This window comes from Microbacterium ulmi (genome assembly GCF_011759705.1).
In the GTDB taxonomy this organism is placed as follows: domain Bacteria; phylum Actinomycetota; class Actinomycetes; order Actinomycetales; family Microbacteriaceae; genus Microbacterium; species Microbacterium ulmi.
Window position 1 is genome coordinate 1,942,146 of the sequence record NZ_JAAOZF010000001.1, and the last position, 115,343, is coordinate 2,057,488.

At 71.4% G+C, this 115,343-nt stretch carries 91 protein-coding genes (1 of these 91 only partly in view); 43 read left to right on the plus strand and 48 right to left on the minus strand.

What is annotated here, in order from left to right; all coding sequences use genetic code 11:
* Nucleotides 1-283: 283 nt before the first annotated feature.
* The 6 genes from FHS08_RS09210 to FHS08_RS09235 form a co-directional block, all read right to left on the minus strand.
* On the minus strand, nucleotides 284-5,599 hold the full coding sequence (locus FHS08_RS09210; protein ID WP_243847455.1) for an endo-1,4-beta-xylanase: 5,316 nt from the start codon (nucleotides 5,597-5,599) through the stop codon (nucleotides 284-286).
* Nucleotides 5,600-5,769: 170 nt separating this feature from the next.
* On the minus strand, nucleotides 5,770-6,777 hold the full coding sequence (locus tag FHS08_RS09215; protein WP_167038267.1) for a LacI family DNA-binding transcriptional regulator: 1,008 nt from the start codon (nucleotides 6,775-6,777) through the stop codon (nucleotides 5,770-5,772).
* Between the two features lie 100 nt (nucleotides 6,778-6,877).
* On the minus strand, nucleotides 6,878-7,483 hold the full coding sequence (locus tag FHS08_RS09220; RefSeq protein ID WP_167038269.1) for a bifunctional 4-hydroxy-2-oxoglutarate aldolase/2-dehydro-3-deoxy-phosphogluconate aldolase: 606 nt from the start codon (nucleotides 7,481-7,483) through the stop codon (nucleotides 6,878-6,880).
* Nucleotides 7,480-8,397: a sugar kinase gene (locus FHS08_RS09225; protein WP_167038271.1), complete on the minus strand. Its 918-nt coding sequence runs from the start codon at nucleotides 8,395-8,397 to the stop codon at nucleotides 7,480-7,482. Before FHS08_RS09225 ends, FHS08_RS09220 begins: the two co-directional genes overlap by 4 nt.
* Nucleotides 8,394-9,722, minus strand: coding sequence for a mannitol dehydrogenase family protein (locus tag FHS08_RS09230; RefSeq protein WP_167038273.1), 1,329 nt, complete (start codon nucleotides 9,720-9,722; stop codon nucleotides 8,394-8,396). Before FHS08_RS09230 ends, FHS08_RS09225 begins: the two co-directional genes overlap by 4 nt.
* Nucleotides 9,719-10,705, minus strand: coding sequence for an acetylxylan esterase (locus FHS08_RS09235; protein WP_167038275.1), 987 nt, complete (start codon nucleotides 10,703-10,705; stop codon nucleotides 9,719-9,721). Before FHS08_RS09235 ends, FHS08_RS09230 begins: the two co-directional genes overlap by 4 nt.
* Before the next feature lie 195 nt (nucleotides 10,706-10,900).
* Between FHS08_RS09235 and FHS08_RS09240 the strand changes: the two genes are divergently transcribed.
* The 4 genes from FHS08_RS09240 (at nucleotide 10,901) to FHS08_RS09255 (ending at nucleotide 15,412) form a co-directional block, all read left to right on the plus strand.
* A complete protein-coding gene (locus FHS08_RS09240; RefSeq protein WP_167038276.1) occupies nucleotides 10,901-11,911 on the plus strand; it encodes an ABC transporter permease in 1,011 nt (336 codons plus the stop codon).
* Nucleotides 11,912-11,952: 41 nt separating this feature from the next.
* On the plus strand, nucleotides 11,953-12,855 hold the full coding sequence (locus FHS08_RS09245) for a carbohydrate ABC transporter permease (protein ID WP_341800409.1): 903 nt from the start codon (nucleotides 11,953-11,955) through the stop codon (nucleotides 12,853-12,855).
* 57 nt (nucleotides 12,856-12,912) lie between these two features.
* Complete coding sequence (locus FHS08_RS09250; RefSeq protein ID WP_167038280.1) at nucleotides 12,913-14,616, plus strand: ABC transporter substrate-binding protein; 1,704 nt, start codon at nucleotides 12,913-12,915, stop codon at nucleotides 14,614-14,616.
* A gap of 94 nt (nucleotides 14,617-14,710) precedes the next feature.
* Nucleotides 14,711-15,412, plus strand: a complete 702-nt coding sequence (locus FHS08_RS09255; RefSeq protein ID WP_167038282.1) for a DUF624 domain-containing protein — start codon at nucleotides 14,711-14,713, stop codon at nucleotides 15,410-15,412.
* Nucleotides 15,413-15,500: 88 nt separating this feature from the next.
* Here FHS08_RS09255 and FHS08_RS09260 read toward each other — a convergent pair whose 3' ends face one another.
* From FHS08_RS09260 to uxaC, 3 genes are read right to left on the minus strand one after another with little or no spacing between them, the layout of a single operon-like run.
* Nucleotides 15,501-17,435 (minus strand): alpha-glucuronidase, encoded by a 1,935-nt coding sequence (locus FHS08_RS09260; protein ID WP_341800374.1) that lies wholly within the window; start codon nucleotides 17,433-17,435, stop codon nucleotides 15,501-15,503.
* 7 nt (nucleotides 17,436-17,442) lie between these two features.
* Entirely contained in the window at nucleotides 17,443-18,675 is a 1,233-nt protein-coding gene (gene manD, locus FHS08_RS09265; protein WP_167038284.1) for a D-mannonate dehydratase ManD, read from the minus strand.
* On the minus strand, nucleotides 18,672-20,156 hold the full coding sequence (uxaC, locus tag FHS08_RS09270) for a glucuronate isomerase (protein ID WP_167038286.1): 1,485 nt from the start codon (nucleotides 20,154-20,156) through the stop codon (nucleotides 18,672-18,674). Before uxaC ends, manD begins: the two co-directional genes overlap by 4 nt.
* Nucleotides 20,157-20,269: 113 nt before the next feature.
* Here uxaC and FHS08_RS09275 point away from each other — a divergent pair, with 113 nt between their 5' ends.
* The 8 genes from FHS08_RS09275 (at nucleotide 20,270) to FHS08_RS09310 (ending at nucleotide 29,555) form a co-directional block, all read left to right on the plus strand.
* Nucleotides 20,270-21,259: a LacI family DNA-binding transcriptional regulator gene (locus FHS08_RS09275; protein ID WP_167038288.1), complete on the plus strand. Its 990-nt coding sequence runs from the start codon at nucleotides 20,270-20,272 to the stop codon at nucleotides 21,257-21,259.
* 105 nt (nucleotides 21,260-21,364) lie between these two features.
* Entirely contained in the window at nucleotides 21,365-22,951 is a 1,587-nt protein-coding gene (locus FHS08_RS09280; protein WP_167038290.1) for a glycoside hydrolase family 43 protein, read from the plus strand.
* Between the two features lie 91 nt (nucleotides 22,952-23,042).
* Entirely contained in the window at nucleotides 23,043-24,233 is a 1,191-nt protein-coding gene (gene xylA, locus FHS08_RS09285) for a xylose isomerase (RefSeq protein ID WP_167038292.1), read from the plus strand.
* 120 nt (nucleotides 24,234-24,353) lie between these two features.
* Nucleotides 24,354-25,658: a xylulokinase gene (locus FHS08_RS09290; RefSeq protein ID WP_170283250.1), complete on the plus strand. Its 1,305-nt coding sequence runs from the start codon at nucleotides 24,354-24,356 to the stop codon at nucleotides 25,656-25,658.
* 88 nt (nucleotides 25,659-25,746) lie between these two features.
* Nucleotides 25,747-26,625, plus strand: coding sequence for a transposase (locus FHS08_RS09295; RefSeq protein WP_167038294.1), 879 nt, complete (start codon nucleotides 25,747-25,749; stop codon nucleotides 26,623-26,625).
* The gene (locus tag FHS08_RS09300; RefSeq protein WP_341800375.1) at nucleotides 26,622-27,821 is read left to right on the plus strand and encodes an alpha/beta fold hydrolase; all 1,200 of its coding nucleotides are present in this window, start codon (nucleotides 26,622-26,624) and stop codon (nucleotides 27,819-27,821) included. The genes FHS08_RS09295 and FHS08_RS09300 overlap by 4 nt, the downstream gene beginning before the upstream one ends.
* A 55-nt stretch (nucleotides 27,822-27,876) precedes the next feature.
* A complete protein-coding gene (locus FHS08_RS09305) occupies nucleotides 27,877-29,070 on the plus strand; it encodes a cation:proton antiporter (RefSeq protein ID WP_167038296.1) in 1,194 nt (397 codons plus the stop codon).
* On the plus strand, nucleotides 29,067-29,555 hold the full coding sequence (locus FHS08_RS09310) for a glutaminase (protein ID WP_167038298.1): 489 nt from the start codon (nucleotides 29,067-29,069) through the stop codon (nucleotides 29,553-29,555). The genes FHS08_RS09305 and FHS08_RS09310 overlap by 4 nt, the downstream gene beginning before the upstream one ends.
* An 88-nt stretch (nucleotides 29,556-29,643) precedes the next feature.
* Here FHS08_RS09310 and FHS08_RS09315 read toward each other — a convergent pair whose 3' ends face one another.
* The gene (locus FHS08_RS09315; RefSeq protein ID WP_167038300.1) at nucleotides 29,644-30,387 is read right to left on the minus strand and encodes a glutamine amidotransferase-related protein; all 744 of its coding nucleotides are present in this window, start codon (nucleotides 30,385-30,387) and stop codon (nucleotides 29,644-29,646) included.
* A 45-nt stretch (nucleotides 30,388-30,432) separates the two neighbouring features.
* On the opposite strand from FHS08_RS09315, the gene FHS08_RS09320 reads away from it, so the two are divergent.
* The 5 genes from FHS08_RS09320 to FHS08_RS09345 all read left to right on the plus strand — a co-directional run bounded on the left by FHS08_RS09320 (nucleotide 30,433) and on the right by FHS08_RS09345 (nucleotide 36,053).
* Nucleotides 30,433-30,684: a hypothetical protein gene (locus tag FHS08_RS09320; protein WP_167038302.1), complete on the plus strand. Its 252-nt coding sequence runs from the start codon at nucleotides 30,433-30,435 to the stop codon at nucleotides 30,682-30,684.
* Between the two features lie 93 nt (nucleotides 30,685-30,777).
* Nucleotides 30,778-31,464: an RNA polymerase sigma factor gene (locus FHS08_RS09325; protein ID WP_167038304.1), complete on the plus strand. Its 687-nt coding sequence runs from the start codon at nucleotides 30,778-30,780 to the stop codon at nucleotides 31,462-31,464.
* Nucleotides 31,461-31,934, plus strand: coding sequence for a hypothetical protein (locus tag FHS08_RS09330; protein WP_167038306.1), 474 nt, complete (start codon nucleotides 31,461-31,463; stop codon nucleotides 31,932-31,934). The genes FHS08_RS09325 and FHS08_RS09330 overlap by 4 nt, the downstream gene beginning before the upstream one ends.
* A gap of 18 nt (nucleotides 31,935-31,952) precedes the next feature.
* The gene (locus tag FHS08_RS09340; protein ID WP_243847270.1) at nucleotides 31,953-33,569 is read left to right on the plus strand and encodes a S8/S53 family peptidase; all 1,617 of its coding nucleotides are present in this window, start codon (nucleotides 31,953-31,955) and stop codon (nucleotides 33,567-33,569) included.
* 18 nt (nucleotides 33,570-33,587) lie between these two features.
* Complete coding sequence (locus tag FHS08_RS09345) at nucleotides 33,588-36,053, plus strand: CHAT domain-containing protein (RefSeq protein WP_167038312.1); 2,466 nt, start codon at nucleotides 33,588-33,590, stop codon at nucleotides 36,051-36,053.
* A 394-nt stretch (nucleotides 36,054-36,447) separates the two neighbouring features.
* Here the strand turns inward: FHS08_RS09345 and FHS08_RS09350 are convergent, their stop codons facing one another.
* Entirely contained in the window at nucleotides 36,448-37,182 is a 735-nt protein-coding gene (locus FHS08_RS09350; protein WP_167038314.1) for a LysR substrate-binding domain-containing protein, read from the minus strand.
* Nucleotides 37,183-37,216: 34 nt separating this feature from the next.
* Between FHS08_RS09350 and FHS08_RS09355 the strand changes: the two genes are divergently transcribed.
* Nucleotides 37,217-37,615, plus strand: coding sequence for a DUF1304 domain-containing protein (locus FHS08_RS09355; RefSeq protein WP_170283267.1), 399 nt, complete (start codon nucleotides 37,217-37,219; stop codon nucleotides 37,613-37,615).
* 88 nt (nucleotides 37,616-37,703) lie between these two features.
* Here the strand turns inward: FHS08_RS09355 and FHS08_RS09360 are convergent, their stop codons facing one another.
* The 7 genes from FHS08_RS09360 to FHS08_RS09390 form a co-directional block, all read right to left on the minus strand.
* Entirely contained in the window at nucleotides 37,704-38,111 is a 408-nt protein-coding gene (locus tag FHS08_RS09360; RefSeq protein WP_167038316.1) for a transferase, read from the minus strand.
* 142 nt (nucleotides 38,112-38,253) lie between these two features.
* Complete coding sequence (locus FHS08_RS09365; protein ID WP_167038318.1) at nucleotides 38,254-38,523, minus strand: helix-turn-helix domain-containing protein; 270 nt, start codon at nucleotides 38,521-38,523, stop codon at nucleotides 38,254-38,256.
* A 101-nt stretch (nucleotides 38,524-38,624) separates the two neighbouring features.
* Complete coding sequence (locus FHS08_RS09370; RefSeq protein WP_167038320.1) at nucleotides 38,625-39,398, minus strand: DNA-formamidopyrimidine glycosylase family protein; 774 nt, start codon at nucleotides 39,396-39,398, stop codon at nucleotides 38,625-38,627.
* Between the two features lie 160 nt (nucleotides 39,399-39,558).
* Nucleotides 39,559-44,307, minus strand: coding sequence for an Lhr family ATP-dependent helicase (locus tag FHS08_RS09375; RefSeq protein WP_167038322.1), 4,749 nt, complete (start codon nucleotides 44,305-44,307; stop codon nucleotides 39,559-39,561).
* Between the two features lie 46 nt (nucleotides 44,308-44,353).
* Entirely contained in the window at nucleotides 44,354-44,536 is a 183-nt protein-coding gene (locus FHS08_RS09380; RefSeq protein WP_167038324.1) for a PspC domain-containing protein, read from the minus strand.
* A gap of 236 nt (nucleotides 44,537-44,772) precedes the next feature.
* Nucleotides 44,773-46,443 carry an ABC-F family ATP-binding cassette domain-containing protein gene (locus FHS08_RS09385; RefSeq protein WP_167038326.1) on the minus strand — a complete coding sequence of 557 codons (1,671 nt, stop codon included), beginning with the start codon at nucleotides 46,441-46,443 and terminating at the stop codon, nucleotides 44,773-44,775.
* Nucleotides 46,444-46,712: 269 nt separating this feature from the next.
* Complete coding sequence (locus FHS08_RS09390; protein ID WP_167038328.1) at nucleotides 46,713-47,366, minus strand: alpha/beta hydrolase; 654 nt, start codon at nucleotides 47,364-47,366, stop codon at nucleotides 46,713-46,715.
* Nucleotides 47,367-47,425: 59 nt separating this feature from the next.
* On the opposite strand from FHS08_RS09390, the gene FHS08_RS09395 reads away from it, so the two are divergent.
* From FHS08_RS09395 to FHS08_RS09405, 3 genes are all read left to right on the plus strand, one after another.
* Nucleotides 47,426-48,103: an NUDIX hydrolase family protein gene (locus tag FHS08_RS09395; RefSeq protein WP_167038330.1), complete on the plus strand. Its 678-nt coding sequence runs from the start codon at nucleotides 47,426-47,428 to the stop codon at nucleotides 48,101-48,103.
* A 46-nt stretch (nucleotides 48,104-48,149) separates the two neighbouring features.
* The gene (locus FHS08_RS09400; protein ID WP_167038332.1) at nucleotides 48,150-50,066 is read left to right on the plus strand and encodes a M3 family metallopeptidase; all 1,917 of its coding nucleotides are present in this window, start codon (nucleotides 48,150-48,152) and stop codon (nucleotides 50,064-50,066) included.
* A gap of 223 nt (nucleotides 50,067-50,289) precedes the next feature.
* Nucleotides 50,290-51,732, plus strand: a complete 1,443-nt coding sequence (locus tag FHS08_RS09405) for a DivIVA domain-containing protein (RefSeq protein ID WP_167038334.1) — start codon at nucleotides 50,290-50,292, stop codon at nucleotides 51,730-51,732.
* Nucleotides 51,733-51,806: 74 nt separating this feature from the next.
* Here FHS08_RS09405 and FHS08_RS09410 read toward each other — a convergent pair whose 3' ends face one another.
* The 13 genes from FHS08_RS09410 to FHS08_RS09470 all read right to left on the minus strand — a co-directional run bounded on the left by FHS08_RS09410 (nucleotide 51,807) and on the right by FHS08_RS09470 (nucleotide 64,246).
* Nucleotides 51,807-52,874, minus strand: coding sequence for a beta-eliminating lyase-related protein (locus FHS08_RS09410; RefSeq protein WP_167038336.1), 1,068 nt, complete (start codon nucleotides 52,872-52,874; stop codon nucleotides 51,807-51,809).
* Nucleotides 52,875-52,898: 24 nt separating this feature from the next.
* Nucleotides 52,899-53,666 carry an enoyl-CoA hydratase/isomerase family protein gene (locus FHS08_RS09415; RefSeq protein ID WP_167038338.1) on the minus strand — a complete coding sequence of 256 codons (768 nt, stop codon included), beginning with the start codon at nucleotides 53,664-53,666 and terminating at the stop codon, nucleotides 52,899-52,901.
* Nucleotides 53,667-53,683: 17 nt separating this feature from the next.
* Entirely contained in the window at nucleotides 53,684-54,862 is a 1,179-nt protein-coding gene (paaE, locus tag FHS08_RS09420) for a 1,2-phenylacetyl-CoA epoxidase subunit PaaE (protein ID WP_167038340.1), read from the minus strand.
* Nucleotides 54,862-55,356, minus strand: coding sequence for a 1,2-phenylacetyl-CoA epoxidase subunit PaaD (gene paaD / locus FHS08_RS09425; protein ID WP_167038342.1), 495 nt, complete (start codon nucleotides 55,354-55,356; stop codon nucleotides 54,862-54,864). Before paaD ends, paaE begins: the two co-directional genes overlap by 1 nt.
* Nucleotides 55,350-56,180, minus strand: coding sequence for a 1,2-phenylacetyl-CoA epoxidase subunit PaaC (gene paaC / locus FHS08_RS09430; protein ID WP_167038344.1), 831 nt, complete (start codon nucleotides 56,178-56,180; stop codon nucleotides 55,350-55,352). The genes paaD and paaC overlap by 7 nt, the downstream gene beginning before the upstream one ends.
* Nucleotides 56,177-56,482, minus strand: a complete 306-nt coding sequence (gene paaB / locus FHS08_RS09435) for a 1,2-phenylacetyl-CoA epoxidase subunit PaaB (protein ID WP_167039785.1) — start codon at nucleotides 56,480-56,482, stop codon at nucleotides 56,177-56,179. Before paaB ends, paaC begins: the two co-directional genes overlap by 4 nt.
* On the minus strand, nucleotides 56,482-57,459 hold the full coding sequence (gene paaA / locus FHS08_RS09440) for a 1,2-phenylacetyl-CoA epoxidase subunit PaaA (RefSeq protein ID WP_167038347.1): 978 nt from the start codon (nucleotides 57,457-57,459) through the stop codon (nucleotides 56,482-56,484). Before paaA ends, paaB begins: the two co-directional genes overlap by 1 nt.
* An 85-nt stretch (nucleotides 57,460-57,544) precedes the next feature.
* Entirely contained in the window at nucleotides 57,545-58,861 is a 1,317-nt protein-coding gene (paaK, locus tag FHS08_RS09445) for a phenylacetate--CoA ligase PaaK (protein ID WP_167038349.1), read from the minus strand.
* Between the two features lie 52 nt (nucleotides 58,862-58,913).
* Nucleotides 58,914-59,321, minus strand: coding sequence for a hydroxyphenylacetyl-CoA thioesterase PaaI (gene paaI / locus FHS08_RS09450; protein ID WP_208382250.1), 408 nt, complete (start codon nucleotides 59,319-59,321; stop codon nucleotides 58,914-58,916).
* Nucleotides 59,318-61,429, minus strand: coding sequence for a phenylacetic acid degradation bifunctional protein PaaZ (gene paaZ, locus FHS08_RS09455; RefSeq protein ID WP_167038351.1), 2,112 nt, complete (start codon nucleotides 61,427-61,429; stop codon nucleotides 59,318-59,320). Before paaZ ends, paaI begins: the two co-directional genes overlap by 4 nt.
* Entirely contained in the window at nucleotides 61,426-62,319 is an 894-nt protein-coding gene (locus tag FHS08_RS09460) for a 3-hydroxyacyl-CoA dehydrogenase family protein (protein WP_167038353.1), read from the minus strand. Before FHS08_RS09460 ends, paaZ begins: the two co-directional genes overlap by 4 nt.
* Entirely contained in the window at nucleotides 62,316-63,053 is a 738-nt protein-coding gene (locus FHS08_RS09465) for an enoyl-CoA hydratase/isomerase family protein (RefSeq protein WP_167038355.1), read from the minus strand. Before FHS08_RS09465 ends, FHS08_RS09460 begins: the two co-directional genes overlap by 4 nt.
* Nucleotides 63,050-64,246, minus strand: coding sequence for a thiolase family protein (locus tag FHS08_RS09470; protein ID WP_167038357.1), 1,197 nt, complete (start codon nucleotides 64,244-64,246; stop codon nucleotides 63,050-63,052). Before FHS08_RS09470 ends, FHS08_RS09465 begins: the two co-directional genes overlap by 4 nt.
* Nucleotides 64,247-64,401: 155 nt before the next feature.
* On the opposite strand from FHS08_RS09470, the gene FHS08_RS09475 reads away from it, so the two are divergent.
* Nucleotides 64,402-65,022, plus strand: coding sequence for a TetR/AcrR family transcriptional regulator (locus FHS08_RS09475; protein ID WP_167038359.1), 621 nt, complete (start codon nucleotides 64,402-64,404; stop codon nucleotides 65,020-65,022).
* Between the two features lie 484 nt (nucleotides 65,023-65,506).
* Here the strand turns inward: FHS08_RS09475 and FHS08_RS09480 are convergent, their stop codons facing one another.
* A complete protein-coding gene (locus FHS08_RS09480) occupies nucleotides 65,507-67,012 on the minus strand; it encodes an HNH endonuclease signature motif containing protein (protein ID WP_167038361.1) in 1,506 nt (501 codons plus the stop codon).
* A gap of 327 nt (nucleotides 67,013-67,339) precedes the next feature.
* Between FHS08_RS09480 and FHS08_RS09485 the strand changes: the two genes are divergently transcribed.
* The 3 genes from FHS08_RS09485 to FHS08_RS09495 all read left to right on the plus strand — a co-directional run bounded on the left by FHS08_RS09485 (nucleotide 67,340) and on the right by FHS08_RS09495 (nucleotide 71,587).
* A complete protein-coding gene (locus FHS08_RS09485; protein ID WP_167038363.1) occupies nucleotides 67,340-68,356 on the plus strand; it encodes an AraC-like ligand-binding domain-containing protein in 1,017 nt (338 codons plus the stop codon).
* Nucleotides 68,357-68,623: 267 nt separating this feature from the next.
* A complete protein-coding gene (locus FHS08_RS09490) occupies nucleotides 68,624-70,033 on the plus strand; it encodes an aldehyde dehydrogenase family protein (RefSeq protein ID WP_167038365.1) in 1,410 nt (469 codons plus the stop codon).
* A 78-nt stretch (nucleotides 70,034-70,111) separates the two neighbouring features.
* Nucleotides 70,112-71,587, plus strand: coding sequence for an APC family permease (locus tag FHS08_RS09495; protein ID WP_167038367.1), 1,476 nt, complete (start codon nucleotides 70,112-70,114; stop codon nucleotides 71,585-71,587).
* A gap of 24 nt (nucleotides 71,588-71,611) precedes the next feature.
* Here the strand turns inward: FHS08_RS09495 and FHS08_RS09500 are convergent, their stop codons facing one another.
* A complete protein-coding gene (locus tag FHS08_RS09500) occupies nucleotides 71,612-72,205 on the minus strand; it encodes a TetR/AcrR family transcriptional regulator (protein WP_167038369.1) in 594 nt (197 codons plus the stop codon).
* A 210-nt stretch (nucleotides 72,206-72,415) separates the two neighbouring features.
* Here FHS08_RS09500 and FHS08_RS09505 point away from each other — a divergent pair, with 210 nt between their 5' ends.
* The 3 genes from FHS08_RS09505 to FHS08_RS09515 all read left to right on the plus strand — a co-directional run bounded on the left by FHS08_RS09505 (nucleotide 72,416) and on the right by FHS08_RS09515 (nucleotide 76,644).
* On the plus strand, nucleotides 72,416-74,140 hold the full coding sequence (locus FHS08_RS09505) for an amidohydrolase (protein ID WP_167038371.1): 1,725 nt from the start codon (nucleotides 72,416-72,418) through the stop codon (nucleotides 74,138-74,140).
* On the plus strand, nucleotides 74,137-76,128 hold the full coding sequence (locus FHS08_RS09510; protein WP_167038373.1) for a primary-amine oxidase: 1,992 nt from the start codon (nucleotides 74,137-74,139) through the stop codon (nucleotides 76,126-76,128). The genes FHS08_RS09505 and FHS08_RS09510 overlap by 4 nt, the downstream gene beginning before the upstream one ends.
* A gap of 129 nt (nucleotides 76,129-76,257) precedes the next feature.
* The gene (locus FHS08_RS09515) at nucleotides 76,258-76,644 is read left to right on the plus strand and encodes a hypothetical protein (protein WP_167038375.1); all 387 of its coding nucleotides are present in this window, start codon (nucleotides 76,258-76,260) and stop codon (nucleotides 76,642-76,644) included.
* 24 nt (nucleotides 76,645-76,668) lie between these two features.
* Here the strand turns inward: FHS08_RS09515 and FHS08_RS09520 are convergent, their stop codons facing one another.
* On the minus strand, nucleotides 76,669-77,409 hold the full coding sequence (locus FHS08_RS09520; RefSeq protein ID WP_167038377.1) for an SDR family NAD(P)-dependent oxidoreductase: 741 nt from the start codon (nucleotides 77,407-77,409) through the stop codon (nucleotides 76,669-76,671).
* A gap of 54 nt (nucleotides 77,410-77,463) precedes the next feature.
* Between FHS08_RS09520 and FHS08_RS09525 the strand changes: the two genes are divergently transcribed.
* Entirely contained in the window at nucleotides 77,464-78,879 is a 1,416-nt protein-coding gene (locus FHS08_RS09525; RefSeq protein WP_279587804.1) for an MFS transporter, read from the plus strand.
* Here the strand turns inward: FHS08_RS09525 and FHS08_RS09530 are convergent.
* Complete coding sequence (locus tag FHS08_RS09530; protein WP_167038379.1) at nucleotides 78,856-80,271, minus strand: DUF6421 family protein; 1,416 nt, start codon at nucleotides 80,269-80,271, stop codon at nucleotides 78,856-78,858. The two genes, FHS08_RS09525 and FHS08_RS09530, sit on opposite strands and share 24 nt — an antisense overlap.
* A gap of 82 nt (nucleotides 80,272-80,353) precedes the next feature.
* On the opposite strand from FHS08_RS09530, the gene FHS08_RS09535 reads away from it, so the two are divergent.
* A complete protein-coding gene (locus FHS08_RS09535) occupies nucleotides 80,354-80,824 on the plus strand; it encodes an Lrp/AsnC family transcriptional regulator (protein WP_167038380.1) in 471 nt (156 codons plus the stop codon).
* Between the two features lie 18 nt (nucleotides 80,825-80,842).
* Here FHS08_RS09535 and FHS08_RS09540 read toward each other — a convergent pair whose 3' ends face one another.
* From FHS08_RS09540 to FHS08_RS09565, 6 genes are all read right to left on the minus strand, one after another.
* On the minus strand, nucleotides 80,843-81,571 hold the full coding sequence (locus tag FHS08_RS09540; RefSeq protein ID WP_167038382.1) for an NUDIX domain-containing protein: 729 nt from the start codon (nucleotides 81,569-81,571) through the stop codon (nucleotides 80,843-80,845).
* Nucleotides 81,572-81,618: 47 nt separating this feature from the next.
* Nucleotides 81,619-82,923 (minus strand): aspartate aminotransferase family protein, encoded by a 1,305-nt coding sequence (locus tag FHS08_RS09545; RefSeq protein ID WP_167039791.1) that lies wholly within the window; start codon nucleotides 82,921-82,923, stop codon nucleotides 81,619-81,621.
* A 222-nt stretch (nucleotides 82,924-83,145) separates the two neighbouring features.
* Nucleotides 83,146-83,526, minus strand: coding sequence for a fructosamine kinase family protein (locus FHS08_RS09550; RefSeq protein ID WP_341800376.1), 381 nt, complete (start codon nucleotides 83,524-83,526; stop codon nucleotides 83,146-83,148).
* 22 nt (nucleotides 83,527-83,548) lie between these two features.
* Nucleotides 83,549-84,562 carry a TIGR03842 family LLM class F420-dependent oxidoreductase gene (locus FHS08_RS09555; protein ID WP_167038384.1) on the minus strand — a complete coding sequence of 338 codons (1,014 nt, stop codon included), beginning with the start codon at nucleotides 84,560-84,562 and terminating at the stop codon, nucleotides 83,549-83,551.
* 2 nt (nucleotides 84,563-84,564) lie between these two features.
* The gene (gene hydA / locus FHS08_RS09560; RefSeq protein ID WP_167038386.1) at nucleotides 84,565-86,007 is read right to left on the minus strand and encodes a dihydropyrimidinase; all 1,443 of its coding nucleotides are present in this window, start codon (nucleotides 86,005-86,007) and stop codon (nucleotides 84,565-84,567) included.
* A gap of 52 nt (nucleotides 86,008-86,059) precedes the next feature.
* Complete coding sequence (locus tag FHS08_RS09565; protein ID WP_167038388.1) at nucleotides 86,060-86,908, minus strand: nitrilase-related carbon-nitrogen hydrolase; 849 nt, start codon at nucleotides 86,906-86,908, stop codon at nucleotides 86,060-86,062.
* 159 nt (nucleotides 86,909-87,067) lie between these two features.
* Here FHS08_RS09565 and FHS08_RS16610 point away from each other — a divergent pair, with 159 nt between their 5' ends.
* The 4 genes from FHS08_RS16610 to FHS08_RS09580 all read left to right on the plus strand — a co-directional run bounded on the left by FHS08_RS16610 (nucleotide 87,068) and on the right by FHS08_RS09580 (nucleotide 91,325).
* Nucleotides 87,068-88,228, plus strand: a complete 1,161-nt coding sequence (locus tag FHS08_RS16610; protein ID WP_341800377.1) for a sensor histidine kinase — start codon at nucleotides 87,068-87,070, stop codon at nucleotides 88,226-88,228.
* The gene (locus FHS08_RS09570; RefSeq protein WP_341800378.1) at nucleotides 88,225-88,893 is read left to right on the plus strand and encodes a response regulator; all 669 of its coding nucleotides are present in this window, start codon (nucleotides 88,225-88,227) and stop codon (nucleotides 88,891-88,893) included. The genes FHS08_RS16610 and FHS08_RS09570 overlap by 4 nt, the downstream gene beginning before the upstream one ends.
* A gap of 180 nt (nucleotides 88,894-89,073) precedes the next feature.
* Nucleotides 89,074-89,862, plus strand: a complete 789-nt coding sequence (locus tag FHS08_RS09575) for an ABC transporter ATP-binding protein (RefSeq protein ID WP_167038392.1) — start codon at nucleotides 89,074-89,076, stop codon at nucleotides 89,860-89,862.
* Between the two features lie 23 nt (nucleotides 89,863-89,885).
* Nucleotides 89,886-91,325, plus strand: coding sequence for an ABC transporter permease (locus FHS08_RS09580; protein WP_243847460.1), 1,440 nt, complete (start codon nucleotides 89,886-89,888; stop codon nucleotides 91,323-91,325).
* Nucleotides 91,326-91,412: 87 nt separating this feature from the next.
* Here FHS08_RS09580 and FHS08_RS09585 read toward each other — a convergent pair whose 3' ends face one another.
* Together FHS08_RS09585 and FHS08_RS09590 are read right to left on the minus strand one after the other, a co-directional pair.
* Nucleotides 91,413-91,922 carry a GNAT family N-acetyltransferase gene (locus tag FHS08_RS09585; protein ID WP_167038394.1) on the minus strand — a complete coding sequence of 170 codons (510 nt, stop codon included), beginning with the start codon at nucleotides 91,920-91,922 and terminating at the stop codon, nucleotides 91,413-91,415.
* Nucleotides 91,919-92,425: a hypothetical protein gene (locus FHS08_RS09590; protein ID WP_167038396.1), complete on the minus strand. Its 507-nt coding sequence runs from the start codon at nucleotides 92,423-92,425 to the stop codon at nucleotides 91,919-91,921. The genes FHS08_RS09585 and FHS08_RS09590 overlap by 4 nt, the downstream gene beginning before the upstream one ends.
* 43 nt (nucleotides 92,426-92,468) lie before the next feature.
* Here FHS08_RS09590 and FHS08_RS09595 point away from each other — a divergent pair, with 43 nt between their 5' ends.
* Nucleotides 92,469-93,095, plus strand: a complete 627-nt coding sequence (locus FHS08_RS09595) for a 2-phosphosulfolactate phosphatase (RefSeq protein ID WP_167038398.1) — start codon at nucleotides 92,469-92,471, stop codon at nucleotides 93,093-93,095.
* A gap of 19 nt (nucleotides 93,096-93,114) precedes the next feature.
* Here FHS08_RS09595 and FHS08_RS09600 read toward each other — a convergent pair whose 3' ends face one another.
* The 3 genes from FHS08_RS09600 to FHS08_RS09610 all read right to left on the minus strand — a co-directional run bounded on the left by FHS08_RS09600 (nucleotide 93,115) and on the right by FHS08_RS09610 (nucleotide 95,110).
* The gene (locus FHS08_RS09600) at nucleotides 93,115-93,603 is read right to left on the minus strand and encodes a SprT-like domain-containing protein (protein ID WP_167038400.1); all 489 of its coding nucleotides are present in this window, start codon (nucleotides 93,601-93,603) and stop codon (nucleotides 93,115-93,117) included.
* A gap of 29 nt (nucleotides 93,604-93,632) precedes the next feature.
* Complete coding sequence (locus FHS08_RS09605) at nucleotides 93,633-94,157, minus strand: hypothetical protein (RefSeq protein WP_167038402.1); 525 nt, start codon at nucleotides 94,155-94,157, stop codon at nucleotides 93,633-93,635.
* An 86-nt stretch (nucleotides 94,158-94,243) separates the two neighbouring features.
* Nucleotides 94,244-95,110, minus strand: a complete 867-nt coding sequence (locus FHS08_RS09610) for a spermidine synthase (protein WP_167038404.1) — start codon at nucleotides 95,108-95,110, stop codon at nucleotides 94,244-94,246.
* Between the two features lie 248 nt (nucleotides 95,111-95,358).
* Between FHS08_RS09610 and FHS08_RS09615 the strand changes: the two genes are divergently transcribed.
* The 3 genes from FHS08_RS09615 (at nucleotide 95,359) to FHS08_RS09625 (ending at nucleotide 99,124) form a co-directional block, all read left to right on the plus strand.
* On the plus strand, nucleotides 95,359-97,017 hold the full coding sequence (locus FHS08_RS09615) for an ABC transporter substrate-binding protein (protein ID WP_167038406.1): 1,659 nt from the start codon (nucleotides 95,359-95,361) through the stop codon (nucleotides 97,015-97,017).
* A gap of 111 nt (nucleotides 97,018-97,128) precedes the next feature.
* Nucleotides 97,129-98,136 carry an ABC transporter permease subunit gene (locus FHS08_RS09620; protein WP_167038408.1) on the plus strand — a complete coding sequence of 336 codons (1,008 nt, stop codon included), beginning with the start codon at nucleotides 97,129-97,131 and terminating at the stop codon, nucleotides 98,134-98,136.
* 25 nt (nucleotides 98,137-98,161) lie between these two features.
* On the plus strand, nucleotides 98,162-99,124 hold the full coding sequence (locus FHS08_RS09625; protein WP_167038410.1) for an ABC transporter permease: 963 nt from the start codon (nucleotides 98,162-98,164) through the stop codon (nucleotides 99,122-99,124).
* A 93-nt stretch (nucleotides 99,125-99,217) separates the two neighbouring features.
* On the opposite strand, the gene FHS08_RS09630 is transcribed toward FHS08_RS09625, so the two are convergent.
* Nucleotides 99,218-100,945, minus strand: a complete 1,728-nt coding sequence (locus tag FHS08_RS09630) for an ABC transporter ATP-binding protein (RefSeq protein ID WP_167038412.1) — start codon at nucleotides 100,943-100,945, stop codon at nucleotides 99,218-99,220.
* Nucleotides 100,946-101,050: 105 nt separating this feature from the next.
* On the opposite strand from FHS08_RS09630, the gene FHS08_RS09635 reads away from it, so the two are divergent.
* Nucleotides 101,051-101,806, plus strand: a complete 756-nt coding sequence (locus FHS08_RS09635; protein ID WP_167038414.1) for a 5-oxoprolinase subunit PxpA — start codon at nucleotides 101,051-101,053, stop codon at nucleotides 101,804-101,806.
* Nucleotides 101,803-103,425, plus strand: a complete 1,623-nt coding sequence (locus FHS08_RS09640) for a 5-oxoprolinase subunit B/C family protein (RefSeq protein WP_341800379.1) — start codon at nucleotides 101,803-101,805, stop codon at nucleotides 103,423-103,425. Before FHS08_RS09635 ends, FHS08_RS09640 begins: the two co-directional genes overlap by 4 nt.
* 62 nt (nucleotides 103,426-103,487) lie before the next feature.
* Here the strand turns inward: FHS08_RS09640 and FHS08_RS09645 are convergent, their stop codons facing one another.
* A complete protein-coding gene (locus FHS08_RS09645; protein WP_167038416.1) occupies nucleotides 103,488-106,121 on the minus strand; it encodes a DUF4062 domain-containing protein in 2,634 nt (877 codons plus the stop codon).
* A gap of 118 nt (nucleotides 106,122-106,239) precedes the next feature.
* Between FHS08_RS09645 and FHS08_RS09650 the strand changes: the two genes are divergently transcribed.
* The 3 genes from FHS08_RS09650 to rpoC form a co-directional block, all read left to right on the plus strand.
* Nucleotides 106,240-107,790: an RHS repeat-associated core domain-containing protein gene (locus FHS08_RS09650; RefSeq protein ID WP_167038418.1), complete on the plus strand. Its 1,551-nt coding sequence runs from the start codon at nucleotides 106,240-106,242 to the stop codon at nucleotides 107,788-107,790.
* Between the two features lie 982 nt (nucleotides 107,791-108,772).
* On the plus strand, nucleotides 108,773-112,270 hold the full coding sequence (gene rpoB, locus FHS08_RS09655; RefSeq protein WP_167038420.1) for a DNA-directed RNA polymerase subunit beta: 3,498 nt from the start codon (nucleotides 108,773-108,775) through the stop codon (nucleotides 112,268-112,270).
* Nucleotides 112,271-112,311: 41 nt separating this feature from the next.
* Nucleotides 112,312-115,343: the 5' portion of a DNA-directed RNA polymerase subunit beta' gene (rpoC, locus tag FHS08_RS09660; protein WP_167038422.1), read on the plus strand. 838 nt of this gene lie beyond the right edge of the window; 3,032 of the gene's 3,870 nt are visible here — the first part of the coding sequence; the start codon lies at nucleotides 112,312-112,314; its stop codon lies beyond the right edge, outside the window.

Here is a 115,343-nt window from a genome sequence, read left to right on the forward strand (position 1 = left end):
CCGCCTGGGCATCCGGTCGTGGTGTCGGAGGACTGGCCGGTCGGTGGACACGCCGGGTCGGGAGGACTGAGCCCGGTGAGTCCCGGGTAAGCCCAGTCATGGGTCACCTGCCGGAGACGCCGAAGGCCCCCGAAGATCCAGGCGCCGCTGCCCCTGGCGACGCCCGCCGCGCGCCGGTCGCAACACCGGTCGCCACATCGGTCGCCACACCGGTCGCCACAACGAAGGACGTCGGTGCGCGCCCGGTGGGGCGCGCACCGACGTGCTATCGGAACCCGTGCGACTAGTGCCTGCGGTCGCCCTGGCTCTTGCCGTGGTCCTTGGAGCTCGGCTTCCCGTGGCCGAAGCCGACGCCGGAACCGTGTCCGAAGTCGCCGCCGAACCCGAATCCGAAGTGCTGGCCGCCTCCGGGCTTGCCGGGCTTCTTGTCGAGCACCTTCTCGGCGGTCGAGGTCGCCGATGCGGTGCCTGCGCCCTTGACGGTCGCGGTGACGGTCACCGACAGCTTCCTGCCGACATCCGAGCCGCTGATCTTGTAGGTCGCACTCGTGGCCTTCTTGATCGGCTTCCCGTCGAGCAGCCACTGGTACGCGAAGGTCGCACCCGAGACCGACCAGGTGCCGGGGTTGGCCTTGACCGTGGCGTTCTTCACCGTGTCGCCCGTGATGGTCGGCGCCTTGATGTTGGTGAGCACGGGCTTCGGCTTCGCGATCACCGTGACGGCGGCCGAGGTCGCCGAGACGGGAGCGCGGCCCTTGACGGTCGCGGTGACGATCACCGACAGCTTCTTGCCGACATCCGAGCCCTGGAGCTTGTACGTCGCGCCCGTGGCCTTCTTGACGGGTTTGCCGTCGATCAGCCACTGGTAGGTGAAGCAGGCGCCGTCGATCGACCAGACCCCGGGGTTCGCCGAGACGGTCGACCCCTCGACAGGGTCGCCCTCGACCGTCGGCGGCTGCACGTTTGTCAGCGGGGCTGCCGGCTTCTTGTCGAGCACCTTCACGGCGGCGGAGGTCGCAGAGACCGGATCGAGACCCTCGACTGTCGCCGTGACGATCACCGACAGCTTCTTGCCGACATCCGAGCCCTGGATCTTGTACGTCGCCCCGGTGGCCTTCTTGACGGGCTTTCCGTCGATGAGCCACTGGTACGCGAAGGTCGCGCCCTCGACGGACCAGACGCCGGGGCTGGCGGTGACCGTCTCGTTCTTGACGATGTCGCCCGTGACCGCCGGTGCCTGGACGTTGGCCAGGGGGACCACGACGGTCAGGGACGTCCAGCCCAGGAGCGAGTCGTCGGCCTGGTCGAAGGCTGCGATCCGGTGCTCGCCGAGCGGAAGGTCCGCCGGCAGCGTCACCGTGATCCTGCCGTTCGCCGGGACAGTCCCCGAGAACACCAGGTACGGGTCGGAGTACAGCCACACGTCGACGTCCCTGCCCGCGTTCGCCGTGCCCAGGTCGATGACGACCTGGCTCCCGGCCTCTGCGTGCGCCGGCGCCGTGATGTCCCCCTGCGACTCAGCGGGGAGCTGGTCGCCGGCGACCGGCGGGGTCGGAACCGTCGGCACGTCGGCGGCGACCAGCTGCGCGGCGCCCCAGCGGGCCGTGTTCTGGTAGCCCGTGCCGGTCGGCTCGGCCCACGTGTGAACGGAGTAGCGCGATCCGGCTCGTCCGTCGTTCACCTGGAAGTCGATGCCGTGGAAGGTGCCGGCACCGCCGAGGGGAACGTCGCTCTGACCGCCGGACTGGCCGTTCAGGGCGATCGCGAGCTCCACGACGTAGCCCGTGTCGGTCAGCGCCGTCGCGCTGCTGAGGACGCGTGCCTGCTGGAGCGCGGCATCCCCCGTGCCGAAGGTCAGCTTGTTCTCCGTCGTGACGCGGATCTGCGTGTCGTTCGGGCCGTAGGCGCCGCTCCTGCTGTTCCCCAGGTCGAGGAACAGCTCGACGGAGTCCTGGTTCCACGGGTCGCTGTTGCTCTTGTCGATGACCGGATCGGTCACCTGGAAGAGCGCGTAGAGCGTGTTGTCCTTCCAGAGCGTGCGCACCTCGGCGGCGGCGCCCTCGGCGTTGCCCTCGATGGTCTTGGCGGTGCTGGCGACCGCCGCATCCGCCCACACCCCGTCCACCGCCGCGTCGACGACCGGGGCGTCCGCCGCCTCGGGGATGTCGAGCGTCGACAGGGGCTCGAGGAACGTCAGCCGTCCCGTGTCGCCCGGCGTGTTCCAGGCCCCCGCGACGGAGCCGCCCGCCACGACGCGGACGTCGAAGTCGGCCGATCCGCCCGCTGCGACTCCCGTGTGGGGCAGGTGAACGGCGATGTAGTGCGTGCCGCCGATCTCCGTCTCGATGCCGGGAACCGAATCTGCGGACGCGGGATCGTAGACGTACTGCTGGTCGCCGTAGGCGAACTCGACGCGGTCTGCGGCGACCGTGCTGCGCACGAGGACCGTGAGGTGGTCGGCCGCCCAGCGTGCCTGGAAGCCGCCGATCTCGCCCGTGAGGGTGTTCTCGGGCAGGTTCTTCCACTCGACCGCGTTCTCGAACCCGTCATCGAGCGCGACGTCGCCGCCGAACACGTTGGCCGTGTTGATGAGACCCGGCAGTCCTTCGGCGTCGCCCACGGCACCGAAGTAGGCGGGCTTGGCCTGCAGATCGCCGCCGAACAGCAGCGGCTGCTGCGTCGAGCGCCACGAGCGGTTGTCGGTCAGACCCCACAGCGTCACCGAGAACAGCTTCTCGGATGCCGGCGCCGCAGCCTCGTAGTCGCGGAACACCGCGAACGCATCGCGGTAGAAGTAGCCCTGCTTGATGCGGTTGGGCTCGTCCGCCGGATTGATCGTGACATCCATCTCGGTGACCTCCTGCGCGAGGCCGAGCCCCGCGAAGCGGTCGAGAGCGGCTTTGAGCGACGCGACGGACGATGTGATCGAGAGGTGGAACTGGTGTCCCACGCCGTCGACCGGCACGCCCGCTGCGAGGAGTCGCTTGACGAGGGCCTCGTACTGCTGCCCCTTGAGAGCCTGCTCCGTGTTGTAGTCGTTGATGAACAGCTTCACGGGGCGGTCGGCGCCCGAGGCGGCATACGTGCCGTTGAACGCCTCGTCGGCGTACTCGAACGCGAGGTGGATGTACTCCTCGCCCAGCACCTGGTACCACCGGCTCGTGCGCAGCCCGTCGGGGGTCGCCTGGTCGGCGACGACCTCGTTCACGACATCCCACGCCACGATCGGGTTCGTCTCCGAGCCGTAGGCGCCGTAGTCGTCGTGGATGGACTTCGCGATGTCGTCGATGTGCGTCTTCAGGCGGTCGCGCAGCAGTTGCTTGTCGGCATCGGACGACGTCAGCTCACGGCCGGAGTCGTCCTGGAAGAACCAGGCCGGCGTCTGCGAGTGCCACACAAGGACGTGCCCGTACACGCGCAGGTCGTTCTCCTGCGCGAAGTCGAGCAGGGCGGTCGCCTGCGCGTTGCGGGCGAACTGCTTGTCCGCGTCGTACCAGGCCTCGACCTTCATGTGGTTCTCAGCCGTGATCTGGTCGAAGTGGTGCAGCAGGAGCTTGGCGGCCTGGCCCGTGGTCTCGCGCTGATCGATCGCGACACCCACGGGGAAGTCCACCGTGTCCTTGAGGGGCACGAGGCTCGTGTCGACGACCTCGGGCTCGGGCACCCAGACCTTGACCTGGTCGACGAGGAATGTCGAGGTGTTGCCGCTGTTGTAGCGGGCCTCGAAGTACAGCTCGGCGTTCGTGTCGTAGCCGGGCACCGTGAACGTGCCCGAGACCTTCGTCCATCCGGTCGCGGTCGCGTTCTCGACCTGGATGAGGTTCGAGAAGCTGGGCGACGAGGTGCCGCTGACCGTCCGCATCGAGACGGTGAGTCCGCGTCCGAGCTCGGAGCCCGGCGCGAATCGCACGTATGCCTCGAGCGCGTAGGTCTGGCCGGGCAGCAGGACGTCCTTCACGTCGAGCTGGATGCCGTCGCCCTCGTGCGTGCGATCGGACACCTGCGCCGCGTTCGCCGTGTCCAGCGCGCCGCCGGCGACGACGCCGACCGTGGGGCTGGAGGACTCGGAGCCCTGGCGGGCGGTCCACGCGCCGAGCGAGCCGTCGTCGAAGCTCGAGTCGACCAGCACCGTGCCGGGCTCCTGGACGGGGCCTCCGGGCCCGGTCGCGTCCTGCGTGATGAGGACGTCGTCGATGAGGTACTCGGCGGTGGCGCTGGTGGTCTCGATGTAGATCGACTGGGGCAGGTGGTCGGGGTCGACCGTGAAGTCGCCGCCGATCTGCACCCAGGCGGAGTCGGTGACGTCGACGCGCGAGCCGATCCAGGGGTACTCGTTGCTCGCACCCTTCTGCTCCGCGCCGAAGTTGGCCTGGGCGGGCTCCTGGCCCGCTGCGAGCTTGACCCAGCCGGACACGTGGTACGTGCCCGTCGTGAAGAGCGCGCCCGGGACGGCGGGGCTGTTCCAGCTCGCCGTGCGTCCCGTGATCTTCAGCGCCTGCGCGCCGGAGTGGGCGTCGGCGTCGAGGGCGAGGGCGCCGGAGCCGCGGACGAACCACGGGTCGGTCGTCGCGCCCTCGAAGTCGCTCGAGACGACCGTGGTGACAGTCGGCTCGGGCAGCGGCGTCGTGATGAGGACGTCGTCGACGAGGTACTCTGCCGTCGCGCTGTCGGACTCGATGTAGATCTCGGTGGGAGCCGTCGCCGGGTCGACCGTGTAGTCGCCGCCGATCTGCACCCAGGCGGCGTCTGTGACGTCGACCCGCGATCCGACCCAGGCGTACTGGTTGGCCGCGCCGGGCTGGTTGATGCCGACGTTGAGCTTCGCCGCGGGCTGTCCGGCGACGAGCTTGACCCACGCCGAGATGTGGTACGTGCCCGTCGTGAGCAGCGCGCCGGGAAGCTTCGGGCTGTTCCAGCCGTCCGTCCGGCCCGTGATCTTCAGCGCCTGCGCGCCCGAGTGGGCGTCGGCGTCGAGAGCGAGCGCGCCCGAGCCGCGGACCGACCACGGGTCGACCGTCGAGCCTTCGAAGTCGCTCCACGAGACGAGCTTCTGCCCGTCGGGAACCGTCGGGTCGGTCGGGGAGGGCGCATCGCCGGGCTTGGTCACGGTGACGTCGTCGAGGTAGAACGCGGGCGTCGCGGCGTCGACCTCGAAGTAGACCTGGGTGTCGTCGGCGTCGGCGGTGTAGGTCGCCGAGACGGTCGTCCACGTGTCGGCCGGCACGGGGATGTCGCCGGCCCACGTGTAGCCGTCCTTCACGGTGAAGTGCGCGTGCGGCGAGGCGGTGCCGGGCACGAGGACGCGCGCCGACAGCGTGTACGTGACGCCCGTCTCGAAGATCCCCGTGGGGCTCTGGATCGTGTCGTGCCCCGCGACGCGGTCCGCGACGCTCAGCACCTTGTTGCCGGCGCCTCCTGCCGGGTCGTCGACGACGGCGAGCGTGGGGCTGCCGCTCTTGGTCCAGGTGCCGGTCGTGCCGTCCTGGAAGTCGACAGCGGTCACGGGCGTGGGGGTCGCGCCCAGGGCGGCGGGGGCGACGATGGGCGCCAACAGCAGTGAACTCGCCGCGACGATGCCGGCGAGTACTCGGGTGGTCATGCGGCTCACGGGGCGCTCCTTTGCGCGAACGATTTGTCGTGCTTGCAAACTAATGTGAGGATGCTGTGAGCGACGGCCCCGTTACGGAACTGTTACGAAACATCGGTCGTAACTTTCGGCGGCCGTCACGCGGCGTCACGGAAGACCGGGGGAGACGCGGTCGCGGCGTGTCAGCCGGCGAGCGGGGCCGTGCTACCGCGCACGACCAGATGCGTCGCGAGATCCATGCGCAGCGTGTCGACGGTCTCGCCCTCCGCGAGCCGCAGCACGAGCCGCGCGGCCTCCTCGCCCATGCGACGAAGCGGCTGGTGGACGGTCGTCAGCTGCGGGCTGAGCCACCGTGCGAGGGCGATGTCGTCGTACCCGACGACGGAGAGGTCGCGGGGCACGCTCAGGCCCGCCGCCGTCGCCGCGGCGATGACGCCGAGCGCCTGCAGGTCGCTGCCGGCGAAGATCGCCGTGGGACGGTCGGGGCCGGCCAGCAGCTCACGCGCGTTCGTCTCGCCGCCGGTCGGGTGGAAGTCGCCGAAGCGGATCCACGACGGGTCGATCGGAAGGTTGGCCGCGTTCATCGCCGAGCGGTAGCCGTCGATGCGGGCGAGGGAGCACATCATGTCCTCGGGGCCCGTGATCGCCGCGATCCTGCGGTGACCGAGCTCGATCAGATGCCGCGTCGCCATGAGCCCGCCCGACCAGTTGGCCGAGCCGACGGAGGGCACGTCGGGGGCGGGATCGCCCGCGGGGTCGACGATCGCGAACGGCACGCCGCGCGATCGGAGCTTCTCGCGGTGCGGGCGGGCCAGGTCCGAGAAGACGAGCACGATCCCGACGGGCCTGCGGCGCAGCACGCCGTCGATCCAGTCGGACGACGGCGTGTGGCGGTCGCCGCTCACCGTGAGAGCGACAGAGAGGCCCGCGGCGGTAGCGACATCCTTGACGCCCTCGATGACCTCCATCGACCAGCTGGCCTCCAGCTCGTGGAAGACGAGCTCGAGGCTGTCGGTGCGCTGCGCGACGTTGCGGCGCTTGTAGCCGTGGCGGGTCAGGTGCTCCTCGAGGCGCGCGCGCGTCGACGGCGCGACGTCGGTGCGTCCGTTGAGGACCTTCGACATCGTCGCGAGAGAGACGCCGGCCTCAGCGGCGATCTCGGCGAGCGTGACCCGTGTGGTTGGCGTCATGCATCATCCCAGGAGCGGTGCGGATGCCGCGCCGGCCGGCGCGGATTCCACCGATTCTCGCACGATTGCCGCCAACAGGGCCGATACTTTCGGAACTCCGTCAGGCCGCACGGTCCAGGATGCCGCGGATCGCGGCGGCGCTCTCGGGCGAGTCGAACGACGACCCGAAGGCCACGACGCGGCATCCTGCGTCGAAGAAGTCCTGTGCGTTCTGCGCCGTCACGCCGCCCGTCGCGACGAACGACGCCGCGGGGAAGGGCGCCCGCACGGCCTTGACCCATTCGGGGGTGAGGACCGACGCGGGGAAGGCCTTGAGCCAGCGCGCCCCTGAGGCGAGCGCCGTCGCGACCTCCGTGCCTGTCGCGACGCCGGGGATGTGGACGATCCCGCGTGAGACGGCGCGCTCGATGACGGCGGGGACCGTCGCCGCCGCCACCGTGAAGGCGGCGCCCGCCGCGATCGCGGCATCCCACTGCTCGAGCGTGTGGATGCTCCCCGCTCCCACCTCGAGCCCTCGTGCATGAGCCGCCGCGACGGCGGCTTCGAGCGAGGGGACGGCGTCGGGCGCCTGGATGGGCACCTCGACGACCTGCACGCCGAGATCCCAGGCCCGGTCGCACAGCTCGGCGGTGCGCTCGGGGGTCTCGTTGCGGATGATGACCATGACGGGGGCGGCCGCGAGGGCCGCGTCGACGTCGATGCTCATTGACGTGCTCCTTCTGTCGTGAGTGGTTCGTCGTCGGGGACGTCCGTCGCCGACAGCAGCACGCGGCGGGCCGAGCGGTGGCCCGCCTCGAGTCTCTCGCCCGCGTCGGCTCCCGAGAGCAGGCCCGCGAGCCAGCCGCCCGCGAACGCGTCGCCCGCGCCGACCGGCTCGACGACGTCGACGCGCAGCGCTGCGCGCTCCGTGCGCGTCCCTTCGGCGTGCTCGACCGCGCGGGCGCCCGCGTCCTTCACGACGAGATGCCGCGGACCCGCGAGGAGGTCGGGGATGCCGTCGCTTGAGACGCCCCACACCGTCTCTGCCTCGTCGGCGCCGACGAAGACGATGTCGCAGGCGCGGGCGAGGCGGCGCAGCGTGTCGGGGGTGCCGGCATCCGCGAGCGCGGGGCGGTGGTTGACGTCGAAGCTCACGAGCGCGTCGCCGAAGACGCGGCCCTCGCACACGGCGGCGAGGAAGTCGCGGCCCTCAGCGGAGATCTGGGCCGTGATGCCGGTCACGTGCACGAGCTCGGGGTGCATGCGGTCGGCCCACCGACGGGCGACATCGGCGTCCATGCGCGAGGCCGCCGAGCCCGAGCGGTAGTACAGCGGCTTCGTGCCCTGATCCGTGACGCTCTTGAGGTACAGGCCCGTCGGCTCGCCGCGGCGCTCGACGAGCGACGTGTCGACGCCCCGCGACCGGATGAACTCCTCGACGAGGTCGCCCAGGCTGTCCGAGCCCAGCAGGCTCGCCCACGCGGTGTCGATCCCGAGGGAGCGCAGCGCGATCGCCGTGTTCGACTCGGCGCCGCCGACGTGAAGCGTCAGGGGCGAGCCGATGCGCAGGGGCGCGGCATCCGTCGGCGCGACCAGCGCCATCGTCTCTCCCGCGCACAGGACGCGCGGCTGCGTGCTCATAGCGTGTGCACCGACTCCTTCAGAGTGGCCGCGGCGGCGGCGATGGCCGACGCATCCGTCGCGTCGACACCCGACACGAGCGTAGCGACAGCCTCCGCGGGCGCGTCGCGCACGGCGCCGTCGGGAAGGACGCCCTCGGCGACGCAGCGGCTCCACGCCGCGACGACCGAGAGCGCGCCGGCGGCGTCGCGGCCGGCGGCGCGCTCGGCCTCCACGACGGGGACGATGCGCAGCCGCAGCTTCGTGACGGTGTCGGCGGCGATCTGCGCGAGCCGGTGCGCGATGCGGGGGTTCTCGAAGCGCTCGCGCAGGGCGGCGCAATAGGCCTCGGGGTCGACGGCGGGGCCCACCGTGCGGGCGGCCTCCGCCCAGAAGTCGTCGAGGGCGCGAAGGCAGTCCGCGTCGCGCATCGCGTCGGCGATCGTCTCGTGGCCGCGCAGGAGGCCCTGGAACGCGAGCTGCAGGTGGCCGCCGTTGAGCAGGAGGAGCTTGCGCTGCTCGAAGGGCTCGATGTCGTCGACGAACCGGGCGCCTGCGTCCTCCCAGCGCGGGCGCCCCGCGGGGAACTCTCCGCTGAGGGTCCAGTCCGAGAAGGGCTCGGTGACGACGGGCGCCTCGTCGCGCCAGCCCGTCGCGCGCTCGACGGCGTCGATGTCGAGCTCGTGCGGCGTGATGCGGTCGACGGACGTCGAGACGAAGGATGCCCGGTCGGCGACGCCCGTCAGGCCCGCAGCCTCCGCGAGATCGACGACGGCGGCGCGCAGCCTGTCGCCGTTGGCGGGGAGATTGTCGCACGAGACGATCGCGATGGGCCCCGCGCCGGCGCGTCGGCGCTCGGCGAGACCGCGGACGATCCGTCCGATGGGCGTCGTGGGATGCCCGCCCGCGTAGAGCGCGCGGACGTCGGCCGCGATGGCGGGCGACGAGAGGTCGAGCGCGCCGTCCGGCCGCAGGTGGTAGCCCTGCTCCGTCACGGTGACCGTGACGACGGCGGTCGACGGGGAGGCGAACAGCTCGAGGAAGCGCGCGATCTCCGTCGAGGCGTGCACTTCGGCGATGCTCCCGACCACCTCGAAGCGGTCGGCATCCGGACCCCGCTCGACGAGCGTGTAGAGGCCGTCCTGCGGAGCGAGCCGCTGCGCGACGGCCGCGTCGCGGCCCGTGAACGCGGCGATGCCCCACCCGTCGCCGGCGCGGGCCGTGTACCAGGCCTGGTGCGCGCGGTGGAACGCGCCCACGCCGATGTGCACGATCCGCACGGGAGACGCGGGAAGGGGGGTGCCCGCCTCGGCGAGCGCCGCGCGCGTGAGCCTGGGCGCGCTCACGACACGACTCCGGATGCCGCGACCCGCGCGCCGAGCCACTCCGCCTGGCGCAGCCAGTGCAGCGTCTCGCCGCCCTCGTGGTGGTTCCACGGGTAGTCGACGATGTCGTGCTCGGCGCCCCAGTGGTTCAGCGCCGCGTACACGCCGGACGGCGGCGCGATCGTGTCCATGTGGCCCGTGCCGAACAGGGAGGGCGCCGTCGCGCGCTTGGCGAAGTTGACGCCGTCGAAGTAGGACAGCGTCTCGAAGACGCGCGCGTCGCTGCCGCGGTGCACCGCGAGGTAGCGCGTGATCTCGCCGTGCGGGTCGTCGTTCGTCAGGCCGATGACCCGACGCACGTCGCACAGGATCGGCGCCGTCGGCAGGGCCCCCGCGAGCCCGTCGGACAGCCCCGCCGCCGCGATGGCGATGAGGCCGCCCTGGCTGTTGCCGGTCACGGCGACGCGGGTGGGGTCGATCTCGGGGAACGAGCGCACGGCGTCGACGGCGCGCACGGCATCCGTGAAGACGCGGCGGTAGTAGTACCCCGCGGGGTCTTCGATGCCGCGCGTGAGGAAGCCCGGGGTCGCGGGCCCCGCGCCGTGCGGATCGGGGGTCGAGCCTCCCGTTCCCCACGTGCTTCCCTGGCCGCGCGTGTCGACGATGAGCTGAGCGAAGCCGGCGACGGGCCAGTGCAGGCGCTCGTGCGCGAGCCCGCGGCCGCGGCCGTAGCCGACGAACTCGACGACGGCCGGAAGCGGCGCGTGGCGGTGCCTCGGCAGCACGAGCCAGGCACGCACGGGGTCGCCCGCGAACCCGGGGAAGGTCGCGTCGAAGACGTCGACGAGGGCGAGCGGGCCGTCGAGCGGCACGCGCACGGGGGCGCCGCCGAGGCCGCGGGACTCCGCGATCGTCGTCGCCCAGAAGGCGTCGAAGTCCGTCGGCTCGGGGACGGCGGGGCGGTATTCCCGGAGCTGATCCGGCGGCAGATCGAAGCGTGCCATAAGTGGTGAGTGTTCCTGTTTCCGATGCGCGCGAGCCTTCGCAGGTCGAAAGTCACGGTGAGGCAACGATACAATGAAAACGTTGACATCGGGGGAAGTCCGAGTTAGCGTTCATGATGTATCGCCCCGATACTCGAAAGTTTCGATCCTCTGTCCGGCCTCCGGAGACGATCGAAGGCAACCGCAAGGAAGCGAATGTCGATCACGAATCTCGTCCCCACGGACGCTGAGGTCGTCGCGCATCCGGGCGCGCCGGAACCTCCGACGAAGCCCGGACGCAAGCGTCGCACTGCCGACGCCGGCCACACCACCTGGAAGAAGGCGCTCAAGCGCGACTGGCAGCTGTACTCGCTGCTGCTCCTGCCCGTCATCTTCCTGCTGGTGTTCCGGTACCTGCCCATGCTCGGCAACATCATCGCGTTCCGCCGGTACCGGCCGGGCGGCAACATCCTGGGTGACGAGTGGGTGGGCTTCCACTACTTCCAGATGTTCATCAGCGATCCGACGTTCTGGCGCGTGTTCTTCAACACGATCATCCTCGGCGGCATCTGCCTCATCATCATCTTCCCGCTGCCGATCATCCTGGCACTCATGCTCAACGAGCTGCGCTCGCAGAAGTTCAAGCGCGTCGCGCAGTCGATCAGCTACCTGCCGCACTTCATGTCGATCGTCATCGTCGCGGGCATGGTGCTCCAGCTGGTCTCGTCGCGCGGCACGGTCAACCAGATCATCGAGGGTCTCGGCGGCAGCGCCGTCGAGTTCATGCAGAAGCCGGAGTGGTTCCGCCCGATCTTCGTGAGCTCGGAGATCTGGCAGACCGTCGGCTGGGGCACGATCCTGTATCTCGCGGCGCTCACCACGATCGATCCGCAGCTCTACGAAGCGGCCCGCATCGACGGTGCCAACCGGTGGAAGCAGACGTGGCACGTGACGCTCCCCGGCATCGCGCCCACGATCGTGGTGCTGCTCATCCTCAACATCGGCAGCTTCCTCTCCGTGAGCTTCGAGAAGGTCCTGCTGCTGTACAACCCCCTCATCTACTCGACGGCCGACATCATCGCGACGTACCTGTACCGAGTCGGCATCGGCTCCGGCAGCTTCTCGTACGCGACGGCGATCGGTCTCTTCGAGGCCGTCATCGGTCTCACCCTCGTCCTTTCCGCCAACGCCATCTCGCGCCGAGTGACTGGAGCAAGCCTGTGGTGACCTCGACAGCGACTCCGCTCGCCCCGACCGGTCCGCGCCCGATCCGCGTTCGCAGGCCGATCTTCAGCCGTCGCACCTCCGGCGGGCTGCGCGACTCGAAGGGCTACACGGTCTTCCGCGTCGTCAACGCGATCGCGATCGTCGTCATCTGCTTCGTGACGCTCTACCCGTTCCTGAACGTCGTCGCCGTCGCATTCAGCTCGCAGGGCTACATCAACGCCGGACAGGTCAGCATCATCCCGCGCGGCTTCAACGTCACGACGTTCGGAATCGTCATGGGCGATCCGATGTTCTGGCGCAACTACGCCAACACGATCATCTACACGGCGGTCGCGACGGCGATCGCGATCGCGATGACGACGACGTTCGCGTACGCCCTGTCGAAGAAGCGGCTCAAGGGCCGCAACTTCTTCATCGGGCTCGCGGTCTTCACGATGTTCTTCAGCGGCGGGCTCATCCCGAACTACGTGCTGGTCAACTCGCTCGGATGGCGCAACACGATCTGGGCGATCGTCATCCCGAACGCGATCAGCATCTTCAACCTGCTCGTCATGAAGTCGTTCTTCGAGAACTTCCCCGAAGAGCTCGAAGAGGCCGCCCAGATCGACGGCCTCAACACGTACGGCATCCTGTGGCGGATCGTGCTGCCGCTGAGCAAGGCGGTCCTCGCGACCATGGTGCTGTTCTACGCGGTCGCGTTCTGGAACTCGTGGTTCTCGGCGGTGCTCTACATGAGCAAACCGGAGCTGTACCCCGTGACCGTGTACCTGCGCAATCTGCTCATGGCCTCCGCCCAGCCCGCGGGCACGGACGAAGGCCTGCAGATCGCGGCGAACGTGAAGGCCGTGACGATGCTGCTCACGGTCCTCCCGATCATCTGCCTCTATCCGTTCCTGCAGAAGCACTTCGTGTCGGGCGTCATGCTCGGTTCGGTCAAGGCGTGACTGCAGGGCATCTCCACCCATCACCGATACAACCCCCGGAATAAGAAAAGGAAAACCATGACACAGCTGTCTGGGCCGCTTCTGCGGCGTTCGACCGCGACGATCGCTGCGATGGCTGCAGCCGGTCTCGTGCTGACCGGCTGCGGTGCCGGCGCCCCTGAAGGCGAAGGCCCCGCGTTCGACTTCACCGGCAAGGACAAGGGCGCGATGTCCGAGTTCGCGGTGGGCGACACGTTCAAGGCGACGGAGCCTGTCCAGTTCTCGATCTTCTACCGCGATCACGAGGCCTACCCCCTCAAGCAGGACTGGCCCTTCCTGACCGCGCTCGAGGACAACCAGAACGTCTCGTTCGACATCGAGAGCTCGCCCCGCGTCGGGTACGAGGACGCGCGTTCGGCGGCGATCGCGAGCGGCAACGCCCCCGAGATCATCACCGTCACGTACCCCGGCCAGGAGACCCCGTTCGTCTCCGGCGGTGCGCTGCTGCCGGTGAGCGACTTCACGAAGTACATGCCCAACTTCACCGACAAGATCGAGAAGTGGGGTCTCGAGAAGGACCTCGACAACCTGCGTCAGGCCGACGGCAAGTTCTACCTGCTGCCGGGCGTGTCGGAGATCGTCGTGCCGCAGTACTCCTACGTCGTGCGCAAGGACATCTGGGACGAGCTGGGCCTCAGCCTCGAGCCCAAGACGTTCGACGAGCTCGCCGAGGACTTCGCCAAGGTCAAGAAGGCGTACCCCGACAAGGTCGTCATCTCGGACGAGTTCAACTCGCCCGACCCGCTCGGCGGCGCCCTGAACTTCGCCGCGCCGAACTTCGGCACGGCGGCGGGCTGGGGCTTCTCGGCCGGCTCCGGCGGCTGGTGGGACGGCGACAAGTTCGTCTATGCCGCCGCGACCGACGAGTACAAGAGCCTCGTGGAGTACTACCACGGCCTCGTCGAGGACGGCATCATGAGCCCCGCGAGCGTCACGCAGACCGACGACGACGCGAAGGCCAGCTTCTTCAACGGCGACTCGCTCGTCATCTCGGGCAACGACCAGTTCCTCACGCAGGCGCGTCAGTCGTTCGACGAGGTCGGCAACACCGACGCCGAGGTCGCGCTGCTGCGCGTTCCCGCGGGCCCCGCGGGCGACAACCTCGCCGCCGGCGGACGCCTCGACGGCCTCCCGGGCATCATGATCTCGTCGAAGGCCGCGGAGAGCGAGAACTTCAAGGCGCTCCTGCAGTTCATCGACTGGCTGTACTACTCGGACAGCGGCCTCGAGTTCGCCAAGTGGGGTGTCGAGGACCTGACCTTCACGAGGGACGGCGACACCCGCGAGTTCACGTCCGACTGGGATCGCGCCAAGGGCCTGTTCAACCCCGACGCGACCAAGCTCCTCAACGTCGACGGCGGCTTCGCCAACGGCGCCTTCATGGCGGCCGAGGGCGGCACGGAGGACCTGCGCACCTCGATGATGCTCCCCGAGACGAAGGACTTCGTCTCGTCGATGCTCACGAAGACGCAGCTGCCGACGGCTCCGGCCGCTCCGCTCAACGAGATCGAGAACGAGCAGGCCGGTCTGTGGAAGTCCGCCCTCCTCGACCTCGTCCGTCAGAACACCGCGGCGTTCATCACGGGCGACCGCGACATCTCCGAGTGGGACGACTACATCGACGAGCTGAAGGCTGCGAACCTCGACCAGTACCTCGAGCTGCTCAACACGGCGCAGAAGCGCCAGGCTGAGGCGCTCGCGGGCGGCAGCGACGACGAGTAGCGCGCACTGCACCAACCCGAGGCCCGGTTCCGTCCTTCCCCCCGGAGGCGGAACCGGGCCTCGGCCCGTTCCTGCGGAGAGAGAGACTGGAGACATGAGCGAGAAGAAGACGCTGGGCGGCTCCGACGCGTTCGGACGCGTGACGGGCGCCGTCTACTGGTACATCGTCGTGGAGATCGCCTTCGCGCTCGCCGGTCTTCCGGGCGTCGTGGGGATCGTCCTGCTCGAGCCCGTCCCGAACAACATCCCGCTCTACGCCCTGTGCCTCGTGCCGATCCTGCCCGCGTTCTCCGCCGCGATCGCGGCACTGCGCGCTCGGCGCCGGTCGGAGGCGCTCGATCCGTGGCGCCAGTACTGGCGTCGCTGGCTCGCCAACGTCAAGGACGTGCTCGTTATCGGCATCCCGGCCCTCGCGGTGCTCGCCCTCTTCGGCTTCAACATCGCGTTCGGCGATGTCGCGGGCGGCGTCTTCGTCATCGTCGCGATGATCCTCGGCGCGGTCGTCGCGCTGTGGCTCGTGCATGCGCTCGTCATCGCATCGCTGTTCAGCTTCCGGACGCGCGACACGATGCGCCTCGCGGCCTACTACCTCATCGCCAAGCCCCTCGTGACCCTCGGCGTCCTGTCGCTCGTCGTCATCGCGACCGCCGCGGCGGCCGTCACCTCGTCCTGGGTGCTCCTGGTGGCGGGGTCGGTCCTCGCGGGGCTCGTGCTCATGAACGCGCGCGCGATGATCGCCGACATCGAGACGCGCTTCGTCGCGGAGGACGCCGGCGAGGCGGCATCCGGTCAGTAGATCTCGCCTGGCGCGCCGCGAATGTCTCACACGTGGTCGCGTTCGCGCGCTCGTGACGACCAGATGCGAGATCTTCGCGCGAGAGAGCTCAGTAGATCTCGCGGCCTGCTTCGTCGGGGATGCCGGATTTGCGCAGGAAGTACGTGTTGACCTGGTCGCGCCACTCGTGAGCCGACCGCACCTGCTCGGCGAAGCGCTCGCGGCCGCGAGCGAAGACGGCGGGCGGGACGAGCCCCTCGAGGGCCTGCCACGCGCGCGCCTTCGCCTCGACGCGCTCGACGCCCGCGAAGTGCGTGTCGTAGATGTGCTGCACGACGGTCTTGCCCGAGCGCAGGCGATGCGTGTACGGCACGTGGTGGAAGAACAGCAGAAGCTCGTCGGGCACCGTCTCGGGCGACTCGTACACCTCGCGCCACGGAGACGGGTACTGCCCCGCGTAGCCCGTGCCCGTCGCGACCGTGCGGTCGACGCCGATGCCGTCGCGGTCGGCGAAGTGGTACGTGCCCCACGGCGAGTACTCGTAGCCGTCGACCGACGGGCCGTAGTGCGAGCCGGGAGTCACCATGAAGCCCACGCCGAGCGGGGACGTGTGCATCTCGTAGGTCTCCCACGAGTCGTCGAGGATGCTCCGGATGCCGCGGCGCACGGTCTCGTCGTCGCCGAACGTCAGCGCGATCCACTCGTCCAGGATCGTCGCGGGGTCGAGCGTCGCGTCCCACGCGAGTCGTCCGTACGCGTAGAGGTTCGCCTGCGCGAGCGGATGCCCCGTCCAGAACTCGTCGTCGCCGACGTTGGAGACCGCGGCGATGCCGCCGTTCACGGTCTGCGCAAGCGTCGGGCCCTCGTCGCCGTACGGACGGAAGTCGAGGATCTCGCGCCACTGCGGCGCGAGGTACACGGCGTGGCGCTGGTGGCCCGTGTACTCCTGCGTCACCTGCAGCTCGAGTGCGAGGCGCGTGCGCGGCATCGCGAACAGGACGGGCGAGACGGGCTCGCGCACCTGGAAGTCCATGGGCCCGAACTTGACCTGCACGACGACGTTGTCGTCGAATCGCCCGTCCAGCGGCGCGAAGTGGTCGTAGGCCGCGCGGGCGCGGTCGGTCTTGCGGTCGCGCCAGTCCTGCGTGTGGTTGTAGACGAAGGCGCGCCAGTGCACGAGCCCGCCGTGCGGCGCGACGGCGCGGGCCAGGAGGTTCGCGCCGTCTGCGTGGTCGCGACCGTACGCGAAGGGGCCGGGCTGCCCCTCGGAGTCGGCCTTGACGACGAAGCCGCCGAAGTCGGGGATCGCGGCCCACACGCGGTCGGCGGCCGCCCCCCACCACTGCTGCACGCCCGGGTCGAGCGGGTCGGCGGTGTCGAGACCGCCGAGCGTGCGGGGCGAGGCGAAGCTCACCGACACGTGCAGGCGGATGCCCCACGGCCGGAAGACGTCGGCGATGCGCGCGACTCCCGCGAGGTCGTCGGTCAGCAGCCGCGCTTCGCGCGCGTGCACGTTGACGTTGTTGATCGCGACGCGATTGACGCCGATCGCCGCGAGGGCGCGCGCGTACTGCGCGACGCGCGACAGGTCGTCGCGGAGCTCGCCGTCGTGGAAGAACAGCGAGCCGCCCGCATATCCGCGCTCGACCTGGCCCATGACGGGGTGCACGTCGATGTTGTCCCAGTGGTCGAGCATGCGCAGCGCGTGCTGCGGTGCGTACGTGCGCGCCGGAGCGGCCTCGAACACGCGCGCGCCGAGCCGGACGATCTCGAACCACGCGTAGAGCGCGGCCGCGGCATCCGCCGCCGTCGCGATCGCACGGCCGCCCTCGCGCGCGAGCGTGAAGGACTCGGGGGCGGATGCGGCACCCGCGGCCACCGTGATCGCGACGTCGGCGTCCGCCTCGGCGGGGGCGAGGCCCGCGGAGGCGGCCTCCGCGCGCACGGTGTCGACGAGCGGGCCCTCGCCCTCGATCCGCACGGTGCGGCCGCGCAGCACCGCCGTCGCGGCGGTGGGGAGCCAGAGCGGGTGGATGTCGGTCACGGGATTCCTACCAGTCGTGGACGGTGCCGTCGGCGAGCCGCGCCATCGGCAGGTATGCGGGCTCGTACGCGAAGCGGGCCGCAGCCTCGTCGTCGTACTCGACGCCCAGCCCCGGCGCCTCGCCCGGATGCAGCAGGCCGTCCTCGAACGTGTAGGACGTGCGGAACACCTCGCCCGCGACGGGCTGGTGCTCCATGTACTCCTGCATGCCGAAGTTGTGGATCGCGAGGTCGAGGTGGAGGGCTGCTGCCATGCCGACGGGGGAGATGTCGGTCGGGCCGTGGCTGCCCGACTTGATCTGGTACATCCCGGCGAACTCGAAGATGCGCTTGAGGTGCGTGATGCCTCCCGTGTGCGTCACCGAGGCGCGCACGTAGTCGATCAGCTGCTCCTGGATGAGCGTGCGGTAGTCCCACACCGTGTTGAGCACCTCGCCGATCGCGAGCGGCGTCGTCGTGTGCTGGCGCACGAGCCGCAGCGCCTCGGGATTGTCGACGGGGGTGACGTCCTCCAGCCAGAACAGGTCGTACGGCTCGAGGTCCTTGCCCAGGCGCGCCGCCTGGATCGGGGTCAGGCGGTGGTGGGCGTCGTGCAGGAGCATCGGGTCGGGCCCGAACTCGTTGCGGACGGCCTCGAAGACGCCGGGCAGGAAGCTCAGGTACTTGCGGGTGTCCCAGCCCTCCTCGACCGAGAGTCCCGCGCGCTTCGCGGGCTCGTACGCGTACTTCTGCCCGCGGGCGGCGCCCTTCTGCACCCCGTAGACCGAGCCCATGCCGGGGATCGCGGTCTGGATGCGGATGGCGCGGAAGCCCTCGTCCTGCCGCTGGCGGATCGCGTCGCCGAGCGCCTCGATGTCGCTGCCCGACGCGTGCGCATAGCAGAGGATGCCGGTGCGCGACGCGCCGCCGAGGAGCTGGTAGAGCGGCATCCCCGCGAGGCGCGCGACGATGTCCCACAGGGCCATGTCGACGGCGGCGATGGCGCTCATCGTGACGGGGCCGCGACGCCAGTACGCGCTGCGATAGAGGAACTGCCAGGTGTCCTCGATCCGACGCGCGTCGCGGCCGATCAGGAGCGGGGCGACGTGGTCCTCGAGGTACGACGCGACCGACAGCTCGCGGCCGTTGAGCGTTGCGTCGCCGAGGCCGACGACGCCGTCCTCCGTCGTGATGCGCAGCGTCACGAAGTTTCGCGATGGGCTCGACACGAGCACCTCGACGGAGCGGATCAGGGTGCTCACGCGGTGACCTCCACGGTCTCGGGGGCGGGGTAGCTCTCCTGGGCGAGCCGGTAGGCGAGGTCGATCGCCGAGTCGACGGCCTCGTCGAGGTCGAGGCGGTGCTCGGCGACGAGTCCCGCGAGGAAGGATGCGTCGGCCCGGCGCGCGAGGTCGTGCCGTGCGGGGATCGAGCAGAATGCGCGCGTGTCGTCGACGAAGCCGCTCGTGTTGCGCAGGCCCGCCGTCTCGATCGTGGCGGCGCGGAAGCGGCGCATCGCCTCGGGGGCGTCGAGGAACCACCACGGCGCGCCCAGGCGCAGCGCGGGGTAGGCGCCCGCGAGCGGCGCGAGCTCGCGCGAGTACACGGTCTCGTCGACCGTGAAGACGATGAGCCGGAAGCCGGGGTCGTGGCCGAACGCCTCGAGGGCGGGGCGGAGCGCTCGCGTGAACTCCGCCTGCACGGGGATGTCGAAGCCGATGTTCGCGCCGAAGCGTGCGGCGGCGCCGCGGTCGTGGTCGCGCACGACGCCCGTGTGCACCTGCATGACGAGCCCGTCGTCGGCCGACATCGCGGCCTGCTGGAACAGGAGGTGGGCCGTGAAGGCGGCGGCGGACCCGGCGTCGAGCGGCGTGCGCAGCGCGCTCTCGAAGAGGGCGCGCGCGTCGGCGTCGGGCAGCGGCGTCATGTCGGCGCGAAGGTGCCCGTGGTCGGTCGCACGCGCTCCCGCCCGGATGAACGCGCGGCGGCGCTCGCGGATCGCGTCGAGGAAGCGGTCGTAGCCGAACGCGTCGATGCCGCTGACCTCGCTCAGGTCGGCGAGCTGCGCCGCCCAGCCGGCGTGGCCGGCCTCCAGCAGCGGGTCGGGCCGGAACGTCGGGATGACCCGCCCGCCCCATCCGCCCGCGGCGAGGCGCGCGTGCGCGTCGAGGGGAGAGGTCGCGGCATCCGTCGTCGCGAGAACTTCGATGCCGAACCGCTCGAACAGGGCACGAGGGCGGTACTCCGGCCGCGCGAGGCGGTCGGCGAGGTGGTCGTAGAGCGCGTCCGCGTTCTCGGGGGAGGGGGGCGCGGGCGCCTCGAACACCTCGGCGAGGACGTGCTCGAGCCACAGGCGGGTCGGGGTGCCGCGGAACGCCGGCCAGCCGGCGCAGAAGCGGCGCCAGATGACGCGCGGGTCGGTCTCGACCTCCTGCTCCGTGCCGCCCGCGACGCCGAGGTCGGCGACCGAGCGGACCCCGGCGTCGCGCACGGCGCCCGGGGAGGTCGACTGAGACACGAGCATGCGCACGAGATAGTGGTCGGGCGTGACGAGGAGCGCCGACGGATCGGGGAAGGGCAGATCGGCCTCGAGCATGGCGGCGTCGACGTGGCCGTGCATCGAGACGATCGGCAGGCGCTCCGTCTCGTCGAAGATGCGCCGCGCGATCGCGCGTGTGCCGGGGTCTGCGGGGAGGGCGCGCTCGGGGTGCAGGACCCAGGGCGCCGCGGGGGTGACGGCCATTGTCGATCTCCTCGGAATGTAAACGTTATTATTGTAGTGTCATCTGCAGGGCTCCGCTCTAGTTCAGGGAAGAATGAAGCGATCATGACCAATGCACGGCAGGTCCCGTCCTCATGGTGACCGTCCATGACGTTGCCGAGCTTTCCGGGGTCTCGATCGCGACCGTCTCGCGCACGCTGCGCGCTCCGCACCGCGTCTCCGACGCGACCCGCACGCGCGTCCTCAAGGCCGTCGAGCAGCTGGGCTACCGGCCGAACCGCGCCGCCAGCAGCCTGCGCCGCGGCCGCACGGGCGCGATCGCCCTCGTCGTGCCCGACATCGAGAACCCGTACTTCGCGTCGCTCACGAAGGGGGCGCAGGCGAGCTCCCGTGCGCGCGGCTACGGGCTCGTCGTCGTCGACACGACGGAGAGCGCCGAGATCGAGGCCGAGGAGATCCGAGCGCTCGGCTCGCAGGTCGACGGGATGATCATCGCGTCCTCGCGCCTGTCGGACGACGCGCTGGCCGAGGTCGCCGCCTCGACGACGTGCGTCCTCATCAACCGCAGCCTCCCGGATGCCGCGACCCCGACCGTCACGATCGACGAGGCGTCGGGGGCGCGCGCAGCGATCGGGCACCTGGCGGGTCTCGGCCATCGGCGCATCGCGTACGTCGGCGGCCCGGAGAGCTCGTGGTCGGAGGGGCGGCGCTGGAGCGGGCTCCTGACGGCCGCGTCCGAGCACGACGGCGTCTCGGCCGTGCACGTCGGCAGCGTCACGCCCGACGCGCGCGGCGGGCACGCGGCCGCCGCGGCCGCGCTCGAGCACGACGCCACGGCCGTCATCGCCTACAACGACCTCGTGGCCCTCGGCATGCTCGCGCGCTGGGCCGAGCTCGGCGTCCGCGTGCCCGACGACGTGAGCCTCGTGGGCTTCGACAACACGTTCGTCGCGGAGCTCTCGTCACCGCCCCTCACGAGCGTCGGGGCGGATCTGCGCGAGTTCGGCGAGACGGCCGTCTCGCTGCTGCTCGACCGCATCGACGGGTCGACGCCGCCGCCGTCGCCGGTCCCGACGACGATGGACATCACGGTGCGCGGCTCGACGGCCGCGCCCGCGCGCTGAGTGCGGCGACGGCATCCTTCTGGGACCGTTCGATGTTCAGGCATTCCCTTCGAAACTATCGAGCGGTAATGTAAACGTTAACGTGCCCCTCGATGCGGAGTGAGAATGACTGTCCTGACCGGATTCGACGTCGAATCCCCGGCCTCGGCCACCGCGGCCGGCCGCTATCGCAACCCGATCCTGCCGGGGTGCAACCCCGACCCGAGCATCTGCCGCGTCGGCGACGAGTACTTCCTCGTCACGTCGACCTTCGAGTACCTCCCGGGTCTTCCGATCCACCGCTCGACGAACCTCGTCGACTGGGAGACGATCGGCCACGCGATCCACCGCGAGGGTCAGCTCGACCTCGCAAGCATCCCGTCGTCGAAGGGGCTCTACGCGCCGACCCTGCGCCACCACGACGGCACCTTCTATCTCGTGTGCACCGTCGTCTCGCCCGTCTCCGACGGCAAGCCCTCGTGGTCCGGTCGCGCGGGGCACTTCCTCGTGACGGCGACCGACCCCGCGGGGCCGTGGTCGGACCCCGTGTGGTTCGACGGCTTCGGCGGCATCGACCCGTCGCTCACGTTCGACGGCGACCACGTGTGGCTGTGCGGCAACCGCGTCGCCCAGCCCGGTCGCTGGTTCGGACAGACCGACATCTGGCTCACGGAGCTCGACCCCGAGACGTTCGCGCCGATCGGCCCCGTGCGCTGGATCTGGCACGGCGCCCTCGAGGGCGCCGGCTGGGCGGAGGGGCCGCACATCGTCGCGCGTCCAGGGGGCGGCTGGATGCTCGTCGCGGCGGAGGGCGGCACCAACCGCGACCACGCGATCTGCGTCGCGTACGCCGACCGGATCATGGGCCCGTACGTCGGCGACGAGGGAAACCCGCGCCTGACGCACCGCTTCCTCGGCGACAGCGCCCCGATCGCCGACATCGGCCACGCCGACCTCGTCGAGGCAGCCGACGGGCGCTGGTGGGCGACGGTGCTCGGCATCCAGACCCTCGACGGCGAGAACGGGCTGCTCGGCCGGCAGACGCACCTCGTGCCGGTGACGTGGGAGCGCGGCAGGCCCCTGTTCGCGCCGGGAAGCGGCCGCGTCGACCCCGTCATGATCGCGGACGGCGTGCCCGACCAGGCGCCCGCGCCCGAGGTCGTGCACGACGACTTCGACGCGCGCGCGCTCGATCTGGCCTGGACCTCGCCCCGCGTGCTGCCGACGACGTTCGCCGACACGACGGTCCGGCCCGGCTTCGCACGTCTGACCGCGACGACGACAGAGCCGGGCGAGCTCGGCACGCTGGCGTTCCTCGGGCGGCGCCTGCCCGAGCACCGCACCCGTGTGACGACCCGCATCGAGCTCGCAGGCGCCGTCCGCGGCGGGCTCCTGCTGCGCACGTCCGAGTCCGCATACCTCGAGGTGACGGTGGATCGCCGCGGCGCGGGCCGCGCCGTGCTCGTGGACGGCGGGGTCGAGTCGGTCGTGGGCGAGGCATCCGGTCTCCCGACGCGCGGCGTCGACGTCGTGATCGACGTCGACGGCCTCTCGGCGACGGTGTCGATCGCGGATGCCGACCTCGGCGAGGTCGATCTGCGGCCCCTCGCGACGGGTCGTCCGAGCATGTTCGTCGGCAGCTGGGTCGGCGTCGTCGCGATCGGCGACGGGGTCGTCGACGTCGATCACGTGACGCTTCGCACGCGTCGCTGAGAAGCCGCCGCGCGGAGTGGACGGATCACTTCGCGTGGTATAGGTTGTTGTAAACAACAATTCCCCAGCGACTCTCGCGCAAAGGAGCGTCATGCCCACCCCCACTCCCGCCGACAAGTTCTCCTTCGGTCTCTGGACCGTCGGCTACAACGGCACCGACCCCTTCGGCGGCCCGACCCGCAAGCCCCTCGACGTCGTGCACGCCGTCGAGAAGCTCGCCGAGATCGGCGCCTACGGACTCACGTTCCACGACGACGACCTGTTCGCGTTCGGCTCGACCGACGCCGAGCGCCAGACGCAGATCGACCGCCTCAAGGGCGCGCTCGCCGACACGGGCCTCATCGTCCCGATGGCGACGACGAACCTGTTCAGCGCTCCCGTCTTCAAGGACGGCGGCCTCACGAGCAACGACCGTCAGGTGCGCCGCTTCGCCCTCCGCAAGCTCCTGCGCAACCTCGACCTCGCGGCCGAGCTCGGCGCCAAGACTTATGTCGCGTGGGGCGGCCGCGAAGGCGCCGAGTACGACTCGGCGAAGGACATCCGCGTCGCGCTCGACCGCTACAAGGAGGCCTTCGACTTCCTCGGCCAGTACGTCCTCGACAAGGGCTACGACATCCGCTTCGCGATCGAGCCCAAGCCGAACGAGCCCCGCGGCGACATCCTGCTCCCGACCGTGGGTCACGCGCTCGCCTTCATCAACGAGCTCGAGCACCCCGAGCTCGTGGGCCTGAACCCCGAGGTCGGCCACGAGCAGATGGCCGGGCTGAACTTCGCCAGCGGCATCGCCCAGGCCCTGTGGCACGGCAAGCTCTTCCACATCGACCTCAACGGCCAGCGCGGCATCAAGTACGACCAGGACCTCGTGTTCGGCCACGGCGACCTGCACAACGCGTTCGCCCTCGTCGACCTGCTCGAGAACGGCGGCGTGAACGGCGGCCCCTCGTACGACGGCCCGCGTCACTTCGACTACAAGCCGAGCCGCACCGAGGACGAGAACGGCGTCTGGGACTCGGCCAAGGCCAACATCCAGACCTACCTCCTCCTCAAGGAGCGCGCCGCTGCCTTCCGCGCCGACCCCGAGGTGCAGGCCGCGCTCGAGGCCTCGAAGGTCAACGAGCTCACGCAGCCGACGCTGAACGACGGCGAGACCGTCGCCGACCTCGTCGCCGACCGCTCGGCGTTCGAGGACTTCGACCCCGGCGTGTACTTCGGCGGCAAGGGCTTCGGCTTCGTCCGCCTGCAGCAGCTCGCGACCGAGCACCTGCTCGGCGCCCGCGGCTGACCCGCCGCAGCCGCCTCCAGGCCGCGAGAGAACAGCGGGTGGACGAGGGTGCGGGTTCTCCCCGAGCCCTCGTCCGCCACGTGCTCTCTCGCGGTTCGGTGCGTATGAGAGAGGAATGACATGACCCTCGTCATGGGAGTCGACTCGTCGACGCAGTCGTGCAAGGTCGTGATCACGGATGCCGCGACCGGCGCCGTCGTCCGTCAGGGCCGCGGCACGCACCCCGACGGCACCGAGGTCGACCCGGCCGCATGGTGGAGCGCCCTGCAGGACGCCATCGCGGCGGCGGGCGGACTCGACGACGTCGCCGCGTGGTCGGTCGGCGGTCAGCAGCACGGCATGGTCGCTCTCGACGCGGAGGGACGCGTCATCCGTCCCGCTCTGCTGTGGAACGACAACCGCTCCGCGGGGGCGGCGGCCGACCTGATCGCCGAGTTCGGCGCCGACCAGCTCGCGCAGCGCTCTGGCCTCGTGCCTGTCGCGTCCTTCACGATCACGAAGCTCCGGTGGCTGCGTGACCACGAGCCCGAGAACGCGGCGCGCGTCGCAGCCGTCGCGCTTCCCCATGACTGGCTGACGTGGCGCCTTCGCGGCTTCGGCCCCGCGGAGGAGTCGGCGCGCGGTCCCGTTCTCGAAGAGCTCGTGACGGACCGCTCGGACGCCTCGGGCACGGGCTACTGGAACCCCGCGACGGGCGGCTACGACCGCGACCTGCTGGCCGCGGCCCTGGGCCACGACGCGATCCTCCCGCGCGTGCTCGGCCCGTACGAATGGGTGGAGGACGAGTCCGGCCGCCGCGTCGCGCCCGGAGCGGGAGACAACGCCGGCGCCGCGTACGGACTCGGAGCGGGTCCGGGCGACGTCGTCGTCTCGATCGGCACATCGGGCACAGTCTTCGCCGTGAGCGAGGAGCGCACGATCGACCCGACCGGGACCGTCGCGGGCTTCGCCGACGCGGGCGGGCACTTCCTGCCGCTCGTCGCGACGCTCAACGCCGCCCGCGTCCTCGACGCGATCGGGCGACTGCTCGGCGTCGACCACGCCGAGCTCAGCCGCCTTGCGCTGTCGGCCGAGCCGGGGGCCGGCGGCCTCACGCTCATCCCGTACTTCGAGGGCGAGCGCACGCCGAACCTCCCCGACGCGACGGCGTCGCTGACGGGCATGACGCTGACCTCGACGACGCGCGAGAACCTGGCCCGCGCGGCGGTCGAGGGCATGCTGTCGGGCCTCGGCGCGGGCCTCGAGGCCCTGCGCGGCCTCGGCGTGCCCCTCGAGCGCGCGCTCCTCGTGGGAGGCGGCGCGCAGTCCGAGGCCGTGCGGGCGATCGCCCCGCTCGTGCTCGGCATCCCCGTCGAGGTTCCCGAGCCCGGCGAGTACGTCGCGCTCGGCGCCGCACGACAGGCCGCGGACGTCCTGGCCGCATAGCACGGATCCCCTCGCCTCGCCCGTCCCGCTCGCCGCGGGGCGGGCGACGCCGTTCCCGGCGGCGGACGCGGCTGACAGGATGGGGCCGATGGCCTCAGAACCGGATGCCGACGCCTCGCGATCCGAGCGGCTCGACGAGATCGCGACCGAGCTGTGCGCGCTGCCGCCCGCCGAGTTCACGGCCGCCCGCAACGCCCGTGCGGCCGCCGAGCCCGAGCGCGCGCTGGCGGCGGCGGTGAAGAGGCTCCCCAAGCCGTCCGTCGCGGCGTGGGCCGTGACGCTCCTCGTGCGGGAGGGGCGGCTCGGCGAGGCGCTCGAGCTGTCGGCCGCCCTGCGCGACGCGCAGGACGACCTCGACGCCGCCGAGCTCGCGAAGCTCGGCCGCCAGCGCCGCGCCCTCGTCGGGGCCCTCGCGGGGCAGGCGGCGACCCTCGCGCGAGATCGCGGCGTCGCCGTGAGCACGGCGGCGCGCGACGACGTGGAGCGCACGATCGACGCGGCGGTGCGGGATGCCGATGCCGCTGCCGCCGTCATGTCGGGGCGCCTCGTCCGCGGCCTCGCGGCCGACGGCGTCGACCCCGTGGACCTCGCAGGCGCCGTCGCGGGGAGCCTCCCGGGCGGCACGACGCCGGTCGTCGCGCCGCGCGACGACCTCGTGGAGCGGCGCGCGCGCCGCGAGGCGGAGCGCGCGGCGCGCGAGGCCGACCGTGCGGCGGCCGAGGCGGGGCGCGAGCTCTCGCGCCTGGACGACCGGCTGGTCCGTGCGCGGGAGCGTGCCGACCTGCTCGCGGAGCGCATCGGGGCCCTGCGCGCAGACCTCGCGCGGCTCGAGAGCGACGACGCCGCGGCCCGCGCCGCGGTCGCGCAGCTCGACGACGAGCGACGGGAGGCGGCATCCGTCGCCCGCGAGGCCGAGAGGAAGGCGGACGCGGCCCGGACGGCGCTCGACCGCGGCGCCGGGTCGTGAAGCACGTGACGAGCCCGCGCTGGGCGTTCGCGTTCTTCGCGGCGCTGCTCGCCCTCGTCGGCGCCGTCGTCGGCGTCGAGACGGTGCGGATCGTGGGCGACGCGCTCGAGCGGCCCGGCATCCCCGCGTTCTATGCGCAGCCGGATGGGGCCGCCGACGGCGACCCTGGCACTCTCGTGAAGGCCGACGAGCTCCTCGGAGCGCCGTTCGCGGCCCGCGCATGGCGGCTCATGTACCGCTCGACCGATGCGAACGGCGAACCCGTCGTCGTGACCGGCATCCTCGTCGTGCCGCTCGGGGTCGCACCGGCGGGGGGCCGCACGGTCGTCTCGTGGGCGCACCCGACGACGGGAGCCGCACCGGACTGCGCGCCGTCGTACGGCTTCGACCCGTTCATCGGCATCGAGGGACTGCGGTTCCTCCTCGACCGGGGCTTCGCCGTCGTCGCGACGGACTACGCCGGCATGGGCACCGACGGGCCCGACTCCTACCTCGTCGGCGCGACGGAGGGCAACGGCGTGCTCGACGCCGTGCGGGCGGCGCAGGCGATCCCCGAAGCCCGCGCGAGCGATCGTGTCGTCCTGTGGGGGCACTCGCAAGGCGGCCAGGCGGCGCTGTTCGCGGCGGAGCGCGCGGCGCAGTACGCGCCCGAGCTCGACATCCTCGCCGTCGCCGTCGCGGCTCCCGCCGCTGACCTCACAGCGCTCCTGAGCGCTCACCTCGACGACATCCAGGGCGTCACGATCGGCTCGTACGCCTTCACGGCCTTCGCGGAGGTCTACCGCGACACGGTCCCTGGTGTCGTCCTCGCGGACGTCCTCACGCCGCAGGCGCTCGAGATCGTGCCGACGATGAACCGGCTGTGCCTGCTCACGAACATCCCCGAGCTGCACCGCATCGGCGAACCGCTCGTCGGAGACTTCACGAGGGTCGACCCCACGACGACGGAGCCGTGGAAGAGCCTGCTCGAGCGGAACTCGGCGGGATCGACGCCCTTCGACGCTCCGCTGTTCATCGCGCAGGGGCTCGCCGACGAGCTCGTGGACGCCGACGACACGACCGGGTTCGCGGGGCACGAGGCATCCCTCGGCATGGACGTCACGTACCACGAGATCCCGTTCGCGAACCACGGCACCGTCGCGTACTTCTCGCTGCCCGGGATGCTGCGCTGGCTCGACGGCGTCGTCGCTCGCTGAGCACGCACACGCGGAGATGCGCGGTCGCTAGCCTGATGCCGTGGGGCGTCTGGACATGACCCTTTTCCTGATCCCGGTGCTGGCAGTGCTCGCACCGCTGCTCTCGCGCGGGCTCGGGCGGTGGGTGCGCGTGCCGATCGTCGTGTTCGAGCTCGTGCTCGGCATCGTGATCGGGCCCGCCGTGCTGGGCTGGGCGGGGACGTCCGCGTTCGTCGACACGCTGTCGGAGTTCGGCCTGGCGATGCTCTTCTTCGTCGCCGGCAACGAGATCGAGTTCGCGGCGTTCCGGGACCGCACAGGCCGCAACGCCGTCGGAGGCTGGCTCGTGAGCCTCGTCGCAGGCATCGCGGCGGGCTGGATCCTCGCCCCGGGCGAAGCCGCCGTCATCGTCGGGGTCGCGCTCAGCTCGACGGCGCTCGGCACGATCCTTCCCGTCCTGCGCGATGCGGGAGAGCTGCGCACGCCGTTCGGCCGTTCGATCGGCGCGATCGGGGCGGTGGGCGAGTTCGGACCGCTCATCGCGATCTCGATCTTCCTCGGCGGACGCCAGCCCGGCCCCGCGACGCTCGTGCTCCTCGCCTTCGGCGCTCTCGCGGCGCTCTCGGTCTGGTGGGCGTTCCAGGCGCCGCGCGGAGCGCTGCACCGGGTCGTCAACACGACGCTGCACACGTCGGGGCAGTTCGCGATCCGCGTCGTCTTCCTCATCCTCGCGGCGCTCGTCGCCGTGAGCATCGTCCTGGACCTCGACATGCTCCTCGGCGCGTTCACCGCGGGCATCGTGTGGCGGCTCGTGATGCGGGATGCCGCCGAGGCGGACCGCGAGGCCGTCGAGAGCAAGGTCGAGGCCGTCGCGTTCGGCTTCGTCGTGCCGGTGTTCTTCATCTACACGGGCGTCACGTTCGACCTCGCATCGCTCCTGGCCGACCCGCGTCTGCTCCTGCTGCTCCCGGTCGGGCTCGTCGCGCTGTTCGTCATCCGAGGGCTTCCCTCGATGCTCGCCGCTCCTGCGGGGGCGGGCGCGAGGGAGCGGATCTCGGTCGCGCTGTTCGGCGCGACGGGTCTGCCGATCATCGTCGCGGTGACGGCGATCGGTGTCGATCACGACATCATCGGCAGTCCCGAGGCGGCCGTGCTCGTGGGCGTCGGCATGCTCTCGGTGCTCCTGTTCCCGCTGCTTGCGACAGCGGTGCGCGCACGGCCCGCGGAGCAGGACGCCGGCGGGGGCGAGGCCGCGGCGGGGGCCGAGTGAGCGTCGCCGACCTGCTCGCGGCGGCGCGCGAGCGGCTCGCGGGCGCGCCGACCGAGGCGCTGGGCGAGCTCGTCGTGCCTCGACGCGTGCTCGGGATGCCGCGGGCCGCACGGATCGTGCCGCGCGGCGAGGCCTGGCACCTGGGTGCGCTGCTGCTGACGGCCGACCGCCTCCTCGCGACGGGCGAGATCGTCCGCGCGCGGGAGGAGGTCCGGCGCGGGTTCGCGGCGGAGTCGCAGCGCGCGAGGGCGGAGCTCGCGGCGGCGGCGCGCCGCGGCGGCTTTCCCGAGGGGACGACCGTGCACATCGGGTGGACGGTGCTCGATCCGGACGCGGTCGATCGGGACGAGGCATCCGGGCCCCTCTCGCTGCTCGCGGGGACGCCGAGCATCCGCTGGAGCCCGGGAGGCGGGCGCGTGCCGCTCGACCGCTATCTCGACGAACGGGTCGAGCTGCTGCGGCACCCTCCCGCGGGAGCGGGCTGACGCCGGCCGGAGTCGGCGCCGAGCATCCCGGTCTCAGACACGGGGCACGCGTCGCCGTCGCGTGCGCCTGCGTCGGGTGCGGCGCGGGTCAGACGGCCGGCCCGAACGCGCGGGCGAAGGCGCGCAGCATCCTCACCGGCTCCGTGACGGATGCCGCGAGCACGCGACCGGCGATGGCGTCGTAGTCGTTCGCCGCGAAGTAGCCGTCGTCGCGGTACACCGCCATGCGCTGCGTGAAGGCGCGCGTCGTGGGCTCCGGGTGGAACTGCGTCGCGTACAGCCGGTCGCCGACGCGGTACGCCTGAACGGGGCACGCCTCGTTCGTCGCGAGGAGCGTCGCGCCCTCCGGAAGCGCGGACGTCCCCTCCTTGTGGGCCGTCAGCGCCGTGAAGCTCCGGGCGAGGCCGCCCAGGATCGGGTCCGACTGGCCGTCCTTCGTGAGGCGCACCATGACCGGTCCCGTGTCCTCGGGATACGCGCGGCTCACCTCTCCGCCGAGCATGCGGGTCACGACGCCGATGCCGTAGCACGTGAAGACGGCCGCCGTCAGGGAGTCGGCCGCGGCCGCCGCGATCCGCTCCAGGTCGGACTCGAGGCGGCGCTGCACGTCGGTCTTCGTCGACTCGGGATCGGTCACGTTGAACGGGCTGCCGCCGACGAGGAAGCCGCCGAACCGCTCCGCGAAGTCGCGAGGCAGGGGATCGCGGACGAGATCGTGCTTCGCGACGTGCTCCGACTCGAGTCGCAGCGCCGTGCGGAAGGACTCGAACTCCGCTTCGGCGGCGCCCTGCTGCGGCCGGACGCAGACGTACAGCAGCGGCAGCGCGGTCATGAAGGGAGTCTAGGCGTGGCCGCGAATCCGGGCGAGAATGGAGCCGTGGACGTCCTGCTGGTTCCGGCTCGTGCACGGCCCGACGAGGCCGTCGCAGCGCTGCGCGAGGCCGCCGACGTCTACGGCTGGGGCCTCGACGCCGACCGCGCCGACGACGGCGGCGTGCGCGCGAGGGTCGTCCCCGGGACGTGCACCCGCCAGCCCGAGGCGCGCCGCGTGCTCGAGCGCGCACGAGCGACCCACGCCGATCTGCTCGCGGATGTCACGATCGAGCGCGCCGTCCGGACGCGCGCCTGACGGCATCCCGCACGTCATCCGGAGGATTTCTCGCGGGCGACGTATCACACGCGCCCTATCGCGCTCCTTCCCGGTGTGGACAGAATGGTCGGCATGGGCGCAGTCGAACGTCCGCAGCCCCACGACGGGGGCGACGACGACGTGCTCGGCACCGCGGAGAGCGGCACCGAGCACGACATCGAGCGCGGCACCGAGCATGACACCGAGCACGACATCGCGCGCTGGGAGCGCGCCGGCGCCTTCTTCGTGCGGTGGCTCAACGGCGAAGCGCGCGCGATGGACGACCTCGTGCGACTCATGTCGCCCGTCCTGTGGCACATCGTGCGCGCGTACGGGCTCGACAGCGCGCTCGCAGAAGACGTCGTTCAGACGACCTGGCTGACCCTCGTGCACAAGCACGACACGATCCACGATCCGCGGGCCGTGTCGGGGTGGCTCACGATCACGGCGCGCCGAGAGGCGTGGCGTGTGTCGAGACAGCACAGGAGAGCGGACGCGACCGACACCGTCGACCTCGAGCTGCGCCTGCCGGCGACGCCCTCCGCCGAGCACACGGCTGCCCTCAGCGACGAGTCGCGCCGGCTGTGGGATGCCGTCGGCCGGCTCGCCGAGCGCTGCCAGCGCCTCCTGCGGGTCATCGCCTTCGACGAGCGCCCCGACTACGCGCACCTGGCGGAGGAGCTGAAGATGCCGATCGGATCGATCGGACCGACTCGCCAGCGGTGCCTCGGCAAGCTCCGGGAACTGCTCGAGGCAGAAGGACAGGGGAGGAGCGCATGAACAGCGCAGACCACGCGGCCGCAGACGCGGCCCTTTTCGCACGGATGCGGGCACTGTGGGAGAGGATCGATCCCGTGCCCGCGGGCCTGGTCGACCGGATGGTCGCAGCCGTCGCGGTGGAAGACCTCTCTCGCGAGTACGCGCTGCTGACGCTCGTCGAGACGGCGGGACTCGCGGCCGTGCGCGGCGAGAGCGACACGGCGACGCTGCAGTTCACCGACGGCGACGTCACGGTGCTGCTCCACGTCACGATGACCGAGAGCGGTTCGCGCCGCGTCGACGGCTGGGTCGACTCCGAGGCCCTCGCGATCCGGCTCGCCCAGGGCGACCGCGAGTGGTCGGTCGGCGCGGGCGAGCACGGGCGGTTCGCGTTCGACGACGTGCCCCCCGGGATGTCGCGGGTGCGCCTCGTCGTCCGCGATGCGGACGGCGATCTGCGCGACTTCCAGACGCCCCAGTTCGAAGTGTGATCGGAAGACGGAGACCCGATGTCCATCAACTCCCGGAGCACGCCCCCGCCGTCGCGCGGGTGGCGCCGTCGCGCCGCCGACCGCGTGCAGGTCGCGGCGCTCGACCCGGCTCTCGCCGCGCCGGGCGCGCCGCCCGTGTATCCCACCGTGTACGAGCCGGACGTTCTGCTCGTCGCGCCGGTCGAGGGCGACCGGGATCTCGATGCGAGGATCACGCGACTCAAGGACATCGCCCGACGCCTCGGCTGGACGGTCACGGGCGAAGAGCTGGAGAAGCCGCTCGACCGGGATCGCCGCCGCGCCGAGGGGATCGCGGAGAGCATCCGAGCGCGGATCTCGGTCGCTCCACGGACGAACCCCGCCAAGCCCGTGCAGCGCCCCGACGCGTGGCGCCTGCTCGTGGAGGCCCGACGCCAGGGAGTGCCGGGAGTCAGCCTCAATCACGTCCTCTCGGTCGACACCCTCGGAGTGAACCCCTTCACGGGCAATCCGTTCACCGGGAACCCCTTCACGGGCAACCCGTTCACAGGCAATCCGTTCACGGGAAACCCGTTCACCGGCAACGGCGGCGGCATGGCCGGCTACGCGTATCCGGGCTTCGGCGGGCGTCAGCCCGTCCTGTACGCCGGACCGGCGCCCGATGCCGGGGAGGGTGCAGGCGCCGAGCGCCCGGTCGTCGCGATCCTCGACACCGGATGCGGCGCCCACGCCTGGCTCGGCGCCGACGTCGTCATCGCGGAGGACGACCCCGACTACGGCGGGATCCTCGGCGTCGGCGATCCCGACACGGATCCCGAGGTCCATCCGTCGCAGGGCGACCCGCTCGACGGCGTCATCGACATCGCGTCGGGTCACGGCACCTTCATCGCGGGCATCGTCCGGCAGGCGTGCCCGTCCGCGAGGATCCTTCCCGTGCGGGTGTCCAACAGCGCCGGGATCATCCTCGAGAGCGATCTGCTCGGCGCCCTCGGGCGGCTCGTCGCCCTCGTCGAGGCGAAGCATCCGATCCACGTCCTGAACCTGTCGTTCAGCTTCTACCACGAGTCGTCCGACTCGTCGACGATCGACTCCGAGCTGTATGCGCTGCTGAAGCGGCTGCGCGCGGGCCGGACGACGATCGTGTGCTCGGCGGGCAACGACGCGACGGATCGGCCGTCGTCGCCGGCATCTCTGCACGCCTGGGACGGCAACGAGTACGGACTCACGCCCGAACAGGAGAAGGCCGACGGGCTCGCCCCTCACGTCGTGGTGGGCGCGCTCAACCCTTCGGGACGTTCGACGGCCCTCTTCTCGAACGTCGGCGACTGGGTCGACGTCTATGCGAAGGGCGTCGCGATCGTCTCCGCGATCCCCCGATGGGAGGCCGGCGGCATCCAGGCCGATCTCCGCGCAGACGAGTATGGCAAGCGGCGTGAGACGTTCGACGTCGACGACTTCGGCAGCGGCTTCGCGGTCTGGAGCGGAACCTCGTTCGCGGCGCCGCTCGTCGCAGGCGGCATCGCGCAGATGATCGCGACAGGGCGGACGCCGGCGGGGGCGGCCATCGCCGAGAAGAGCACGCTGGAGGATGCCGTGGCCCAGGTCGTCGACGATTTCATCGCGGAGGACGAGTCGGGGCTCCACGGCACCGCGTAAAGGCGGCATCCTGGTGAAGTGACGCTTTCCGCGCGGGAGCTGTACCGTCGTGCGCGCGCCGACCTCAACGCAGGTCGCAATGCCTCCGCGCGCCGGATGCTCGCGCGCGCCGCGGCGGCCACGGACGACGGCGATCTCCGCGCACGCATCGCGGGGTCGCTCGCGGCCGTCACGATCCGTCAGGGCGACCCCGCGGCGGCGGAGCGGATGTGCCGGGCGGCACTCGCGCTGCCGGGCCTGTCGCCGACCACAGCGGCGATGCTGCAGGGTCAGCTGGGGCTCCTGGCGCTCGAGCAGGGCGACCTCGATCAGGCCATGGCGTGGCTCGACAAGGGCATCGCAGGGATCGGCGACGAGGTCGAGCATCGCGCGCCGATGCTGCTCAACCGCAGCGTCGCGCACGCGCAGGCGGGCCGCCTGCCCGAGGCGCGCGCGGATCTGGAGCGCGCCGTGCCGGACTACGCGGCGACGGGGAACGCCGTCGAACGAGCCATGGCGGTCCACAACGCGGGCTACGTGGCCCTGCTCGAGGGAGACCTCGTCGCCGCTCTCGAGACGATGGGCGAGGCGCGCGACGTCCTCGCGTCGGCCTCCGCCGTCAACGCCGCGATCTGCGAGCGCGACCGTGCCGAGGTCTTCCGCGACGCGGGGCTCGCGAAGAACGCCGAGCAGAGCCTCACCCGCGTCACCCAGGTCTTCGCTGCACATCGCATGCGCCAGGCGCGCGGCGAGGCCGAGTTCCAGCTCGCGCGATCGCTGCTCACGCACGATCCCGAGGAGGCGGCGAAGGTCGCGGCGGTCGCGGCGCGGAGATTCCGTGCGATCGGCAGTGACGGATGGGCGCTGCGCGCCGACGGCCTCCGGCTGCGTGCGCTGCTCGCGGTCACCGCGGACGCACCCCGCTCCGCCCGCTCGGCGCCCGACGCCGGCGAGGTCGACGAGGTCGTCTCCGCGCTCGAGGCGCGGCACCTGCGCGCGGAGGCGTCGGCCCTGCGCCTCTCGCAGGAGCTGTGGCTCGCGAGTCATCGCGGACGGTCCGGGCCGGCGCCGCGGCGCATCCGCGTGTCGCGGGACGCGCCCATCCAGGTGCGGCTGCTCGCCCACGAGGTGCGGGCGGCGCGCGCGGCCGCACAGGGCGACGGCAGCGGGACGCGGCGCCACGCGGCGGCGGGGCTGGATGAGCTCGCGGGCTGGCAGGCGGCGTTCGGCAGCCTCGACCTCGCTACGGCGCTCATCGTCCACGGCAAGGGGCTCATCTTCGCGGGGCTGCAGTCGGCTGCACGATCGGGACGCGCCGATGTCGTCTTCGAGTGGTCGGAGCGCGCACGCCACTTGAGCCAGCAGGTGGTCCCGCTGCGACCCCCTCCCGATGCCCGCCTCGCGGCCGACCTCGCAGCGCTGCGACAGCTGCGCTCCGAGAGCGGCGCCGACTGGCTCTCGCAGCCGCGCGCCGCCGAGCTCAGCGAGCGGGTGCGGCGGCGCCAGTGGGCGGCGACGCGCGCGGCCGGCACCCGGGAGCGCATCTCGCTCGAGGCGCTGCGCGACGAGCTGCCCTCGGGCACCGCCTTCGTGACCTACATCTTCGACGGGACGGACTTCACGGCGGTCGTCGTCGTCGACGGAGCGGCGCACGTCGTGCGCCTCGGCGGGTGGGCGCAGGTCCGGCCCGCGCTCGCGCGGCTGCGTGCAGACCTCGACGTCGCGGCATCCGTCCGCTCGGGGCCCCTCGCGAGCGTCATCCAGCGCACGCTCGACGAGTCGCTCGCAACCCTCTCATCGGTGCTTCTCGGGCCCGTGCTCGGCCGCATCGGAGACCGGCGCGTCGTGCTGACGGTGCCCGGCATCCTGGGCGGCATCCCCTGGGCGATGTTCCCCGCCATGGTGGGCCGCGCGTTCACGATCGCGACGTCGGCGACGGAGTGGGTGACGGATCGATCGCACGCGACCATGCCCGGCACCGGGTTCGTCGTCGGACCGCGGGTTCCGCGCGCGGGCGAGGAGGTCGCCCGCGCATCGTCGGCCTGGGCGGAGGCACACGTGCTCTCGGGCGAGCGCGCGACGATCGATGCGACGACCCGGCTCGCATCCGGCGTCGGCACTCTCCACATCGCGGCGCACGGACGGCACACGGTCGAGAATCCGCTCTTCTCGGGTCTCGAGCTCGCCGACGGCACCCTGTTCGGCTATGACATCGACCTCATGCCGGAGGTGCCGCAGACGGTCGTGCTGTCGGCATGCGAAGTCGGGCGGTCGTCGGTGCGCTGGGGCGAGGAGGCGATCGGGATGACGCGCATCTGGCTGCACGCCGGCTCGCGGTGCGTCATCGCATCGCCCGTCGTCGTCGCCGACGACGACGCCTGCGAGCTGCTCGCGGCCACGCATGAGGGCCTGGCGCGAGGAGACACCCCCGCCGACGCGCTCGCCGCCGCGGCGGAGCGCACGGGAGTCGTCGCGCCGTTCCAGGCGCACGGATCCGGATTCTGAGAATTTCCCGCCGCCGATGTATCAGGGTCGCCCCATCCTGCTCTGACACTGTGACGACGTCGGAGCGGCGAGGGCGTGGGGGCCCGATCCGCTTCCCGTCGGAGGCCGTTCCCACCACGCGACTCTGGGGAAACGCGGGAACGGCGGACGTCGTCGAGCCGGAGGATGGCCGCGCTGCTCGGGTCAGGCGGCCTCCTCCGGCCACGGCGTGCGTGCGGATGCCGTGACCGCTGCGGTGCGACGAGGGCCGTGCGGAGCGACGAGGGCCGTGCGGAGCCGTGCGTTGTGCCGGGCCGGGTCGGGCTTCGCTGTGCCGCTGCGCTGTGCCGCTGCGCTGTGCCGGTGTGCCGTGCCCTGCTGTGCCGCTCCGGCCGGGCCGCTGAGGTCCGGCCGCTCAGCGCCGCGAGGAGTTCGCCGTGCGACCGCGGACGATCCCGACGAACGCCTCCACCGAGGCCGTCGTGCCGTGGGCGGGCCACGCGAGCGCGACGGTCGACGGGGCGGCCGCGCGCAGCGGACGGTACTCGGCATCCTTGCGGTGATGCAGCCGCGCGAGCGACATGGGCACGACGACGACGCCGACGCCCGCCGCGACCGTCGCGATGGCATCGCCCGTCGTCGTGGGAGCCTCGAAGGAGGGTGCGACGGTGCCGGGGATCAGGATGCCGAGCACGTCGTCGGCGGGCGTGACGAGCACTTCGCCCTCGAGATCGGCCGGGTCGAGCTCGTCGGCGGCCGTCAGGTGCGAGTCGGCCGGCACGACCACGACGGGCGCTTCGTCGTACAGCGGGATGACATGCAGGCCGGTCGTGTCGAGGGGAAGCCGCACGAGGGCCGCGTCGACCGAGCCGTCGAGGAGGGCTTCGCGCTGACGGGCCACCTCGAGCGGGACGAGCTCGAGAGCGGTGCGCGGCATCCGCTCGCGCCACACGTCGATCCACTTGCCCGGCGTCGCCCCCGGGATGGCGCCGAGCCGGAACGGGCCCGGCTGAGACGGCTCGGCGACGGGCGCAGCCTTCGGCGTGTTCCCGGATGCGCGCCGTTTCGCGGGCTTGCCGGTTGCGGGCCGTTTCGCGGCATCCCGCCCCCGTCCGCCCGTGCGCGCCCGCGACCCGCCGCCCTTCGCCATGCATTCAGGCTATCGGGGGCGCTAGGGTTCGCTCATGGTGGCGATCATCGCGACGGTCTTCGGGGCATTGGCGGCATTGCTGCACGTCTACATCTTCGTGATGGAGAGCGTGCAGTGGACCCAGCCGCGGATCTGGAAGCGGTTCGGCGTCGAGGACCAGGCCGCCGCCGACACGACGAAGCCGATGGCGTACAACCAGGGCTTCTACAACCTCTTCCTCGCGGTGGGCGCGACGCTCGGCATCGTGCTGTTCTGGGCGGGCGATGCAGCGACCGTGGCGGATGTCGCGGGGCGGACGCTCGTGCTCTTCTGCCTCGGGTCGATGGTCGCGGCATCCCTCGTGCTGCTCTCGAGCGGATCGAAGTACCTGCGCGCCGCGCTCACTCAGGGCGCGCTCCCGCTCGTGGGGTTCGTGCTCTTCCTGTTCGCCTAGCGAGGGGCGCCTGGCGCGCGCGACGGTGCTGCGAGCCCGAGCCCGAGCCGCAGGCTCTGTTGCGAGCCCATGAGCGGGGCGGCGGGACCTATGCCGCGAGCCTGAGCCCGCGACGGTCGGTCGCGACCTGCTCGCCGTCGCCGATCGTCTCGTCGTCGCCGATGAGCGACCCGACCGCCACGCGCGCCTCGCGCCCGACCTGCGTGCGCACGCCGATCTTGGCGCCTGCGCCGATCGCGGCTCGCACGCCGATGTGCGCGTGCGCCTGGATGTCGGCATCCGGGCCGATCACGGCATCCGTCTCGACCCATACGCCGCGGCCGACGTGCGCGCCCGCGGCGATCTGCACGCCCGGCTCGACATACGCGCCCGCCTCGACGACGGCGCTCGGGTGGACCTTGGCCCCGTGCGCGACGAGGCCGCGTCCGTTGACGTGCTTGCGATAGCGCAGCGTCTCGCCCCGGTCGTTCTCGATGTCGACGTAGTTCTTGCCCAAAGTGTTCGCCTCCTGCGGCCCCATGGGGGCCGGTAAGGAAACAACCACGGAGGGGGTCGATTCATTCCCGTGCACGGATCCCGCGGCACCTCTCTCGGCCGTCGTGCGAGCGAGGGGAGAGACCCCGGGTTTGGGCGCGTGGTCAGCCGGCCTTGCGGCGGCGATCGGTCGTGTCGAACTGGTCGGGCGTGAGCCCCTCGAGGAAGTAGCCCGGGCTCGTGTCGAGGGCGTCGGCGATGCGGATGAGCGTGTGGATGCTCAGCATCGCTCGGCCGCTCTCGTAGCTGCGGATGTTCGACGAGTCGATGCCGGTGCGCGCCGCGAGCGCGTCGTGGGTCAGCGTGTAGCGTTTCCGTGCCTCGGCGATCCGCTCGCCGATGTGAGCGGCAGCGGCGGAGGGGACTCGGGGCACTCATCAAGGGTCACGGCTCCCGGTCGACCGTGCCAGGGCGCGGGCGACCGGGTACAAGTACCGAACCGGCGCAGATCGACCGGGCGGTCGTGGCGCAGCCGTCACCGCTGGCAGGCGGGGCACCAGAACACGATCCGCTCCTTCGTCGGATCGGCGCCGAGCGACCCGCCGAGGATGAGCGTGCCGCAACGCCGGCACGGGCGCCCCTCGCGGCGATAGACCCACGTCGTGCGGCCGGGGCGGGTGTCTCCCGTGAAGGTGCGGTCGATGCGGTCGCGGTTGGCGCGGATCATGCGCGCGCCAAGGTCGACGAGGGCCGCGGCATCCGTCTCGTCTGCCGGAGTCGTCGGCAGGATGCCGCGCACGAACAGGATCTCGTTGGCGTACTCGTTGCCGAAGCCGGCGACGTTGCGCTGATCCTGCAGGGCGACGTGAACCGGCCGCGGATCGAGGCCGAGGCGCCGCGCGGCCTCCGCCGCATCCCAGTCGGCGGAGAGCGGATCCGGGCCGAGGTATCCCACGAGCGCCGTCTCGTCACGCGTCGCGACGACCTCGAGCTCGGCGAGGTCGAAGCCGACGGTCTCGGCATCCGGCACCCCGACGATCGCGCGGGCCTTGAAGACGGGCTTGCGCCAGCGCTCGCCCGGCGCGTAGACGTGCCACTCGCCCTCCATCTTGAGGTGCGAGTGCAGGGTGCGGTCGCCGATGCGGTGGAGCAGGTGCTTGCCGCGCGCGACGACGCCGTGCACCGTCTCACCGCGGAGGTCGATCGTCGAGAGCCGCGGGACGCGGAGGTCGAACCTCGTCACGGTCTTGCCCGCAAGGGCAGCATCGAGGCGGCCTGCCGTGCGATGGACGGTGTCGCCCTCAGGCATCCCGATCAGCTCCTCTCGCCGTGCATCACGATAGGCCTTCTGCCGTGATCGACGGCTCGCGCGAGGGCGGCGCGTGCGATGCATCGTCGGCGCATCCCTCTGTGCGGCCACCTAGGCCGCCGCGCTCAAGACCGGCACCTGCCGCTCCGGTTCGACGACGTCATCGACGCGCACCCTCGCGCAACGCATCGCCCGCCGTGACCTTGCGCAGCGTCAGACCCCGCGGAGACTCGACGAATCCAGCATCCCGCAGCGAGCGGCCGACGCCCGTGCCGTAGACGAAGGCTCCGTTCACCTGCTCGATCGTGAGCGTGTCGAGCCGCCTCGCGCGCGCCGTGTCGGCGAGGCTGCGGGCCGCAGCGGCGAGCTGCGCCTCGTCGCCCGTGAACGCGAGCGCCGACTTGCCGCCCCGCTCGAGATACAGCGCGAGCGCGCCGTCGACGAGCACCACGAGACCGCCCGCCTTGCGGCCGGGGCGATGGGTCACCCCCTCCAGCGCGGGCCAGGCGAGCGCGGCGCCGTACGGGTTGGCGGGATCGGTCGCGGCGAGCGTCACGGCCTTCAGGGGCGGCGGATCCGTGAGGCCCACGAACTCGCGCAGCCTGTCGACGGTGGGGGATGCCGCGAACTGCGCGCCGCCCAGCTTCTCGACGACATACCCTCGGCGGCAGTGCCCCGCCTCTTCGAACCCCGACAGGACCCGGTACGCCTGCGCGAAACCGCCGGGGAGCCCCTCGGACTGCACCGATCCGCGCGTCACGACCCCATACCGGTCGAGCAGGAGACTCGCGGCGGCGGTCGCCCGCAGCGTCGCGTCGGGCTCGGGAGCGGGCAGCAGCGACCACCGCCCGCCGATCGCAGGCGGGCGCGGAGGGACGGATGCCGCGACCGTCCGCACGGCCGCTCCCCGGTAGAGCCGTGCGCGCGGCGCCTTGCGCGCTGTGCGATGAGCCTGCGATCCGCCGCCGAGGAGCGTGCGCACCGGTGCGAACGTGTCGTTCGTCACCCGGCCCGCCCACGTCAGGCTCCACAGCGCCTCGACGACCGACTGCTCGTTCTCGGCGCCCGTCGCCAGCCGCAGCTGCGCCGCGAAGAACGCGCCGCCCGCGCCGAGCGCCGCGACCAGCTGCGCTTCGAGGGAGCCCGGCGCGACCTCGTCCTCGGGCGGCGCGAGCGTCAGAGGCGCGGCGTCGGCCGGATGCAGGGCGATCCAGCCGTCGCGCCCCGGGAGCGAGCCGTGGCCCGACCAGAGGATCTCGCCCGTCGCGGTGAGCTCGTCGAGCATCGCGGGGGCGTAGTCCGAGACGCGACTCGGCAGGATGAGCGACTCCCAGGCGCTCGCGGGAATGGGCACGCCCGCGAGCTGCTCGACCACGGAGGCCACGCCGTCGACGCCGTCGAGGGGCCGCTCGATGTGCTGCCACACGGGCAGGAACCGCGCGAACGCCTGCTGCGGGACGGGCTCCACGCTGCCGCGGATCGCGGCGAGGCTGCGCATCCGCAGCCGGCGAAGGACCTCCGTGTCGCACCACTCCGAGTCATCGGGGCCCGAAGCCGAGTCGGGCAGGAAGAAGCCGCTCGAGACGCGTCCCTGCGACTCGAGCCGCTGCAGCGTCAGCCGCGCGACGGCGACGCCGACGCCGAGACGCCGGGCGACGGCATCCGCCGCGAACGGCCCGTGCGTGCGCGCATGACGGGCGACGAGATCGCCGAGCGGGTCGGCGACGGGCTCGAGGAACGCCGTCGGGATGCCGACGGGAAGTGCCGCGCCGAGTGCGTCTCGCAGGCGTCCCGCATCTTCGATCGCCGCGAAGCGGGCGACGCCCGCGATCGTGACGGGGATGGCGCGTCGCGCATCGACGAGAGCCGCGAGATGAGCGGACGCCTCGGACTCGGACTCGGACTCGAGCCGTTCCGCGACCTCTCCGACGTCGAGCGGGCCCAGCAGCCGCAGCAGATCCGCGACCCCCTCGACGCCCCGCGCCCTGCGCTCGGGATCGAGGCGCTGGACCTCGCGCTCGAACTGCGCCAGGACGAGCGGGTCGAGCAGCTCCCGCATCTCGACCTTGCCGAGCAGCTCGGACAGGAGCGCGGGGTCGACCGACAGGGCCGCGGCCCGGCGCTCGGCGAGCGGCGAGTCGCCCTCGTACATGAACGCGCCGACGTATCCGAACAGCAGGTCGCGCGCGAACGGCGACGGCTGCGAGGGTTCGGTCTCGACGAGCCGGATGCGGCGCTCGCCTATCGCGCGCGCGATGCGCAGGAGCGCCGGGACGTCGTACACGTCCTGGAGCACTTCGCGCAGCGTCTCGAGGATGATCGGGAACGTCGGATACCGCCGCGCCACCTCGAGCAGCTGCGCGGATCGCTGCCGCTGCTGCCACAGGGGACTGCGGCGCCCGGGGTTGAGGCGGGGCATGAGAAGGGCCCGCGCGGCGCACTCGCGGAACCGCGAGGCGAACAGGGCGGATCCGCCGACCTCGTCGGTCACGAGCTGGTCGAGCTCGTCGGGGTCGAAGACGAACAGTTCGGCCCCCGGCGGGTCGGCCGTGGCATCCGGGACCCGCGCGATGATCCCGTCGTCGCTCGCGACCGCCGATCCGTCGACGCCGAGACGCTCGCGGATGCGTGCGTTGACGGCCAGCGCCCACGGCGCGTGGACCTTCATGCCGTACGGGGAATGGAGGATGACGCGCCAGTCGCCCACCTCGTCGCGGCCCCGCTCGACCGTGAGCGTCTTGTCGGTGGGCAGGGTTCCCGTCGCCTCGCGCTGCTCGGCGAGATACGCGAGGAGGTTGATGCGGGCGTACTCGTCGAGCCCGGCATCCGTGAGCCGCGCCTCCGCCCTCTCGGGAGTCGCCGTCGACACCTCACGGGAGAACCTCCCGAGGGCCTCGCCGAGCTCGGCAGGCCGGCCGAGGCCGTCGCCGTGCCAGAACGGGACCTTGCCCGGCTGCCCGAAGGCGGGCAGCACGTTGACGCGGTCGTGCGTGATCTCCACGATCCGCCAGCTCGTCGTGCCGAGCGTGAACACGTCGCCGACGCGCGACTCGTAGACCATCTCCTCGTCGAGCTCGCCGACCCGCGCGTTCTGCGACTCGCCCGCGATGAAGACGCCGAACAGACCGCGGTCGGGGATCGTGCCGCCGCTCGTGACGGCGATGCGCTGTGCGCCGGGCCGCCCCTGCAGCGTGCCGAGGTCGCGGTTCCAGATGAGCCGCGGGCGCAGCTCGGCGAACTCGTCGGACGGGAACCGCCCCGCGAGCAGATCGAGCGTCGCCTCGTACGCCGACCGCGGCAGCGATCGGAACGGGGCGGAGCGCTTGACCGTCTCGAACCAGCCCTCGACGTCGATCGGCCCGAGGGCGCAGGCCGCGACGGTCTGCTGCGCGAGGATGTCGAGCGGGTTCTGAGGCACCGCGATCGCCTCGATCTGGCCCGCGAGCATGCGCTCGGTCACGATCGCCGTGTGCAGCACGTCGCCGCGGTGCTTCGGGAAGAGCGCGGCACGGCTCACCTCGCCCACCTGGTGCCCCGCCCGGCCGATGCGCTGCAGCCCCGAGGCGGCCGATGGCGGCGCCTCCACCTGGATGACGAGGTCGACAGCCCCCATGTCGATGCCGAGTTCGAGGCTCGACGTCGCGACGACGCAGCGCAGGATGCCGCTCTTGAGCTCCTCCTCGACCTGTGCCCGCTGCTCCTTCGAGACCGAGCCGTGATGCGCCTTCGCGAGCACGGGCTCGGCTCCGGCCGTCGCCCCCGCCATCATCGCCGCCGGAACGGTCGCCTCGGGAAGATCGAGACCGAGCCGCTCGCTGTAGATCTCGTTGAGTCGCGCCGTCAGGCGCTCGGCGAGCCTGCGCGAGTTGGAGAACACGATCGTCGAGCTGTGCTGCAGGATGCGGTCGACGATCGCCTCTTCGACGTGCGGCCAGAGAGAGCCCGTCATCTCCGTCGACTCGGGGCGAGCGCCGGGTCGGGCGCCGCCGTCGCCGAACCAGTCCTCGTCGATGACCTCGCCCGCCGTTGCGGGCTCGGCCGCGGCATCCGGAACCGCCGCCGGTTCCGGCACGCCCGCGGGTTCGGGCGCGCCCGGCGGAGGCGGCGGATTGAGCATGTCGTCGACGGGTACGACGACCGTGAGGTCGAACGTCTTGGTCGCGCGCGGCGCGACGATCTCGACGGGAGCGGAGCCGCCGAGGAACCGCGCGACCTCGTCGATCGGCCGCACCGTGGCCGACAGGCCGATGCGCTGCGCCGGGGCGGCAGCCGCGTCGAAGGACTGCCGCAGCGCGTCGAGCCGCTCGAGACTCACCGCCAGGTGCGCCCCTCGTTTGGTCGCGGCGACGGCGTGCACCTCGTCGACGATGACGGTGTCGACGCCCTGCAGCGTCTCGCCCGCGGCGCTCGTGAGCATGAGGTACAGCGACTCGGGCGTCGTGATGAGAATGTCGGGCGGCGCCGTCACGAGCTTGCGGCGGTCGCTCGAGGTCGTGTCGCCGGAGCGCACGCCAACCGTGACGTCGGGGACCGCGATCCCCAGCCGTCGCGCCGACTGCCCGATTCCGACGAGCGGCGACCGCAGGTTGCGCTCGACGTCGACGCCGAGCGCCTTGAGCGGGGAGATGTACAGGATGCGGGTCGCGGGAGGCTGGGGAACGGATGCCGCGCCCCGCCGCCCGCGCGCAGGAGCGGCCGCGGCCGCGGCATCCTTCTCGTGGAACACCCGGTCGATCGCCCACAGGAAGGCGGAGAGCGTCTTGCCCGACCCTGTGGGCGCGACGACGAGCGCGTGCCTGCCCGCCGAGATCGCCTCCCACGCGCCGGTCTGCGCCGTCGTCGGCTTGGCGAACGCGCCGCGGAACCAGTCCTGCGTCGCAGGGCCGAACCGTTCGAGCACATCGCTCATCCCCCCATCCTCCCGCGGAGGGCGGACATCGGGGCGGATGCCGACGTCAGCGCTCGGTCGGGATGAGGATCCAGAGGATGATGTACGCCCACAGCGAGAGTCCGAAGAAGAAGAACGCGATGAGCGCGAACACGCGCACGGCGGTGACGTTCCATCCGAAGCGCTGTGCGATGGCGAGGCACACGCCCGCGAGCCATCGTCCCCGGTGAGGCCTGACAAGTCCGTTCATGCGCTCTACTCTGTCGCACCGCCGCCCCGAGCACACGGGTGCTGTCCCCCCGGTCGCGCGGGGGCGGCCTCACACGACGGCGGTGCACGGCGGGCTCGGACGGTAGCCTCGCACGACGGCGGTGCACGGCGGGCTCGTGCGGAGGCGGCGCACGACGGGATCACACGACGGGCTCGTGCGGAGGCCGCGCACGAAGGCCTTGCACGACGGCCCCGCGCGACGGGCCCGCGACGGGCTCATACGACGGCCTCGCGGATCGACCCGTCGCGGCCCAGCTCGAGCACGAGGTCGACGCCGAGCCGCGCGAGGAACGCGTCGTCGTGGCTCACGACGAGCACGGCGCCGCGATAGGCGGCGAGGGCGTCCACGAGCTGGCCGGACGTGTCCAGGTCGAGGTTGTTGGTCGGCTCGTCGAGCACGAGCAGCTGCGGCGCGGGATCGGCCAGGAGCAGCCGCGCGAGCGCGACACGGAACCGCTCGCCGCCCGACAGCGTCGCGACCGGCCGGGTCACGGCATCGCCTCGGAGGAGGAACCGCGCGAGGCGGTTGCGCAGCTCCGCGATCGGGACGTCCGGCGCGGCGGCGGTGACGTTCTCGAGCACCGAGGCGCGCTCGTCGAGGCCGTCGACGCGCTGCGGGAGGTAGCCGACGCGATCGGTGTGCGCCACGGCCTCTGCAGAACTCCACGGATTCGTCGCGGCGGCGCGAGGTTCGACCTGATCTGCCTCCAACCGACCCAGATCTGTGGAGTTCTGCAGCGCCGACGCCACAAGCCGCTCGAGCAGCGTCGTCTTGCCGACCCCGTTCGGGCCGACGAGCGCGACCCGTTCGGGCCCCCGGACGATCCACGACCGCGAGCCGTCGCCGAGCGTCGCGATTCGCCGGCCCGCCGCGACGCCCGGATCGGGCAGGTCGATCCTCACCGTGTCGTCGTCGCGGACGCGGCGCCCGGCCGCGTCGAGGGCCGCGCGCGCAGCGGACTCGCGGTCGCGCATCTCGGTGCGCATCTTCCCGGCCGACACCTCGGCGGCGCGCTGCAGCCCGCCCGCCACGATCGGCGGCACGCGCTTCTCGAACTGGGCCTTGCGTCCCATCGCGGCGCGGCGGGCGAGCTTGGTCTCAGCCTCGACCCGGTCGCGCTTCTCGCGTCGCACGAGCTGCGCGGCCGTCCGCTCCGCCTGGCGCGCGGCTTCCTGCTCGGCATCCAGCCACGCGCGCCACTCGCGGTACGGGCCGCCGAACACCGAGAGCTCGTTCGAGTACAGCTCGGCCGTGTCGTCCATGAGATCGAGCAGGGCCGTGTCGTGGCTCACGACGACGAGCGCGCCGCGCCAGCCGCGCACGAGGTCGTACAGCCGTGCGCGCGCGTCGCGGTCGAGGTTGTTGGTCGGCTCGTCGAGGAGCGTCACCGGCGCGCCGCGGAGGCGGATGCCGGCCATCGCCGCCAGCACGGCCTCGCCTCCCGACAGGGCGCCGACGCGCCTGTCGAGCATGTCGGGCGCGAGCCCCGCCTCGGCGAGCGCCGCCTGGGCCCGGGCCTCCACGTCCCAGTCGGTGCCGACGGCGTCGAAGTGCCGCGGGTCGGCGTCGCCCGCTTCGATCGCGCGGACCGCGTCGAGGGCCGCTGCGACGCCGAGCAGGTCGGCGACGGGACGGTCGACGTCGAGGGTCAGACGCTGCGGCAGGTACGCGGCATCCGCCGTCGTCGAGACGGACCCCGACGAGGGCGCGAGCTCGCCCGCGATGATGCGCAGGAGCGTCGACTTGCCGGAGCCGTTGCGTCCGACGAGCCCCGTGCGGCCGGAGCCGAAGGCGCCCGAGATGTCCGAGAGCGCGACGGAGCCGTCGGGCCACGCGAACGAGACGCGGTCGAGAGTGATGGAAGGAAGGAGAGTGCGAGCGGGCATGAGGCCTCCGAGTGTCAGGGATGCACTGACACCGGGCCGCGGGAACGCCTGGCAGGGATGCCGAAGGGGAAGGCGGCGGATCGACGGGTCAGCGCGGAACGGGCTGGGGCAGCCAGGCGCGGACGCGTCGAGGATCGACGGATCAGCGCTCTGTCACAGCGCGGAACGCACGATCTCCGTCAACGGTCTTCCTCACACTCGGGACAAGGACACCGCCACGATACCCGATGTCGCCGACACGAGGCTGGGAGACGGCGAGTCCGCCTCGATCACGCGAGATGCTCGAGCTGCTTCTCGAGGAAGACGCGCACGTCCGTCAGCTCCTGCTCGGAGACGCTGTGCGTCAAGCCGGGATAGACGCGGCCGCTGAGGTCGACGTGCGCGGGCAGCCACTCGACCGTGTGCGCGACGAGGAACGGCGGGATGACGTCGTCGTTCGTGCCGCGCCCCCAGAACACGGGCGGCCGCCGTCGTGCGAGGTCGTCGTCGAGGGGGAGCGGCCCGGGGGTCGCGTAGCCCGAGAGATCGACGACGAAGGCGAACCGCTCCGGCGCGAGGCGCAGCGCCTGGAGCGCGACCGCGGCACCCTGCGAGAAGCCGAGCAGGCCGACCGCCGGAGCATCCGTCTCGGTCTCGATCCACTCCAGGAGAGCGGATGCCGCAGCCGTCACGTGCGTCGCGTCGCGGCTCTCGAGGCCTTCGATCGGGTACCACGAATAGCCGGGCGAAGGGAAGGGCGGCGTGAGCGGCGCGCGCACGGCGCACACCGTGAACGCCGACGGGAGGTGGGCGGCGAGCGCGAACAGGTCGCCCTCGTCGGCGCCGTACCCGTGCAGGAGGACCAGCAGCGGGCGCCCGGCGCGCTCGCCCGGCGGGCCTGACCACAGCATGGCCGACGGGTCGAGGGGCGGGAGCTCAGCCATGGCCCCATCCTGACAGGAGCGTCCGACCCCCGTCACGGCCCGTGGGGTATACAGGAGGCATGCCGGTGCGCACCCCTGACCCCGACCCGAACGAGCGCGACGACGACGGCACGCCGCGCGATCCGCTGCGGGGCCTCGGGGCGTCGTTCGGCGATGCGGGCAGGCCCGGGCATCCGCTCGGCGACGGCACCTTCGGCTCGCCCACGCCCGGCAGCGCCGCCAACCCCGGGTGGCTCAGCGACATCGAGCTCGCGGAGGCGCGGCGCCGGCTCCCCATGCTCTACGTCGAGGCGCTGCCCGTGCGCACGGACGGGGTGGGCGCCGTCACGCAGGTCGGCATCCTGCTGCGCGCGACCCCGCTCGGCGAGATCACCCGCACGATCGTGTCGGGGCGCGTCCGGTACGGCGAGACGGTGCGGGACGCCCTGTTCCGTCACCTCGAGAACGACCTCGGTCCCATGGCCTTCCCCCTCCTGCCGCCTCAGCCGACACCGTTCACCGTGGCCGAGTACTTCCCGATCCCCGGGCTCAGCGCCTTCCACGACGATCGCCAGCACGCCGTGTCGCTCGCGTTCGTCGTCCCCGTGACGGGCACGTGCGAGCCGCGCCAGGACGCGCTCGAGGTCACGTGGATGACACCGGAGGAAGCGGCATCCGACGCCCTCTCCGCCGAGATGGAGGGCGGACGCGGCACCCTCGTGCGCCTCGCGCTCGCGAGCGTCGGCGCGCTGCGCTGATCCGCGCGGCGGGCGCGCGTCGCAGGGGCCCCGTAGGCTCGTCGGCATGACCGTCTCCCCGCCGCTGACCTTCCCCTCCGACCGCGACGGCTGGCTGAGCTTCGCAGGGGATCGCCAGGCACAGCGCGCGGACGCCGTCCGCGAGCTCGACGCGCGGCTCACGTCCGCGCAGGGCCTCACGACGATCGAGAGGCTCGAGCTGTGGAACGACGCCGACATCGCGCTGCGCACGGGCATCAACGAGGCGTACCTGCTGAGCGAGTCGCATCCCGACGCCGACGTGCGCTCGCGCGCCGAGGAGCAGGTGCAGGTGCTCGAGTCGCTCTCGTCCTCGCGCGTGCTCGACCGCGACCTGTGGGCCGTGTTCGCGCAGGCGGATGCCGAAGGCCTCGACGACGACTCCGCACGGCTGCTCTCGCACATCCTGCGCGACTTCCGCCTGGGAGGCGTCGACCTCGACGACCGGTCGCGGGCGCGCGTGCGCGAGCTCACGGATCGCGACACGGAGCTGAGCCTCACGTTCTCACGCAACATCCGCGAGGGACGCCGCGAGATCAAGGTCGCCCCCGAGGGCCTCGCCGGGATGCCGGCCGACTTCGTCGACGAGCATCCCGTCGGCGACGACGGCCTCGTGACGCTCACGACCGACTACACCGACCTCATGCCGGTCCGGGAGTACGCCACCGACCGTGCGACGCGCATCGCCCTCGTCAACGCGTACAACGACCTCGCGTGGCCCGAGAACGACGCCGTGCTCGCCGAGCTGCTCGAGGTGCGCGCCGAACGCGCGCGGCTGCTCGGCTTCTCCGACTGGGCCGACCTCGAGACGGCGACGCGGATGATCGGCGCCGGCGCCGAGATCCCCGCGTTCCTCGCACGGCTCGACGAGGCCTCCATCGCGGCCGCCGAGGCCGAGTACCCGCTCCTGCTCGAGCGGCTCCGTCTCGACGCCCCCGACGCCGACGTCGTCACGAACGCCGACTTCGCCTACCTGCTGAGCGCCCTCAAGCGCGAGCGCTACGACGTCGACGCGCAGCGCGTCCGCTCGTACCTCTCGTTCGACCGCGTGCTCCCCGGCATCCTCGATGTCACGGGGCGGCTCCTGGACGTCTCGTACGTGCCCGCCGACGTGTCGACGTGGCACGAGGACGTGCACAGCTACGACGTCGTCCGCGACGGCGAGACGCTCGGGCGCATCCATCTCGATCTTCACCCGCGCGACGGCAAGTACAACCACGCCGCGTGCTTCGGGCTCGCGCCGGGCATCGCGGGGCGCACGCTCCCGGAGGCGGTGCTGCTGTGCAACTTCTCGCGCGGACTGCTCACGCACGACGAGGTCGTGACGTTCTTCCACGAGTTCGGGCACCTCGTGCACGACATCCTCGGAGGCCGCCAGCGCTGGGCGCGCTTCACGGGCGTCGCGACGGAGTGGGACTTCGTCGAGGCGCCGAGCCAGCTGCTCGAGGAGTGGGCGTGGGATGCCGGCATCCTCGCCTCGTTCACGGCCGACACGAACGGCGACCCGATCCCCGCGAGCCTCGTGGAGCGGATGCGCACGGCCGACGCCTTCGGCCGCGCGCTCGAGGTGCGCCGGCAGCTGGGGCACGCGAACGTCTCGTACCATCTGCACGTCGATCGCCCTGCCGACCTGCAGTCGGCGACGGAGCGCCTCTACGCGACGACGAGCCCCGTGCAGCCGTTGCCGAACCAGCACTCGTACGCCGGATTCGGGCACCTGACGGGGTACGGCGCCTGCTACTACACGTATCAGTGGAGCCTCGTGATCGCGCGCGACCTGCTCTCGGCGTTCGGCGACGACCTCATGGACGCCGAGGTCGCGCGCCGCTATCGCGAGCAGATCCTCGAGCCCGGCGGCAGCCGCGACGCGACGGATCTGGTCGCGTCGTTCCTCGGACGCCCCACCTCGTTCGACGCGTACGCCGCGTGGCTCGCGGGGCGCTGACGAGACGCGATCACCGGGCGGATGCCGCGATTCGGCGCGCGTTCGCGAGGCGGGTAATCTCTTACTGCCCCCTGGCGCAGACCCTGCGCATCCGCGAGCGTCGCCGAAGACCGACGCGACATCCCGCCCGATCCGCGCGTATCCCCTCCACGCGCGTCATGCGAGCGGGAGCCGCCGGTCTGCCGTGCGACGCCAGCGCGGGAACCCGAGAAGCGGAGATACCATGTCCGACCAGTCCCAGCCGGCCCGCAAGCCCGACCTCGACGGCTCGTCGCCCTTCGACGAGCTGATCGGGGGCGCCGCGTCCGCGCCGGCGGACACGTCGTTCACGACCGTGTTCCGCGGCTACGACCGGGACGAGGTCGACGCCGCGATCGCCGAGCTGACGGCTCGAGTGCGCGCGGAGAGCGAGGCCGCGGCCCGTCACGAGGAGCGGCTCAGGTCCGCCCGCGACGAGGCCGACGTGCAGAACCGCGCCGACCGGGAGCGCCTGGAGGCCGCGGAGGCGCTGAGCCGCAAGGTGCTCGAGCGCGTCGAGGCCGCGGAGGCCGAGAGCGCAGAGGCCGGGGCGCGGCTGGACGCTCTCGAGGCGGAGCACACCGAGACCGTCGAGCGGCTCGAGGCCGAGGCCGCCGCCGCGGCGGCTCGCGCGGCCGACGCCGAGAAGAAGGTGCAGGCGCTCACGGAGGAGCTCGTGGGCGCGACGGGCGAGACCGCCAACCGTCACCAGTTCGAGGAGGTGCTGCGCGTCGCGGAAGACCAGGCGAGCCTCATCATCAAGAACGCGACGGTGCAGGCCGACCGCCTGCTCGAGGCGGCCAGGGAGGAGATCCAGAACCGCCGCAAGGAGACGCAGGCCGAGGCCGACGCGATCATCGCGCGCGCTCAGCACGACGCTCAGCAGGTGCGACTGCGCATCGACACCGAGCTGACCGCGCACGAGGCGCAGCTCGAGCGCGAGGCGGCGCACGGCGCCGAGAAGGTGTCGCAGGCCGAGCAGGAGGCGGCGGCGATCCGCACGGAGGCGGAGAAGGGCGCAGCGGCCCTGCGCTCGATGGTCGCCCGCGAGACGTCGGACGCCCGTCGCGAGGCCGAAGAGGCCGTGCGCGAGCTGCGGATCCGCGCGCTCGAGTTCGAGGAGTCCCTCACCCGACGTCAGGACGACGCGCAGCAGGAGTTCCTCATGCTGCACAACCAGGCCGTCGCGCATGCGGAGCGCATCACGCAGGACGCGAACGACCAGGTCGCGGCCTCGCTCGAGCACGCGCAGCGGGTCGCCGCGAAGGCCGACGACTTCGATCGGCTCATGCGCGCGCAGGCGCACCAGATCGAGGCCGACGCGAACCTGCGCGCTCGCGAGCACCTCGACCGCGCCCGTGCGAAGGCCGAGAAGATCATCGAGACCGTCACGCACCACTCGCAGACGGTGCTGCGCGACGCGGAGGACCGCACGCGGCAGCTGCGCTGGCAGCAGCACCAGCTGACGAGCTTCATGGCCGAGGTCAAGGAGCTCATCCGGCCGGAGGGTGCGCTCACCGAGGCGCCTGCGGATGAGGACGCCCCCGCCCCCGCCCTCGCCGACGCCGAGCCGCAGATCGAGGGCGTCGAGGACGTCGACGCGGAGGACGTGGACGCGGAGGACGTCGATGCAGAGGACGCCGCGTAGCGGCATCCCGGCGGACGCCGCGTAGCGGCATCCCGGACGACGCCGCGTAGCGGCATCCGGGCGATCGCCGCTCGTCAGGCGGTCGTGAGCCGAGCGAGCTCGCCGACGAACGCGTCGACGTCCGCCTCGGTCGTGTCGAAGCTGCACATCCAGCGCACTTCGTTCTTCGCGGCATCCCAGTCGTAGAACCGGAACGACTCGCGCAGGGCATCGGCGACGCCGTCGGGGAGGGTCGCGAAGACGCCGTTGGCCTGCGTCGGCTGCGTGAAGCCGACCCCGCGGATCGATCCGCCGGCGAGACCGGCCTCGACCGCGGCGCGCAGACGCTGCGCCATGGCGTTGGAGTGGCGGGCGTTGCGCAGGTAGAGATCGCCCTCGAGCAGGGCGATGAGCTGGGCCGAGACGAACCGCATCTTGCTCGACAGCTGCATGTTGAGCTTGCGCAGGAACAGCAGGCCGTCCGACGCGGAGGGCTCGAGCACGACGACGGCCTCGCCGATCATCGCGCCGTTCTTCGTTCCGCCGAAGCTCAGCACGTCGACCCCGGCATCGCGTGTGAAGGCCCGCAGGGGCAGGCCGAGGGATGCCGCGGCGTTCGCGAGGCGCGCGCCGTCGAGGTGCAGGCGCATGCCGCGCGCGTGCGTGTGGTCGGCGATCTCGCGGATCTCGTCGGGCGTGTAGAGCGTGCCGAGCTCGGTCGACTGCGTGATCGAGACGACGAGCGGCTGTGCGCGGTGCTCGTCGCCCCAGCCCCACGCCTCGCGGTCGATGAGCTCGGGGGTGAGCTTGCCGTCCTGCGTCGGGACGCCCAGGATCTTGATCCCCGCGACCCGCTCGGGGGCGCCGCCCTCGTCGGTGTTGATGTGGGCGGTGGATGCCGCGATCACGGCCCCCCAGCGCGGGAGCATGGACTGCAGCCCCACGACGTTGGCGCCCGTGCCGTTGAAGACGGGGAACGCCTCGACGCCCTCGCCGAAGTGGTGCGCGAACACCTCCTGCAGGCGCGCCGTGTAGACGTCCTCGCCGTACGCGATCTGGTGCCCCTCGTTGGCTGCTGCGATCGCCGCGATCACCTCGGGGTGCACGCCGGAGTAGTTGTCGGAGGCGAAGCCGCGGACGGCCGTGTCATGGATCGTGCTCACGATGCTCCAGCCTATTGGCCCGGCTCACCGTCTCCCGAACTGCGGTCTGCGCTTCTCCTGGAACGCGGCGAAGCCCTCGCGGTAGTCGTCGGTCGCGGCGAGGGCCGTCTGCGCGGCGCTCTCCAGGCCGAGCGACTCCCACAGGCCGAGCCGCTCGTCGCGCAGGCGCAGCACGATCTCCTTGCTGCGAAGGAACGCGAGCGTGGCTCCGGATGCCGCGCGGGACGCGGCATCCTGCGTCGCGTTCTCGACCTCGTCGTCGGGGAGAACCCGCGAGAACAGGCCCGCCGCGACCGCCTCGGCGCCCGACATGAGCCGGCCCGTGTAGATGAGGTCGAGGGCGCGATGTGCGCCGAGCCGCTCGACGAACAGGGCGTGCCCGCCCGAGTCGAGGGCCGCGCCCAGCGCCGCGAACGGCGACCCGATCCTGGCCGAGTCGGCGACGTAGACGACGTCGGTCGCGATGAGCAGGCCGAGCCCGACGCCCAGGCACGCGCCGTGGGCCGCCGCGAAGGTCGGGGCGGGGAGGGCGGACATGCGACGCATGAGCGCCTCGACGGCGCCGAGATAGCCCGGCACGTCGTCGGTGCGCGGGTCGACCCCCGCGATGTCGCGGCCGGCGCAGAACGCGCGGCCCTCGCCGCGCAGGACGAGCGCGCGCACTCCCGCGGACTCTGCCTCGTCGTAGGCGGCGGAGAGGTCGTGGAGCGCCTGCGGATCGAGCGCGTTGAGCTTCGCGGGGGCGTCGAGGACGACCTCGGCGACGGCGTCGCGGATCGTGAGTCGGATCATCCGGTTCCCTCCGGTCGTCAGACGTCGTAGTCGACGACGACGCGCTCGGTCGTCGGGTGCGACTGGCAGGTCAGGACGTAGCCGCGCTCGAGCTCGTCGGGCTCCAGCGCATAGTTCTCGGTCATCGTGACCGACCCATCGACGACGCGCGCGCGGCACGTGCCGCACACCCCTCCCGCGCACGCGAACGGCACGTCCGGCCGCACGCGCAGCGCCGCGTTGAGGATCGACTCGTGCGCGCTGACGGGACTCTCGACCATCGCGGACTGCCCGTCGAGCGTGAAGTCGATGCGGAACACGTCCTCGCCCTGCTGCACGACGACGGGGCGTCCCGCCTGGGGCTCGGCGCCGGGCTCGCCCGTCGTGAACAGCTCGTAGCGGATGTGCGCGCGATCGACGCCGATGTCCTCGAGCGTGTCGCGGCACAGCTGCACGAGCTCGAACGGCCCGCACAGGAACCACTCGTCGACCGTCTCGGGCAGGACGAGATCCTCCAGGATGCTGCGCAGCCGCCTCTCGTCGATGCGTCCCGACAGGAGCGGGGCCGAGCGCTGCTCGCGCGAGAGCACGTGGTGGAGCGCGAGCCGCGTCGGGTACCTGTCCTTGAGGTCGGCGAGCTCCTCGAGGAACATGACGTCGGTCGTAGAGCGGTTCGTGTACACGAGCGTGAACGTCGACGTGTCGGAGCGCGCGAGCACCGTCGCAGCGAGCGCCATGAGCGGCGTGATGCCGGAGCCGGCCGCGATGCCCGCGACGTGGGCGCCGTCGAGGTCTGCGAGGGTCGAGGTGAACGTGCCCTGCGGGTTCATGACGTCGAGCTCGTCGCCCGCGTGCAGGTCGGTCTGGGCCCACGTCGAGAAGCGTCCGCCGAGGTCGCGCTTGATCGCGATGCTGAGCGAGCCAGGTGCCGGCGGACGGCACAGCGAGTACGAGCGGCGCACCTCGTGCCCGTCGATGTGCGTGCGGAGGGCGACGTGCTGTCCGGCGAGGTAGTCGAACTCGCCCTGCAGCGCCTCGGGGACCGCGAACGTGACCTCGACCGACGACTCGGTGAGCGGGCGGACCTCCGCGACGCGCAGGGTCGAGAACCGGGCGCGCCTGCGGCCGGTCGCGCTCGGGCCGCCGACGGCGCTCGCGAGGAACGCGTCGGCGACGCGCTCGGCCTCCGTCAGGCGGCCGATGTTCTGTGCGGGCATCAGTGCACCTTGAAGTGGTCGAAGGGCTCGAGGCATGCGCGGCACTCGTACAGCGCCTTGCACGCGGTCGATCCGAAGCGGGTGACCTCGCGCGTGTCGAGCGAGCCGCACTGCGGGCACCTCACCGCGAGCCGCAGGCGGATGACGCCGCCCACGGCGGCGCGGCCCGTCGGCGGGGCGATGCCGTACTCGCGGAGCTTGCGCTTGCCGTCGTCGCTCATCCAGTCGGTCGTCCAGGCGGGCGACAGGACGAGCCGCACGTCGACCTCGGCGTACCCTGCGGCCGTGAGCGCCATGACGACGTCGTCGCGGATCGCGTCCATCGCGGGGCAGCCCGAGTAGGTCGGGGTGATCGTGACGGTGACGCGCCCGCCGTCGACGGCGACGTCGCGCAGCACGCCGAGGTCGTCGATCGTGAGCACCGGCACCTCGGGGTCGGGGACGGACGCCGCGATCGCGCGGGCGGCGGCATCCCGAGCGACGGCCGTCACCATGTCGCACCCGGGTGCTGGCGCGCGAGCACCTGCAGTTCGGCGAGCAGGAACCCGAGGGACGGGAAGTGCCGGCCGTGCCGGCCCCCGCCCGACGAGACGAAGCCCGTCGGCGTCTCGAGGCCCGCTTCGGCGAGGACCGCGCCGACGACCGCGTCGAAACCCGCTCGCAGCGACGACGGGCGCACAGCGATGCCGTCGGCCGCGAGCGCGTCTGTCAGCGGCTCGTCACGGAACAGCTCGTCGACGTACGGCCAGACGTCTCCGACGGCACGGATCATGCGTGCGCGCGACTCGTCGGTTCCGCCCGCGAGTCGCAGCGTCCACTGCACGGCGTGGTCGCGGTGGTAGTCGACCTCTTTGACCGCCTTCGCGGCGACGGCGGCCAGCGTCGCGTCGGTCGACGACGACAGCGCGCGGTACAGCTCGAACTGGTACACGGATGCCGCGAGCTGGCGTGCGATCGTGTGCGCGAAGTCGCCGTTGGGCTGCTGGAAGAGCCACGCGCAGCGGAACTCCGGCTCGTCGCGCCAGTAGGCGAGGTCGTCCTCGGAGCGTCCGTCGGCCGTGCCGGCGTACCGCAGGAGGGAGCGAGCGTGGCCGAGGAGGTCGAGCGCGATGTTGGCGAGCGCGACATCCTCTTCGAGCTCGGGGGCCCGCGCGATCCATGCGCCGAGCTGCTGCGACAGGATGAGCGCATCGTCGCCGAGCCACAGCGCGTACTCCGCCGCCTGCGGCGACGCGGTCGCGGCCGAGTCGCCCGCGAGCTCAGCCGACAGCCGGACCTGTTCGACCGTGACGTCGCCGTGCACGTCCGCCTCGCTCACAGGTGCGGCACCCCCTCGGACGCCGTGTAGTACACGGCGTGACGGTAGTTCTTGCCCGCGGGGCTCTCGAAGAACGCGCCCTTCGAATCGGGGTCGCTCGTCGTGATCGCGTCGGCGGGGACGACCCACACCGACGTGCCCTCGCCGCGACGCGTGTACAGGTCGCGGGCGTTGCGCAGTGCGAGCTCGGCATCCGGGGCGTGCAGCGAACCGGCGTGCACATGGCTGAGGCCTCGGTTCGCGCGGACGAACACCTCGAACAGAGGCCAGGTCTCTCGCGGGGATGCGCCCGGGGTCGTCATCACGCCACCGCCCTCTCGGTCTTGCGAGCCTGCGTCCGGGCGTACTCGGCGGCGGCCTCCCGCACCCACGCACCCTCTTCATGGGCGTCGCGGCGGTTCTGGATCCGCACGGCGTTCATGGGGCCGCGGCCCGCGAGGACCTCGTGGAACTCGGTCCAGTCGATCTCGCTCATGTCCCAGCGCTTCTCGTCCTCGTTCCAGCGCAGGTCCGGGTCGGGAAGACGGATGCCGAGCACCTCGGCCTGCGGCACGAGCATGCCGACGAACCGCTGACGCAGCTCGTCGTTCGAGAACCGCTTGATCTTCCAGGCCATCGACTGCGCCGAGTTGGGCGACTCGTCGTCGGGGGGGCCGAACATCATGAGGGAGGGCCAGTACCAGCGGTCCACGGCATCCTGGGCCATCTCGCGCTGCGCCTCGGTGCCGTTCATGAGCGACAGGAGGATCTCGAAGCCCTGACGCTGGTGGAACGACTCCTCCTTGCAGACGCGCACCATGGCCCGCGCGTACGGACCGTAGGACGCACGGCACAGCGGCACCTGGTTGCAGATCGCGGCGCCGTCCACGAGCCACCCGATGGCCCCCATGTCGGCCCACGTCGGGGTCGGATAGTTGAAGATCGACGAGTACTTCGCCTTGCCGTCGATGAGCTGCTGCGTCATCTCGTCGCGCGTGATGCCGAGGGTCTGCGCCGCGGAGTACAGGTACAGCCCGTGGCCCGCCTCGTCCTGCACCTTGGCCATGAGGATCGCCTTGCGCTTGAGGCTCGGCGCGCGCGTGATCCAGTTGCCCTCCGGCTGCATGCCGATGATCTCCGAGTGCGCGTGCTGCGAGATCTGGCGGACGAGGGTGCGGCGGTAGGCGTCCGGCATCCAGTCGCGGGGCTCGATGCGCGAGTCCCGCGCGATGATCTCGTCGAAGACCGCTTGGCCGACGACGCTGTCGGCTTCCGCGGCGGTCAGTGCAGGTGCGGTCATCTTCGACTCCTGGTCCTGGTCGATCCGAATTACAGAACGATCGTTCAGTAAGTGTACGACGGTGTGCACGGGCGGCGCAAGTCCGTCAGCGCAGGTCGTAGACGCGCTTGTACTTGCCCTCGCTGCGGGGGAGCGTTCCGGGCTCCTCGAGGCGCACGGCGACGGTCGAGCCGATCTGCACCTTGATGCGCTGCGCGAGCACGACGGTCGCGGCCTGGCACACGTCGCGCTCGAGCTGAGGATGCCGCTCGATCCGCACCGTCAGCGCGTCCATGCGGCCCTCGCGCGTCAGCTCGAGGATGAAGTGGGGCGTGAGCGTCTCGATGCCGAGCACGAGCTCCTCGATCTGCGTCGGGAAGATGTTGACGCCGCGCAGGATGATCATGTCGTCGTTGCGGCCCGTGATCTTCTCGATGCGGCGCATGCCGGCGCGCGCCGTGCCGGGCAGGAGCCTGCTGAGGTCGCGCGTGCGGTACCGGATGACGGGGAAGGCCTCCTTCGTGAGGGAGGTGAACACGAGCTCGCCGCGCTCGCCGTCGGGCAGCGGCATCCCGTCCTCGCCGATGATCTCGGGCAGGAAGTGGTCTTCCCAGATGTGCGGGCCGTCCTTCGTCTCGACCGCTTCGCTGCCCACTCCCGGCCCCATGACCTCGCTGAGGCCGTAGATGTCGACCGCGTCGATGCCGAGGCGCCGCTCGAGCTCGGCGCGCATCTCGTTCGTCCACGGCTCGGCGCCGAGGATCCCGATCTTCAGCGACGTCGTCCGCGGGTCGACTCCCTCGGCCTCCATGGCGTCGGCGATCGTGAGGAGATAGCTCGGCGTGCACATGATGGCGTCGGGCTCGAAGTCGCGGATGAGCTGCACCTGGCGCGCCGTCTGCCCGCCCGACATCGGGATGACGGTCGCCCCGAGCTTCTCGATGCCCGCGTGAGCGCCGAGGCCGCCCGTGAACAGGCCGTAGCCGTACGCGTTGTGCACCTTCATGCCGGGGCGGACGCCGGCGGCGCGGAGGGACCGCGCGACGAGCGAGGCCCAGCGATCGAGGTCGGCGGCCGTGTAGCCGACGACCGTCGGGCGGCCCGTCGTCCCCGACGACGCGTGGATGCGGGCGACGCGGTCCATCGGGACGGCGAACATCCCGAACGGATAGGTCTGGCGCAGATCCTCCTTCGTCGTGAAGGGGAGGCGCGCGACGTCGGCGAGCGTGCGGATGTCGTCGGGGCCGACGCCGGCGTCGTCGAGCTTGCGCGTGTAGAGCGGCACGTTCTCGTATGCGTGGCGGACGGTCTGCTTCAGCCGCTCGAGCTGGAGCGCGTCGATCTCGGCGCGGCTCATGCGCTCCTCGGGGTCGAGGCTCTCGAGGGCGGCCGGGGTGGCGCGGTTCAGTGTCATCGTCGACATGGCGGGCTCCTGGGGTCTGGCGAAGGGGGATCGAAGGGGTCGTGCGAGAAAGTCAGTCGAGGGGCGGGCGGCGGGTCGTGTGCGAGCGGCCGCGGAACTCCGCGACGACGTCGCCGGTCTCGTCGGTCACGGTGACGTCGTAGACGCCCGTGCGGCCACGGCGCACGCGCCGGCGGGCGTCGGCGGTGAGCACCTGGCCTTCGACCGTCGAGGCGAGGAAGGAGATGTCGGCACCTGAGGCGACGGTGATCGCGTCGTCCTCGTTGCAGGCGATCGCGAACGCCGTGTCGGCGAGCGCGAAGACGAATCCGCCGTGCGTGATGGCGAACCCGTTGAGCATGTCGCGGCGCACGCGCATGGAGACGACGGCGTGGCCGGGCTCGTCGACGAGCACGTCCAGGCCCATCCAGTGCGCCGCGTGGTCGTCGCGCAGCATGCGGCGCAGGGGCGCGGTCGTCATCGCACGGCCTCCGCGAGCTCGGGCGCCTCGGCGCGGGCGGCTGCGGCATCCTCCTTCGCGACGAGCGTCAGCACGTCGTAGGTCGCGACGATCTCGTCGCGCTGATTCAGGATGACGGCATCCCACCGGACTTCGCCGTACTCGTCCGTCTCGCGCGGCGTGATCTGCTTCGCCGTGAGCGTCACGCGGATCGAGTCGCCGGGCGAGACGGGTGTCACGAACCGCAGGCTCTCGAGTCCGTAGTTGGCCAGCACGGGGCCCGGGTCGGGGTCGACGAACAGACCCGCGGCCCACGACACGAGCAGGTAGCCGTGCGCGACGCGTCCGTGGAAGAACGGGTTCGCGGCCGCGGCCTCTTCGTCGGTGTGCGCGTAGAAGGTGTCGCCCGTGAACGAGGCGAACGTCTCGATGTCGGCCAGCGTGACCTCCCGCGACGCCGACGCGACCTGGTCGCCGAGGGCGAGCTCTGCGAGGGACTTGCGGAACGGATGCCGGTCGTGCCGGGTCTTCGCGCCCTCGTGCCACACGCCCGTGAGGGCCGTCAGCATCGTGGGCGAGCCCTGGACGGCGGTGCGCTGCATGTGGTGCAGGACGGCGCGGATGCCGCCGAGCTCCTCGCCGCCGCCCGCGCGGCCGGGACCGCCGTGGACGAGATGGGGGACGGGCGAGCCGTGACCCGTCGAGCTGCGCGCGTCGTCGCGGTCGAGCACGAGGACGCGGCCGTTGTACGCGCCGATGCCCGTGAGGAGGGTCGACGCGACGACAGGGTCGTGCGTCACGATGCTCGTGACGAGCGATCCTCCGCCGCGGCCGACGAGCTCGATCGCCTCGGCGAGCGTCTCGTACGGCAGGATGCTCGCGACCGGGCCGAACGCCTCGACCTCGTGGACGGCATCCGGCGCGTCGGCGCCGAAGCCGAGCAGGATCGGCGCCACGAACGCCCCGTCCGGTGCCGGGCCCGTCGTGCCGTCGGCGCGCGTGACGTCGGGGGGCTCGGTCGAGCCGACGAGCACGCGGGCGCCGGCATCCACGAGCGTGCCGACGCTGCGGAGCACCTCGTCGCGCTGCCCGAGCGAGACGAGCGGGCCCATCGTGACCCCCTCGGCGTGCGGGTCGCCGACGACGACCCGTTCGGCGATCCTGGCCCGCAGGGCGTCCGCGACGGCGTCGACGGATGCCGCGGGCACGATCGCACGGCGGATCGCGGTGCACTTCTGGCCGGCCTTCGTCGTGAGTTCGACGAGCAGCTGCCTGACGTACGCGTCGAACTCGGGCGTGCCCTCGGTCGCGTCGGGGCCGAGGACCGACGCGTTGATCGAGTCGGTCTCGCTCGTGAAGCGGACGCCGCGCCCCTGTTCGGAAGCGCCTGCCTGCGCGCGCAGGCGTGCGGCCGTGGACGCACTGCCCGTGAAGCCCACGAGGTCGCCGAGGCGCAGGTGGTCGAACAGGCCAGGGATGGCACCGCTCACGAGCTGCAGCGATCCCTCGGGGAGGAGCCCCGAGTCGACGAGGATGCGCACCCACGCCTGCGCGACGTACGCCGTCGGCGTCGCAGGCTTGACGATCGTGGGGACCCCCGCGAGGAACGCGGGTGCGAACTTCTCGAGCGAGCCCCACATCGGGAAGTTGAAGGCGTTGATCTGCACCGCAACGCCTGGGAGCCGCGTGAAGACGTGGCGTCCCGAGAACGAGCCGTCCTTCGAGAGGGGCTCGACCGGCCCGTCGACGTACACCTGTGAGTTCGGCAGCTCGCGGCGGCCCTTCGACGAGTAGGTGAACAGCACGCCGATGCCGCCGTCGACGTCGCTGAGCGAGTCGCGCACGGTCGAGCCCGAGTGCTTCGACAGCTCGTACAGCTCCCGCTTGTGCTCGGAGAGGGCGAGAGCGAACTGCTTGAGGAGCAGGGCGCGCTGGTGGAAGGTCAGGGCGCCGAGGCTGCGCTGCCCGACGGTGCGCGCGTGGGCCAGTGCGCCTTCGAGGTCGATGCCGGCCGTGCTGACGCGCGCGACGGGCTCGCCCGTCGACGCGTCGCGCACGACGGTCGCGTCGGGGTCGTCGACCGGTGTCCACCATGCGTCCTGCACATAGCTGGGAAGGATGTCGCTCATTCGTCGCTCCATTCGTAGAAGCCGCGTCCGCTCTTTCGGCCGAGGCGGCCTTCGGCCACCATGCGGCGCAGCAGCGCGGGAGGTTCGAAACGGTCGCCGAGCTTCGCGTGGAGCTCTTCGGCGATGCCGAGGCGCACGTCGAGGCCGACGATGTCGGTCGTGCGGAGGGGACCCGTGGGATGCCGGTACCCGAGCTCCATCGCGGCGTCGATGTCGGCGGCGGTCGCGACGCCCTCCTCGAGCATGCGGATCGCCTCGAGGCCGAGCGCGACGCCGAGGCGGCTCGACGCGAAGCCTGGGGAGTCGCGCACGACGACGGGCGTCTTGCCGATCGCGGCGACCCAGGCGCGGGCCTCGTCGGCGATCGCGGGGTCGGTGTCGTCGCCGACGACGATCTCGACGAGCAGCGACGCGGGCACCGGGTTGAAGAAGTGGAGGCCGAGGAACCGGCCGGGTCGCGCCAGCGCGCCCGCGAGGTCGTCGATGGGGATCGACGATGTGTTCGACGCGAGCACGGCGTCGGGTCGGAGCGCCGCCTCGACCCGGGCGAGGGCCTCGCGCTTGAGCGCGGTATCCTCCGGCACCGCCTCGACGACGAGGTCGCAGCCGGCGAAGGCCGCGGCATCCGTCGCCGTCTCGACGGCGGCTTCGAGCTCGCCGGCCGACCGGTCGGTCGTGCCGCGCTCGACGGAGCGGCGCAGGCTCTCCCGGATGCGGGCGGCCGCGGCATCCGCCGACGCGGCATCGCGCTCGACGACCGTGACGCGCGAGCCCGCGAGGGCGAAGGCGTGCGCGATGCCTGCGCCCATGCGCCCGCCGCCGAGCACGCCGACGTGCGCGGGGGCGGTGGAGGTGCGGGATGCCGCGACCGCTGTCGAGACGTCGGTCATCGCTGTCTCCTCTCCAGGAACGCCGTCATGCGGCGCAGCTTCTCGGGGCTTTCGAACAGCTCGGCCTGCAGCTCGAGCTCGATCTCGGGGTGGGCTTCGGCGGGAGCGCCGAGCGCGGTCTTCGTGTGCTGCACGGCCCTCGCGTCGTTCGCGGCGATGCGGTCGGCGACGGCGTGGGCGGCGGCCAGGATGTCGACGGGAGCATGCAGCGACGAGAGGAGCCCCCACTCGAGGGCCTCGTCGCCGTCGAGGATGCGGCCGGTGAGCAGCAGCTCGGCGGCGCGGGCCTCGCCCACGATCCGCGGCAGCCGCCACGTCGCTCCCGCGGCCGCGAGGATGCCGAGGCCCGGCTCGGGGTTGCCGATCCGCACGCGCGGAGTGCCGAGGCGGATGTCGGCGGCGTACGCGAGCTCGGCCCCGCCGCCCAGAGCGAAGCCGTCGATCGCCGCGACGACGGGCATCGGCAGGGCGTGGATGCGCCGGAACGCGTGCGTGTTGATGCCGGCGCGGGCGTCGGAGGCGCGGCGGTCGCGCAGCTGCGCGATGTCGGCTCCCGCCGCGAAGACGCCGTCCGCGCCCGTCAGGATGAGCGTCCGCGGCTCATCCTCGAGCTCGGCGCACAGCGTGTGGAGCGCGTCGACCGTCGCCTGGTCGATCGCATTGCGCACCTCGGGCCTGTTGAGCGTCGCGACGACGCGATCGGCGGAGCGCTCGACGAGGAGCACGTCGCTCATGCTGCGCCGTCCAGCCGCTCGAGGATCATCGCCGTCCCCTGGCCCACCCCGACGCACATCGTCGCGAGCCCGTAGCGCACGCCCTCGCGCTCCATGCGGCCGAGGAGGGTGACGAGGATGCGGCATCCGCTGGATCCGAGGGGATGCCCCAGCGCGATCGCCCCGCCGTCGGCGTTGACGATCTCGGGGTCGAGGCCGAGCCGGCGCATCGAGGCGAGCGACTGCGACGCGAAGGCCTCGTTGAGCTCGACCGCGCCGAGGTCGGCGACCGTGAGTCCCGCCTTCGCGAGCGCCTTCTCGGTCGCAGGGACGGGCCCGAGCCCCATGATCTCGGGGGCGAGGGCGGCGCTCGCCGACGCGACGATGCGCGCGCGGGGGCGCAGGCCGTAGCGCTCGACGGCGTCGGCCGACGCCACGACGATCGCGGAGGCGCCGTCGTTGAGCGAGCTCGAGTTGCCCGCCGTGACGACCGTTCCGCCCGCGACGACGGGGCGCAGGCCGGCGAGGACCTCGAGCGACGTGTCGGCGCGGGGACCTTCGTCGACCGAGACGTCGCCGCGGGCCGTCGGCACGGAGACGATCTCGTCGGCGAAACGGCCGGCCTCGATCGCCGCGAGGGCGCGTCGGTGGCTGCGCAGGGCGAAGGCGTCGGCATCCTCCCGCGTGATGCCGTCGAGGCGCGCGACCTCCTCCGCCGTCTCCGGCATCGAGAAGGTGGCCTTGTCGCGAGCCGCCAGGCGGGGATTGGCGAAGCGCCAGCCGATCGACGTGTCGAAGGCGGCGCCCGGCTTGGCCCATGCCTTCTCGGGCTTGGCCTGCACCCAGGGTGCGCGGGTCATCGACTCGACGCCGCCGGCGACGAAGAGGTCGCCGTCGCCCGCGCGGACGGCCTGCCCCGCGAAGGCGACCGCCGACATGCCGGATGCGCACAGGCGGTTGACCGTGATGCCGGGGACGTGGTCGGGAAGGCCCGCGAGCAGCACGGCCATCCGTGCGACGTTGCGGTTGTCCTCGCCTGCCTGGTTGGCGGCGCCGAGCAGGACCTCGTCGACGGCGTCGCCGGGGATGCCGGCGCGCGCGACCGCCTCGCCCACGACGAGCGCGGCGAGGTCGTCGGGGCGCACGGAGGCGAGAGCGCCGCCGTAGCGCCCGACGGGGGTGCGCGCACCGCCGATCAGGTAGGCCTCGGACATCGTCATCCTCCTGGTCTCGTCGCACCTCTGTGTGCGGCAGGTCGTTCGGCCTAGCAACTGACCGATCGTTCAGTAATACTACAGACTATGCCTCGAATGCCAACCGCCGATCCCCTGCTGGGGGCCTTCGGCCATCATGATGCGAGACTGAGAGCATGACCGCCACCGCTGCAGCCGCTCCGAGCGACGCCCCTGCACGGCGCGGACGCCCCGGATACGACCGCGCCGCGATCCTCGGGATCGCGGTCACGCTCTTCAACGAGCAGGGCTACGACGCGACCTCCGTCGCGGATCTCGCCGCGCGGCTCGGCGTGACGAAGTCCGCGCTGTACCACCACTTCAGCTCGCGGGACGAGCTTCTCGAGCAGGCGCTCGACGTGGCCCTCGGCGGACTCGAAGGCGTCCTGGCCGAGCCGGCGGCCACGGAGGGCACGCCGGCCGAACGGCTGGATGCCGTGCTCCGGGGCGCTGTCCGCGTGCTCGTCGACCGGCTCCCGTACGTGACGCTCCTGCTCCGCGTTCGAGGCAACAGCGACGTCGAGCGCGCGGCCCTCGCCCGGCGCCGCGCCTTCGACCAGGCCGTCACGACGCTCGTTCGGGAGGCTCAGGATGCCGGACTCGTCCGCCGCGACATCGACGGCGCCGTCACGACCCGCCTCGTCTTCGGCATGATCAACTCGCTCGTCGAGTGGTACCGCCCCGCGGGTGCCATCGACCGCGACCGGCTCACGCACGACATCGTGACGATCGCGCTCGACGGGATGCGCACGCGCTGACACCGCAATGCGCCTGGGCCGCTGCCCTCCGCTCATGCGGCCGGAGCGGAACGACCCGGGGGCTGATCGAACTGCGGGCATGTCGAGATGCGGGGCTCCGGATGCTTTCCGGCTCGTTCTCTGCCCTCCGCTCATGCGGCCGGAGAGTGCGATGTCGACCCCGGATCGTCGCGCGGGTGAGGAGCGATCAACCGCGGTCGGCTCAGCCCGTAGCGTGCCTGGATGCGTTGCGCCGGTTGCGTTGCGCCGGATGCGTTGTGCCGGATGCGTTGCGCCTGGATGCGTTGCGCCGGATGCGTTGCGCCTGGATGCGTTGCACCGGATGCCTTTCGCTGGACGTGCTGCGCCTCCTTGCTCTTCGTTCGCCACTTTCCCGCTCCTGTGCGCGGAGAGCGCACTCCACCGTCGAGCCGTCGCGCGGCCGGAGCGGAGGCCCGCGTCGCGCTCGGACCGGTCTTTCGGGTTGTCGGTGTCGGACGGGCGGTCATGCGGCAGCGAATCGTGTCGGGGACTTCGATGCGAGTCGTACCGGTTGTCCTGTCGTCCCGGTCGTCGGCTCGGGTGGGGCGTGCAGCCGGTAGGTGTCTGTGCTCGTCTCGGGATCGCGGTCTCGTGTGATTCGCCACCCTTGGTTGTGGAGGCGGAGGTGGCAGTTGCGGCAGAGGGGGACGCCGTCGTCGACATCGGTGTGGCCGTGAGCTTGTGACCAGTGGTCGATGTGGTGGTATTCGCACTGGGATGGCGGTGCAGTGCAAGAGGGCCAGAGGCATCCGCCGTCGCGGGCGGCGATCGCGATGCGCTGCCTGCGGGTGAACAGCCGTCGCTCCCGTCCCACGTCGAGCGGTCTGCCGGCGCTGTCGTGGACGACCGGCATCGCACCGGCGTCGCAGAGGTACTTCTCCACGACACCCGCGGGCAGGGCCTGCCCGCCGTCCTCCACGTGACCGACCCCGGCAACTCGTGCCCGGCCGCGCGCGTCGATGCCGTTGATCGCGGTCGCCTCGACCAGGATCCGCACCCCGGGCTGGCGGTCGCCGAATGCCTGTCGTGGGTCGGCGGCCGCGCCGGTGCGCAGCACCGCGACGATCGTGTCGTACTGCAACTGCTCGTTCGATCGCGAATCGGCCTCCGCCACGCAGTCGGCGCTCGTGGTGCGGTCGGTGCGGGGGATGGCGTCCGCGTCGACGAACCGAGGCCCGCGTCGTGGACGCAGCGCCGCCCGCAGGATCGTGTGCACCCATGCGGCGGCCTCGTCGTCGAACACGATGCGCGCATGATGCTGACCCGACTCATCCACCCACGTCCGGAACGACCGGGTGGCGAACCGCTCCTCGAACCGCCGTGTGACGCCGACCGGATCGAGACGGTCGCGCGCGATGCGCGCGTTCGCCCGCAACTCCTCGACCGGAGTCATCGCGGCCTCCGTGAGCAGCATCGTCACGGCCGCAGCCCACGCTGCGGGAAGGAACCCCGGATCCGCCTCCGGATACCGCTCCACCGGCGGCTCACCCAGGCCCGCGCGAATCGCCTCGAACTGCGTCGCCCCGATCTGCCCCGCCGACAACGCGTCTCTCAGCGGGCCGAGCCAGTCAGAGGGGACCGACTCCGCCCCGACGACGGCATCCGGGCTCTCGCCGGCACCGACGGGAGGCTCGACCAGGTCTTCGCCGGTCCGCACGGCCCGGCGCACCTCACCCCGCGATCGCCCCGTGATGCTCTGCACGAGCGACGTGACTGTGCGATGTCCCCGACGCTGCGCCAGACCCTGGTAGCCCGCCGCCCGATCGGACCGGCGCGCGATCTCCGCAGACCCCGCCGCTACCACCAGATCGAGCACATTGCACGCCGCGGACGCATCGGCCAGCAGAGCCAGCACCTCCTCATCGCCCAGTGTCCCGACAGCCGCCGACACATCTGCACGAGCGATCACCGCCGCCACGCGCTCGACCGCGGCGAGGAGCCGCTCTGCGGGTGGACCGGACGACGTCATAGAACAAATCTACGAAGGTCCACCGACATTCCGGGCTCGGTCAGCTCATCGCAGACCCACCCCCGGATCACGAAACGGTAACAGTGCCCCCCTCGCGGGTCCGGGCCGTGTCCGCACACGCGCGGGCTCGGTTTCACCGTCGAGCCGACCTCGAGGCGGGTCCGGCATGCGCGCGACTCCGAGGGGCGTGACTCGTGCCGCTCGCTCTGCTCTCTCGCTCAGCGAGGGGTGTCCTGCCGCGGATCCGGCATCCAGACCGTTCGTTCAGTAATCCCCACCCCTTCGGCGTATGCTGGGCGCGCACACGACGACGTGGAGGGATGCCCGATGCCCGAGACGGTCCGGCTCCCGACCCTAGACGGCGTGATCGACCGGCGCTCCGTGCTCGACACGCGGCCGCTCAAGGACGGCGAGCGGTTCGACGCGTGGACGGATGCCGTCAACAGCAGCTTCGTCCCCCTCGTCGCCGAGAGCTCGGACATCGACGCGCGGCGCCGGTTCACCGGCGCGATCGTCTCACAGCCGCTCGGGCGGGCCGCCGTGAGCACCGTCGCGGGGACGGCCGTCACCGTCAGCCGCAGCCGTCGCCAGATCGCGAAGGCCGACCCCGGTCACATCAAGCTCGGACTGCAGCTCGAGGGCTACAGCGTCATCGCTCAGGACGGCCGCGATGCGGCCCTCGCGCCCGGCGACTTCGCCCTCTACGACACGACCCGGCCGTACCGGCTCGACTTCGACGGCGCGTTCCGCCAGTTCGTCGTCATGTTCCCGCTCGACGCCCTGCGCCTCGAGCGCGGACAGTTCGCGTCGCTCACGGCGGTCCGCTTCTCGGGGCGGCAGGGGATCGGTGCGCTGGCGTCGAGCCTCCTGGGGGCCATGAGCCGGCAGCTCGACGACGGCGCGCTGGGCGGCGAGCTGCCTCTCTCGGATGCCGTCTTCGACCTCCTCACGGCGGCCATCGCCGATCGTCTCGGACCCGGCGTCGCCGACGAGCAGGTCCGCCGTCGCGCCCTCCGCGCCCGCATCGAGAGCTTCATGGCGGATCGCATCGGCGACCCGCAGCTCACGGTCGCGCAGATCGCGGACGCCCACCACGTCTCGGTTCGCTACCTGCAGAAGCTCTTCGAGGAGCAGAACGAGACCGTGAGCGGCTGGATCCGCCACCGTCGTCTCGAGGAGAGCAGACGCCAGCTCGGCGCGGTCGTCGCCGTCGCGACGCCGATCTCGTCTGTCGCCGCCCAGTGGGGGTTCGCGGATGCCGCGGCCTTCGCCCGCGCCTTCCGCCAGGAGTACGGCGTGACCCCCAGCGAGTACCGCGCATCGAACGCCCACTCCGCGCACTGATCCGGCGCTGAGCGCACCGAGCACACCCGCCGGCCGGACCGGCCGCACTGACCCTGCCGGACGCGCACGGCGCTGTGCACGACGTGCACGAACCGGCGCGCGGCGGGCTCGAACCCTCGCCTTCGCGCTGAGCGCGTGCCTACTCTCCTGGCGATGAGACGACGACGTCTCGTCGGGCGACGCTCCGGCATCCGGCCAGGGAACCCTCTGGGGAGCGCGCCCTCACCGCCTCGCCATGCCGGAGGCACACGCCTTGGAGTCAGCCCCATGACCACGACAGCCACGCTTCTCGAGACGGTCGGCGTCTCCGCCGACGAAGGCCGCGCGATCCCGGATGCCGCGACCCGCGAGACGATCGGCTACGCGCCCGTCCACACGATCGCCGACCTCGACGCCGCGGTCGCTGCGGCCCGCGCGGCACAGCCCGCGTGGAACGCACTCGGGCACGCCGAGCGTTCGCGCATCCTCAACGAGATCGCGGACGACATCGAGGCCGACGCCGAAGAGCTCGCCGTCCTCCTCTCGCGCGAGCAGGGCAAGCCCCTCGACGGACCCAACGCGCGCTTCGAGGTCGGCGCGTGCGGCGTGTGGCTCCGCAACGCCGCCGACACCGTCCTCGAGCCCGAGGTCGTCTTCGAGGCGGGTGGCCAGCGCGCCGAGCTGCACTACGACGCGCTCGGCGTCGTGGGCGCCATCGGCCCGTGGAACTGGCCCATGATGATCGCCGTCTGGCAGATCGCGCCGTCGCTGCGCATGGGCAACGCGGTCGTCGTCAAGCCCAGCGAGTACACGCCGCTGTCGGTGCTCGCCCTCGTCGAGGTGTTCAACCGGCACCTGCCCGACGGCGTCCTCACGGCGATCTCGGGCGACCGCGAGGTCGGCGCCGCGATCGCCGGGCACTCCGGCTTCGACAAGATCATGTTCACGGGGTCGACGGCGACGGGGCGCAGGATCGTCGAGTCGTCGGCGAGCAACCTCGCGCGCCTCACGCTCGAGCTCGGCGGCAACGACGCCGGCATCGTGCTTCCGGGGACGGATGTCGCGGCCGTCGCCGAGACGCTGTTCTGGGGCATCTTCCTCAACACGGGCCAGACGTGCGCCGCGCTCAAGCGCCTCTATGTGCACGAGTCGCAGTACGAAGAGGTCGTCGAGACCCTCGCGCGCCTCGCGCAGGCGATGCCGATGGGACGCGGGCTGGACGCCGGGAACGTCCTCGGACCGCTGCAGAACGAGAAGCAGTTCGCCATCGTGAAGGGACTCGTCGACGACGCCCGCGCCCGCGGCGCACGCATCGTGACGGGCGGCGAGGCGGCCCCCGAGCTCGGCCCGCTGTTCTACCGCACGACGGTCGTCGCCGACATCGAGGACGGCGCGCCCCTCGTCGACGAGGAGCAGTTCGGCCCCGTCATCCCCGTCATCCGTTACACCGATGTCGACGACGCGGTCCGCCGTGCCAACGCGTCGGCGCAGGGACTCGGCGCGTCGGTGTGGGGCAGCGACGTCGACGCCGCCGTCGAGGTCGCCAGGCGCATCGAGGCGGGAACCGTATGGATCAACAACCACGGCGCCATCAACCCGTTCGTTCCGTTCGGCGGCACGAAGGCGTCGGGGTACGGCCACGAGTTCGGCGTGCACGGCCTGAAGGCCGTCGCCTCTCCCAAGGTCATCGCCCGCTGACCACGCGCGGGCGACCGATCCCGATCCGGCGGCCGCCCGCATCCCCCCACGCACACCCGTTCCAGAAAGGGGCTCGTCATGAGCCAGACCCAAGCCGCGCCGCGCGAAGAAGCGCCGGCGCGCGGACTCACGGGGTCGCTCGGCGCGACCGCCATCGTCTTCATGGTGGTCGCGGCGGCGTCGCCGCTGACCGTCGTCGGCGGCGCCACGCCGCTCGGCATCCTCATCGGCAACGGCGTCGGCTTCCCGTCGCTGTACGCCGTCGCAGCGGTCGTCCTGCTGCTGTTCGCCGTCGGCCTCGCGACGATGGCCCGCCACGTCCCGCGCCCCGGCGCGTTCTTCACGTACGTCGGGTACGGGTTCGGACGCGGCGCGGGCCTGGCCGCCGCGTGGATCGCGATGCTCACCTACACGGTCGTGCAGCTCGCCGTGTACGGCTACCTCGGCTACATCCTGAGCGTCACGGTCGCCGGCGTCGGCGGGCCGTCGCTCGCGTGGTGGCTCTACGCGCTCGCCGTCGTCGCGATCGTGGGTATCCTCGGCTATCGCCACATCGATCTCTCCAGCAAGGTGCTCGGCGTGCTCCTGGTGGCCGAGGTCGCGATCGTGCTCGTGCTCGTCGCCGCCGTCACGTTCTCGGGCGGCGCGGAGGGTCTGAGCGCCGCGCCGTTCCTGCCCGAGAACATCGTCAGCGGCTCGCCCGGCGTCGGCCTGACGTTCGCGATCGCGGCGTTCATCGGCTTCGAGGCGACCGCGATCTTCCGCGACGAGGCCCGCGACCCCGACAGGACGATCCCGCGCGCGACCTACACGGCCGTCGTCGGCATCGGCGTCTTCTACACGCTCGCGTCGTGGGCCATGGTCATGGCGTGGGGCCCGAACGGCGTCATGGATGCCGCCTCCCAGGATCCGGGGACGCTGCTCCTGCGCACCGTCGCACGCTACCTGGGCACGGTCGGCGAGGTGACGATCAACGTGCTGCTCATCACGTCGCTGTTCGCGTGCGTGCTGTCGTTCCACAACGTCATCACGCGGTACCAGCACTCGATGGCGAACGCGGGCGTGCTCCCGGCCCGCCTCGCGACGGTGCACGCGGCACACCGCTCGCCGCACGCGGCGTCGATCGTGCAGACGGTCACGGCCGCCGTGCTCCTGGCGGCCTTCGCGCTGCTGCAGCTGGACCCCGTGCTGCAGGTGTTCACATGGTTCTCGGGCGTCGCGACTCTCTCGGTCGTGCTGCTCATGGCGGTCGCATCGGGCGCCGTCATCGCGTACTTCCTGCGCACCCGGAAGGACCGCCGCCTCTGGCACACGCTCGTCGCGCCGGCTCTGGGCCTTCTCGGGCTCGTCGGAATCGGCATCCTCATCGTCGCGTACTATCCGATGCTCGTTGGCGACGTGGATGCCGAGGGCAACCCCGTCTTCGGCACCGTCAGCTGGATCCTGATCGCGCTCATCGTCGCGTTCCCGGTGGGGGGCGCCGTGCAGGCCGCGTGGATCAGGGCGCGCCGCCCTGCGGCGTACGCCAAGCTCACCGACGCGATCGCCTCGTGACCGATGCCGCAGGCGATGCCGGCATCATGCGGGGCCGAGGCGCCCGAGGAAGAGCTCGAGCTCGGCGAGCTGACGCTCGGCGTCCGTCTCGTCGGGAGTGAGGCACGCGAGGGCCTGAAGGCCCATGAGCAGCGAGAGGAGGGCGTCGGCGGTCGCCGTGACGTCGAGCCCGTCATCGACGTCGCCGTCGCCCTTCGCCTCGTCGAGTCGCTGCGAGATCTCCGCCCGCCAGATGGCCATCAGGTCGGCGAAGAGCTCGGCGGTCTCAGGCGACGTGAGGGCGGACGCCCAGAACGTCAGCACGATCCGCGCCTCCATCCTCCGCAGCTCGTCGAGGGGCATGATCTCGTGACACAGTGTGCGCAGCCCGGACAGGCCGTGCCGAACGGGCGCGACCGCGTCCGCGCGGCGGTTGGTCTCGTCGAACGCGTAGGTGAGCGCCGCGCGCAGGACGGCCGCCTTGTTCGGGAAGTAGTAGAGCAGCACGCCGTTGGCGCGGCCCGTCACCTCTGCGATCCGCCGCGTCGTGGCAGCGCCGATCCCCTCCTCGGCGATGATGCGCCATGTGGCGCGGATGATCTCGTCACGACGGCGATCGTGGTCCACCACCTTCGGCATCGGACCCCCTCCGCCCGCTCGGGCGAGCGTGGCGTTTCGACTGTAACCGGCGGCGCGCTCGCGGCGGCGACGCGTCCGAGCCGAGCCCGCCCCGCTGTGACATGCGCGTAACGCGATCGTCACACGTAGTTGTACAAGCGTACGAAATACTCATCTCACGAACGGGCCGGGCGATCGGCCCGACATCCCTGACACCTCGGAGGAATCGCAATGACATCATCCGGTCCTGATCTCATCGTCACGGGCGGTCGCGTCTACACGGCGACGGCCGAGAGGCCGTGGGCCGAGGCGTTCGCCGTCAGCGGCGGACGCATCCTCGCGGTCGGCGACGCCGACGACATCCTGCCGCTCGCGGGCGCCGGCACCGAGATCCTCGACGTCAACGGTCTTCTCGTCATGCCGGGCCTCACCGACGTGCACATCCACCTCGGGCTCGGCGGCAGCCAGGCGGCCTGGGAGCTTCCCATCCTCCCGACCGACGAGGCCGAGGAGATCTACGAGAAGGTCTCCGACTGGGCGCAGCGCCTGGGACCGGACGAATGGATCGTCGGCGGGATCGTCGGCAGCACGACGATGGACGCGATCATGACGACCGACGCGCTCGCCCGCCTCGACGAGGCGAGCGGGGGTCGCCCGCTCATGCTCCGCGACGACTCGATGCACAACCGCTGGGTGAACTCCCGCGCCCTCGAGCTGATGGGCGTGACCGGCGACACCCCCGACCCCAGCGGGGGAACCTTCGTGCGCGACGCGCGGGGCAAGCTCACGGGAGTCCTCCACGAGATCACCTCGGCGCGTGCCGAGGCGGCCGTCGCGGCGTCCCTCACGGATCCCCGTGCCCGGCACCGCGTGTCCTACAAGAAGGCCGTCGAGATCATCAACTCGTACGGCATCACGGCGGTTCAGGATGCCGCCACGATGAAGCACGGATGGCTCGCCCTGTCCGATCTGGACGCGGCGGGCGAGCTCTCGTCGTGGGTCGTCGGCTCCATGCCCAACCGGCCCTTCCTCGAGGAGGGGGAGTACGGCGAGGAGCTGTACCCCAGCGGCCTCGCCGCGCGCACCACCCACGTGCGCCCCGACTTCATCAAGTTCGTGCTCGACGGAGTGCCCATGACCCGCACCTCCGCGATGCTTCACCCGTACGTCTGCCATCAGGGCGAAGACCCGCAGTTCCACGGGGACGCCTACTGGACGAAAGAGGAGCTGCTCGCCGGGATCGAGTACTGCTACGACCACGGATTCGGCGGCAAGCTCCACGCGACGGGGGACGCCTCCGTCCGGATGGTGCTGGATGCCGTCGAAGACGTGCGCCGGCGCCGTGGACCCGGCCCGATCTTCCAGATCGCGCACGTCGAGTTCATCGACGACAGCGACATCCCGCGGTTCGCAGAGCTGGAGGTCGTCCCCGACGCGTCGCCCTACATCTGGTATCCGGGCGTCATCCAGGAGAGCATCCAGAACCAGATCCCGGCCGAGACGGTCATGTCCAGCTGGCCGACGAAGAGCCTGCTCGACTCGGGCGCGCTCCTGTCGGCCGGATCGGACTGGCCGTGCGTCCTCCCGACGCCCGACCCCTGGCTGGCGATCGAGACGCTCGTGACGAGGGCCAACGTCGATCCCGCGGTGCCGGGCGAGCTCAACCCCTCGCAGCGGCTCGGCGTCGAGGAGGCCGTCGTCGCGTTCACGCGAAACCCCGCGAAGGCCATGGGTCTCGCGGAGGAGACCGGCACGATCGCGCCCGGCCTGTCTGCCGAGTTCATCGTGCTCGATCGCGACATCTTCGCGATCGACCCTCGCAGCATCCACAGCACGCGCGTGCTCGCGACCTACTTCGAGGGCGTCCGCGTCTTCGAGGCGGCCGAGTCGTCCGAAGACGACGTGCGCGTGCCTTCGCCGGCGGCTCTCGCCGGACTTCAGAAGGAGACAGCATGACCACCCCCGTCACCATCGCCCCCGCACCGCACGCGCACGCCGTGCCGGAGCATCCCCTCGCCTCGCTCACGGCCGCTGAGATCGACGCGATCCGCGGCATCGTGAACGCTCGTCCCGAAGCCGCCGAGACGATCCGCTACGTCTACGTCGGACTCGAGGAGCCCGCCAAGGGAGAGATCCTCGCGTGGCAGGACGGCGGCGCGCTGCCGGCGCGCCGTGCGCGCGTGCAGCTGCTCGACATGGCGAGCGGGGCCTCGACCGACCTCATCGTCGACCTCGACGGCGGTGTCATCGAGAGCGAGACGGCGATCGACACGTCGATCGCGCAGCTGCCGATCCTGGATGCCGAGTTCGAGGCCGTCGCCGAGATCGCGAACGCCGACGAGGGCTGGGTCGCCGCGCTCGCCGCGCGCGGGCTCACGGTCGACGACGTCGTGCTCGTGCCCCTGTCGGCGGGCGACTACGGGCATCCCGACGAGAAGGGGCGCCGGATCCTGCGCACCTTCGCGTTCCGACAGGACCACCCGAAAGACCACCCCTGGGCGCATCCCGTCGACGGCCTCACGGCCTACATCGACCTGACGGCTCGCACCGTGCTGCGGATCGTCGAGACCCCGGGATTCACGGTGCCGGAGACGAGCGGCAACTTCGACGACCCGCAGCTGCAGGGTCCTCCGCTGGAGGGGCTGAAGCCGATCGTGATCTCGCAGCCGGAGGGGTCGAGCTTCACGGTCGATGGGGAGCGGGTGCGGTGGGGGAAGTGGGATCTGCGGGCAGGGTTCGACACGCGTGAGGGTCTGATCCTGCGGCAGCTGTCGTTCGACGGGCGGCCGGTGATGTACCGGGGGTCGATCAGCGAGATGGTGGTGCCCTACGCCGACCCGTCGCCGAACCGGTTCTGGCAGAACTACTTCGACACCGGCGAGTACCTGTTCGGCCGGTACACGAACGAGCTGGAGCTGGGCTGCGACTGCGTCGGCGACATCACCTACCTCGACGCGACCCTCGCCGACGAGCTGGGGATGCCGCGCACGGTGCGCAACGGGATCTGCATGCACGAGGAGGACTTCGGGTCGCTGTGGAAGCACACCGACCTGTTCACCGGGTCCGCCGAGGTGCGCCGTCAGCGGCGCCTCGTGATCTCGTTCTTCACGACCGTCGGAAACTACGACTACGGCTTCTTCTGGTACCTGTACCTGGACGGCACGATCGAGTGCGAGGCCAAGCTCACCGGTGTGCTGTTCACCTCCGCCTACCCGGGCGCGCAGGACGACGGCACCCCGTACCCGTACGCGTCCGAGGTCGCCCCCGGGCTGGGCGCCCCGTACCACCAGCACCTGTTCTCCGCCCGCCTGGACATGACGGTCGACGGCGTCGCGAACGTCGTCAACGAGATCGACGCCGTCCGGCTGCCGATCTCCGAAGCCAACCCGTACGGCAACGCGTTCACCGCACAGGTCACCCCGATCGTCTCCGAGCTCGAGTCCGGCCGCGTCGCCGACGGCGCCCGCAACCGGGTGTGGCAGATCGCGTCGACGGAGAGGACCACCGAGCGCGGCCAGCCCACCTCCTACGTGCTGTACCCGACCGAGACGCCGGTGCTCCTGGCAGCCGACGAGTCGTCGATCGCCTCCCGCGCCGCGTTCGCGACGAAGAACCTGTTCGTCACGAAATACGATCCCGCCGAACGCTACGCCGCCGGCGACCTCGTCAACCAGCACCCCGGCGGCGCCGGCATCCCCGAGTTCATCGCAGGCGACGAACCCCTCGTCGGCGAGGATCTCGTGCTCTGGCACACCTTCGGCCTGACCCACTTCCCCCGCAACGAGGACTGGCCCGTCATGCCCATGGACTACGCCAGATTCACCCTCAAGCCTTACAACTTCTTCGAACGCAACCCCACCCTCGACATCCCCGCACCCGCCACGAGCCACTGCGCATCGTCCGCGACCGCCGCGCACGGGGCGGAGCACGGCTGCCACTGCTGACGTGGCTCACCTCCTCCACCTCGCGGCCCTCGTGCCCGCCGTCGTCGGGCTCTGCTGCCTTGCAGCAGAGCCCGACGACGGCGTGCGCGGGCGGCCGAGGTCGCGGCATCCGTCCTCATGCTCGTCGCGATGACGGATGCCGCGGTGTCCCGATTCATGCCGACCGCGGCATGGGTCGGACTGCTCCTCGCCGGCGGCGTCGCGATCGCGATCGCACACCGGATACGGCGCGGGCGCGGGGTGACGGAGACGGCCGTCATGACGGCCCACACGGCCCTCGGGATGGTCGTCATGGCCGGGCTGCTCGCGGGGATGACGGCCCCGGCCGCCACGGTCGCGTCCGACGGCCACGCTCATGGCGGGGCAGGGCTGGGCCCGATCTGCGCCGTGGCCGCCGTCGCGTACGCGGCGGGCTCGGCGGCCGCGGCGCGGCGGGCGTGCGCGAGAGGGGACCGCCTGCAGTACGCGGCGATGGGCGTCGCGACCCTCGCGATGGGAGCGGCGGCGCTGGTCTGACCGTGGCGCAGCGCGCCGGAGCCGTCAGCCGCCCGCGGCGAGCGTCACGATCGTGTCGTTGACGGTCGCGGCATCCTGGTCCCACAGACCGACGAACGCGTCCGCGAGCGTCGCCTCGAGGCCGGCGAGCGCCGACACGCGGAAGACGACGGATGCCGCGCGCAGCGGCTCGCCGGCATCCCGCGCCGCCTTCGCGAACCCCTGCGCGACGGCGCGCGTCCACGCCTCGCTCGCCGCTTTCACGGCCGCGTAGTTCGCGCCGCCCGCGAGAGGACGCGCGACCGCCGTCGACGACACGATCGCGCAGCGCGCGGCATCCGACGCTCGCAGATCCGCGTCGAACGCGCGGCTGACGTGCCGCAGGGCCGTGAGCGAGCCCTCCAGGAAGCGGAAGTCGTCGTCGCTCTGCCCCGCCAGCCCCCCGCCGCCGCGCCAGCCGCCGACGAGGTGCAGGATGCCGTCGATCGACCCGGCTTCCGCGTGCACGCGCTCGGCGAGCCGCGCGACCTCTCCCTCGTCGCCGAGATCGCACGCGAGCACCCGCGCCCCCGCGGGCTCGGCGTGCTCGACACGCTGCGACCCGGCGGCGTCCGGCGACGCATCCTGCACGCCCGCCGTCGCGGCGAGGGCGGCGAGCTTCGCGGGGTCGCGTCCCACAGCGATGACGAGGGCGCCCGCCGAGACCAGGGCACGGGTCGCCGCGAGCCCGGACGCGCTCGTCGCCCCCGCGATGAGCACGGTGCGGCCACGCAGCGATGTCGTCATGCCTTCATCCTCGCAGGGGTTCCGTATGTCGGTGGGGGCGATTAGCCTCGCGAAATGGCGCAAGACACCGATTCGTCGGGCTCGGAGCCGCGCGCGGTGCTCGCACCGCCCGGAGGCATGCGCATCTTCGTGCAGGTGCTCGTCAACACGGCCGCCGCCAACATCACCACGAGCTTCCTCTGGTTCGCGCTCACGTTCTGGGCCTACCTCGAGACGCGGTCGGTCCTCGCGACGGGGGTCATCGGTGGCGCGTACATGCTCCTGATCGCCCTGTTCGGGATGCTGTTCGGCACGGTCGTCGACAGGCACCGCAAGCACCGCGTCATGGTGCTGTCGGCCGTCGTGACGCTCGTCGCGTTCCTCGTCGCCGGCGCTCTGTTCGTCGCGATCGGAGAGCCGGGCCTCATCGATCTCGGTGCGCCGTGGTTCTGGGTGTTCTCCGCGATCATCCTGCTCGGCGCCGTCGTCGAGAACCTGCGCAGCATCGCGCTGTCGACGACCGTGACGCTGCTCGTGCCGGTCGAGCGGCACGCCAACGCGAACGGGCTCGTCGGAACCGTGCAGGGCATCGCGTTCATGGTCACGAGCATCTTCAGCGGCCTCGCGATCGGCCTGCTCGGCATGGGGTGGACCCTCGTCATCGCACTCGTGCTGACGGCGGCGGCTCTCGTGCACCTCCTGTTCATCCGCATCCCCGAGGCAGAGCCCGCGGCCGCGGGGGAGAGGATGCCTCTCATCGACCTCCACGGCAGCATCCGTGCCGTCGCCGCCGTGTCGGGGCTGTTCGCGCTCATCGTCTTCTCGACGCTCAACAACCTCATCGGCGGCGTCTACATGGCGCTCATGGATCCGTACGGTCTGACCCTGTTCCCCGTCGAGTGGTGGGGAGTCGTGCTCGGCGTCACGGCGACGGGGTTCATCATCGGCGGCGCGCTCGTGGCGAGATTCGGCCTGGGCCGCAACCCCATCCGCACGATGCTGCTGTTCGTCGCCGGGATGGGCCTGCTCGGGAGCCTCTTCACGATCCGGGAGTGGTGGTGGCTGTACGCGCTCGGCATCTGGCTCTACATGTGCATCATCCCCGTCGTCGAGGCGGCGGAGCAGACCGTCATCCAGAAGGTCGTGCCGTACGCGACGCAGGGGCGCGTCTTCGGGTTCGCGCAGGCGTTCGAGGCGGCGGCCGCGCCGATCACGGCGTTCCTCATCGCGCCGATCGCGCAGTTCTGGATCATTCCGTACATGAGCTCCGACGCGGGGCAGCGGACGTGGGGATGGCTCCTCGGCGAGGGCGAGGCCCGCGGCATCGCGCTCGTCTTCCTCGTGTCGGGGCTCGTGATGGTGGTGTTCGCGATCCTCGCCTTCACGACGCGCTCGTACCGCATCCTGTCGAAGGAGTACGAGGTGGCAGCGCCGCCGGCAGGAGCCGAAGCGGCCGGCGTCGACGCGTCAGTCGGCTCCGCGGATGCCTGACGTCGACTCGATGACGGGGCGCATCTTCTTCTCGAGCGCCTCGTAGAACATCGACAGCGGGAACTCGTCGTCGAGCACGGCATCCGTGTACCCCTTCGGGGGGCCCGCGAGGATGTCGTCCGACAGACCCCGTGCCCACGCCGATGCCGGGTGCGGTGTCAGCGTCGCGCGCACGAGGTCGTACGCCGCGAGCCAGTGCGCGACCTTCGGCCGGTCGATGGATCGCCGGTACAGCTCGTCGATGGCATCGCCCAGCGCGACGACCGCGGCGGGAACCTCGGCCCAGTCGAACGCGAGCGCCGTGTCGGTCCAGTGCAGCACGCCGCGCTGGTGCAGCCACGCGAACAGCAGCTGCCCGCCGAGCCCGTCGTAGTTGCGCACGCGCGAGCCCGTGATCGCGAATCGGAAGATCCGGTCGAAGATCACCGCGTACTGCACGAGGTGCGCGTGCTCGAGCATCTCTGCCTCGACGGGGGACAGGTCCTCGCGTGCGCGCAGGCGCCGCTCGATCGCGACGCATTCGCGGAATGCCGTGAGATCGCACCGCAGCTCTTCGAGCGAGTACAGGAAGTACGGCATCCGCTGCTTGATCATGAACGGGTCGAAGGGCAGGTCGCCGCGCATGTGCGTGCGGTCGTGGACGATGTCCCACATGACGAAGGTCTGCTCGGCGAGCGACTGGTCGTCGAGCATCCGCGCCGCCTCCGGGGGAAGGTCGAGCTTCGTGATCCCGGATGCCGCGCGCACGACACGCCGGTAGCGCGCGGCCTCGCGGTCCTGGAAGATCGCCCCCCACGTGAACGGCGGGATCTCGCGCATCGCGACCGTCTCGGGGAACAGCACGGCCGAGTTCGTGTCGTACCCGGGCGTGAAGTCGACGAGCCGCAGCGAGACGAACAGCCGGTTCGTGTACTCCGTCTCCAGCTGCGCGACGAAGTCGGGCCAGATCACCTCGACGATGAGCGCCTCGACGAACCGGTTCCGCGATCCGTTCTGGGTGTACATCGGGAACACGACGAGGTGACGGATGCCGTCGACCCGGTGCAGCTGCGGCTGGAAGGCGACGAGGGACTCCAGGAAGTCCGGGATGCCGAAGCCGCTGTCCGCCCAGCGCTCGAAGTCGTGCATGCTCGCCGCGAGGTACTCGGCGTCGTGCGGGAACAGCGGCGCGAGCGCGCGGATCGACTCGACGATCGCCTGCACGTACGCGCGCGCGTCGCCGCGGTCCTCCTGGTCGGGCACCGACCCGTCCTGCGCCTGCAGCTGCTGCAGGCTGGTCGCGGCATCCTTCAGCGCGAGCCAGGCGGAGGACTCCTCGACGCGAGTCCCGTCCTCGACGACCTCGGGCTCGCCGACGACGGCCGTGCGGGTGTGCGTGGGGACCGTGGACATGGGACCTCCGATCTTCGAAGAGAGTCGTGTTTCACAGGAGGATTTCCGGCGGATGCGGGATCCTGCCGGTATTCTTCCACTCATGGAGGATGCTGTCGACCTTCGCATCGTCGAGGAGATCTCCCGCGACGCGCGCGCGACGCTGGCGCAGCTGTCGGAGCGGATCGGGCTCTCGGCGTCGGCCGTGCAGTCGCGGCTGCGACGGCTCGAGGCGCGCGGGGTCATCGAGGGCTACCGGCCGATCCTCAACGCCGATGCGCTCGGCAAGCCCCTCTCGGCGTTCGTCGAGATCACCCCCCTCGACCCGGCCCAGCCCGATGACGCCCCGGAGCTGCTCGCACACCTCGACGCGATCGAGGCGTGTCACTCGATCGCGGGGGACGCGAGCTACATCCTGTTCGTGCGGGTCGCGACGCCGCGCGATCTCGAAGCGCTCATCCGCGACATCCGCTCGGCCGCATCGGTCAACACGCGCACGACGGTCGTGCTGCAGACGTTCTTCGAGAACCGCCCGATCGTCCCCGCGCGTCTGCGCGAGGCTCTCTCGCCCTGACCCGCCGGCGGTCCCCGCTCACGGCCCTGCCGTCCGGCCCGGCGGCTCGTCCCGCGCCGGCGGTGCGACGCGGGCGAACGGCTGGGGCAGCTCGAGCGTGCGCGACGCATCCCAGGGCTCCGCCCAGCCGAGCCTGTCGAGGAGGACGTCCAGCACGATCGCCGTGAAACCCCACAGCAGCTGCTCCGTGCCGTCGACCTCGAGCAGCCACGCGGGCCCGCGCCACGTCTGTCCGTCGCGCTGCAGCAACGTCGTGTAGCGGTGCTCCGGCGAGACCAGGCGGGCGACGGGGGTGCGGAACACGACTTCGGACTCCGCGGCGTCCAGCGCCCGGACGGGGCTCGGATGCGACCACCATGCCAGCACGGGCGTCACGACGTGGAACGAGTATGGCAGCGGGAGCGGGCGCAGCATCCCGAGCACCTCGACGCCGGCGGGGTCGAGACCCGTCTCCTCCTGTGCCTCGCGCAGGGCGGTGTCGACGAGGTCGCGATCGGCGGGCTCGCGGCGCCCGCCGGGGAATGCGACCTGCCCCGCATGCGACCGCAGCGTCGCGGCGCGCGCGAGCAGCAGGACGTCGAGGTCGAGCGGACCCCGCGCGACACCATCCGCGCGATCCCCGAACAGCACGAGGACGGCGGCTTCGCGCGCGGCCTCGGTCGACGTCTCCGGCCAGGCCGCGAGCAGGTCGGCATCGGCGGCGACCGCCGCCAGCTGTTCGCGAGCGGACACGGCAGGAGTGCTCACCGGCCGAGCGTATCCCGAACGGCGCCGCCGGCGGGCCGTCTCGGCGCTCACTCCAGCGCCGACAGCGCCGCGTCGTAGATCTCCGCCGCCTGCGCGACCTCGGCATCCGTCACGACGCACGGCGGCACGACGTGGACGCGGTTGTCCTGCACGAACGGCAGCAGCCCCCGAGAGGTGAGCCCGCGCTTGAGCCGGCCCATCGACGCCGGAGGGAGGGGCTCGCGCGACGCGCGGTCGGCGACGAGCTCCATCGCCCAGAAGACGCCCTCTCCGCGCACTTCGCCGATGAGGGGATGCCGTTCGGCGAGCTCGCGCAGCGCGGGGCCGATCGCCTCCTCGCCGATGCGCCGCGCGTTCTCGACGATGCCCTCGGACTGCATCGCGTCGAGTGCGCCGATGATGGATGCCGCGGCCAGCGGATGCCCGCTGTAGGTGAGCCCGCCGGGGAAGACGCGATCGTCGAAGGTCGCCGCGACGGCATCCGAGATGATGACCCCGCCGACCGGCACGTAGCCGGAGTTGACGCCCTTCGCGAAGGTGATGAGGTCGGGCACGACGTCGTAGCCCTCGAACGCGAACCAGCGGCCCGTGCGGCCGAAGCCGGCCATGACCTCGTCGAGGATCAGCAGGATGCCGTAGCGGTCGGCGATCTCGCGCACTCCCGCGAGGTAGCCCGGGGGCGGGATCAGGATGCCGGCCGTCCCGGGGACGGATTCGAGCAGGAGCGCCGCGATCCCGTCGGGGCCCTCGGACTGGATGACCCGTTCGAGATGGCGCAGGGCCCGCTCGCTCTCCTGCTCAGGGCTCGTCGCCCAGAACTCGCTGCGGTACAGGTACGGGCCGAAGAAGTGCACGTGCCCGCGCGCGTACTCGTTCGGCATCCGGCGCCAGTCGCCCGTCGCGACGATCGCGGCGCCCGTGTTGCCGTGGTACGAGCGGTACGTCGACAGGATCTTGTCGCGGCCCGTGTGGAGGCGTGCCATGCGGATCGCGTTCTCGATCGCGTCGGCTCCGCCGTTGGTGAAGAAGACCTTCGAGAACCCGGAGGGCGCGCGCTCGACGATCCGTCGCGCCGCTTCGCCGCGTGCGAGGTTCGCCGTCGCGGGGCCGATCGTCGCGAGGATCTCGGCCTGGTCGCGGATCGCCTTGACCACGGCAGGATGCTGATGCCCGATGTTGACGTTGACGAGCTGGCTCGAGAAGTCGAGCATCCGGTTGCCGGCGTGATCCCACACGACGGCCCCCGAACCGCCCGCGATGACGGGGAGATCGAGCCCCGCCTGCGCCGACCACGAGTGGAACACGTGCTCGAGGTCGAGGGCCTTCGTCAGCGCGTCGAGGTCGTCGGTCATGGTGCGATCCTTACAGGTCCGGGGATCCCCTGGAAGAGCGGGCGGCCCGCCGGCCGGCCGCGGCGGCTCCCGGTCGCTCACGTCGTGCGCCGGAACGGCGCGAGCGTCGCGCGCACCTCGTCGGCCGCGCCCCAGTCGTCGGCGTACTGCGCGTCGACCGCCAGGTGCTGGCGGAGCTGGAGGATCGGCTGCCCGAGCTGCTCCCCGACAGGCCCGCGTGCCTCACGCCAGCCGGTTGTCGCGATGCCAGCCGAACCGGGAGTGGACCGTGCTCGTGTGGAGGTGCGCGAGCGCGCGCGCCAGCCGTTCCCAGAACGACTCGGAGCTCGGCCTCGGCCCCAGCATCGAGAGCACGAGAAGATCCTGCCCCGCGAAGAGCACGTCGGGCGTCACGACTCCGCCGAGCGTGCGCAGGGCGGTCAGGCCCTCGGCCTCCGCCGCGAACGCGTCGTCCGAAGGCGGGTCCGCGAAGGCCTTGACGAACATCGACGAGCCGTCGGCACGACGTGCGACTCCTGCCGTCGCCGCGAACCCGCCTGCCGCCGGCTCGACCGACACGACGTCTGTCATGCCCGCCGCCGGCAGCCGCTCGGGCAGCGACACACCGCGAGCGTCACGGGATCGCTCACGACTTCGCCGTCGTGTGCTCGCCCAGCGCGGGGATGACGGTCTCGCCGTACACCCGCAGGGTCTCCTCCTTGCTGTCGTGCTGGAGGTAGCCCGCGAACTGCGTGACGCCGAGCTCGCGCAGCTGCTCGAGCTTGGCGATGTGCTCGTGGGCGGGTCCGAGGATGCAGAACCTGTCGACGATCTCGTCGGGGACGAAGTCGACGTGATCGTTCTCGGCTCGGCCGTGCGTGTTGTAGTCGTAGCCCGTGCGGCCCGCGATGTAGTCGGTGAGTGCGGCGGGAACGGCATCCCCGCCGTACTTCGCGACGATGTCGGCGACGTGGTTTCCCACCATGCCCCCGAACCAGCGGCACTGGTCGCGCATGTGCGGCCAGTCGTCGCCGATGTACATGGGGGCTGCGACGCAGAACGCGAGCGAGTCGGGGTCGCGGCCGGCCGCCGCCGCGGCATCCTTCACGGTGCGGATCATCCACGCCGCGATGTCGACGTCGGCGAGCTGCAGGATGTACCCGTCCCCGACCTCTCCCGCGAGCCTCAGCGCCTGAGGCCCGTACGCTGCGACCCACACGTCGAGCGTCGACCCGCGGCTCCACGGGAACTGCAGCGTCGCGCCCTTGTGCTGCACGGGCCGCGAGTTCGCGAGCTCGCGGATGACGTGGATCGACTCGCGCAGCTCGGCCAGCGACACGGGCGAGCCGTTCGTGACGCGCACGGCGGAGTCGCCCCGTCCGATGCCGCAGATCGTGCGGTTGCCGTACAGCTCGTTGAGCGTCGCGAAGACGGATGCCGTGACCGTCCACTCCCGCGTCGCAGGGTTCGTCACGAACGGGCCGACGGTCACCCGACGCGTCTCTGCGAGGATCGCGGAGTGGATGACGTACGGCTCCTCCCACAGCAGGTGCGAGTCGAAGGTCCACACGTGGCTGAAACCGTGCGCCTCCGCGAGCTTCGCGAGCTGGATCGTCCGCGTCGCGGGCGGATTGGTCTGCAGGACGACGCCGAAGTCCACGGCTACACCAGGTACTGCGAGAGGCCGCGCCTGAGGAAGCGGCCGTCGCCCTTCGAGCCGAGGTATCGCCCGGCGTCCACGATCACGCGACCGCGTGAGACGACCGTGTCGACGTGCCCGTCGATCTCGAATCCCTCCCAGGCGGAGTGGTCCATATTCATGTGATGCGTCCTGCCGTCGCCGTAGCCGATCGAGGTGTGCCCGCTCGGGTCGTAGACGACGGCATCCCCGTCGGCGCCCGGCTGGATCACGCCCTTGCGGCCGTACAGCCCGAACATGCGCGCGGGCGTCGTGCTCGTGAGCTCGACCCAGCGCTCGAGCGTGATCCTCCCCGTCACGACGCCCTGGTACATGAGATCCATGCGGTGCTCGACAGACCCGATGCCGTTCGGGATCGCGCGGAAGTCGGCGAGGCCGAGGTCCTTCTGCCCCTTCATGCAGAACGGGCAGTGGTCGGTCGACACCATCTGCAGGTCGTTCGTGCGCAGGGCCTGCCACATATGGTCCTGATGTCCCTCGGCGCGCGAGCGCAGCGGCGTCGAGCACACCCACTTCGCCCCCTCGAACTGCCCCCACTCCGCGCTGAACGCGCCGAGCTGCTCCTCGAGCGACAGGTACAGATACTGCGGGCACGTCTCGCCGAACACGTTCCAGCCCTTGTCGCGCGCCGCCGCGAGCTGCTCGACGGCCTGCTTCGCGCTCACGTGCACGACGTACAGCGGCGCGCCCGTGAGGTTCGCGATCATGATGGCGCGGTGCGTCGCCTCCTCCTCGAGCTGCCACGCGCGCGCGACGCCGTGGTAGGAGGGCGCGATCTTGCCGGCGTCCGCGAGCTGGGCGGCGAGCACGTCGATCGCGGGCCCGTTCTCGGCGTGCATCATCGTGAGCAGGCCCGTCTCGGCCGACACCTGCATGGCCTTCAGCACCTGCGCGTCGTCGGAGTAGAAGACGCCCGGGTATGCCATGAACAGCTTGAAGCTCGAGATCCCCTCGTCGAGGAGTCCCCGCATCGCCGCGAGGGAGTCGTCGTCGATGCCGCCGATGATCTGGTGGAACCCGTAGTCGATCGCGCACTCGCCCTCGGCCTTCGCGTGCCACGCGGCGAGGCCGTCCTGCACGCGCTCGCCGTACCGCTGCACGGCGAAGTCGATGATGGTCGTCGTGCCGCCCCACGCGGCGGCGCGGGTGCCGGTCTCGAACGTGTCGCTCGCGTTCGTGCCGCCGAACGGCAGCTCCATGTGGGTGTGCGCGTCGATCCCGCCCGGGATGACGTACTTGCCCGTCGCGTCGACCACCGTGTCGACGGATGCCGCGAGATCGGTGCCGAGCAGCTGCGAGCCGGGCGCGAGCACCGCCGCGATCGTCGCGCCGTCGATGAGGACGTCGGCCTCGGCTCGGCCCGTCGCCGAGACGACGGTCCCGCCCGTGATGAGTGTCGTGCTCATGGCCGCCTCCTCTCCGCGGTCGCTGCGCGACCGCACCCGCTGCTGCGCACGCTCATGGGGCCGCGATCCTCCCATACGTGTCGGGCCGGCGATCGCGGTAGAACTGCCAGTCGTCGCGCATCTCGCGGACGAGGTCGAGGTCGAGGTCGCGCACGAGCAGCTCCTCGTGCGCGCTCGACCCGCGCTCGCCGACGACGTTCCCCCGCGGATCGATGACCTGGCTCGTGCCGTAGAACGTGACGGCCTCGTCGCCGTACTCGTTGTCCTCGCGTCCGACGCGATTGGGCTGCAGCACGAAGTAGCCGTTCGCGACGGCGGCCGCAGGCCCCTCGACCTCCCACAGGCGGTTCGACAGCCCCGGCTTGGTCGCGTTCGGGTTGAACACGACGTGCGCGCCGCCCAGGCCCAGCTCGCGCCATCCCTCCGGGAAGTGGCGGTCGTAGCAGATGTACATGCCGACCTTCCCGATCGCCGTCTCGAAGACGGGATACCCGAGGTTGCCGGGGCGGAAGTAGAACTTCTCCCAGAACTTGTCGAGGTGGGGCAGGTGGTTCTTGCGATACGTGCCGAGAACCGTCCCGTCGGAGTCCACGAGCACCGCCGTGTTGTAGTACACCCCGGTTTCGGCCTCCTCGTAGATCGGCAGCACGATGACCAGACCGAGCTCCTTCGCGACGGACGCGAACCGCTGCACGATGGGCCCGTCGGCCGGTTCGGCGAAGCGGTAGTACTTCTTGTCCTGCGTGATGCCGAAGTACGGCCCGTAGAACAGCTCCTGGAAGCACACGACCTGCGCGCCCTGGGCCGCGGCATCCCGTGCGAAGCCCTCGTGCTTGTCGAGCATCGACGCCTTGTCGCCCGTCCACGTCGTCTGGGAGATGGCTGCTCGTACCGTCGTCATGGTGCCTCCGTGTTCGGATTCCGGTCTCCCGCCATCGTCACGGGCCGAGGGGGACGCGTCAATGGGATGCCCGGATACATCGCGAGACGGATGCCGCGGCGACGGCGCCTACATCGCGGGACGGATGCCGCAGCCCGCGCCCTCCCGTAGCGTGAAGGCGTGTTCCGGCCGCTCAAGACGTACCAGCTCGTCGTCGACGTGGGCCTGGCGGCGCTGTTCGCGGCGATCGTGGTGCGGCCAGAGCTCGAGGCGGGGCGGATGGTCGCCTACAACGCGCTCGGAACGGCGCTGGTCGTCGTGCTGTTCTCGGCCGCTCTGGGCGTGCGCCGGCTCTCCCCGGGCCTTGCCCTCACCGTCGCGTGGGCGGGGGCTCTCGTGCAGATGGCGATGCTGCGGCCGCCCAGCATCACGGATCTCGCCATCTTCGGGGTCCTCTACGTGACGGCCGCATACGGATCGCGCCTCGTCTTCTGGCTCGGGTTCGCCTCCGCCGTGGTCGGGGCGGGCGTCATCGCGTTGTACGTCTTCGTCACGGGAGGGATCGGCCGCTCGCTGTCGCTGCAGTCGCTCTCGCTCGTCGCGGCGATCCTCGTGGCATCCCTGTTCGCGCTCCTGCTCTCGTGGACGACCGGCGCACTCGTGCGCACGGCGCTGCGCGCGCGAGAGAACCGCAGTGCGCAGCGGCAGGCCGAGGCCGAGACGATCGCCGAGCAGGAGCGCACGCGCATCGCCCGCGACATGCACGACGTCGTCGCGCATTCGCTCGCGGTCGTCATCGCCCAGGCCGACGGGGCGCGGTACGCCGCGGCATCCGACCCCGCGGCCGCGACGGAGGCTCTCGGCACGATCTCGTCGACCGCGCGGTCGGCGCTGGCCGACGTGAGGCTCCTGCTGACTCAGCTGCGGCACAGCCAGGCCGACGGGCCGCAGCCGACCCTGGCCGACCTCGAGCAGCTGTACGCCCAGGTGCGCGCCGCGGGCGTCGACCTCCGGGTCGACGTCGACCCCGCGCCGCTGGGCGAGCCGCCCGCGGCCGCGCAGCTGGCCGTGTACCGCATCCTGCAGGAGGCGCTCACGAACGCGCTGCGCCACGGCGACGGCGGGCCTGTCGACGTGTCGCTCGCGTGGCGTCCCGGACGCGTCGAGCTCGCCGTGCGCAACCGTGCGGCCGATGGCGAGCGCGCGATCTCGGGCGAGCGCGGACACGGGCTCATCGGCATGCGCGAGCGTGCACAGCTCGCAGGCGGACGGCTCGACGCGGGGCACGAGGGCGATCGGTTCGTCGTCCGCGCCGCGATCCCGCTCGGAGGTGCCGTGTGAGCGAGCCGCATGCACGGGGAAGCGGCCCGATCCGGGTCGTCCTCGTCGACGATCAGGCGCTCTTCCGCGCCGGCATCCGCATGCTCGTGTCGTCGCAGCCCGACCTCGACGTCGTCGGAGAGGCGTCCGACGGGCGCGAGGCGATCGAGGTCGTCCGGGCGACGACGCCCGACGTCGTCCTCATGGACATCCGGATGCCGGTGCTCGACGGGCTCGCCGCGACGGCGGAGCTGCTGCAGGATGCCGATCCTCCGCGGATCGTCATGCTCACGACGTTCGACCTCGACGAGGCCGCCGCCCGCGCGATCCGCCAGGGGGCGAGCGGGTTCCTCCTCAAGGACGCCGAACCCGAGCTGCTCCTCGCCGCCATCCGCACGGTGCACGCGGGATCGGCCGTCATCGCGGCCTCCGCCACACGCGACCTGTTCGCCCACTTCGCGGGACCCGTGTCGCAGCCCGTGCCGGCCGTGTACGGCGAGCTCACCGAGCGCGAGAGGGAGATCTTCGCGCTCGCCGCGAGGGGTCTGTCGAACGCCGAGATCGCCGCGCGCGAGTTCCTCTCCGAGGCGACCGTCAAGACGCACATCAGCCGCATCCTGACCAAGCTCGGCCTGCGCGACCGCGTGCAGCTCGTCGTGTTCGCGTTCGAGCACGGGCTCGCATGACCCCGGCGGCCCGGGTTCGCATGACTGCTCGTTCCGGCGACACGCCCGGGTGCGGCATCCTCTCCCGGCCTGTCGGGCGGGGGTCCAGTCCTGGGTGACGGCGGAATCATCCTCCGGATGTACGCGGATGGCACTCGCGGGCGACGCGGGGCGCCGCGCGGCGTTCGTACCGTCGAAGTCATGCAGATCTCATCGACCGACCTGGGCCTCGCGGCCCGGGTGCAGCACCTCACGAAGACCTACGGCTCCGGCGAAGGCGAGGTCCGCGCGCTCGACGGCGTCGGGGTCGGCATCCGCCGCGGGGAGTTCACCGCGATCATGGGCCCGTCGGGCTCGGGCAAGTCGACGCTCATGCACATCATGGCGGGCCTGGACACCCCTACGGGCGGACGCGCCTGGATCGGCGACACCGAGATCACGGAGCTCTCCGACCTCGAGCTCACGATCCTCCGGCGCCGCCGGGTCGGGTTCGTGTTCCAGGCGTTCAACCTCGTCCCGACCCTCGACGCGCTGAGCAACATCCTGCTCCCGTTCGACCTCGACGGGCGGCGCCCCACGGCGCTGGAGAGGGCGCGCATCGACGGGCTCGTCGAGTCCCTCGGACTCGGCCCGCGCCTGCGCCACCGTCCGCACGAGCTGTCGGGCGGGCAGCAGCAGCGCGTCGCGATCGCCCGTGCGCTCGCGACGTCGCCCGATCTCGTCTTCGCCGACGAGCCGACGGGAAACCTCGACTCCAGGACGGGCCGCGAAGTGCTCGCGCTGCTGCAGGCCGCGAGCCGCGACCACGGGCAGTCGATCGCGATGGTGACGCACGACCCGATCGCGGCGAGCCACGCCGACCGCGTCCTGTTCCTCGGAGACGGCAGGATCGTCGCCGACAAGCCCCGCCAGACGGCGGAGGAGCTGTCGGCCTTCATGCTCGCGACCGAGCTGGGCGCCGCGTCCACGGTCCCGGCGGTGACGGCGTGACCGCCGCGGCGGTGGACGTCCGGATGCCGCGGCCCGCGGCATCCGGTGCCCTCTCGTGTCTGCGCGAGCGCGGCATGGGCGCGTCGGTGCTCGTCGCGGCCATCTCGAGCGCGTTCGGCGTCGTCCTCATCTCGGCGACCGGCTACATCGCCGCGATGCTGCGCGCCGACCCGTACATCGGCGACAGCGAGACCCTCGCGTTCGTGCTGAGCTTCCTGACGCTGCTGCTCGTCGGCGTCGCGGTGTACGTCGCGTCGATCGTGACGGCCAACACGTTCTCGACGATCGTCGCGGGTCGCACGCGGCGCATCGCGCTCCTGCGTCTGATCGGCGCGTCGGCACGCTCGCAGCGCGCCGAGGTCGGGCGTCAGGGACTCGTCGTCGGAGGGCTCGGCGCTTTCGCCGGGCTCGTCGGGGGGACGGTCGTCGCCGCGGCGGGCGTGCAGGTGGCGGGATGGATGCTCGACCTCGGCGACGTCTCGTACGACGTCGTGCGACCCGAGCTCGTGATCCCGGCCGGCATCGTCGCGCTCACGACATGGGCAGCCGCGTGGGCCGGGTCCCGCCGCGTGCTCGCCGTCACGCCTCTGCAGGCACTCGGCGGGTCGGTCGAGGCATCCCACCACGCCGTCATGCGCCGCACGGGACGCAACGTCGCCGCCGTCGCCCTCTTCGTCGCGGGCGGTGCCCTCCTCGCCGCGGGGATCGCGCTGGGGCTCCTCCATCCACTCGGAGTGGTCGTCGCGTTCTTCGGCGGCATCCTGTCGTTCACGGGCCTCGCCCTCGGCGCGACGCTCGTCATGCCTCCCGTCCTGCGGCTCGTGGGCCGGCTGTTCGGCCGATCGGCGCAGGCGCGCCTGGCCGCCGAGAACGCGCTGCGGTACCCCGAGCGGTCGAGCCGCATGGCCATCGGCGTCGTCATGGGGGTCACGCTCGTCATGATGTTCGCGGTCGCGATCGAGTCGGCGAAGGCCGTCTTCACGGCGACCGCGGGCGGGCGGCTGCCCGCCGAGCTCGGCGCCATCATGGACGCGTTCGCGGGCATCATGATGGGGCTCGTCGCCGTCTCGGCGGTCATCGCGGCCGTGGGGCTCGTGAACCTCCTCACGATCGGGGTCGTGCAGCGCCGGCGCGAGCTGGGGCTTCTGCGGGCGCTCGGGCTCTCCAACGCGCAGGTGCGCCGGGTCGTCCTGCTCGAGGCCGCGCACATCACGATCGCCGCGCTCGCGACGGGCCTGGTCCTCGGCCTCGCGTACGGGTGGGCGGGCGCGCAGTCGCTCCTCGGCTCGATCCCGACGAGCCCCGATGCGACCGGGCCCGCGAGCACCCTCGTCGTGCCCGCGCTGCCGCTGTGGCCGACCGTGGTCGTCGTCGTCGCGACCGCCGTCCTCACGCTCGTCGCCGCCGTCGTCCCGACGCGGCTCGCGACCCGCGTCGCGCCCGTCGAGGCGCTCGCGGAGTAGGCGCGCATCGGGAGCGCGCCAGGACGGATGCCGCGGCAGGCTTCGCGGCGGCATCCGTCCGCTTCCGCGTCCCCGGGGCTCCGAACGCTACCGGCCCGATCGCACGAGCCGCACTTCGCGGATCGGCTCGCCCCACGTGTCGTCGTCCTGCACGGCGCCGTCGAGCGCGAACCCGTTGCGCGTGTAGAACGCGCGGGCGCGCGGGTTGTCGTCGAGCACCCAGAGGGACGCCGCGGCATCCCCGATCGCGGCATCGAGAAGCGCCTGTCCGACACCCGAGCCGTGGTGCGCGGCGACCGCGTTGATGGCGTACAGCTGGATCCGGCCGGGGAGGGCATCCCGGTCGAGACACGCGCCGGCGCTCGCGAACCCGACGACCTCGCCGCCCTGCTCGGCCACCCAGACGCCCGATCCGGGGCTCGCGAACTCTCCGCGCAGCACCCGTTCCCACATGCGGGTCTGCTTCTGGACGCCCAGGCCGTCGAGCACGGATTGCGGCATGCGCCCCGTGTAGGCCTCGTGCCACGCCTGCACCTGGACGCGGGCGATCGGCGCGGCGTCGTCGAGCGTCGCGGCCCGCACGACGTACTCGGTCATGGCGTCTCGGGCTCCGGGTCGTGCGCCCACGTCGGCGCGAGCGCCGCGATGCGCGCGCCGCGCCACTGCCACGTGCTCCACAGCACGGGCCACAGTGCCGCCGCGGTCGGACCGCCGATCACGAGGCGCTCGCGCCACAGCGTCCTGGCCGGGTCGCCGGGCGCAGGCGACACGGCCATCTGGTGGTCCCACACGTCGAGGCTCGCGAGCGGGCCCGTGAGCGGGATGCCGCTGTCGCGGAAGACGCGGACGGGTCCGTGAGCATCGGCGGTGCGTATCTCGCTCACGTGGATGAGCTGCCGCCCGAGAGGCACGAGCCCGCCGACCGAGAGCTGCACGGGGACGTCGGCGCCGGGCTCCCACGTGGTCGGCAGCCCCCTCGACTCGAGAGGAGACAGGTCGACGAGCGGACCGTACAGCTCCGCGACGGCGCGAGGGGAGTGCAGAGCGCGCCACGCGGCGTCGGCATCGCAGTCGACCACGAGCTTGAGGAGGATGCGCATGCCGACAAGTCTCGCGCACAGCGCTCCTGCATAGGCTTGTGCGATGCCCTCGCCGTTCGATCAGTCCGCCTACCAGGTGCGCATGGAGTGGGGGGTCGACGGCGTCGCGCGCCTCGCGCGGTCGGATGTCGTCGTCGTGGTCGACGTCCTGCTCTGCTCGTCGACCGTGACGGCGGCGGCCGAGCGCGGCGAGACGGTCGCGCTGGATGCCGCGGCCGGCGCGAGCTCGATCGACGGCGCCGCCGTTGCGAAGGCGGCGGCAGCGGCGCCGGCTCTCGTGCTGCTCGGCGGCATCGTCAACGCGTCCGCCGTCGCGAGGGCCGTGCTCGCCGAGCAGGTGCGTCGCGGAGCGCGGACGAGCGTCGCCGTGATCGCGGCGGGCGAGGGCGCGCCGGCCTCCCCGCGCTTCGCCGTCGAGGATCTGCTCGGCGCCGGCGCCGTCGTCGCGGCCCTCGGAGATCTCGGCATCGACCACTGCTCTCCCGAGGCCGCGGCCGCGGGCGAGAGCTTCCGTGCGCTGCGCGGCGCCGTGCGGCACCTGATGTCGGCGAGCGGCTCGGGACGTGAGCTCGCTGAGCGCGGCCTCGCGGCCGAGGTCGCCTCCGCCGCGTCGCTGGATGCCTCCGCCGCCGTGCCGGTGCTTCGCGACGGGTTCTTCCGCGCGCTCTGATCGGCGCCGGCCCGCAGGGTCAGCGCGGCGTCATCGCCGCAAGCCGTGTCGCGGGGGTGATGTCGCGCCTGACCCACCGGAACAGGTGCCGGTCGTCGAACTGCGGCGCGCACGTGACGCACGACGTCGCGCGCGTCGGCCGGCGGTGCCGGTACGCGACGTGGCCCGCGGGGCACATCCCGATCCAGGGCGCGAGCTCGGTCGCGGTCTCGCCTCGGTGCGTCACGCCCCCGACGTAGCCGAGGTCGCGAGCCGTCTTCTTCCAGACCGGGCCGTGCGCGGCATCCGCCCCCGCGAGCGCGTGCGCGACCTCGTGGAGCAGCGTCTGGTGGTTGGCGTCGTCGTCGAAGCGGGCCGAGAGATACCGCGAGACCGAGATGCGCTTGCGCGTGTAGTCGCACAGGCCCGCGCGGCGCTTCGCGTTGTCGAACGCGAACGTCCACTCGGGGTCGAGGTGGAGCGCGATGAGCGCCTCCCCCCACTGGCGCACGCGATCGAGCTCCGACATGATGCGAAAATACCCGCCGCCGCCGACAGTCAGCTCGCGACGACCTGCGCGCGGCGCCGATCGGCCGCGTCGATCGCGAGCAGCGTCGACTCGAGCTGATCGTCGGGCGCGCCGGTCTCCTGGCGCAGGAACAGCGCGCGCTTGAAGTCGCGACGCGCGTCGTCGAACTCCTCGGCGTCGTAGCGGGCCTTGCCGCGATGCTGGTACGCGAAGGCGGCGATGGCAGACCAGCCCTGGCCCTCGGCCTCGTCGGCGCACATCGTGAGCTCCTGCTCGGCGGCGGCGAAGGCGCCGCGGAACGCCTGCACCGACGCGTGCAGGATGCGCGCGCGCAGCAGATCCTTGCGCGTTCCCGCCATCCGCGCGACGCGCACCGACTGCTCCGAGAGCACGAGCGCATCCTCCAGGCGTCCGAGGACCTTCAGCAGCCAGACGCGCTCGAGCAGGGCGGGCAGGCTCCGCTGCTCGCCGATCTCGTCGAGACGCTCCTTGCACGCCCGCGGATCGACCTGTTCGCGCAGCGTGTCGGGGTCGTATCCCTTGATGTAGCTCACTGTCGACTCCTCTCCGCGCGGCTCGCATCCCAGTGTGCCCGGTCCCCCGGGAGACGACCGCCTCGGCACGCCGCGAACGGGCGCCGTCAGCGTTCGAACAGGGATGCCGCGGGCTTCGGCGACGCCGTCGCGTCGGCGTCCGTGACGGGTCGCGCTCCGCGCGCGAACTCCTCGAGCTCTGCACCCTGCGCGACCTTCGCGGGGTGCGGTCCCGCGGCCATGAGCCTCGGAAGCCACTCCGTCGGCAGCGGAGAGCGGGATGCCGCGATCACGAGGTTGCCGAACCGGCGCCCCTTGAGCATCTGCACCTCGGCGAGCACGATCACGTGCTCCAGCACAGCGCGGACCGTCGCGACCTGCCGGCGCGCGAACGCGAGTCCCGCGCCGTCGGCGACGTTCACGAGCAGCACGCCGTCGGGGGCGAGCAGGCGGGCCGCCGCCGTGTAGAACTCGATCGTCGTGAGGTGCGCAGGCGTCTGCGCGCCCGAGAACACGTCCGACACGAGCAGGTCGACGGCGCCGACGAGCCCGTCGGGGAGCCGCCCGAGACCTTCGCGGGCGTCGCCGATCCGCACGCGCAGGGACGCGCCGCGCGGGAGCGGGAGGTGCTCGCGCACGAGGTCGACGAGGGCCGGCTCGAGCTCGATGACCTGCTGGCGCGAGCCGGGCCGCGTCGCCTCGACGTAGCGGGGGAGCGTGAGCGCCCCCGCGCCGAGATGGACGGCCGTGAGGGGCTGGCGCGGCATCCTGAGCCTGTCGACGACGGCGCCCATGCGGGCGATGTACTCGAAGTGCAGGTGCGTGGGATCGTCGAGGTCGACGTGCGACTGGGGCGTGCCTGCGACCTCGAGCTCGAAGCCGCTCGTGAAACCCGATCGCACGATGCGCGCGATCGCGCCGTCGGAGAGCCGGGTCTGCGGCTGATCGCCGGGCTCGTGTCGCGCTCGCGCCATGTCTCAACGCTAGCGCCATGCGCCAGCCCGCAACCCGCCGTCGACGACGCGGACTGGGCACATTGCGCTGCGCATCGGGGCTTGCGGTGAGCAGTTCGCCAATCCGAGGGAATCCGGGGATGCCGAAACACGATCGAGACAAAGGCGTAACCGACACACAGGCGTCACACAGGTAGCGTCGGACCATCATCCCCACCCGGACCGGGGGCGCAGTGGCTCCGTCCGGAATCCCATGGAAGGTGCACAGCATGCTCCACAGTTCCAGAAGGCGTCTGCTCGCGGGCGTCGCGGCGGTCGCGATCGGCGCGCTCGCGCTGACCGCCTGCTCGAGCCAGCGCGACGACGACGCCGACACCGGCGAGGGCAGCGACGTCGACTCGACCTTCGTGTTCGGCGCGTCGGGCGACCCCGCCAGCCTCGATCCCGCGTTCGCGAGCGACGGCGAGACCTTCCGCGTCGCACGTCAGATGTTCGAAGGGCTCGTCGGCACGGTGCCCGGCACGGCCGACCCCGCTCCGCTGCTCGCGAAGAGCTGGGAGCAGCCCGACGCCACGACGTACGTCTTCACGCTCGAGGAGGGCGTCAAGTTCCACGACGGCACTGACTTCAACGCCGACGCCGTCTGCTTCAACTTCGACCGGCAGAACGCGTTCACGGGGGTCGCGGCATCCCAGAGCATGGCGTACTACTGGGGCGTCATCATGCGAGGCTTCGGCGACGACTCCATCTACGACAGCTGCACGGCCGACAGCGACTACCAGGCGACGATCACGCTGACGCAGCCCTTCGCGGGGTTCATCCCGGCGCTGTCGCTCCCGTCGTTCTCCATCCAGAGCCCGACGGCACTCGAGGAGTACGGCGCGGACGACATCGGCGGCACGGAGGAGGCGCCGATCCAGAGCGAGTACGGTCAGGGCCACCCCACCGGCACCGGGCCGTTCAAGTTCGACTCGATCGAGCCTGGCGAGCAGACGACGCTCTCGGCGTTCGACGACTACTGGGGCGAGCAGGGCGACGTGCAGGAGATCATCTTCCGCGTCATCGGCGACACGACGGCCCGCCGTCAGGCCCTCGAGGCCGGCAGCATCGACGGCTACGACCTCGTGGCGCCCGCCGACCTGCAGGCTCTCGACGACGCGGGCTTCACGCTCGTCAACCGAGCGCCGTTCAACGTGCTCTACCTCGGGATGAACCAGGCCGCGCCCGGCCTGTCCGACCCCAAGGTCCGCGAGGCGATCGCCCACGCGATCGACAAGGACGCGCTCATCGCGCAGGTGCTCCCCGAGGGCACGGAGGCCGCGACGCAGTTCATGCCGGACTCGGTCATCGGATGGAACGACTCGGTCACGGAGTACGCGTACGACCCCGAGCTCGCCAAGTCGCTCCTCGCCGAGGCCGGCTACACCGACGAGAACCCGCTCACGATCACGTTCAACTACCCCGTGAACATCTCGCGTCCGTACATGCCGAACCCCGAGCAGATCTTCACGAACCTGAGCACGCAGCTCGAGGCCGTGGGAATCACGCTGAACCCCGTGTCGAACGAGTGGGTCGAGTACCTCGACCTCATCCAGGGCGGCTCGGACCACGGCATCCACCTCCTCGGATGGACGGGCGACTACAACGACCCCGACAACTTCGTGGGAACGTTCTTCGGCCTGCCGACGAACGAGTGGGGCTTCGACAACCCCGAGCTGTTCGCCGCCCTCACCGAGGCGCGCGGGCTCGCGACGGAGGACGAGCAGCGCGCCGCGTACGAGGAGATCAACGAGCAGATCATGCAGTTCCTGCCCGGCGTCCCGCTCGCGCACCCGGTGCCGACCCTCGCGTTCGATCCGCGCGTGACGTCGTACCCGGCAAGCCCCGTCCAGGACGAGGTCTACAACATGGTCGAGCTCAGCGAGTAGCACGACCGCCGCGGATGCCGCGGCCCGCCGCCCCGACGCACAGGATCGGGGCGCGCGGGTCGCGGCATCCCGCACCCTCGACCATCGCCCACCGACCCCGGAGCCCCACACGTGCTGCGCACCATCGGCAGGAGACTCCTCCTGCTCATCCCGACCCTGTTCGGGCTGACCGTCCTCCTGTTCTTCTGGGTGCGGGCGCTCCCCGGCGGGCCCGCGGTCGCTCTGCTGGGCGAGCGCGCGACGCCGGAGCGCGTCGCGGAGATCAACGAGCTGTACGGGTTCAACCAGCCGCTCATCGTGCAGTACTTCACCTGGCTCGGGCGGCTCGTGCAGGGCGACTTCGGCGTGTCGATCCAGACCCAGCGCCCCATCACGGAGGAGTTCGCACGGCGCTTCCCCGCGACCCTCGAGCTCACCCTCTTCGCGATCATCGTCGCGGTCGTCCTCGGCATCGTGATCGGCTACTGGGCGGCCCGCAGGCACGGCAAGGCGGCCGACCACCTGGCGGTCGGGGCGAGCCTTCTCGGCATCACGATCCCCGTGTTCTTCCTCGCGTTCATGCTGAAGTGGCTCTTCGCGGTGCAGCTGGGCTGGCTCCCCTCCGACGGACGCCAGAACCCGCGACTTCATGCGACGCACTACACGAACCTGTACGTTCTCGACGGCATCCTGACGGGGGAGTGGGATGCCGCGTGGGACGCGTTCCTGCACCTGATCCTCCCCGGCATCGCCCTCGCCTCGATCCCGCTCGCGATCATCGTGCGCATCACGCGCGCGGCCGTGCTCGAGGTGCAGAACGCCGACTACGTGCGCACGGGACGTGCCAAGGGCGTGTCGCAGGGGACGATCCGCGGGCGGTTCATCCTGCGCAACGCGCTCCTGCCCGTCGTGACCACGATCGGCCTGCAGGTGGGCCTGCTGCTGTCGGGCGCGATCCTCACGGAGTCGGTGTTCGCGTTCCCCGGGATCGGCTCGTTCCTGTACCGCGCGATCTTCAACCGCGACTTCCCCGTGCTGCAGGGGTTCATCCTCTTCATCGCCGTCCTGTACGCGCTCATCAACCTCGCCGTCGACGTGTCGTACAGTTTCATCGACCCGAGAGTGAGGGTGCAGGGATGACGCTCGCTCCGATCGGAGGCCCCTCATGAGCTCCGCGGTCCTGCCACCGGCCCCGTCGGGCGGCCCCGTCGACGACACGGCGATCATCGATCGCCAGCTGCTCGAGGCCAAGACCCAGGGCGGAGGGTTCTGGCGCGACGTCTTCCGGCGCCTGCGCCGCAATCCCAGCGTGTGGGTGGGCGCCGTCATCATCGGCATCTTCATCCTCGTCGCGATCTTCGCGCCGTGGCTCGCGCCGTACGGTCCCGAGGCGCTCCCCGGTCAGCGCTACATCACGCCCGGTCACATCCCCGGACCGGGCGAGATCCCCGGCTTCCCCCTCGGGCTCGACCGCTTCGGCGGCGACGTGCTCTCCAAGCTCGTCTGGGGCGCGCGGGCGTCTCTGCTCATCGGCATCGTGTCGACCGTCGTCGGGTTCGTCGGCGGAATGGTCCTCGGTCTGCTGGCGGCGACGTTCGGCGGCTGGGTCGACACCCTCGTGATGCGCTTCGTCGACATCCTCCTCTCGGTGCCGAGCCTGCTTCTCGCCGTGTCGATCGCGGCGATCATGGGGCAGACGCCGCTCGCGCTCATGATCGCGATCGGCGCCGCGCAGGTGCCGATCTTCGCGCGGCTGCTGCGCGCCTCGATGCTGCAGCAGCGCTCGAGCGACTACGTGCTCTCGGCGGCGACCCTCGGCCTCGGCCGCGGGCGCATCACGATGAGCCACGTGCTCCCCAACGCCGTCGGACCCGTCATCGTGCAGGCGACGCTGACGCTCGCCACCGCCGTCATCGAGGCCGCCGGCCTGTCGTACCTGGGTCTCGGCGGCGGCGTGCCGCAGACGGCCGAGTGGGGTCGGATGCTCGCCTACGCGCAGCTCGAGCTCGCGGTCAACGCGTGGCTCGCGTTCCTCCCCGGCATCTGCATCACGATCACGGCGCTCGGCTTCACGCTGCTCGGCGAGGCCCTGCGCGAGGCGATGGACCCGCGCACGCGCGGTCGCTGACGTCCCGCCGCGGGCTCCGCGGATGCCCTCCGCCCTCCGCCGGCCGTCCGCCGCTCGCGGGAGTGGGAGGACGCCGCGGCGCGGCATCCCCCGTCAGACGGCGATGTCGAGCTCGTTGCCCGGGATCGAGGCGAGCAGGCGCCGCGTGTACGGGTCGCGCGGGTTGGTGAAGATCTCCTCGGACGACGCGGCCTCGACGAGCTCGCCGTCCTTCATGACGCAGACCCAGTCCGAGATGAGCCGGACGACGGCGAGGTCGTGCGAGATGAAGAGATAGCTGAGGCCGTACTCGCGCTGCAGGTCGCCGAGCAGGCGCAGGATCTGGTCCTGCACGAGCACGTCGAGCGCCGAGACGGGCTCGTCGCAGATGATGAGGTCGGGCGAGAGCGCGAGAGCGCGCGCGATCGCGACGCGCTGACGCTGACCGCCCGACAGCTCGGACGGGTAGCGGCGCAGCATCGTCTGCGGCAGCGCCACATCGTCCAGCAGCCGGCGAACGCGCGCCGCACGGTCCTTCGAGGAGCCGCGCTTGTAGAAGTCGAGAGGCTCCTGGATGAGACGCTCGATCGTGAACATGGGGTTCAGCGACGAGTACGGGTCCTGGAAGATCGGCTGCACCTTCTGGCGGAACGCGCGCAGCTGCCTCCCCTTGAGCTGGGCGACATCCTCGCCGTCGAACCGCATGCTGCCGCTCGTCGGCTCGATGACCTTCAGGAGCATGCGCGCCGTCGTCGTCTTGCCCGACCCCGACTCGCCGACGATCGCGACCGTCTCGCCCCGAGGCACGACGAACGACACGTCCTTGACCGCGACGAAGTCCTCCTTCTGACCGCGGATCGGGAAGACCTTCGTGAGGCCCTCGACCTCGACGATGTTGTCGGCGACGGATGCCGCGGCATCCGTCACGCGCTCGACGACCTCCACGGGTGCGGGAGCAGCGGCCTCGGCGGCCACGGGACCGCCCGCCGATGCCCGCCGGAAGACCTCCGGGCGCAGCCGCACGGCGGCCACCGACGGCGCGGCCTTGACGAGCGCCTGCGTGTAGGCGTGCTGCGGGTCCTCGAGGATCTGACGAGCAGGGCCCTGCTCGACGATGCGTCCGCGGTGCATGACGACGACGCGCTGCGCGCGCTCGGCCGCGAGCCCGAGATCGTGGGTGATGAGCATGAGAGCCGTGCCGAGCTCGCTCGTCATGCGCTCGAGCTGGTCGAGGATCGTCTTCTGCACCGTGACGTCGAGCGCGCTCGTGGGCTCGTCGGCGATGAGGAGCCTGGGATTGCACGCGAGGCCCATCGCGATGAGCGCGCGCTGGCGCATGCCCCCCGAGAACTCGTGCGGATACTGCCGCGCCCGCCGCTCGGCATCCGGAAGGCCCGCCGCCGCGAGCGTCTCGACGACCTTGCGGTCGACGTCCCTCTTCGTCGCGAGGCCGTGCGCGAGGAGGGCTTCGGCGACCTGCGTACCGATCCTCGCGACGGGGTTGAGGTTCGACATCGGGTCCTGGGGGACGAGGCCGATGGAGCGGCCGCGGACGCTGCGCATGACGCTCTCCGGCGCCCCCACGAGGTCGCGCCCTTCGAGCACGATGCTGCCGTCGACGACGGTGCCGTTGCCGGGGAGCAGCCCGATCACAGCCATCGCCGTCGTGGACTTGCCCGATCCCGACTCGCCGACGATCGCGAGCGTCTCGCCCTCTCCGAGGTCGAGGTCGACGCCCTCGACGGCGTGCACGGCGCCGTCCATCGTGCGGAAGTCGACCGCGAGGTCGCGCACCTGCAGAAGCGGGGACGGGCTCGAGCGGCGCTCTGAGGGCGAAGGCATGCGACCATCCTGCCCCGGAGGGGGACGCCGCGCACCCGCGGGGCGCGATGCTTTACGGACTCGTAACGCGGAGCCGGGTCGTCGCGGCGCCGCTACCGTTGTCGCATGGCGACGATCGACCTCAACGCCGACCTCGGTGAGACGGTCGAGGGCGTCCCGACCGCCGACGACGAGGCGATGTTCGCCGTCATCTCGAGTGCCAGCATCGCCTCGGGCGGGCATGCGGGGGATGCCGCATCGATGCGGTCCGCCGTCGCGCGGGCCGCGCGGTTCGGCGTCGCGGTGGGCGCCCACCCGTCATACCGCGACGCGGAGAGCTTCGGTCGCGTCCGGCGCGACCCGTCGCCGGACGACCTGCGGGCCGACATCGACGCGCAGCTGGCGGCCCTCCTCGCGGCAGGCGCCGAGCTGCGCTACGTCAAGCCGCACGGTGCGCTCTACCACGCCGTGCGCGAGAGCCGTGCGCAGGCGGATGCCGTGGCCCGCGCGGTCGCCGACGCCTCGGACCGCCTCGGCCGCGCGCTGCCCGTGCTGGGTCTGGAGGGCGAGATCTCGCGCGCCGCCGCGGCGGCCGGTCTGCCGTTCCTGCGCGAGGCATTCCTCGATCGCGGGTACCGGCCGGACGGGGCGCTCGTCGCGCGCGGCGAGCCCGGGGCGCTGCTGGCCGACCCCGACGCGGTCGCCGCTCGCGCCATCCGCCTCGCTCTCGAGGGCACGGTCGAGGCCGTCGACGGATCGCTCATCGAGGCGCACGCCGTCTCGCTGTGCCTCCACGGCGACAGCCCCGCGGCGGTGGAGATGGCGCGCGCCGTGCGGGCGGCGCTCGACGCCGCGGGCATCGGGGTGCGCGCGCCGTGGTGAGCGACGGCGCCGCGCCGCGCATCCTGCCGATGGGGGAGCGCGCGCTCCTGGTCGAGACGGCATCGCTCGAGCACGTGCTCGCACTGCACGCGCGGCTCGCGGCATCCCGTCCGGACGGCGTGGTCGATCTCGTCCCCGCCGCCCGCACGGTGCTCGTGCGGATCGATCCGGGTGTCCTGAGCGTCTCGGCGGCGCGGTCGTGGATCGCCCACGCGCCCGCGGTCGCGGCATCCCGCTCCGCGGTCGACGCCGTCGTGGAGCTCGACGTGACCTACGACGGGCCCGATCTCGGCGAGACGGCGGAGCTGCTCGGCGTGACCGCCGACGAGCTCGTGCGCCGGCACGCCGACGCCGTCTGGACCGTCGCGTTCACGGGCTTCGCCCCGGGGTTCGGGTATCTCGTGAGCGCGGACTGGCCGTTCGACGTGCCGCGACTGGCGACGCCGCGCACGCGCGTTCCCGCAGGGTCCGTGGGCGTGGCAGCGGGCTTCGCGGGGGCGTACCCGCGCGAGACGCCGGGCGGATGGCGGCTCGTCGGGACGACCCGCGCCGTGCTGTTCGATCCGGATGCCGCGTCCCCCGCGCTCCTCGCCCCCGGCACGCGCGTGCGGTTCCGGGCCGTGCGCGGCGCGGCGCGCGCGTCGGCCGCGCCGCCGCCGCAACCCGACCGCGCCACATCGGTGCATCCGCGCCGATCAGATGCGCCGCGGGTGCACGGAAGCGGCGCCGACGCGGTGCGGGGAGGTGCGGATGCGACGCTGCGGATCGTCGACCCCGGGCTGCTCGCGACGGTGCAGGACCTCGGGCGGGCGGGAGCGGCATCCCTCGGCGTCGCGCCGTCGGGTGCGCTCGACCGCTCCGCTCTGCGCACGGCCAACAGGCTCGTCGGCAATCCCGAGGACGCGGCGGGGGTCGAGGTCACGATGGGGGGCCTGCGCGCGGTCGCGGAGCGCGACACGTGGTTCGCGATCGCGGGGGCGTGGGGCCGCGTCGAGCTCGACGGGCGCGACGTCGACCCCTACGAAGCGCACGCCTGGCCGGCGGGAGCGGAGCTGCACCTCGACTGGTTCGCGCATGGCGCGCGCGCCTACCTCGCCGTTCGCGGCGGGGTCGACACGGCGACGGCGCTCGGCTCGTCCGCGACCGACGTCCTCGCGGGGCTCGGACCGGCGCCGCTGCACGCGGGCGACGCGCTCGCCGTCGGGACCGCGTCCGCGCCCATCCCCGTGCCCGGCATCGCGCCCTGGGGCGCGCCGCACGACGACGAGGTCGAGATCGAGCTCGCCCCCGGGCCGCGCGCGGACTGGTTCGCGCCCTCGGCGCTCGCGGCGCTGTTCGAGCAGGCCTGGACCGTCACGAACGACGCCGACCGCGTCGGCATGCGCCTCGACGGACCCGAGCTCGCTCGTACGCGCGACGGCGAGCTGCCGAGCGAGGGCATGGTGCCCGGGGCCGTGCAGGTGCCGCTCGCCGGCCGTCCCGTCGTGCTGCTCGCGGACGGGCCCGTGACGGGCGGCTATCCCGTCATCGCGGTCGTGACGGACGCCTCGCTCGACCGGCTCGCGCAGGCTCGGCCGGGCACCCGCATCCGCTTCCGGCACGCGCGTCCGCCGCGGTGACCCGACGGACCGCGCCCGCCGCGGTGACCCGACGGACCGCGCCCGCCCCGGCCGAGCGGATCTCACCAGTTCGCGAGGTTGTCCTCGAGGGTCGTGCGCTGCTCGTCGGGGATCGCGAGGGCGATCGCCTCGGGCACGCGCATCTCCGCGCCCGCAGCCTCTCCCGCGGCGACGGCGGCGGGATCGGTCGACCGTACGGCCTCGAGGTGCGGAGTGTGCACAGTGAAGGCCTCCACGTCGAACACGCCGATGCGGTGGCGGATGGCGGCAGCCGCCGCCGACAGCGCGCCCGCGCGCCACGCCTCGCCGTCGAGCGCGGCGATCGCGCACAGCCCCTCCAGCCCGTAGGCGACGCCCTCCTCGTGGTGCAGCGCGACCGACAGCTTGAGCGTGCGCACCAGCTCGTCCTCCGCGCCGTCGAGCTCGCCGCGCAGCAGCTGCAGACGCGACAGCTGGTTGCTCGCGATCGACGCGGTGAACAGGTCGCCGCCCGCGTCGGCGACGGCCTTCGCACGGTCGAAGTGCTCGCCGGCGCCGTCGGCGTCGCCCGTCCGCCACTTCAGGCGGCCGAGCGAGACCTCCGTGATGGCCTCGGCCCAGCCGTTTCCCAGCGCGCGGAGCCTGTCGACGGCGGCGGCGAGCTCTTCGGCGGCCTTCCCGACGTCCGGCTCGGGCAGCTGCACCCGCGCCGTCGCACGTGCGGCCGTGGCCATCGCCGCGGCATCCTCGTCGCCGCTGTCCGTGAACAGCCGAACACACTCGGCGAGCCCCGCGACCACCCCCTCCGACGGGTGCTGCCACAGCTCGCCCCAGAGCGCGAAGAACCACGCGACTGCGCGCGTGTGCTGCGTGATGGGCTGCTGCTTGCCGAGCAGCTCCAGCATCCACACCCGGACTTCGGCGAAGAACCCCGCGATCCACCAGTAGATGAGCAGGCTCCAGGCGAAGTCGCCGGCGTCGTCGAGACGGTCCGTGTAGATGAGGTGCCGCACGGCCGCCCGCAGGTTCGGCAGCTCGAGCCCCAGCCGTGCGACGGCCTCCGCCTGGCGGGCGCCGCGCAGACCGGGCGCGATGCTCGTGACCAGACCCGTGTAGTAGTCCGCGTGCGCCATCCGGACGGCGTCCGCCTGGCCCGTCTCCTTGAGCCGCCCGATCGCGTACTCGCGCACGATCGACAGCAGCGACAGCACCGACCGTCCGTCGATCTCGGTCTGCTTGACGAGCGACCCGTCGATGAGGGCTGCGATGCCGTCCATCCCGCGGCCGTCCCAGACGCGGTCCGCGGCCGCGCCGAGTGCCTCGACCGCTTCGAGCGTGAACCTCGTCGCGAAGACGCCGAGGTCTTCCAGGAGGGCGCGCTGCTCGGGTGGCAGCAGGCTCACGCTCCACTCGATCGTCGCGCGCATCGTCCTGTGCCGCTCGGGCAGGTCGCGCACCGCCGCCGTCAGCAGCGGAAGGCTCTGTTCGAGGCGCTGCGCGATGCCGTGCGGGGGGAGCAGGCGGATCTTCGCCGCCGCGAGCTCGATCGCCAGCGGCAGCCCCTCGAGCCGGCGGCAGATCGCGCTGACGTCGGCGGCGTTCTCCTCCGTCAGCTCGAAGCCCGGCTTCGCGGCCTGCGCGCGATCGACGAAGAGCGCGACGGCCGTCGAGCGCCGCGCCCGCTCGAGCGTGTCCTGCGCGCCGTCCGGCGTCGTAAGGGCGGCGACCTCGTACACCTGCTCGCCGCGGATGCGCAGCACGATGCGGCTCGTCACGAGGAACGTCGCGGTCGGCGCGACGGTGTACAGGCGCACGAGCACGGGGGCGGAGTCGACGACCTGCTCGAAGTTGTCGAGCACGATGAGCACGCGCCGGTCCGCCAGCGCGTGCGAGATGCGCTCCTCGAGCGCGGCCTCGCCGTTGTCGCGGATGCCGAGGGTGTACGCGATCGTCGGGAGGAGCAGTCCGGGTTCGAGCACGCCCTCGAGGAGGACGAAGTAGACGCCGTCGGGGAAGAGGTCCTCCGTCGCGATGGCCGTCTCGATCGCGAGCCGGCTCTTGCCGATGCCGCCGGGTCCGATGAGGCTGACGACGCGGTCCTGCCCCTTGGCCAGAAGCGTACGGACGGCCGCGATGTCCTGCTCACGTCCGATCGTCGTCGTGTAGGGCACGGGGATGCGCGCGACGAGCGACGGCACGGCGTCGGCCGGCTCGAGATCGGGGTCGGGCAGGCGCGACTCGTCGAATCGCTCGGCGAGCAGCGTCGCCAGGTCGTCGGCGATCCGCTCCTGCAGCTCGTCCGCCGAGCGGAACGGCAGGTAGGCGGCGGTGTCGTCGGTCTGGATGCGGGCGATGAGTTCTTTGAGGCGTTGGTCGCGGTTGTCGGCGGTTTTGATGTAGATGAGTTTGGGCATGCCGGGTGGGGCGAGGTCGTATTCGTCTTCGAGTCCGGAGATGGTCTGGTCGGGGGCGATCCAGCCGTAGCTTTCGGCGTAGATGCCGACGAACACGTCGGATTGTTCGAGGTAGGCGCGGTAGAGCTCTCGTGGGGGGTGGGGGCGGGCGCCGAGTTCGAACATGACGGGGGCCAGGTGCATGCGTTCGATGGCGGTGCGGGCGGCGCGGCGTTCTTCTGCGAGCTCGCGCAGCGTCGAGCTGACGAACACCCGGAGCCGCTGATCGGGAGTGCGGATCACCGGGCGCGAGGCCCCAGTCATGTGCATATACTGGCCCGCCCCGGCGGCGAGCGCACCTCCCTCGGCCGATCGGCCGCCCGCAGGCTCGCGTGCGGCCTGTGGGGTCGCACTGTCGCCACGAAGACATCGGCGACACCGGGTGCTCGCCGGAGTCGCTCACAACGGCGGCGCCGCGCTCGGTTCGATCACCCGCGACCCCGCCGGGCGGGTGACGGGTCAGATCTGGACGTTCCCGTCGTCGGCGACGATTGCCGACACCGTGAAGCGCTCGCAATCCGGGCGCATCGTGCAGGAGTCCGTCACACGCGGGTCGGTGTCGTATACGTCGACCTACGGATATGACGGGGCGGGGCGTCTTGTGTCGGCGGTGATTCCGGGGCATCAGCTCACCTACGGGTTCGAGGGCTCGGGCGGGTGCGGGGTGAACACGGCGGCGGGCGCGTCAGGGAACCGCACGTCTCTGGTGGACGTGTACACGCCTGCGGGGTCGGCGACGCCGCAGACAACCTCGACGCAGTACTGCTACGACTGGGCGGATCGACTCACCTCGACCGCCGTGACTGGTCTCGTGGCGGGGGCGAACACGGTCGCGGACGGGCTGGCTGCGTCCGAGATCGTCTACGACCAAGCGGGGAACACGACCCGGCTGGCCGACATGCAGTTCAGCTATGACGCAGCCGGACGGCATGCGGGCACGACATACACGGGCGGCACGACCGTGGCCGTGAAGCGGGACGCGGCCGGCCGGATCGTGTCGGGCACGTCCGACCCGGCGGGTTCGGCGCCGGCGTCCACGGTGACCTACTTCTTCGACGGGGCAGGGGATGTGGCGTGGGGGCAGAGGACCGGAACGACGGTGTCTCGCACCGCGGCGCTGCCCGGCGGGGTGACGGTAACGGCGACGTCGACGACGTCGGCGACGTGGTCGTACCCGAGCCTGCAGGGGCACGCGCTGGCGACCGGCCCCGGCAGTTCGACTGGGAGTCTGCTGTTGACCGATCCGTACGGGCAGCCGCTGGATGCGGCGACCCTGGCGATCGGCACCGCCGCCGCGGACGACACCGGGCAGGTCACGGGCAACACCGGTTGGCACCAGGCGGCGCTGAAGGTCGCTGACACGGCCGGGTCGACCCTGCTGATCGAGATGGGCGCTCGCCTGTACGTGCCCAACCTGGGCCGGTTCCTGCAAGTGGACCCGATCGAAGGCGGCGTCGACAACGACTACACCTGGCCCACCGACCCCATCGGCAAGAACGACCTCACTGGGCGAGCGTGGTGGAATGACGTGCTGAGCGGATCGGCAACACTGGTGCGAGACCTCGGTGCATGGGCCTATGAGAACCGTAGCTTCTTGGCACACACTGCCTTGTCGATCGGTGCTGGCATCCTGACCGTCGCTCTTACTACGGCAGTGTGCGCTGGTACGGCAGGCTTGGGCTGTGCAGTTGCCGCGGGTGCTGCGATCTCGATGATGGTTCAGGTTGTGCCTCATTTTGCGCTCGACAAGGCGATGGGCGTTCGCACGTCTCCCGCTGATGCTGTCTCGTACGTGGCAGGATCAGCACTCCGCGGCGGCATAGGTGTGCCGCGGTCCATCGTGACCAAGACCGTCGTACAAGCCACGAAGCAGACCGCAAAGACAGTGACACGAGTTGTCGGTGGCTTTCTCCGCAGCCTCGTGGTGTTCTAGGTGTAGGAAGGGCTCAGCTAGTGAACGTTGAGAATGGTCCTGATGCTTCGATGAAGCTGACGGGATGGAGGCTCGTGCTCTGGGCGGCCACTCTGCCTTTGGCGAGCGTTCTGCTCCTGTTGGCTACGAGTGGCGTCGGCTTCCCCTTCACTCTCGGCGCTGGGCTGGTGCTTGTTGCACTGTGGGGGCTCGGAGAGCTATTCCTGCGACGCCGAGGCGCGCGGAAGGGCTAGGCCGTGCTGCTATAGGTGAATCGCCCTGGGTTTCGTTCCGTTCTTGAAGCAAGGAGGGAACACGATGAACCAGGAGTACTCTCCCGAGATGCGTGAGCCTGCGTCCTGCCCGGCGTCCGCGCGCCAGTTGCGCGACAAACTGCTCATCCCCGAGATCAACTGGCTCGATCGCTGTGGACCATGCAGCCAGCGACATCACCGCGCATCGTGAGGGACTGCTGCACGGATAGGTGACAGGTCGTAGTCACGCCATCTTCGGTTCCGCCCACCAAATGCGCCGAGTCGTGGCCATGTTCGAAGCGCAGACCGCGTGATCCCAGTCCGGGTGCGATCGTGGACGGTGAATCGCCCTGGGGTTCGCTCCGTTCTTGAAGCAAGGATGGAACACGATGAATCAGAAGTACTCTCCCGAGATGCGTGAGCGTGTGCTGCGGATGCTCGATGAGGCCAAGCCGGGCACCCGAACCTGATGACCGCGGTCTGGCTCGTCTAGAGAACTCGAGGCTCGGCATCCGGGTTATACCGCAGCATCCGAAACTCGTCAAGAATCGGACTGGACACGGCGGTTCATCCTGCGTATAGTGGGTAGTTGCGCTCTTGGATTCCCCCTGCCCTCATATGGTGGTCGGCTGTGCCCTCGCAACCCCCGCAAATCGCGGCGTGTGGTGCGAAGGCTGTAGGGGACGAATGAGCACTCCACCCTGACGACAAGGAAACGAGCCCCGCCCGGGCCCACGGAGGTAATCCCCTTGGCTGCTGCGCGCAACGCATCCAACCCCACCACCCCCAAGAACGGACGCGGAGCATCCCGCCTCTCGTTCGCCAAGATCTCCGACACGCTGACGGTCCCCGACCTTCTCGCGCTGCAGACCGAGTCCTTCGACTGGCTCGTCGGCAACGAGGCCTGGAAGGCGCGCGTCGCCGAGGCCAAGGCCGCCGGCCGCACCGACGTGCCCGAGATCAGCGGCCTCGAGGAGATCTTCGAGGAGATCTCCCCGATCGAAGACCTGAGCGAGACGATGCAGCTCTCGTTCACGAACCCCTACCTCGAGCCCGAGAAGTACTCGATCGACGAGTGCAAGGAGCGCGGAAAGACGTACGCCGCCCCGCTCTATGTCGAGGCCGAGTTCATGAACCACCAGACCGGTGAGATCAAGACTCAGACGGTCTTCATGGGCGACTTCCCCCTGCAGACCGGCAAGGGCACGTTCATCATCAACGGCACCGAGCGTGTCGTCGTGTCGCAGCTCGTGCGTTCGCCCGGCGTGTACTTCGACCGCACGCCCGACAAGACGAGCGACAAGGACATCATCTCGGCGCGCGTCATCCCCAGCCGCGGTGCGTGGCTCGAGTTCGAGATCGACAAGCGCGACCAGGTCGGCGTCCGCATCGACCGCAAGCGCAAGCAGTCCGTGACGGTCTTCCTCAAGGCGCTGGGCCTGACGAGCGAGGACATCCTCAACGAGTTCGCGGGCTTCGAGTCGATCGAGGAGACCCTCTCGAAGGACACGATCCTCTCCAAGGAGGACGCGCTCCGCGACATCTACCGCAAGCTCCGTCCGGGTGAGCAGGTCGCCGCCGAGGCCGCCCGCGCGCTCCTGGACAACTTCTACTTCAACCCGAAGCGCTACGACCTCGCGAAGGTCGGACGGTACAAGATCAACCAGAAGCTCGGGCTCGACGCCCCGCTCAGCGACTCGGTCCTGACGGTCCAGGACATCGTCGCGACGATCAAGTACCTCGCGCGCCTGCACCGCGGCGACGTCGTCTTCGACGGCATCCGCGCCGGACAGCCCGCCGAGATCCGACTCGACGTCGACGACATCGACAACTTCGGCAACCGTCGCATCCGCGCCGTCGGCGAGCTCATCCAGAATCAGGTCCGCACGGGCCTGTCGCGCATGGAGCGCGTCGTGCGCGAGCGCATGACGACGCAGGACATCGAGGCGATCACGCCGCAGACCCTGATCAACGTGCGCCCCGTCGTCGCCGCGATCAAGGAGTTCTTCGGAACGTCGCAGCTGTCGCAGTTCATGGACCAGAACAACCCGCTCGCGGGTCTGACCCACAAGCGCCGCCTGTCGGCGCTCGGCCCCGGCGGCCTGTCGCGCGAGCGCGCGGGCGTCGAGGTGCGTGACGTCCACCCGTCGCACTACGGCCGTATGTGCCCCATCGAGACCCCGGAAGGCCCCAACATCGGCCTCATCGGCTCGCTTGCCTCGTTCGCGCGCATCAACGCGTTCGGCTTCATCGAGACGCCGTACCGCAAGGTCGTCGCGGGCAAGGTCACCGACCAGATCGACTACCTCACGGCATCCGAGGAGAGCGACTACATCGTCGCGCAGGCCGGCGCCGAGCTGAAGGCCGACGGGCACTTCGCGCAGGAGCGCGTCCTCGCCCGCCGCGGCCAGGGCGGCGAGGTCGACCTGTTCCACGCCGACGAGATCGGCTACATGGACGTCTCGCCGCGCCAGATGGTCTCGGTCGCGACGTCGCTCATCCCGTTCCTCGAGCACGACGACGCGAACCGCGCCCTCATGGGCGCGAACATGCAGCGCCAGGCCGTTCCGCTCCTGCGCTCGGAGTCGCCCGTGGTCGGCACGGGCATGGAGGGCTTCGCGGCCATCGACGCCGGTGACGTGGTCACGGCCGAGAAGGCCGGTGTCGTGACCGAGGTCTCGGCCGACGTCGTGACGGTCCAGCTCGACGAGGGCGGCACGCAGGACTACTTCCTGCGCAAGTTCGACCGCTCCAACCAGGGCACGTCGTACAACCAGCGCGTCGTGGTCTCGGCCGGCGACCGCGTCGAGAAGGGCGAGGTCATCGCGGATGGCCCGGCGACGGAGAACGGCGAGCTCGCGCTCGGCAAGAACCTCCTCGTCGCGTTCATGACGTGGGAGGGCCACAACTTCGAGGACGCGATCATCCTCAGCCAGGACCTCGTGAAGGACGACACCCTCTCCTCGATCCACATCGAGGAGTACGAGGTCGACGCCCGCGACACGAAGCTCGGCAAGGAGGAGATCACGCGCGACCTGCCGAACGTGAGCCCCGACCTGCTGAAGGATCTCGACGAGCGCGGCATCATCCGCATCGGCGCCGAGGTGCGCCCCGGCGACATCCTCGTCGGCAAGGTCACGCCGAAGGGCGAGACCGAGCTGTCGGCCGAGGAGCGCCTGCTCCGAGCGATCTTCAACGAGAAGAGCCGCGAGGTGCGCGACACGTCGCTGAAGGTCCCCCACGGCGAGCAGGGCACGATCATCGCGGTGAAGGAGTTCAACGCGGAGGACGGCGACGACGAGCTCGGCTCGGGCGTCAACCGCCGGGTCGTCGTCTACATCGCCCAGAAGCGCAAGATCACCGAGGGCGACAAGCTCGCCGGCCGCCACGGGAACAAGGGCGTCATCGCCAAGATCCTCCCCGTCGAGGACATGCCGTTCCTCGCGGACGGCACGCCGGTCGACGTCATCCTGAACCCGCTCGGCATCCCCGGCCGCATGAACTTCGGCCAGGTGCTCGAGACCCACCTCGGGTGGATCGCGCAGCAGGGCTGGAAGGTCGAGGGCGCCCCGAAGTGGGCCGCACACCTGCCCGAGGAGGCCCGCGAGGCCGCCCCCGGCACGAAGGTCGCGACCCCCGTGTTCGACGGCGCGTTCGAGGAGGAGATCGCGGGTCTGCTCGACTCGACGCTCCCCACGCGCGACGGCGAGCGGCTCATCGACTCGACGGGCAAGACGACGCTGTTCGACGGCCGCTCCGGCGAGCCGTTCCCGGCGCCCATCTCGGTCGGCTACATGTACATCCTGAAGCTGCACCACCTCGTCGACGACAAGATCCACGCTCGGTCGACGGGTCCCTACTCCATGATCACGCAGCAGCCCCTGGGCGGTAAGGCCCAGTTCGGCGGCCAGCGGTTCGGCGAGATGGAGGTGTGGGCCCTCGAGGCCTACGGCGCCGCGTACGCGCTCCAGGAGCTCCTCACGATCAAGTCCGACGACATCCTCGGCCGCGTCAAGGTGTACGAGGCGATCGTCAAGGGCGAGAACATCCAGGAGCCCGGCATCCCCGAGTCGTTCAAGGTGCTCATGAAGGAGATGCAGTCGCTCTGCCTGAACGTCGAGGTGCTCTCGGCGGACGGCACGGCTGTCAACCTCCGCGACACCGACGACGACGCGTTCCGCGCGGCGGAGGAGCTCGGCATCAACATCTCGAGCCGCTTCGAGTCCTCGTCGATCGACGAGATCTGATCCGGCCAGGCAACGAACAGAATTCCGACACAGGAGAACTAGTGCTCGAATCAACCACTTTCGATCAGCTTCGCATCGGCCTGGCCACCGCTGACGACATCCGTCGTTGGTCCTACGGCGAGGTCAAGAAGCCCGAGACGATCAACTACCGCACGCTCAAGCCCGAGAAGGACGGCCTCTTCGGCGAGCAGATCTTCGGACCCTCCCGCGACTGGGAGTGCGCCTGCGGCAAGTACAAGCGCGTCCGCTTCAAGGGCATCGTCTGCGAGCGATGCGGCGTGGAGGTCACCAAGTCCTCCGTCCGCCGCGAGCGCATGGGCCACATCGAGCTCGCCGCGCCCGTCACGCACATCTGGTACTTCAAGGGCGTCCCGTCGCGCCTCGGATACCTGCTCGACATGGCGCCGAAGGACCTCGAGAAGGTCATCTACTTCGCTGCGTACATGGTGATCTCGGTCGACGAGGAGGCTCGCCACCGCGACCTGCCGACGCACGAGAACAACATCCGCCTCGAGATCAAGAACCTCGGCGACCGCCGCGACGCGAAGATCGCGACGCGTCTGGCCAAGCTGGAGGAGGAGCTCGCGGCGCTCGAGGAGGAGGGCGCCAAGGCCGACCAGAAGAAGAAGGTCAAGGACGCCGCCGAGAAGGACATGGCCTCGATCCGCAAGAACGCGGACGACCAGATCACGCGTCTCGAGAAGGTGTGGGAGGACTTCCGCACGCTCGAGGTCGGCGCGCTCAAGGGCGAGGACGAGATCTTCCACGAGCTCCAGGACCGCTTCGGCCAGTACTTCGAGGCCCACATGGGCGCCGAGTCGATCAAGCGTCGCCTCGAGGCGTTCGACCTGGCCGCCGAGGCCGAGAGCCTGCACCTGCAGATCTCGGAGGGCAAGGGCCAGCGCAAGATCCGTGCGATCAAGCGCCTCAAGGTCGTCAACTCGTTCCTGCAGACGGGCATGAGCCCGGCCGCCATGGTGCTCGACGTCGTCCCGGTGATCCCGCCGGAGCTGCGCCCGATGGTCCAGCTCGACGGCGGCCGCTTCGCGACCTCCGACCTGAACGACCTCTACCGTCGCGTCATCAACCGCAACAACCGCCTCCGCCGTCTCATCGATCTCGGCGCGCCCGAGATCATCGTCAACAACGAGAAGCGGATGCTGCAGGAGGCCGTCGACGCGCTGTTCGACAACGGCCGCCGCGGCCGCCCCGTCACGGGCACGGGCAACCGTGCGCTCAAGTCGCTGTCCGACATGCTCAAGGGCAAGCAGGGCCGGTTCCGCCAGAACCTGCTCGGCAAGCGCGTGGACTACTCGGGCCGATCTGTCATCATCGTCGGACCGCAGCTCAAGCTCCACCAGTGCGGCCTCCCCAAGCAGATGGCGCTCGAGCTGTTCAAGCCGTTCGTGATCAAGCGCCTGATCGACCTCGGTCACTCGCAGAACATCAAGGCGGCCAAGCGCGCCGTCGAGCGCACGCGTCCCGAGGTGTGGGACGTGCTCGAGGAGATCATCCGCGAGCGCCCCGTGCTGCTCAACCGCGCGCCCACGCTCCACCGCCTCGGCATCCAGGCCTTCGAGCCGCAGCTCGTCGAGGGCAAGGCCATCCAGCTGCACCCGCTCGTCTGCGCCGCGTTCAACGCGGACTTCGACGGCGACCAGATGGCCGTGCACCTGCCGCTGTCGGTCGAGGCCCAGGCCGAGGCCCGCATCCTGATGCTCGCCTCGAACAACATCCTCAAGCCCTCGGACGGCCGCCCGGTGACCCTGCCCTCGCAGGACATGATCATCGGTCTGCACCACCTGACGACCGTCAAGCAGGGCGCCAAGGGCGAGGGCCGCGTGTTCGGCTCGGTCGGCGAGGCGATCCTCGCCAAGGACGAGGGCACCCTCGACCTGCAGGCCAAGGTCCGCATCCGCATCCCGGGTCTGACGTTCCTCGAGGGCGAAGGCCCCGACGGGTATGAGCGCCACGGCCTCGTGGACGCCTCGCTCGGCCAGGCGATCTTCAACGACACGCTGCCCAAGGGCTACCCGTTCGTGCGCGAGCAGGCCGACAAGGGCAAGCTGTCGCAGATCGTGAACAAGCTCGCCGAGGAGTACCCGAAGGTGGAGGTCGCGGCATCCCTCGACCGCATCAAGGACGCCGGCTTCTACTGGGCCACCCGCTCGGGTGTCACCGTGGCGCTGAGCGACATCCTGACGCCGCCCAACAAGGGCGAGATCGTCGCGGGCTACGAGAAGCAGGCCGCGAAGGTCCAGGCGCAGTTCGAGAAGGGTCTCACGACCGACGCCGAGCGTCGCCAGGAGCTCATCAAGATCTGGACCGAGGCGACGGATGCCGTGCAGAAGGCGATGCGCGACAACTTCCCCGAGGACAACACGATCAACCGCATGGTGTCGTCGGGTGCTCGTGGAAACTGGCTGCAGATCCGCAACATCGCGGGCATGCGCGGTCTCGTGAACAACCCGAAGGGTGAGATCATCCCCCGTCCGATCATCTCCTCGTACCGCGAGGGTCTGTCGGTGGCGGAGTACTTCATCGCGACGCACGGTGCCCGCAAGGGTCTGGCCGACACGGCCCTCCGTACGGCCGACTCGGGCTACCTCACGCGTCGCCTCGTGGACGTCTCGCAGGATGTCATCATCCGTGAGGACGACTGCGGGACGACGAAGGGCCTCGAGCTCCCGATCGCGGCCGCCGGCATCGACGGCGTCCTCGTGAAGGACCCGAACGTCGAGAACTCGGTGTTCGCGCGCACGCTCGCGGAGCAGGTCGTCTCGCCCTCGGGCGAGGTGCTGGCGGATGCCGGCGACGACGTGGGCGACATCCTGATCAACAGGCTCGTCGAGGCCGGCGTCGAGACCATCAAGGTCCGCTCCGTCCTCACGTGCGACTCGGCCGTCGGCGTCTGCGCGCAGTGCTACGGCCGTTCGCTCGCGACCGGCAAGCTCGTCGACATCGGCGAGGCGGTCGGCATCATCGCCGCCCAGTCGATCGGCGAGCCCGGCACGCAGCTGACGATGCGCACGTTCCACACGGGTGGTTCGGCCTCGGCCGACGACATCACGCA

Excerpts from the sequence above, each read along its gene's own strand:
- FHS08_RS09510 (WP_167038373.1), top strand. The coding sequence starts at position 74,137 with ATGACCACCCCCGTCACCATCGCCCCCGCACCGCACGCGCACGCCGTG.
- FHS08_RS09215 (WP_167038267.1), bottom strand. The coding sequence starts at position 6,777 with ATGACGCCAACCACACGGGTCACGCTCGCCGAGATCGCCGCTGAGGCC.
- FHS08_RS09630 (WP_167038412.1), bottom strand. The coding sequence starts at position 100,945 with ATGCCTTCGCCCTCAGAGCGCCGCTCGAGCCCGTCCCCGCTTCTGCAG.
- FHS08_RS09355 (WP_170283267.1), top strand. The coding sequence starts at position 37,217 with ATGGTGGCGATCATCGCGACGGTCTTCGGGGCATTGGCGGCATTGCTG.
- FHS08_RS09470 (WP_167038357.1), bottom strand. The coding sequence starts at position 64,246 with ATGTCCGAGGCCTACCTGATCGGCGGTGCGCGCACCCCCGTCGGGCGC.
- FHS08_RS09380 (WP_167038324.1), bottom strand. The coding sequence starts at position 44,536 with ATGAACGGACTTGTCAGGCCTCACCGGGGACGATGGCTCGCGGGCGTG.
- FHS08_RS09525 (WP_279587804.1), top strand. The coding sequence starts at position 77,464 with ATGGCGCAAGACACCGATTCGTCGGGCTCGGAGCCGCGCGCGGTGCTC.
- FHS08_RS09390 (WP_167038328.1), bottom strand. The coding sequence starts at position 47,366 with ATGGCTGAGCTCCCGCCCCTCGACCCGTCGGCCATGCTGTGGTCAGGC.
- FHS08_RS09240 (WP_167038276.1), top strand. The coding sequence starts at position 10,901 with ATGTCGATCACGAATCTCGTCCCCACGGACGCTGAGGTCGTCGCGCAT.
- FHS08_RS09330 (WP_167038306.1), top strand. The coding sequence starts at position 31,461 with ATGAACAGCGCAGACCACGCGGCCGCAGACGCGGCCCTTTTCGCACGG.
- FHS08_RS09485 (WP_167038363.1), top strand. The coding sequence starts at position 67,340 with ATGCCCGAGACGGTCCGGCTCCCGACCCTAGACGGCGTGATCGACCGG.
- FHS08_RS09575 (WP_167038392.1), top strand. The coding sequence starts at position 89,074 with ATGCAGATCTCATCGACCGACCTGGGCCTCGCGGCCCGGGTGCAGCAC.
- xylA (WP_167038292.1), top strand. The coding sequence starts at position 23,043 with ATGCCCACCCCCACTCCCGCCGACAAGTTCTCCTTCGGTCTCTGGACC.
- FHS08_RS09280 (WP_167038290.1), top strand. The coding sequence starts at position 21,365 with ATGACTGTCCTGACCGGATTCGACGTCGAATCCCCGGCCTCGGCCACC.
- FHS08_RS09505 (WP_167038371.1), top strand. The coding sequence starts at position 72,416 with ATGACATCATCCGGTCCTGATCTCATCGTCACGGGCGGTCGCGTCTAC.
- FHS08_RS09400 (WP_167038332.1), top strand. The coding sequence starts at position 48,150 with ATGACCGTCTCCCCGCCGCTGACCTTCCCCTCCGACCGCGACGGCTGG.
- FHS08_RS09545 (WP_167039791.1), bottom strand. The coding sequence starts at position 82,923 with ATGACCGACGACCTCGACGCGCTGACGAAGGCCCTCGACCTCGAGCAC.
- FHS08_RS09290 (WP_170283250.1), top strand. The coding sequence starts at position 24,354 with ATGACCCTCGTCATGGGAGTCGACTCGTCGACGCAGTCGTGCAAGGTC.
- FHS08_RS09625 (WP_167038410.1), top strand. The coding sequence starts at position 98,162 with ATGAGCTCCGCGGTCCTGCCACCGGCCCCGTCGGGCGGCCCCGTCGAC.
- FHS08_RS09220 (WP_167038269.1), bottom strand. The coding sequence starts at position 7,483 with ATGAGCATCGACGTCGACGCGGCCCTCGCGGCCGCCCCCGTCATGGTC.
- FHS08_RS09500 (WP_167038369.1), bottom strand. The coding sequence starts at position 72,205 with ATGCCGAAGGTGGTGGACCACGATCGCCGTCGTGACGAGATCATCCGC.
- paaK (WP_167038349.1), bottom strand. The coding sequence starts at position 58,861 with ATGTCGACGATGACACTGAACCGCGCCACCCCGGCCGCCCTCGAGAGC.
- FHS08_RS09530 (WP_167038379.1), bottom strand. The coding sequence starts at position 80,271 with ATGTCCACGGTCCCCACGCACACCCGCACGGCCGTCGTCGGCGAGCCC.
- FHS08_RS09610 (WP_167038404.1), bottom strand. The coding sequence starts at position 95,110 with ATGGCGCGAGCGCGACACGAGCCCGGCGATCAGCCGCAGACCCGGCTC.
- paaD (WP_167038342.1), bottom strand. The coding sequence starts at position 55,356 with ATGGTGACGGCCGTCGCTCGGGATGCCGCCGCCCGCGCGATCGCGGCG.
- FHS08_RS09490 (WP_167038365.1), top strand. The coding sequence starts at position 68,624 with ATGACCACGACAGCCACGCTTCTCGAGACGGTCGGCGTCTCCGCCGAC.
- FHS08_RS09590 (WP_167038396.1), bottom strand. The coding sequence starts at position 92,425 with ATGCGCATCCTCCTCAAGCTCGTGGTCGACTGCGATGCCGACGCCGCG.
- FHS08_RS09480 (WP_167038361.1), bottom strand. The coding sequence starts at position 67,012 with ATGACGTCGTCCGGTCCACCCGCAGAGCGGCTCCTCGCCGCGGTCGAG.
- FHS08_RS09225 (WP_167038271.1), bottom strand. The coding sequence starts at position 8,397 with ATGAGCACGCAGCCGCGCGTCCTGTGCGCGGGAGAGACGATGGCGCTG.
- FHS08_RS09515 (WP_167038375.1), top strand. The coding sequence starts at position 76,258 with ATGACGGATGCCGCGGTGTCCCGATTCATGCCGACCGCGGCATGGGTC.
- FHS08_RS09255 (WP_167038282.1), top strand. The coding sequence starts at position 14,711 with ATGAGCGAGAAGAAGACGCTGGGCGGCTCCGACGCGTTCGGACGCGTG.
- FHS08_RS09520 (WP_167038377.1), bottom strand. The coding sequence starts at position 77,409 with ATGACGACATCGCTGCGTGGCCGCACCGTGCTCATCGCGGGGGCGACG.
- FHS08_RS09615 (WP_167038406.1), top strand. The coding sequence starts at position 95,359 with ATGCTCCACAGTTCCAGAAGGCGTCTGCTCGCGGGCGTCGCGGCGGTC.
- paaA (WP_167038347.1), bottom strand. The coding sequence starts at position 57,459 with ATGACCGCACCTGCACTGACCGCCGCGGAAGCCGACAGCGTCGTCGGC.
- FHS08_RS09415 (WP_167038338.1), bottom strand. The coding sequence starts at position 53,666 with ATGATCCGACTCACGATCCGCGACGCCGTCGCCGAGGTCGTCCTCGAC.
- FHS08_RS09375 (WP_167038322.1), bottom strand. The coding sequence starts at position 44,307 with ATGAGCGATGTGCTCGAACGGTTCGGCCCTGCGACGCAGGACTGGTTC.
- FHS08_RS09585 (WP_167038394.1), bottom strand. The coding sequence starts at position 91,922 with ATGACCGAGTACGTCGTGCGGGCCGCGACGCTCGACGACGCCGCGCCG.
- FHS08_RS09315 (WP_167038300.1), bottom strand. The coding sequence starts at position 30,387 with ATGACCGCGCTGCCGCTGCTGTACGTCTGCGTCCGGCCGCAGCAGGGC.
- FHS08_RS09595 (WP_167038398.1), top strand. The coding sequence starts at position 92,469 with ATGCCCTCGCCGTTCGATCAGTCCGCCTACCAGGTGCGCATGGAGTGG.
- FHS08_RS09340 (WP_243847270.1), top strand. The coding sequence starts at position 31,953 with ATGTCCATCAACTCCCGGAGCACGCCCCCGCCGTCGCGCGGGTGGCGC.
- paaZ (WP_167038351.1), bottom strand. The coding sequence starts at position 61,429 with ATGAGCGACATCCTTCCCAGCTATGTGCAGGACGCATGGTGGACACCG.
- paaE (WP_167038340.1), bottom strand. The coding sequence starts at position 54,862 with ATGCCCGCACAGAACATCGGCCGCCTGACGGAGGCCGAGCGCGTCGCC.
- FHS08_RS09535 (WP_167038380.1), top strand. The coding sequence starts at position 80,354 with ATGGAGGATGCTGTCGACCTTCGCATCGTCGAGGAGATCTCCCGCGAC.
- FHS08_RS09235 (WP_167038275.1), bottom strand. The coding sequence starts at position 10,705 with ATGGCACGCTTCGATCTGCCGCCGGATCAGCTCCGGGAATACCGCCCC.
- FHS08_RS09250 (WP_167038280.1), top strand. The coding sequence starts at position 12,913 with ATGACACAGCTGTCTGGGCCGCTTCTGCGGCGTTCGACCGCGACGATC.
- paaB (WP_167039785.1), bottom strand. The coding sequence starts at position 56,482 with ATGACGACCCCGGGCGCATCCCCGCGAGAGACCTGGCCTCTGTTCGAG.
- FHS08_RS09600 (WP_167038400.1), bottom strand. The coding sequence starts at position 93,603 with ATGTCGGAGCTCGATCGCGTGCGCCAGTGGGGGGAGGCGCTCATCGCG.
- FHS08_RS09645 (WP_167038416.1), bottom strand. The coding sequence starts at position 106,121 with ATGACTGGGGCCTCGCGCCCGGTGATCCGCACTCCCGATCAGCGGCTC.
- FHS08_RS09635 (WP_167038414.1), top strand. The coding sequence starts at position 101,051 with ATGGCGACGATCGACCTCAACGCCGACCTCGGTGAGACGGTCGAGGGC.
- FHS08_RS09210 (WP_243847455.1), bottom strand. The coding sequence starts at position 5,599 with ATGACCACCCGAGTACTCGCCGGCATCGTCGCGGCGAGTTCACTGCTG.
- FHS08_RS09275 (WP_167038288.1), top strand. The coding sequence starts at position 20,270 with ATGGTGACCGTCCATGACGTTGCCGAGCTTTCCGGGGTCTCGATCGCG.
- FHS08_RS09325 (WP_167038304.1), top strand. The coding sequence starts at position 30,778 with ATGGGCGCAGTCGAACGTCCGCAGCCCCACGACGGGGGCGACGACGAC.
- hydA (WP_167038386.1), bottom strand. The coding sequence starts at position 86,007 with ATGAGCACGACACTCATCACGGGCGGGACCGTCGTCTCGGCGACGGGC.
- FHS08_RS09460 (WP_167038353.1), bottom strand. The coding sequence starts at position 62,319 with ATGACCGACGTCTCGACAGCGGTCGCGGCATCCCGCACCTCCACCGCC.
- FHS08_RS09495 (WP_167038367.1), top strand. The coding sequence starts at position 70,112 with ATGAGCCAGACCCAAGCCGCGCCGCGCGAAGAAGCGCCGGCGCGCGGA.
- FHS08_RS09305 (WP_167038296.1), top strand. The coding sequence starts at position 27,877 with ATGACCCTTTTCCTGATCCCGGTGCTGGCAGTGCTCGCACCGCTGCTC.
- FHS08_RS09475 (WP_167038359.1), top strand. The coding sequence starts at position 64,402 with ATGACCGCCACCGCTGCAGCCGCTCCGAGCGACGCCCCTGCACGGCGC.
- paaI (WP_208382250.1), bottom strand. The coding sequence starts at position 59,321 with ATGACGACCGCGCCCCTGCGCCGCATGCTGCGCGACGACCACGCGGCG.
- FHS08_RS09350 (WP_167038314.1), bottom strand. The coding sequence starts at position 37,182 with ATGGCGAAGGGCGGCGGGTCGCGGGCGCGCACGGGCGGACGGGGGCGG.
- FHS08_RS09395 (WP_167038330.1), top strand. The coding sequence starts at position 47,426 with ATGCCGGTGCGCACCCCTGACCCCGACCCGAACGAGCGCGACGACGAC.
- FHS08_RS09580 (WP_243847460.1), top strand. The coding sequence starts at position 89,886 with ATGCCGCGGCCCGCGGCATCCGGTGCCCTCTCGTGTCTGCGCGAGCGC.
- FHS08_RS09385 (WP_167038326.1), bottom strand. The coding sequence starts at position 46,443 with ATGCCCGCTCGCACTCTCCTTCCTTCCATCACTCTCGACCGCGTCTCG.
- FHS08_RS09565 (WP_167038388.1), bottom strand. The coding sequence starts at position 86,908 with ATGACGACGGTACGAGCAGCCATCTCCCAGACGACGTGGACGGGCGAC.
- uxaC (WP_167038286.1), bottom strand. The coding sequence starts at position 20,156 with ATGGCCGTCACCCCCGCGGCGCCCTGGGTCCTGCACCCCGAGCGCGCC.
- FHS08_RS09370 (WP_167038320.1), bottom strand. The coding sequence starts at position 39,398 with ATGCCTGAGGGCGACACCGTCCATCGCACGGCAGGCCGCCTCGATGCT.
- FHS08_RS09295 (WP_167038294.1), top strand. The coding sequence starts at position 25,747 with ATGGCCTCAGAACCGGATGCCGACGCCTCGCGATCCGAGCGGCTCGAC.
- FHS08_RS09405 (WP_167038334.1), top strand. The coding sequence starts at position 50,290 with ATGTCCGACCAGTCCCAGCCGGCCCGCAAGCCCGACCTCGACGGCTCG.
- FHS08_RS09465 (WP_167038355.1), bottom strand. The coding sequence starts at position 63,053 with ATGAGCGACGTGCTCCTCGTCGAGCGCTCCGCCGATCGCGTCGTCGCG.